The sequence below is a fragment of the Streptomyces sp. NPDC048258 genome, from assembly GCF_043201995.1.
In the GTDB taxonomy this organism is placed as follows: domain Bacteria; phylum Actinomycetota; class Actinomycetes; order Streptomycetales; family Streptomycetaceae; genus Streptomyces.
In genome coordinates, this window is record NZ_JBICZH010000011.1 from 18,622 (window position 1) to 132,918 (window position 114,297).

The 114,297-nt window shown below is 71.4% G+C and carries 87 protein-coding genes, 1 tRNA gene and 4 pseudogenes (1 of these 92 only partly in view); 44 read left to right on the forward strand and 48 right to left on the reverse strand.

What is annotated here, in order from left to right; translation table 11 throughout:
• The 4 genes and pseudogenes from ACGFYQ_RS24365 to ACGFYQ_RS24380 all read right to left on the reverse strand — a co-directional run.
• Positions 1 to 937 (reverse strand): annotated as a pseudogene (locus ACGFYQ_RS24365) (hypothetical protein); the annotation flags it as partial.
• Complete coding sequence (locus tag ACGFYQ_RS24370; RefSeq protein WP_393747197.1) at positions 934 to 2,085, reverse strand: ADP-ribosylglycohydrolase family protein; 1,152 nt, start codon at positions 2,083 to 2,085, stop codon at positions 934 to 936. The gene ACGFYQ_RS24370 and the pseudogene ACGFYQ_RS24365, both read right to left, overlap by 4 nt.
• Positions 2,086 to 2,092: 7 nt before the next feature.
• On the reverse strand, positions 2,093 to 3,202 hold the full coding sequence (locus ACGFYQ_RS24375; RefSeq protein WP_393747629.1) for an ADP-ribosylglycohydrolase family protein: 1,110 nt from the start codon (positions 3,200 to 3,202) through the stop codon (positions 2,093 to 2,095).
• Between the two features lie 1,049 nt (positions 3,203 to 4,251).
• Entirely contained in the window at positions 4,252 to 5,238 is a 987-nt protein-coding gene (locus ACGFYQ_RS24380; RefSeq protein ID WP_393747199.1) for an ADP-ribosylglycohydrolase family protein, read from the reverse strand.
• A gap of 245 nt (positions 5,239 to 5,483) precedes the next feature.
• Here ACGFYQ_RS24380 and ACGFYQ_RS24385 point away from each other — a divergent pair, with 245 nt between their 5' ends.
• The 3 genes from ACGFYQ_RS24385 to ACGFYQ_RS24395 all read left to right on the forward strand — a co-directional run bounded on the left by ACGFYQ_RS24385 (position 5,484) and on the right by ACGFYQ_RS24395 (position 12,595).
• Complete coding sequence (locus tag ACGFYQ_RS24385; RefSeq protein ID WP_393747201.1) at positions 5,484 to 6,215, forward strand: VIT1/CCC1 transporter family protein; 732 nt, start codon at positions 5,484 to 5,486, stop codon at positions 6,213 to 6,215.
• A 328-nt stretch (positions 6,216 to 6,543) separates the two neighbouring features.
• On the forward strand, positions 6,544 to 11,142 hold the full coding sequence (gene gltB / locus ACGFYQ_RS24390) for a glutamate synthase large subunit (RefSeq protein WP_393747203.1): 4,599 nt from the start codon (positions 6,544 to 6,546) through the stop codon (positions 11,140 to 11,142).
• Positions 11,135 to 12,595, forward strand: a complete 1,461-nt coding sequence (locus ACGFYQ_RS24395; RefSeq protein WP_393747206.1) for a glutamate synthase subunit beta — start codon at positions 11,135 to 11,137, stop codon at positions 12,593 to 12,595. Before gltB ends, ACGFYQ_RS24395 begins: the two co-directional genes overlap by 8 nt.
• A gap of 157 nt (positions 12,596 to 12,752) precedes the next feature.
• Here ACGFYQ_RS24395 and ACGFYQ_RS24400 read toward each other — a convergent pair.
• Positions 12,753 to 12,935 (reverse strand): annotated as a pseudogene (locus ACGFYQ_RS24400) (UTRA domain-containing protein); the annotation flags it as partial.
• 106 nt (positions 12,936 to 13,041) lie between these two features.
• Between ACGFYQ_RS24400 and ACGFYQ_RS24405 the strand changes: the two are divergent.
• Entirely contained in the window at positions 13,042 to 13,590 is a 549-nt protein-coding gene (locus tag ACGFYQ_RS24405) for a hypothetical protein (RefSeq protein ID WP_393747208.1), read from the forward strand.
• 40 nt (positions 13,591 to 13,630) lie between these two features.
• Entirely contained in the window at positions 13,631 to 14,071 is a 441-nt protein-coding gene (locus tag ACGFYQ_RS24410; protein WP_393747210.1) for a GNAT family N-acetyltransferase, read from the forward strand.
• On the opposite strand, the pseudogene ACGFYQ_RS24415 reads toward ACGFYQ_RS24410, so the two are convergent.
• Positions 14,026 to 14,634, reverse strand: a pseudogene (locus tag ACGFYQ_RS24415) (GlxA family transcriptional regulator); the annotation flags it as partial. The gene ACGFYQ_RS24410 and the pseudogene ACGFYQ_RS24415 sit on opposite strands and share 46 nt — an antisense overlap.
• 112 nt (positions 14,635 to 14,746) lie before the next feature.
• On the opposite strand from ACGFYQ_RS24415, the gene ACGFYQ_RS24420 reads away from it, so the two are divergent.
• From ACGFYQ_RS24420 to ACGFYQ_RS24430, 3 genes are all read left to right on the forward strand, one after another.
• A complete protein-coding gene (locus ACGFYQ_RS24420; protein WP_393747212.1) occupies positions 14,747 to 14,965 on the forward strand; it encodes a hypothetical protein in 219 nt (72 codons plus the stop codon).
• The gene (locus ACGFYQ_RS24425; RefSeq protein WP_393747214.1) at positions 14,962 to 16,053 is read left to right on the forward strand and encodes a hypothetical protein; all 1,092 of its coding nucleotides are present in this window, start codon (positions 14,962 to 14,964) and stop codon (positions 16,051 to 16,053) included. Before ACGFYQ_RS24420 ends, ACGFYQ_RS24425 begins: the two co-directional genes overlap by 4 nt.
• A 269-nt stretch (positions 16,054 to 16,322) precedes the next feature.
• The gene (locus ACGFYQ_RS24430; RefSeq protein WP_393747216.1) at positions 16,323 to 17,630 is read left to right on the forward strand and encodes a DUF1906 domain-containing protein; all 1,308 of its coding nucleotides are present in this window, start codon (positions 16,323 to 16,325) and stop codon (positions 17,628 to 17,630) included.
• Here ACGFYQ_RS24430 and ACGFYQ_RS24435 read toward each other — a convergent pair.
• Genes ACGFYQ_RS24435 through ACGFYQ_RS24445 form a run of 3 tightly spaced genes read right to left on the reverse strand, consistent with a single transcriptional unit; the run spans position 17,623 to position 19,598 of the window.
• On the reverse strand, positions 17,623 to 18,156 hold the full coding sequence (locus ACGFYQ_RS24435; RefSeq protein WP_393747218.1) for a pyridoxamine 5'-phosphate oxidase family protein: 534 nt from the start codon (positions 18,154 to 18,156) through the stop codon (positions 17,623 to 17,625). The two genes, ACGFYQ_RS24430 and ACGFYQ_RS24435, sit on opposite strands and share 8 nt — an antisense overlap.
• A gap of 36 nt (positions 18,157 to 18,192) precedes the next feature.
• Positions 18,193 to 18,921: a VWA domain-containing protein gene (locus ACGFYQ_RS24440; RefSeq protein ID WP_393747220.1), complete on the reverse strand. Its 729-nt coding sequence runs from the start codon at positions 18,919 to 18,921 to the stop codon at positions 18,193 to 18,195.
• A gap of 32 nt (positions 18,922 to 18,953) precedes the next feature.
• Positions 18,954 to 19,598, reverse strand: a complete 645-nt coding sequence (locus ACGFYQ_RS24445; protein ID WP_393747631.1) for a PadR family transcriptional regulator — start codon at positions 19,596 to 19,598, stop codon at positions 18,954 to 18,956.
• Positions 19,599 to 19,689: 91 nt separating this feature from the next.
• On the opposite strand from ACGFYQ_RS24445, the gene ACGFYQ_RS24450 reads away from it, so the two are divergent.
• The 3 genes from ACGFYQ_RS24450 to ACGFYQ_RS24460 all read left to right on the forward strand — a co-directional run bounded on the left by ACGFYQ_RS24450 (position 19,690) and on the right by ACGFYQ_RS24460 (position 21,461).
• The gene (locus ACGFYQ_RS24450; RefSeq protein WP_393747222.1) at positions 19,690 to 20,421 is read left to right on the forward strand and encodes an SDR family NAD(P)-dependent oxidoreductase; all 732 of its coding nucleotides are present in this window, start codon (positions 19,690 to 19,692) and stop codon (positions 20,419 to 20,421) included.
• A 98-nt stretch (positions 20,422 to 20,519) separates the two neighbouring features.
• Positions 20,520 to 21,071, forward strand: coding sequence for a hypothetical protein (locus ACGFYQ_RS24455; RefSeq protein WP_393747224.1), 552 nt, complete (start codon positions 20,520 to 20,522; stop codon positions 21,069 to 21,071).
• Positions 21,072 to 21,113: 42 nt separating this feature from the next.
• Positions 21,114 to 21,461 (forward strand): hypothetical protein, encoded by a 348-nt coding sequence (locus ACGFYQ_RS24460; RefSeq protein WP_393747226.1) that lies wholly within the window; start codon positions 21,114 to 21,116, stop codon positions 21,459 to 21,461.
• Here the strand turns inward: ACGFYQ_RS24460 and ACGFYQ_RS24465 are convergent.
• Positions 21,454 to 21,666 carry a hypothetical protein gene (locus ACGFYQ_RS24465; RefSeq protein ID WP_393747228.1) on the reverse strand — a complete coding sequence of 71 codons (213 nt, stop codon included), beginning with the start codon at positions 21,664 to 21,666 and terminating at the stop codon, positions 21,454 to 21,456. The two genes, ACGFYQ_RS24460 and ACGFYQ_RS24465, sit on opposite strands and share 8 nt — an antisense overlap.
• A 57-nt stretch (positions 21,667 to 21,723) precedes the next feature.
• On the opposite strand from ACGFYQ_RS24465, the gene ACGFYQ_RS24470 reads away from it, so the two are divergent.
• Positions 21,724 to 22,458 (forward strand): class I SAM-dependent methyltransferase, encoded by a 735-nt coding sequence (locus ACGFYQ_RS24470; protein WP_393747230.1) that lies wholly within the window; start codon positions 21,724 to 21,726, stop codon positions 22,456 to 22,458.
• A 46-nt stretch (positions 22,459 to 22,504) separates the two neighbouring features.
• Here ACGFYQ_RS24470 and ACGFYQ_RS24475 read toward each other — a convergent pair whose 3' ends face one another.
• Both ACGFYQ_RS24475 and ACGFYQ_RS24480 read right to left on the reverse strand, forming a co-directional pair.
• Positions 22,505 to 23,542: an acyl-CoA dehydrogenase family protein gene (locus ACGFYQ_RS24475; RefSeq protein WP_393747233.1), complete on the reverse strand. Its 1,038-nt coding sequence runs from the start codon at positions 23,540 to 23,542 to the stop codon at positions 22,505 to 22,507.
• Positions 23,542 to 24,687: an acyl-CoA dehydrogenase family protein gene (locus tag ACGFYQ_RS24480; protein ID WP_393747235.1), complete on the reverse strand. Its 1,146-nt coding sequence runs from the start codon at positions 24,685 to 24,687 to the stop codon at positions 23,542 to 23,544. Before ACGFYQ_RS24480 ends, ACGFYQ_RS24475 begins: the two co-directional genes overlap by 1 nt.
• Before the next feature lie 85 nt (positions 24,688 to 24,772).
• Between ACGFYQ_RS24480 and ACGFYQ_RS24485 the strand changes: the two genes are divergently transcribed.
• From ACGFYQ_RS24485 to ACGFYQ_RS24495, 3 genes are read left to right on the forward strand one after another with little or no spacing between them, the layout of a single operon-like run.
• Complete coding sequence (locus ACGFYQ_RS24485) at positions 24,773 to 25,555, forward strand: SDR family oxidoreductase (protein ID WP_393747237.1); 783 nt, start codon at positions 24,773 to 24,775, stop codon at positions 25,553 to 25,555.
• A 50-nt stretch (positions 25,556 to 25,605) separates the two neighbouring features.
• Complete coding sequence (locus tag ACGFYQ_RS24490; RefSeq protein WP_393747240.1) at positions 25,606 to 26,268, forward strand: TetR family transcriptional regulator; 663 nt, start codon at positions 25,606 to 25,608, stop codon at positions 26,266 to 26,268.
• Positions 26,269 to 26,288: 20 nt separating this feature from the next.
• Complete coding sequence (locus ACGFYQ_RS24495) at positions 26,289 to 27,446, forward strand: acetyl-CoA C-acetyltransferase (RefSeq protein WP_393747242.1); 1,158 nt, start codon at positions 26,289 to 26,291, stop codon at positions 27,444 to 27,446.
• Positions 27,447 to 27,564: 118 nt separating this feature from the next.
• On the opposite strand, the gene ACGFYQ_RS24500 is transcribed toward ACGFYQ_RS24495, so the two are convergent.
• Complete coding sequence (locus ACGFYQ_RS24500) at positions 27,565 to 28,212, reverse strand: SIMPL domain-containing protein (RefSeq protein WP_393747244.1); 648 nt, start codon at positions 28,210 to 28,212, stop codon at positions 27,565 to 27,567.
• 320 nt (positions 28,213 to 28,532) lie between these two features.
• Here ACGFYQ_RS24500 and ACGFYQ_RS24505 point away from each other — a divergent pair, with 320 nt between their 5' ends.
• Together ACGFYQ_RS24505 and ACGFYQ_RS24510 are read left to right on the forward strand one after the other, a co-directional pair.
• Positions 28,533 to 28,739 carry a cold-shock protein gene (locus ACGFYQ_RS24505; protein WP_030707191.1) on the forward strand — a complete coding sequence of 69 codons (207 nt, stop codon included), beginning with the start codon at positions 28,533 to 28,535 and terminating at the stop codon, positions 28,737 to 28,739.
• A gap of 100 nt (positions 28,740 to 28,839) precedes the next feature.
• Entirely contained in the window at positions 28,840 to 30,519 is a 1,680-nt protein-coding gene (locus ACGFYQ_RS24510; RefSeq protein WP_393747247.1) for a DEAD/DEAH box helicase, read from the forward strand.
• Positions 30,520 to 30,589: 70 nt separating this feature from the next.
• On the opposite strand, the gene ACGFYQ_RS24515 is transcribed toward ACGFYQ_RS24510, so the two are convergent.
• Genes ACGFYQ_RS24515 through ACGFYQ_RS24535 form a run of 5 tightly spaced genes read right to left on the reverse strand, consistent with a single transcriptional unit; the run spans position 30,590 to position 34,974 of the window.
• On the reverse strand, positions 30,590 to 31,537 hold the full coding sequence (locus ACGFYQ_RS24515) for a tyrosine-protein phosphatase (protein WP_393747249.1): 948 nt from the start codon (positions 31,535 to 31,537) through the stop codon (positions 30,590 to 30,592).
• Between the two features lie 30 nt (positions 31,538 to 31,567).
• Positions 31,568 to 32,641, reverse strand: coding sequence for an NAD(P)H-dependent flavin oxidoreductase (locus ACGFYQ_RS24520; protein WP_393747251.1), 1,074 nt, complete (start codon positions 32,639 to 32,641; stop codon positions 31,568 to 31,570).
• 4 nt (positions 32,642 to 32,645) lie between these two features.
• Positions 32,646 to 33,380: a CoA-transferase subunit beta gene (locus ACGFYQ_RS24525; RefSeq protein WP_393747253.1), complete on the reverse strand. Its 735-nt coding sequence runs from the start codon at positions 33,378 to 33,380 to the stop codon at positions 32,646 to 32,648.
• Entirely contained in the window at positions 33,377 to 34,228 is an 852-nt protein-coding gene (locus tag ACGFYQ_RS24530) for a CoA transferase subunit A (RefSeq protein ID WP_393747256.1), read from the reverse strand. Before ACGFYQ_RS24530 ends, ACGFYQ_RS24525 begins: the two co-directional genes overlap by 4 nt.
• Positions 34,225 to 34,974: an enoyl-CoA hydratase family protein gene (locus ACGFYQ_RS24535; protein WP_393747258.1), complete on the reverse strand. Its 750-nt coding sequence runs from the start codon at positions 34,972 to 34,974 to the stop codon at positions 34,225 to 34,227. Before ACGFYQ_RS24535 ends, ACGFYQ_RS24530 begins: the two co-directional genes overlap by 4 nt.
• Positions 34,975 to 35,030: 56 nt before the next feature.
• On the opposite strand from ACGFYQ_RS24535, the gene ACGFYQ_RS24540 reads away from it, so the two are divergent.
• Both ACGFYQ_RS24540 and ACGFYQ_RS24545 read left to right on the forward strand, forming a co-directional pair.
• Positions 35,031 to 35,795, forward strand: coding sequence for an SDR family oxidoreductase (locus tag ACGFYQ_RS24540; protein WP_393747260.1), 765 nt, complete (start codon positions 35,031 to 35,033; stop codon positions 35,793 to 35,795).
• Between the two features lies 1 nt (position 35,796).
• On the forward strand, positions 35,797 to 36,708 hold the full coding sequence (locus ACGFYQ_RS24545) for an SDR family oxidoreductase (RefSeq protein WP_393747262.1): 912 nt from the start codon (positions 35,797 to 35,799) through the stop codon (positions 36,706 to 36,708).
• Positions 36,709 to 37,047: 339 nt separating this feature from the next.
• Here ACGFYQ_RS24545 and ACGFYQ_RS24550 read toward each other — a convergent pair whose 3' ends face one another.
• The gene (locus ACGFYQ_RS24550; protein WP_393747264.1) at positions 37,048 to 37,521 is read right to left on the reverse strand and encodes a MarR family winged helix-turn-helix transcriptional regulator; all 474 of its coding nucleotides are present in this window, start codon (positions 37,519 to 37,521) and stop codon (positions 37,048 to 37,050) included.
• A gap of 108 nt (positions 37,522 to 37,629) precedes the next feature.
• Here ACGFYQ_RS24550 and ACGFYQ_RS24555 point away from each other — a divergent pair, with 108 nt between their 5' ends.
• Positions 37,630 to 39,051 carry an MFS transporter gene (locus ACGFYQ_RS24555; protein ID WP_393747266.1) on the forward strand — a complete coding sequence of 474 codons (1,422 nt, stop codon included), beginning with the start codon at positions 37,630 to 37,632 and terminating at the stop codon, positions 39,049 to 39,051.
• A 171-nt stretch (positions 39,052 to 39,222) separates the two neighbouring features.
• On the opposite strand, the gene ACGFYQ_RS24560 is transcribed toward ACGFYQ_RS24555, so the two are convergent.
• Positions 39,223 to 39,894 (reverse strand): HAD family acid phosphatase, encoded by a 672-nt coding sequence (locus ACGFYQ_RS24560; protein WP_393747268.1) that lies wholly within the window; start codon positions 39,892 to 39,894, stop codon positions 39,223 to 39,225.
• Between the two features lie 182 nt (positions 39,895 to 40,076).
• Positions 40,077 to 40,973 (reverse strand): hypothetical protein, encoded by an 897-nt coding sequence (locus ACGFYQ_RS24565; RefSeq protein ID WP_393747270.1) that lies wholly within the window; start codon positions 40,971 to 40,973, stop codon positions 40,077 to 40,079.
• Positions 40,974 to 41,125: 152 nt separating this feature from the next.
• On the opposite strand from ACGFYQ_RS24565, the gene ACGFYQ_RS24570 reads away from it, so the two are divergent.
• The 6 genes and pseudogenes from ACGFYQ_RS24570 to ACGFYQ_RS24595 all read left to right on the forward strand — a co-directional run bounded on the left by ACGFYQ_RS24570 (position 41,126) and on the right by ACGFYQ_RS24595 (position 49,201).
• Positions 41,126 to 41,878: a S1 family peptidase gene (locus ACGFYQ_RS24570; RefSeq protein ID WP_393747272.1), complete on the forward strand. Its 753-nt coding sequence runs from the start codon at positions 41,126 to 41,128 to the stop codon at positions 41,876 to 41,878.
• 91 nt (positions 41,879 to 41,969) lie between these two features.
• A pseudogene (locus tag ACGFYQ_RS24575) lies at positions 41,970 to 42,514 on the forward strand (response regulator); the annotation flags it as partial.
• A gap of 519 nt (positions 42,515 to 43,033) precedes the next feature.
• Positions 43,034 to 43,357 (forward strand): chorismate mutase, encoded by a 324-nt coding sequence (locus ACGFYQ_RS24580; protein ID WP_393747274.1) that lies wholly within the window; start codon positions 43,034 to 43,036, stop codon positions 43,355 to 43,357.
• A gap of 41 nt (positions 43,358 to 43,398) precedes the next feature.
• Positions 43,399 to 45,915 carry an aminopeptidase N gene (gene pepN, locus ACGFYQ_RS24585; protein ID WP_393747276.1) on the forward strand — a complete coding sequence of 839 codons (2,517 nt, stop codon included), beginning with the start codon at positions 43,399 to 43,401 and terminating at the stop codon, positions 45,913 to 45,915.
• Positions 45,916 to 46,397: 482 nt separating this feature from the next.
• Positions 46,398 to 47,795 carry a pyridoxal phosphate-dependent decarboxylase family protein gene (locus tag ACGFYQ_RS24590; protein WP_393747278.1) on the forward strand — a complete coding sequence of 466 codons (1,398 nt, stop codon included), beginning with the start codon at positions 46,398 to 46,400 and terminating at the stop codon, positions 47,793 to 47,795.
• Entirely contained in the window at positions 47,792 to 49,201 is a 1,410-nt protein-coding gene (locus ACGFYQ_RS24595; RefSeq protein WP_393747280.1) for a lysine N(6)-hydroxylase/L-ornithine N(5)-oxygenase family protein, read from the forward strand. The genes ACGFYQ_RS24590 and ACGFYQ_RS24595 overlap by 4 nt, the downstream gene beginning before the upstream one ends.
• A gap of 9 nt (positions 49,202 to 49,210) precedes the next feature.
• Here ACGFYQ_RS24595 and ACGFYQ_RS24600 read toward each other — a convergent pair whose 3' ends face one another.
• Complete coding sequence (locus tag ACGFYQ_RS24600; protein ID WP_393747633.1) at positions 49,211 to 50,995, reverse strand: bifunctional metallophosphatase/5'-nucleotidase; 1,785 nt, start codon at positions 50,993 to 50,995, stop codon at positions 49,211 to 49,213.
• 142 nt (positions 50,996 to 51,137) lie between these two features.
• Here ACGFYQ_RS24600 and ACGFYQ_RS24605 point away from each other — a divergent pair, with 142 nt between their 5' ends.
• A complete protein-coding gene (locus ACGFYQ_RS24605) occupies positions 51,138 to 51,839 on the forward strand; it encodes an SIMPL domain-containing protein (RefSeq protein ID WP_393747282.1) in 702 nt (233 codons plus the stop codon).
• A 156-nt stretch (positions 51,840 to 51,995) separates the two neighbouring features.
• Complete coding sequence (gene pyk, locus ACGFYQ_RS24610) at positions 51,996 to 53,423, forward strand: pyruvate kinase (protein ID WP_393747284.1); 1,428 nt, start codon at positions 51,996 to 51,998, stop codon at positions 53,421 to 53,423.
• A 79-nt stretch (positions 53,424 to 53,502) separates the two neighbouring features.
• On the opposite strand, the gene ACGFYQ_RS24615 is transcribed toward pyk, so the two are convergent.
• The 3 genes from ACGFYQ_RS24615 to ACGFYQ_RS24625 form a co-directional block, all read right to left on the reverse strand.
• Positions 53,503 to 53,754 carry an EF-hand domain-containing protein gene (locus ACGFYQ_RS24615; RefSeq protein ID WP_393747286.1) on the reverse strand — a complete coding sequence of 84 codons (252 nt, stop codon included), beginning with the start codon at positions 53,752 to 53,754 and terminating at the stop codon, positions 53,503 to 53,505.
• Positions 53,755 to 53,811: 57 nt separating this feature from the next.
• A complete protein-coding gene (locus tag ACGFYQ_RS24620; RefSeq protein WP_393747288.1) occupies positions 53,812 to 54,603 on the reverse strand; it encodes a helix-turn-helix domain-containing protein in 792 nt (263 codons plus the stop codon).
• 85 nt (positions 54,604 to 54,688) lie between these two features.
• Positions 54,689 to 54,771, reverse strand: a tRNA-Leu gene (locus ACGFYQ_RS24625).
• Between the two features lie 92 nt (positions 54,772 to 54,863).
• Between ACGFYQ_RS24625 and ACGFYQ_RS24630 the strand changes: the two genes are divergently transcribed.
• Complete coding sequence (locus ACGFYQ_RS24630) at positions 54,864 to 55,517, forward strand: ANTAR domain-containing response regulator (RefSeq protein ID WP_393747290.1); 654 nt, start codon at positions 54,864 to 54,866, stop codon at positions 55,515 to 55,517.
• 59 nt (positions 55,518 to 55,576) lie between these two features.
• Here the strand turns inward: ACGFYQ_RS24630 and ACGFYQ_RS24635 are convergent, their stop codons facing one another.
• The 8 genes from ACGFYQ_RS24635 to ACGFYQ_RS24670 form a co-directional block, all read right to left on the reverse strand.
• Positions 55,577 to 56,293, reverse strand: a complete 717-nt coding sequence (locus ACGFYQ_RS24635; RefSeq protein WP_393747292.1) for an ABC transporter ATP-binding protein — start codon at positions 56,291 to 56,293, stop codon at positions 55,577 to 55,579.
• Positions 56,290 to 57,258: an ABC transporter ATP-binding protein gene (locus ACGFYQ_RS24640; protein ID WP_393747294.1), complete on the reverse strand. Its 969-nt coding sequence runs from the start codon at positions 57,256 to 57,258 to the stop codon at positions 56,290 to 56,292. The genes ACGFYQ_RS24635 and ACGFYQ_RS24640 overlap by 4 nt, the downstream gene beginning before the upstream one ends.
• 5 nt (positions 57,259 to 57,263) lie before the next feature.
• On the reverse strand, positions 57,264 to 58,985 hold the full coding sequence (locus tag ACGFYQ_RS24645; protein ID WP_393747296.1) for a branched-chain amino acid ABC transporter permease: 1,722 nt from the start codon (positions 58,983 to 58,985) through the stop codon (positions 57,264 to 57,266).
• A 5-nt stretch (positions 58,986 to 58,990) separates the two neighbouring features.
• Positions 58,991 to 59,923, reverse strand: a complete 933-nt coding sequence (locus ACGFYQ_RS24650; protein WP_362583512.1) for a branched-chain amino acid ABC transporter permease — start codon at positions 59,921 to 59,923, stop codon at positions 58,991 to 58,993.
• 139 nt (positions 59,924 to 60,062) lie between these two features.
• Positions 60,063 to 61,298: a branched-chain amino acid ABC transporter substrate-binding protein gene (locus ACGFYQ_RS24655; protein ID WP_393747299.1), complete on the reverse strand. Its 1,236-nt coding sequence runs from the start codon at positions 61,296 to 61,298 to the stop codon at positions 60,063 to 60,065.
• A 551-nt stretch (positions 61,299 to 61,849) separates the two neighbouring features.
• Positions 61,850 to 62,263 (reverse strand): hypothetical protein, encoded by a 414-nt coding sequence (locus ACGFYQ_RS24660; RefSeq protein ID WP_393747301.1) that lies wholly within the window; start codon positions 62,261 to 62,263, stop codon positions 61,850 to 61,852.
• Between the two features lie 220 nt (positions 62,264 to 62,483).
• Positions 62,484 to 62,966 (reverse strand): PaaI family thioesterase, encoded by a 483-nt coding sequence (locus tag ACGFYQ_RS24665; RefSeq protein WP_393747303.1) that lies wholly within the window; start codon positions 62,964 to 62,966, stop codon positions 62,484 to 62,486.
• A 54-nt stretch (positions 62,967 to 63,020) separates the two neighbouring features.
• A complete protein-coding gene (locus ACGFYQ_RS24670) occupies positions 63,021 to 65,291 on the reverse strand; it encodes an FdhF/YdeP family oxidoreductase (protein WP_393747305.1) in 2,271 nt (756 codons plus the stop codon).
• A 131-nt stretch (positions 65,292 to 65,422) separates the two neighbouring features.
• On the opposite strand from ACGFYQ_RS24670, the gene polA reads away from it, so the two are divergent.
• Positions 65,423 to 68,146, forward strand: coding sequence for a DNA polymerase I (gene polA, locus ACGFYQ_RS24675; RefSeq protein WP_393747307.1), 2,724 nt, complete (start codon positions 65,423 to 65,425; stop codon positions 68,144 to 68,146).
• A gap of 44 nt (positions 68,147 to 68,190) precedes the next feature.
• On the opposite strand, the gene ACGFYQ_RS24680 is transcribed toward polA, so the two are convergent.
• Entirely contained in the window at positions 68,191 to 69,045 is an 855-nt protein-coding gene (locus ACGFYQ_RS24680; protein ID WP_393747309.1) for a DUF4184 family protein, read from the reverse strand.
• A gap of 110 nt (positions 69,046 to 69,155) precedes the next feature.
• Here ACGFYQ_RS24680 and ACGFYQ_RS24685 point away from each other — a divergent pair, with 110 nt between their 5' ends.
• Positions 69,156 to 70,532 carry a lytic transglycosylase domain-containing protein gene (locus ACGFYQ_RS24685; protein WP_393747311.1) on the forward strand — a complete coding sequence of 459 codons (1,377 nt, stop codon included), beginning with the start codon at positions 69,156 to 69,158 and terminating at the stop codon, positions 70,530 to 70,532.
• A gap of 298 nt (positions 70,533 to 70,830) precedes the next feature.
• Here the strand turns inward: ACGFYQ_RS24685 and ACGFYQ_RS24690 are convergent, their stop codons facing one another.
• Entirely contained in the window at positions 70,831 to 71,886 is a 1,056-nt protein-coding gene (locus tag ACGFYQ_RS24690) for a beta-propeller fold lactonase family protein (protein ID WP_393747313.1), read from the reverse strand.
• A gap of 261 nt (positions 71,887 to 72,147) precedes the next feature.
• Here ACGFYQ_RS24690 and ACGFYQ_RS24695 point away from each other — a divergent pair, with 261 nt between their 5' ends.
• Together ACGFYQ_RS24695 and ACGFYQ_RS24700 are read left to right on the forward strand one after the other, a co-directional pair.
• A complete protein-coding gene (locus ACGFYQ_RS24695; RefSeq protein WP_215149930.1) occupies positions 72,148 to 72,288 on the forward strand; it encodes an SPW_0924 family protein in 141 nt (46 codons plus the stop codon).
• Positions 72,289 to 72,302: 14 nt separating this feature from the next.
• Positions 72,303 to 73,277 carry a DUF3068 domain-containing protein gene (locus tag ACGFYQ_RS24700; RefSeq protein WP_393747316.1) on the forward strand — a complete coding sequence of 325 codons (975 nt, stop codon included), beginning with the start codon at positions 72,303 to 72,305 and terminating at the stop codon, positions 73,275 to 73,277.
• Here the strand turns inward: ACGFYQ_RS24700 and ACGFYQ_RS24705 are convergent.
• On the reverse strand, positions 73,267 to 76,044 hold the full coding sequence (locus ACGFYQ_RS24705; RefSeq protein ID WP_393747318.1) for an ATP-dependent RNA helicase: 2,778 nt from the start codon (positions 76,042 to 76,044) through the stop codon (positions 73,267 to 73,269). The two genes, ACGFYQ_RS24700 and ACGFYQ_RS24705, sit on opposite strands and share 11 nt — an antisense overlap.
• A 5-nt stretch (positions 76,045 to 76,049) precedes the next feature.
• Positions 76,050 to 76,898 carry a class I SAM-dependent methyltransferase gene (locus tag ACGFYQ_RS24710; RefSeq protein WP_393747320.1) on the reverse strand — a complete coding sequence of 283 codons (849 nt, stop codon included), beginning with the start codon at positions 76,896 to 76,898 and terminating at the stop codon, positions 76,050 to 76,052.
• Positions 76,899 to 77,251: 353 nt separating this feature from the next.
• On the opposite strand from ACGFYQ_RS24710, the gene rpsA reads away from it, so the two are divergent.
• The 4 genes from rpsA (at position 77,252) to ACGFYQ_RS24730 (ending at position 81,089) form a co-directional block, all read left to right on the forward strand.
• Complete coding sequence (gene rpsA / locus ACGFYQ_RS24715) at positions 77,252 to 78,760, forward strand: 30S ribosomal protein S1 (protein WP_393747322.1); 1,509 nt, start codon at positions 77,252 to 77,254, stop codon at positions 78,758 to 78,760.
• Between the two features lie 179 nt (positions 78,761 to 78,939).
• Positions 78,940 to 79,878, forward strand: coding sequence for a PAC2 family protein (locus ACGFYQ_RS24720; RefSeq protein WP_393747324.1), 939 nt, complete (start codon positions 78,940 to 78,942; stop codon positions 79,876 to 79,878).
• A gap of 79 nt (positions 79,879 to 79,957) precedes the next feature.
• Positions 79,958 to 80,566: a dephospho-CoA kinase gene (coaE, locus tag ACGFYQ_RS24725; RefSeq protein ID WP_393747326.1), complete on the forward strand. Its 609-nt coding sequence runs from the start codon at positions 79,958 to 79,960 to the stop codon at positions 80,564 to 80,566.
• 190 nt (positions 80,567 to 80,756) lie between these two features.
• Positions 80,757 to 81,089, forward strand: coding sequence for a tetratricopeptide repeat protein (locus ACGFYQ_RS24730; RefSeq protein ID WP_393747635.1), 333 nt, complete (start codon positions 80,757 to 80,759; stop codon positions 81,087 to 81,089).
• 2 nt (positions 81,090 to 81,091) lie between these two features.
• Here ACGFYQ_RS24730 and ACGFYQ_RS24735 read toward each other — a convergent pair whose 3' ends face one another.
• On the reverse strand, positions 81,092 to 81,352 hold the full coding sequence (locus ACGFYQ_RS24735) for a DUF6343 family protein (protein ID WP_393747637.1): 261 nt from the start codon (positions 81,350 to 81,352) through the stop codon (positions 81,092 to 81,094).
• A 52-nt stretch (positions 81,353 to 81,404) separates the two neighbouring features.
• Positions 81,405 to 82,022: a hypothetical protein gene (locus ACGFYQ_RS24740; protein ID WP_393747328.1), complete on the reverse strand. Its 618-nt coding sequence runs from the start codon at positions 82,020 to 82,022 to the stop codon at positions 81,405 to 81,407.
• Positions 82,023 to 82,221: 199 nt separating this feature from the next.
• Here ACGFYQ_RS24740 and ACGFYQ_RS24745 point away from each other — a divergent pair, with 199 nt between their 5' ends.
• The 3 genes from ACGFYQ_RS24745 (at position 82,222) to ACGFYQ_RS24755 (ending at position 87,659) form a co-directional block, all read left to right on the forward strand.
• On the forward strand, positions 82,222 to 83,511 hold the full coding sequence (locus ACGFYQ_RS24745) for a helix-turn-helix domain-containing protein (protein ID WP_393747330.1): 1,290 nt from the start codon (positions 82,222 to 82,224) through the stop codon (positions 83,509 to 83,511).
• An 87-nt stretch (positions 83,512 to 83,598) separates the two neighbouring features.
• Positions 83,599 to 86,445 (forward strand): DEAD/DEAH box helicase, encoded by a 2,847-nt coding sequence (locus ACGFYQ_RS24750; RefSeq protein WP_393747332.1) that lies wholly within the window; start codon positions 83,599 to 83,601, stop codon positions 86,443 to 86,445.
• Positions 86,442 to 87,659: an SWIM zinc finger family protein gene (locus ACGFYQ_RS24755; RefSeq protein WP_393747334.1), complete on the forward strand. Its 1,218-nt coding sequence runs from the start codon at positions 86,442 to 86,444 to the stop codon at positions 87,657 to 87,659. The genes ACGFYQ_RS24750 and ACGFYQ_RS24755 overlap by 4 nt, the downstream gene beginning before the upstream one ends.
• Here ACGFYQ_RS24755 and ACGFYQ_RS24760 read toward each other — a convergent pair.
• The gene (locus ACGFYQ_RS24760; protein WP_393747336.1) at positions 87,637 to 89,910 is read right to left on the reverse strand and encodes a UvrD-helicase domain-containing protein; all 2,274 of its coding nucleotides are present in this window, start codon (positions 89,908 to 89,910) and stop codon (positions 87,637 to 87,639) included. The two genes, ACGFYQ_RS24755 and ACGFYQ_RS24760, sit on opposite strands and share 23 nt — an antisense overlap.
• Complete coding sequence (locus ACGFYQ_RS24765) at positions 89,907 to 96,713, reverse strand: DEAD/DEAH box helicase (protein ID WP_393747337.1); 6,807 nt, start codon at positions 96,711 to 96,713, stop codon at positions 89,907 to 89,909. Before ACGFYQ_RS24765 ends, ACGFYQ_RS24760 begins: the two co-directional genes overlap by 4 nt.
• 481 nt (positions 96,714 to 97,194) lie before the next feature.
• Between ACGFYQ_RS24765 and ACGFYQ_RS24770 the strand changes: the two genes are divergently transcribed.
• Positions 97,195 to 99,987: an AAA domain-containing protein gene (locus ACGFYQ_RS24770; RefSeq protein WP_393747339.1), complete on the forward strand. Its 2,793-nt coding sequence runs from the start codon at positions 97,195 to 97,197 to the stop codon at positions 99,985 to 99,987.
• 6 nt (positions 99,988 to 99,993) lie between these two features.
• Here ACGFYQ_RS24770 and ACGFYQ_RS24775 read toward each other — a convergent pair whose 3' ends face one another.
• The 3 genes from ACGFYQ_RS24775 to ACGFYQ_RS24785 are packed head-to-tail and all read right to left on the reverse strand — an operon-like array spanning position 99,994 to position 103,435.
• Positions 99,994 to 100,920 carry a hypothetical protein gene (locus ACGFYQ_RS24775; protein ID WP_393747341.1) on the reverse strand — a complete coding sequence of 309 codons (927 nt, stop codon included), beginning with the start codon at positions 100,918 to 100,920 and terminating at the stop codon, positions 99,994 to 99,996.
• Between the two features lie 53 nt (positions 100,921 to 100,973).
• Complete coding sequence (locus ACGFYQ_RS24780) at positions 100,974 to 102,122, reverse strand: DUF3696 domain-containing protein (RefSeq protein ID WP_393747343.1); 1,149 nt, start codon at positions 102,120 to 102,122, stop codon at positions 100,974 to 100,976.
• The gene (locus ACGFYQ_RS24785; RefSeq protein WP_393747345.1) at positions 102,119 to 103,435 is read right to left on the reverse strand and encodes a DUF262 domain-containing protein; all 1,317 of its coding nucleotides are present in this window, start codon (positions 103,433 to 103,435) and stop codon (positions 102,119 to 102,121) included. Before ACGFYQ_RS24785 ends, ACGFYQ_RS24780 begins: the two co-directional genes overlap by 4 nt.
• A gap of 99 nt (positions 103,436 to 103,534) precedes the next feature.
• Between ACGFYQ_RS24785 and ACGFYQ_RS24790 the strand changes: the two genes are divergently transcribed.
• Positions 103,535 to 105,133 (forward strand): NnrS multi-domain protein, encoded by a 1,599-nt coding sequence (locus ACGFYQ_RS24790; protein ID WP_393747347.1) that lies wholly within the window; start codon positions 103,535 to 103,537, stop codon positions 105,131 to 105,133.
• 6 nt (positions 105,134 to 105,139) lie between these two features.
• On the opposite strand, the gene ACGFYQ_RS24795 is transcribed toward ACGFYQ_RS24790, so the two are convergent.
• Positions 105,140 to 106,618 carry a hypothetical protein gene (locus tag ACGFYQ_RS24795; protein WP_393747349.1) on the reverse strand — a complete coding sequence of 493 codons (1,479 nt, stop codon included), beginning with the start codon at positions 106,616 to 106,618 and terminating at the stop codon, positions 105,140 to 105,142.
• A gap of 17 nt (positions 106,619 to 106,635) precedes the next feature.
• Positions 106,636 to 107,034, reverse strand: coding sequence for an ATP-binding protein (locus ACGFYQ_RS24800; protein WP_393747351.1), 399 nt, complete (start codon positions 107,032 to 107,034; stop codon positions 106,636 to 106,638).
• Positions 107,035 to 107,247: 213 nt separating this feature from the next.
• Here ACGFYQ_RS24800 and ACGFYQ_RS24805 point away from each other — a divergent pair, with 213 nt between their 5' ends.
• Together ACGFYQ_RS24805 and ACGFYQ_RS24810 are read left to right on the forward strand one after the other, a co-directional pair.
• Positions 107,248 to 108,084, forward strand: a complete 837-nt coding sequence (locus tag ACGFYQ_RS24805; RefSeq protein ID WP_393747353.1) for a helix-turn-helix domain-containing protein — start codon at positions 107,248 to 107,250, stop codon at positions 108,082 to 108,084.
• A complete protein-coding gene (locus tag ACGFYQ_RS24810) occupies positions 108,081 to 108,284 on the forward strand; it encodes a DUF397 domain-containing protein (RefSeq protein WP_393747355.1) in 204 nt (67 codons plus the stop codon). The genes ACGFYQ_RS24805 and ACGFYQ_RS24810 overlap by 4 nt, the downstream gene beginning before the upstream one ends.
• Positions 108,285 to 108,339: 55 nt before the next feature.
• On the opposite strand, the gene ACGFYQ_RS24815 is transcribed toward ACGFYQ_RS24810, so the two are convergent.
• Both ACGFYQ_RS24815 and ACGFYQ_RS24820 read right to left on the reverse strand, forming a co-directional pair.
• Complete coding sequence (locus ACGFYQ_RS24815) at positions 108,340 to 113,403, reverse strand: class I SAM-dependent DNA methyltransferase (RefSeq protein ID WP_393747357.1); 5,064 nt, start codon at positions 113,401 to 113,403, stop codon at positions 108,340 to 108,342.
• Positions 113,404 to 113,413: 10 nt separating this feature from the next.
• A protein-coding gene (locus ACGFYQ_RS24820; protein ID WP_393747359.1) for a DEAD/DEAH box helicase crosses the window boundary here: on the reverse strand, positions 113,414 to 114,297 show its end. 2,005 nt of this gene lie beyond the right edge of the window; 884 of the gene's 2,889 nt are visible here — the last part of the coding sequence; its start codon lies off the right edge, out of view — the gene reads right to left on this strand; the stop codon is at positions 113,414 to 113,416.

Here is a 114,297-nt window from a genome sequence, read left to right on the forward strand (position 1 = left end):
CGGCGTGGCCGGATCCGGGCTCGGGCTCGGGATCCCGATTCCGGTCCGCGTCCCGGCTGCCTGGGCACGCCTCTGCGGTGCGGTCCGGGTCGGCGGGCCGTGGTTCCGCCCGGCGGGCCGTGCGGTCGGGCGGCCGCTCCTCGGCGTGGCCGGATCCGGGCTCGGGCTCGGGATCCCGATTCCGGTCCGCGTCCCGGCTGCCTGGGCACGCCTCTGCGGTGCGGTCCGGGTCGGCGGCCCGTGGTTCCGCCGGGCGGGCCGTGCGGTCGGGCGGCCGCTCCTCGGCGTGGCCGGATCCGGCGCGGGTGGGTCCCGGCTCCGGGTGGTCCGGGTCGGGCGTACGGCTTGCCGGGGGCGGGGAGGCGTCGGGCCCGGGCCGGGATTCCCCCGGGGCCGGGGGCCAGGTGGCGCGGATGGCGTTCCAGGACTGTGGCTCGGTGGCGGCCGTCGGGGAGGGGAGGGCGGCGAGCTCGTCCATGAGCCGGCGGGCCAGGGCGCGCAGCGCCGGTGGTGCGGGCGCGGGGGAGGCGCCGGCCCGGGCCGGCGCCGGGTGGCCGCCCGCCGCCAGCCAGACCCGCAGGGCGGGCCCGGGATCCCGGCCGTCCTCGGCCGCCTGGCGGAACTCGTGCCCGACGAGGTCCTCGGGCTGCGCCCAGGTGAGCCGTAGGGGCTCGGCTGCCGCCGGCCCGCCACCGTCCGGCGGGGTCGGCGCTGGGTGGGCCAGCCCCCTTGCTGCCGTCTGGCGGCGCTGGTGCCTGGTGGGGGTCGGGGTGTCGGTGGTTGCGGGGGTGGTGGCTGGTTCCGGGCCGCCGTTGTTCGGCGGGGTCGGCGCCGGGCGGGCCGGGTTCTCCTCGGCCGCCCGGCGGCGTTCGGGGTTGGTGGGGCCCGGGTCGGCGGGGGGCACCGGGTCGGCCGGGTGGTCGGGCCGTGGGGTCATCGCGGGGTCGAGATCTGGGTGAAGGCCGCCTCGTGGGTGCGCCGGCGGGAGCGGTCCTGGGCGAAGACCTCGCGGGCCACGGCGGCCAGGGACACGGCCGGGGCGTGGAGGTCGAGGCGGCTGGCCTCGGCGACCTGTTTGGCCCAGGCGGCCGGGATCGCGGCTTCGCCGCCCAGGGCGCCGGCGATCGCACCCGCCATCGTGGCGATGGAGTCGCAGTCCCGGCCGTAGTTGACCGCTCCGAGCACGGAGGTCTCGTACCCCCCGTCCGCGATCAGCAGCATGCCGAGGGCGATCGGGAGTTCCTCGATGGAGTGGAGTCGGGACGGGCGGCGGGCGCCCAGGGACGGCTTGCGGTAGTCCGGACCCACCGAGTCGTACGGGGCCACCGCCGTGCGGAGGGGGGACAGCGCCGACTCGAAGTCCCGGTGGCGGCGGGCCACTTCGCAGACCGCCGAGACGGCCTCGCGCGTGCCGTCCTTCGCGAGGGACAGCGCGGTGTCCACCACCGAGGCGGCCGTGGCCCCGGGGACGCACGCGGCCGCCACCGCCGCCGCGAACACGCCCGCCGCCTCCCGCCCGTACGAGGACTGGTGCGCGCCGGCGACGTCCAGCGCCTCCGCGTACGCGCCCGCCGGGTTGCCCGCGTTGACGATGCCCACCGGCGCCATGTACATCGCCGCACCGCAGTTGACGATGTTGCCGCTGCCGGCCTCGCGCGGGTCGACGTGCGCGTAGTGCAGCCGGGTCACGATCCACTTCTCGGCGAGGAAGATCCGCTGCAGCGGGAGGGCTTCGGCCTCCAGCTCCGGGATCCACCGCGGGTTGGTCATCAGGTCCGGCACGAGGTGGTCCGCGACCGCGTACGCGTCCAGGTGGTCCCGTACCGTCTCGTAGACCCGTACCAGGGCGTGCGTCATGAGGGTGTCATCGGTGACGTGGCCATCTCCCTTGTGGTACGGGGCGATCGGGCGGGCCGTGCGCCAGTCCTCGTGCCACGGGCCGACGATGCCGTGCACCCGGCCGCCGTGCCGTTCCAGGATCTGGTCCGGGGTCCAGCCCTCCACCGGGCCGCCGAGCGCGTCGCCGACGGCGGCTCCGACGAGAGCGCCGCAGGCCCGGTCCTCCAGCGTGAGCGTGAGCGTCATGTCCGAATCATCCCTTGGGTGAGGTGAGTTCCGTGCGAGCGAGGAGCGCGGCGAGTTCCACGAGATCGGTGCCGGCGAGACGGGGGAGGGCGCAGCCGGACAGGGTGCGGCAGGCCTCCCGCCAGGCGGCGGGGATCGAGTCGCCGCCGCCGAGCGCGCCGGTGAGCGCGCCGGCGAGGGCGGGGGCGGAGTCCGCGACGCGGGACAGGCAGGCGGCGGCCGGGACGGCTTCGGCCGTCCGGCCGCGGGCGGCGGTCGCGAGGGCGAGCGCCACGGGGACGGTCTCGGCGGCGGCGATCCCGTAGCTGTAGACGTGGTCCACGATCTCGTGTTCGAGGGTGGGGACGATGGCGAAGGCGCCGCCGCCGTCGGTGTGGGTGCGGGCGAGCTTGACGGCGTGCCGGGCGTTGCGGCCGATCTCGGTGGCCTCGGGGAGCTGCGCGAGGGCGGCGTCGACGGCGGTGTCGACGTCCGCGCCGGCGAGGGCGGTCGCGACGGCGGCGGCCATGGCGCGGGCGCCGTGGACGCCGTCGCCGTCCTGGGTGTAGCGGGCGTCGAACTCGGCGAGGTCGGCTGCCGCGTGCGGGTCCCCGGGGTGGACGACGGCGAGGACGCAGGCGCGGACGCAGGCGGCGTCGTCGAAGTAGTGCGGGTTGTCGTGGCCGGTGGCGGGCGGGCGCAGGCCGGTGGCGAGGTTGCCGAGGCCGGCGCGGACGGAGATCCGGGCACGGAGGGGGAGGACGGCGGACTCGACCTCGGGCGCGCGTTCCGCTGCCGCGGCGACCTCGGAGGCCAGGGCGTTCCACGCGAGGTCGATGGCGGCGCGCATGCGGCGGGACCGGGAGAGGTCGCTGAGCAGGACGCCGGCGGCGGTGAGCACGGACTCGGCGACGAAGGCCGCCCATTCGGCGTCGTCGGAGGGGCCGAGGCGCAGGGGTTCGGGGGGCTGGTTGAGGGCGATGGGGACGGGGAGGGTGGTGGTGGCGTTCTGCTCGGCGAAGGTGTCGAGCTCGCGGGTGAGGCGGCGGGTCCACTCGGGCATCCGGCTGGCGCGGTGCCGGGCGGCGGGCCACCCGGCCGCGTCGCCTGCGGCGAGCCCGAGGAGCAGCCCTTCGATCCGGCGGGGCCCGTCCCCTGCGGGGGGCTGGGCGGTGGCGGTGCGGGCCTCTGCGGGGGGCCTGGCGGTGGTGGTGCGGGTCTCTGGGTGGGGCTGGGTGGTGGTGCGGGCCTCTGGGTGGGGCTGGGTGGTGGTACGGGTCTCTGGGTGGGGCTGGGCGGTGGCGGTACGGGTCTCTGGGTGGGGCTGGGTGGTGGTACGGGTCTCTGGGTGGGGCTGGGCGGTGGTGGTGCGGGCCTCTGCGGGGGGCCTGGCGGTGGTGGTGCGGGCCTCTGGGTGGGGCTGGGCAGTGGCGGCGCGGGCCTCTGGGTGGGGCTGGGCGGTGGTGGTGCGGGTCTCTGGGTGGGGCTGGGTGGTGGTGCGGGCCTCCGGGCGGGCGGTGTCGGCTCCGCCGGTCCGGGCCCTGGCGGGGGGTTCGGTGATCCTGACCCAGGTCCGCGGCTCCTGCCCGGCGGTCCGGGTCCCCCCGGCTGGGGCGGAGACTTCCCCCACCCCGCCCCTTCCCGAAACCGGGGGCACGCCCCCGGCCCCCCGGTCTCGCGTCGCCGTCTCCGCCGTCCCGGCGGAGACGGCTGGGACGCCCGGAGCCGGCGGACCCGGCGGGACGCCCGGACCCGGCGGACCCGGCGGGGCACCCGGAGCCAGTGGACCCGGCGGGGCACCCGGAGCCAGTGGACCCGGCGGGGCACCCGGAGCCGGCGAGGCACCCGGAGCCGGTGGGACGCCCGGACACGGCGGCTCGGCCGGACCTGGCGGGGCATCCGCGGGCCCCGGTGGGGTGGCCGGGTCGGCCAGCGCCGCCGGGCGTGCCGAGGCGGCCGGGGCGGCCGAGGCGGCCGGGGCGGCCGGGGCGGCCGGGGCGGCCGGGGCGGCCGGGGCGGCCGGGTCGGCCGGGTGTGCCGGGGCCGCCGGGTGTGCCGGGGCCGCCGGGCGGGCCGGGGTGGCCTCCGGCCCGGTTTGTGGTGGGGAGGGCGGCGTGGGGGGCGAGCCGGGGGGTGTCGGTGGGGGCGGCGGGGTGGGGTTCGGGTTCGGGGTGAAGGGGGGTGGGGTCATCGGGGGCCCTCGGATTCCGGGGTGAGGAGGTCCGCGATGTCCAGGACGTGGTAGCCCCGCATTGAGGGGAGGCAGCTGCCGCGGACCGGGCCGATGGCCGAGGACCAGGGCAAGGGGATGGCCCCCGCACCCGACATCGCGCCCGCCAGGGCACCCGCCACCGCCGCCGTGGTGTCCGCGTCGCGGCCCATGTTGACCGCGGTCAGGACCGAGGAGGGGAAGTCGCCCCGGCACGCCGCGAACGCGCCGAAGGCCAGGCCGACCGCCTCCGGCGCCAGGTCCGTCCAGGGATAGCCGCCGATGACCACCGCCGAGCGCACCGCCCGTTCTCCGCGCGGGGCGGCGGTGACGGCCCGGCGCAGGGAGCGGGCCGTCCAGGAGTCCGAGGGGATGACCGACAGGGCGGCGGAGATCACCGACGCGGGGCTGCCGCCCGCCATGGCCGCGGCCACGCCCGCCGCCACCGCCTGGCCGCCGTAGATGCCTTCGCCGTCGTGGCTGACGCAGCCGTCGATGGCGACGAGCCGCGCCGCCTCCGCCGGGCGGCCGGCGGCGAAGACCCCGAAGGGGGCCGCCCGCATCGCCAGGCCGTCCGACCACGCGTGCCGGTGCTGCGCCGAGATGGGGGCCGCCAGGCCCCGGCGGAGGTTTTCGAGGGTGCCGCGCTCCGAGAAGCCCGCGCCGCGGAACGGGCCCTCGTCCAGGTCGGCGATCCAGTGGTGCCAGGCCCGCTCCACGTGGGAGACGGTCAGCGCCGAGCCGTGCCGGGCCAGCAGCAGGCCCGAGAAGATCGCGTACTCCGTGTCGTCCGTGCCCGCCGGGTCCTCCGACACGAATCCCTCGATGCGGCCCCACTTCGCCCGGATCTCCGACGGCTTCATGTTCTCCGCGGGGGCGCCCAGCGCGTCGCCCACCGCGAGGCCCAGAAGAGCGCCCCTGGCCCGTTCGAGGAGGACCTGCGGATTGCATGCAATCAGCTCCATGGCGCGCCTCTCCACTTGATGGGACTCATATTGAGCCCTTGGGGGATTTGTGCCATGACATGAGGTTTGTCGCTCGCCGCGAAACACCCCGCGAACGCCCCCGTCACCCGGTCGCCGACGCCCAAAACCCCAGGTAAGTACGGCCTTCCTTGCTGGCGGGCAGCAGAAATCGTGCGTAGTTTCGAGGCGTTCAGGGGAGCGGGGTGTCTCGCGGCACCCGTTGGCACAAATGGGGAGATATCCGTATGTCCATCATCGACATCGAAGCACCGCTGCACACCGCCCACCGCGACAACCACACCCACCGCGACGTCAACGGTGGATGGCTGCGGCCGGCCGTCTTCGGTGCCATGGACGGGCTCGTCTCCAACCTCGCGCTCATGACCGGTGTGGCCGGCGGCGCCGTCGCCCCGCACACCATCGTGATCACCGGCCTCGCGGGCCTCGCCGCCGGCGCCTTCTCGATGGCGGCCGGCGAGTACACCTCCGTCGCCTCGCAGCGCGAGCTGGTCCTCGCGGAACTGGATGTGGAACGCCAGCAGTTGCGCAAGCACCCGGTCGACGAGATGGAGGAGCTGGCCGAGCTCTACGTCTCCCGCGGCGTCGAGCCCGCGCTCGCCCGCGAGGTCGCCATGCAGCTGTCCCGCGACCCCGAGCAGGCGCTGGAGATACACGCCCGCGAGGAGCTCGGGATCGACCCCGACGACCTGCCTTCGCCGCTCGTCGCCGCCGTCTCGTCCTTCGGCTCGTTCGCGCTGGGCGCGCTGCTCCCCGTACTGCCGTACCTGCTCGGCGCCACGTCCCTGTGGCCGGCGGTGCTGCTGGCGCTGGCCGGGCTCTTCGCCTGCGGCGCGATCGTCTCCCGGGTCACGGCCCGGTCCTGGTGGTACAGCGGTCTGCGCCAGCTCGCGCTGGGTGGCGCGGCCGCCGGTGTGACGTACATCCTGGGAACCTGGATCGGCGGAGCCATAGGCTGACCGCGCAGGGAGTGAGACACTATGCGGAGCGCAACATAAGTAGTCCGTTACTCGGCGGTTTCGATCCCGTGTCCGCCGGGCATCAGACCAGGGCGCCGGGCAATGATGCCCACCTCGCGTCGGGGCCTTCGTTCCCGTGAAACGTTGCGAAACGTTGTGAAACGTCCCCGAAGGTCCCCTCTTTTCTGCCTCGTGCGGTGTCCGCATGTTGGAACGGCATATCCACTTCGCGGGATTGTCGTCATCATGTAATCTGCACGAAATTTCGCAGAGGGCCAACGTCGTCCCTCGGCTATGCACATATGCCACGACGACGACGGGAGAGCCGATGCGTTCCGCATCCACGCACTCCGCGACCGGCCCCAGCACCACTGCCTGGTCGCCCATGGACGGTCGCCCCGCCCAGCAGGGCATGTACGACCCGCGCAACGAGAAGGACGCCTGCGGCGTCGGTTTCGTGGCGAACCTCACCGGCGAGGCGACCCACACACTCGTTGAGCAGGCGCTGACCGTATTGCGGAACCTTGAGCACCGCGGCGCGACCGGCTCCGAGCCGGACTCGGGCGACGGCGCCGGAATCCTGTCCCAGGTGCCCGACGCGTTCCTGCGCGAGGTGGCCGGTTTCGACCTGCCCGAGGCCGGCGCGTACGCCGTCGGCATCGCCTTCCTCCCCGCCGACGGCACCGCACAGGCCGTCGCCGTGGAGCAGATCGAGGCCATCGCCGCCCAGGAGAACCTCACGGTCCTCGGCTGGCGCGAGGTCCCGGTCACCCCGGACCTGCTCGGCAACGGCGCCCGCGCCACCATGCCGGCCTTCTCCCAGCTCTTCGTGAGCAACGGCAGCGCCGGCATCGAGCTGGACCGCAAGGCCTTCGTGCTGCGCAAGCGCGTCGAGCGCGAGGCCGGGGTCTACTTCCCGTCGCTCTCCGCCCGCACCATCGTCTACAAGGGCATGCTGACCACCGGCCAGCTGGAGCCCTTCTTCCCGGACCTCTCCGACCGTCGCTTCGCGTCGACGCTCGCCCTGGTCCACTCGCGGTTCTCGACGAACACCTTCCCGTCCTGGCCGCTCGCCCACCCGTACCGCTTCGTCGCGCACAACGGCGAGATCAACACGGTCAAGGGCAACCGCAACTGGATGAAGGCCCGCGAGTCCCAGCTGGCCTCCGGCGTCTTCGGCGACGGCGCGCTGGACCGGATCTTCCCGATCTGCACCCCGGACGCCTCCGACTCGGCCTCCTTCGACGAGGTCCTGGAGCTCCTCCACCTCGGCGGCCGGTCGCTGCCGCACAGCGTGCTGATGATGATCCCGGAGGCGTGGGAGAACCACACCTCCATGGACCCGGCCCGCCGCGCGTTCTACCAGTACCACTCCACGATGATGGAGCCCTGGGACGGCCCGGCCTGCGTCACCTTCACCGACGGCACCCAGGTCGGCGCGGTCCTCGACCGCAACGGTCTGCGCCCCGGCCGCTACTGGGTCACCGACGACGGCCTCGTCGTCCTCGGCTCCGAGGTCGGCGTGCTCGACATCGACCCGGCCAAGGTCGTCCGCAAGGGCCGCCTCCAGCCCGGCAAGATGTTCCTCGTCGACACCGCCCAGAAGCGCATCATCGAGGACGACGAGATCAAGGCCGAGCTGGCCGGCGCCGCTCCGTACGCCGAATGGCTGGAGACCGGCGAGATCGAGCTGACGGACCTGCCCGAGCGTGAGCACATCGTGCACACCCACGCCTCGGTCACCCGCCGCCAGCAGACCTTCGGCTACACCGAGGAAGAGCTGCGCGTCATCCTCGCGCCGATGGCCCGTACCGGCGGCGAGCCGCTCGGCTCCATGGGTACGGACTCCCCGATCGCGGCCCTGTCCGAGCGCCCCCGGCTGCTCTTCGACTACTTCACCCAGCTGTTCGCGCAGGTCACCAACCCGCCGCTGGACGCCATCCGTGAGGAGCTCGTCACCTCGCTGCTGTCCTCGGTGGGCCCGCAGGGCAATCTGCTGGAGCCGACCGCCGCGTCCTGCCGCAGCGTCACCCTCCCCTTCCCGGTGATCGACAACGACGAGCTGGCCAAGCTCATCCACGTCAACGCCGACGGCGACATGCCGGGCATGAAGGCCGCCACCCTCTCGGGCCTCTACCGGGTCTCGGGCGGCGCCGAGGCGCTGGCCGCGCGGATCGCGGAGATCCGCACCGAGGCCGACGCGGCCATCGAGGCCGGCGCCCGCCTGATCGTCCTGTCGGACCGCCACTCGGACGCCGAGCACGCGCCGATCCCGTCGCTGCTGCTCACCTCCGCGGTGCACCACCACCTCATCGCCACCAAGCAGCGCACCCAGGTGGGCCTGCTCGTCGAGGCCGGTGACGTCCGCGAGGTCCACCACGTCGCGCTGCTCATCGGCTACGGCGCCGCCGCCGTGAACCCGTACCTCGCCATGGAGTCCGTCGAGGACCTGCTGCGCGCCGGAACGTTCCTGTCCGGCCTGGAGCCGGAGCAGGCCATCAAGAACCTGATCTACGCGCTCGGCAAGGGCGTCCTGAAGGTCATGTCCAAGATGGGCATCTCCACCGTCGCCTCCTACCGCGGCGCCCAGGTCTTCGAGGCCGTCGGCCTGAACGACGAGTTCGTCGAGACCTACTTCAACGGCACCGCCACCAAGATCGGCGGCGCCGGCCTGGACGTCATCGCCAAGGAGGTGGCCGCGCGCCACGCCAAGGCGTACCCGGCCTCCGGCATCGCGGCCACCCACCGCGCGCTGGAGATCGGCGGCGAGTACCAGTGGCGCCGCGAGGGCGAGCCGCACCTGTTCGACCCGGAGACGGTCTTCCGCCTCCAGCACGCCACCCGCAACCGCCGGTACGACATCTTCCGGCAGTACACGGACCGCGTGAACGAGCAGTCGGAGCGCCTGATGACGCTCCGCGGCCTGTTCGGCTTCAAGAGCGACCGCCCGTCGATCTCCATCGACGAGGTCGAGTCGGTCGCCGACATCGTCCAGCGCTTCTCCACCGGCGCCATGTCGTACGGCTCCATCTCCAAGGAGGCGCACGAGACCCTCGCCATCGCCATGAACCAGCTGGGCGGCAAGTCCAACACCGGTGAGGGCGGCGAGGACCCGGACCGCCTGTACGACCCGGCGCGCCGCTCCTCCATCAAGCAGGTCGCCTCCGGCCGCTTCGGTGTCACGAGCGAGTACCTGGTCAACGCGGACGACATCCAGATCAAGATGGCGCAGGGCGCCAAGCCCGGCGAGGGCGGCCAGCTGCCCGGCCACAAGGTCTACCCCTGGGTCGCCAAGACCCGGCACTCCACCCCGGGCGTCGGCCTGATCTCCCCGCCGCCGCACCACGACATCTACTCCATCGAGGACCTGGCTCAGCTGATCCACGACCTCAAGAACGCCAACCCGGCCGCGCGTATCCACGTGAAGCTGGTGTCGGAGGTCGGTGTCGGCACCGTCGCCGCGGGTGTCTCCAAGGCGCACGCGGACGTCGTCCTCATCTCCGGCCACGACGGCGGTACGGGCGCCTCCCCGCTCACCTCGCTGAAGCACGCGGGCGGTCCCTGGGAGCTCGGCCTCGCCGAGACCCAGCAGACCCTGCTGCTCAACGGGCTGCGCGACCGCATCGTGGTCCAGACCGACGGCCAGCTCAAGACCGGCCGCGACGTGGTCATCGCCGCGCTGCTCGGCGCCGAGGAGTTCGGTTTCGCGACCGCGCCGCTCGTCGTCTCCGGCTGCGTCATGATGCGCGTCTGCCACCTGGACACCTGCCCGGTCGGCATCGCCACGCAGAACCCGGTCCTGCGCGAGCGCTTCTCCGGCAAGCCCGAGTTCGTCGTCAACTTCTTCGAGTTCATCGCGGAGGAGGTGCGCGAGCTCCTCGCCGAGCTGGGCTTCCGCTCCATCGAGGAGGCCGTCGGCCACGCCGAGCTCCTCGACACCAGCAAGGCCGTCACGCACTGGAAGGCGCAGGGCCTCGACCTGGAGCCGCTCTTCTACGTGCCCGAGCTGCCCGAGGGCGCGGTCCGCCACGCCCTGATCGAGCAGGACCACGGGCTGGAGAAGGCCCTCGACAACGAGCTGATCGAGCTCGCGGCCGACGCGCTGAACGCCGACTCCGCCGAGAGCGCCCAGCCGGTCCGCGCACAGGTCGCGATCCGCAACATCAACCGGACCGTCGGCACCATGCTCGGCCACCAGGTCACCAAGAAGTTCGGTGGCGCGGGCCTGCCCGCCGACACCATCGACCTGACCTTCACCGGTTCGGCCGGCCAGTCCTTCGGCGCCTTCCTGCCGAGCGGCATCACGCTGCGCCTGGAGGGCGACGCCAACGACTACGTCGGCAAGGGCCTCTCCGGCGGCCGCGTGATCGTCCGTCCCGACCGGGGCGCCGACCACCTGGCCGAGTACTCGACCATCGCCGGCAACACCATCGGCTACGGCGCCACCGGCGGCGAGATGTTCCTGCGCGGCCGCACCGGCGAGCGCTTCTGCGTCCGCAACTCCGGCGCCCTGGTCGTCTCGGAGGGCGTGGGCGACCACGGCTGCGAGTACATGACCGGCGGTCACGCGGTCGTCCTGGGCGAGACGGGCCGCAACTTCGCGGCCGGCATGTCGGGCGGCGTCGCGTACGTCATCGACCTCGACCCGGACAACGTCAACGTCGGCAACGCCGGTGCCGTCGAGACCGTCCTGTCCGACACGGACAAGCAGTGGCTGCACGATGTGGTGCGCCGCCACGAGGAGGAGACCGGCTCGACCGTGGCCGCGAAGCTCCTGGCTGACTGGTCCGTCGCGGTGGACCGCTTCAGCAAGATCATCCCGACCACGTACAAGGCAGTGCTCGCCGCCAAGGACGCCGCTGAGCTGGCCGGACTCTCGGAGTCCGAGACCACCGAGAAGATGATGGAGGCGGCGACCAATGGCTGACCCGAAGGGCTTCCTCACCACCCCGCGCGAGACCGCCTGTTCCCGTCCCGTGGCCGACCGCCTGCAGGACTGGAACGAGGTCTACGTCAAGGGCTCGCTGCTCCCGATCATCAGCAAGCAGGCCGGCCGCTGCATGGACTGCGGCATCCCGTTCTGCCACAACGGGTGCCCGCTCGGGAACCTGATCCCGGAGTGGAACGACTTCGCGTACCGCGAGGACTGGACCGCGGCCTCGGAGCGCCTGCACGCGACGAACAACTTCCCGGAGTTCACCGGCCGCCTGTGCCCGGCTCCGTGCGAGTCGGCGTGCGTGCTGGGCATCAACCAGCCCGCCGTGACCATCAAGAACGTCGAAGTCTCGATCATCGACAAGGCCTGGGACAACGGCGACGTCACCCCGCAGCCGCCGGAGCGGCTGTCCGGCAAGACCGTCGCGGTCATCGGTTCGGGCCCGGCGGGCCTGGCCGCCGCCCAGCAGCTGACGCGGGCCGGCCACACGGTCGCCGTGTTCGAGCGCGCGGACCGCATCGGCGGTCTGCTGCGCTACGGCATCCCCGAGTTCAAGATGGAGAAGGTGCACATCAACCGCCGCATCGAGCAGATGCGGGCGGAGGGCACCAAGTTCCGTACGGGCGTGGAGATCGGCCGCGACCTGGACGCCGTACAGCTGCGCAAGCGGTACGACGCCGTCGTCATCGCGGCCGGCGCCACGGTGTCCCGCGACCTTCCGGTCCCGGGGCGCGAGCTGGGCGGCATCCACTTCGCGATGGAGTACCTGCCGCTCGCGAACAAGGTCCAGGAGGGCGACTTCATGGCGCCCCCCATCACGGCCGAGGGCAAGCACGTGGTCGTCATCGGCGGCGGCGACACCGGCGCGGACTGCGTCGGCACCGCCCACCGCCAGGGCGCGGCCTCGGTCACGCAGCTGGAGATCATGCCGAAGCCCGGCGAGGACCGTAACGCCAGCCAGCCGTGGCCCACGTTCCCCATGCTGTACAAGGTCACCTCGGCGCACGAGGAGGGCGGCGAGCGGGTCTACTCCGTCTCCACCACCCACTTCGAGGGCGACGAGGACGGCAACGTCCAGGCGCTGCACCTCGTCGAGGTGGAGTTCGTCGACGGCAAGCTCGTCCAGAAGCCCGGCACCGAGCGCGTCCTCCCGGCGCAGCTGGTCACCCTGGCGATGGGCTTCACGGGCACCGACCAGGCCAACGGTCTGGTGGACCAGTTCGGCCTGGAGCTGGACGGCCGCGGCAACATCGTCCGCGACTCCTCGTACGCGACCAACGTGGACGGCGTCTTCGTCGCCGGCGACGCGGGCCGCGGCCAGTCGCTCATCGTCTGGGCCATCGCGGAAGGCCGCTCGGCCGCCCGCGGCGTGGACCGCTTCCTGACGGGCACGAGCGCCCTCCCGTACCCGGTCAAGCCGACGGACCGCTCCCTGATGGTGTAACCCCGCGGTACCCCTCCCTCCGGGGAGGACCCACCGGCAGTACCCCTCCCCCCGGGAGGACCCCTCATACGGTCCGCACAATGACGTGCGGAACTCCGACACAGCGCCCGCCAAGTCTCCGACCAGGGATGGCGGGCGCTGTGGCGTGCGGGGGCGTCTACTCGGGGGTGAACTCGTACCGGAGCTCGTACAGGTGCCCGGCCTTCACCATGACGGTGACCTCGATGGGGCGTTCGTCTGCTCCGTACACGGTGCGCAGGGTCCGCAGGACCGGCAGGTCTCCGGGCAGCCGCAGTGCGGTGTACTGCTCTTGCGTCGCGACCCGGGCGGCGATCCGGTCGGCTCAGGTCGGCTTCAAGCTGGTGTACGGCTGAGCCGAGCGGTCGGCGTCACGGCGCCCGCCACGTCCCCGACCGGGGGTGGCGGGCGCAACTAGAGTCGGCTGCATGGAGTTTCAGGAGCGGTTCAGCGCGCGGGCCGTCGCGGCCGTGGGGAACGTGCCGGCGCCGGTGGCGGCGGAGGTGTACGCGCTGTCCTTCCTGGTCTGGAACGAGGGGGACGACCACCGGCGGCCCGTCGTGACCATCGGTTACAACACCGAGGCGCAGGTGAGGGAGAGCCTGGGGCGTGCCTCGGATGCGGGGGAGGCGCGGTGGAACTATGCCTTCTGGCTGCAGAACGAGCTCGATGTAGTGGCGGCGCCCAGGGAGTGGGTCGAGGAACTCGGGCTCTGGTACGAGGAGCCGGAGGACTGGCCGCAGGGCTGGGAGGAGGTCGCGCGGCCGGCCGGCGGGATCGAGTCCGCGCACGACGCGGTGTGCCGGCACGTCGCCCGGGAGATGCACGGGAGCGGCCTGATCGAGAAGGTCTTCGGCCGGCCGATTCCGGTGATCCTGCATGAGCTGGAGTACTTCGAGGCGGTCGCGCGACGGACGGAGCTCGCCAATCCGGCCGGGCTGGCCGACGAGTTCGCGCGGTGGGTGAGAGAAGGATGAGCTGAGCGGACACCGTCGAAGTGGCTGGGATGCTTCGGGCATGGACATGGAGGTCAGGGCCCCGCGGGACGGGGATGTCGAGGTGCTCGCCGAGTTGCGGGCCGATGTCATGCGGGCGGACCTGGAGCGGCTCGGTCGGTACGACGACCGGCGGGTGCGGCAGCGGCTGCGGGAATCGTTCTCCGTCGAGCATTCGTCCGTCCTCGTGGCCCGCGGGCAGGTGGTCGGGTGCTTCACCGTGCGGCCCGACGGGGACGGGTTGCTGCTGGAGCACTTCTACCTGGCGGCCGAGCACCAGGGGCGGGGGATCGGGTCCCGCGTGCTGCGCGGGGTGCTGGCGCGGGCCGACGCGCAGGGGATGACCGTACGGCTCAACGTGCTGCGGGGGAGCGCCGCGCGGGCGCTGTACGAGCGGTACGGGTTCGTGGTGGAGGCTCAGGACGCGGTGGACGTCTTCATGGCACGGGCGGCGGCGCGGTAGGCGCTCGGGGTGAGGCCCGTGCGGCGGTGGAGGTGGGTGCGCAGGGAGTCCGCCGTGCCGAGGCCGCTCTGGGCGGCCACCTGGTCCATGGGCAGGGTGCTGGTTTCGAGGATCTCGCGGGCGCGGTCCAGGCGTTGGTGCAGGAGCCACTGCAGGGGGCTGAGGCCCGTCTCGGACCGGAAGCGGCGGGTCAGGGTGCGGACGCTGGTGCCGGCATGGCGGGCCAGGTCGGCCAAGGTGGTCGGCTCGTGCAGCCGGGCCAGGGCCCAGGCCCGGGTCGCGGCGAGTGAGCTGCCGCGTTCGGGCGGGAGCGGGGTCTCGATGAACTGGGCCTGCCCGCCCGGCCGTACGAGGGCCGCCACCACCAGGCGGGCCGTGGCGTTCGCGACCGCCGCCCCGTAGTCGCGGCGCACCATGTGCAGGCACAGGTCGATGCCGGCCGACAGCCCGGCCGAGGTCAGCACCCCGTCGTCCTCGACGAACAGGACGTCGGGCCGTACGTCGACCCGCGGGAAGAGCCGGCGGAACTGCTCCGACACCGTCCAGAGCGTCGTCGCGCCCCGGAGAGATGCTGTAGATCACCGCCCCTGCTCGCAATTTCTCGCAAGTATTGACTCATAGTCAATACGGGGTCACCCTCGGGGCGAGCCGTCGTCTCTGTGGGAGGTCTCTGCCATGAGTACGGATGAATGGGCCGCACTGCAAGGGGAGTTGGGCGCACCGCCCCCGGACTCCTTCCGGGCGCTGGCCGCCGGAGAGCAGGCGCGGCTCACCGAAGCGCTCCGGGGCGAGCGGGCGCGCCGGGCCGACGGGCTGAACGAGGCCGCCGAGGAAGCGCTCAAGCTGGTGCCCGGCCTCGCGCGCGGGGCCGTACGCAAGGTGCTCTTCCGGTGAGCCGGGCCGAGGTCGAGAAGGCCGCCCGGCTGCTGGGGCGGCCGCCCGAGACGCTCGCGTTCCTGTACGGGCTGCCCGACGAGGACGTACGCGGCTTCCGCGAGCAGGCGAGCGCCGCGCTGTTCGACCGGGCGCCCGAGATGCTCGACCGGATCGCCGCCGCCACCAAGCTGGTGCCCGCCGGGGTCGCGGCCGCCATCTCGCAGAAGGCGCTCGGGCCCAGGCTCGCGGCCGCCGTCGCCGGGCGGCTGGAGGCGGGTAGGGCCGCCGGCATCATCGCCAAGCTGCCGGTGTCCTTCACCGCCGAGTCGTGCGCCCACCTCGACCCGCGCAGGATCGCCGCGATCGTGGACCGCCTCGACGAGGGGCTCGTCGTACGGATAGCCGTCGTCCTCGCCGAGAACCGCGACCACCTCACCATGGGGCGGTTCGTCGGGCACCTGAGGGACCGGGTGCTCTCGCGGATCCTGGAACAGGTCGGCGACACGGACGTGCTGCGCGCCGGGTTCTACGTCGACCTGCCCGAGCGGCTCCCACGGATCCTGGAGCTCATGGGCGACGAGCGGCTCGCCTCGGTGGTACGCGCCGCCGCTGCCGCCGGGCTCTGGGAGGAGGCCCTCGCCGTCGCCGCCGCGGTCGGCGGGGAGCAGCGGCTGCGCATCGCCCGGCTCACCGCCCGCCTCGACGGGGCCGAGCTGGCCTCCCTCGTACGGGTGACGCACGCGGAGGGGCTCTGGGAGACCCTGCTGCCCCTGGTCGCCCTGCTCGGCGAGGAGGACCGGCTCACCGTGGCCCGGCTGGAATCCCTGCGGGATCCGGACGTACTGGCAGGGGTGGTCCGGGCCGTCGTGGTCACCGGGCTGTGGGGCGAGTTCCTGCCGCTGGCCGGCGTACTGCCCGCGGAGGCGCGCAAGGTGGTGGCGGACGCCGCCGCCGGACTCGGCGACACCGAACTGGACGCGCTGGCCCGGGAGGTCGCCGAGCAGGACCTGTGGGAGCTGGTGCTGCCGCTCGTCGAGCTCATGCCGGAGGAGGGCAAGCAGCGGATCTTCGGCCTGCCCGCCTTCAAGGACCAGTCGGAGCCGTAGGGGGTGTCTTGCCGATCGGGCCGGATCAGGGAGCGGCGTCTGGTGCCGTGCATCGCAAGGCCGAGGATGGGGGTCCCCCCGGACGGAGTCTGGGGGAGAGTCGACGCGGAGCGTCGGCGACCGACGAGAACGCGGCGGGGCGCGGTGCCAGACGCCGCGAGCCCGGCCTGATCGGCAAGGCACCCCCTAGGCCGTACGGGCCATCTGCGCGGCCCCTCAGCGAAGTTGAGGGGCCCGGCCGTGCCCGCCGTCTGGTAACTATCCGGATCATGGCCCCCACCCGAACGCTGCTCAGCGGCCTCCTCGGCGCCGCCCTGCTGATCCCCGTCCTCCCGGCCGCCACCGCCGCCGCCGACGCGCGGACCGTCGACTACCACGGGCTGCGCCTCACCGTCCCCGCCGACTGGCGGGTCGTCGACCTCGACCACGAGCCCGGCGCGTGCCTGCGCCTCGACCTGCCCACCCTGTACCTCGGCCACGCCGGCACCCAGGCCGCATGTACCGGCCGGGCCGTCGCCGACCGCGCCGACACCCTGCACCTCGAACCCCTGGACTCGGCCCCGCCGCGCGCCGACATCCCCACCGTCGCCGTGGACTCCGGCAGCGCCCTGCCCGAGGACCCGACCCGGGCCGACAGCAACGAACTGCGGTACGCCCTGCTCCGGCCCGGGGTCATGGCCACCGTCTCCTACGGGGACGCGCCCGACACCGTACGCAGGGTCCTGGCGCGCGCCCGCGCGCTGCCCGCCGGCGCCCCGGGAGCCCCCGACGCCACCACCCCCACACCCCCCGCCGAGCCCGCGCTGGCCACCGGCGGCGCGGGGCCCCGCAACGCCCAGGAGCCCTTCACCGGCCAGGGCTTCGACGCCTGCACCGCCCCGACCCAGGCGTCCATGGACACCTGGCGGGCCGGTTCCCCCTTCGGCGCGGTCGGCATCTACATCGGCGGCCGCGCCCGGGCCTGCGCCCAGCCGCAGCTCACCGCCGCCTGGGTACGCCGGCAGGCCGAGGCGGGCTGGCACCTCATGCCGATCTGGGTGGGCCGCCAGCCCTGGAACAGCTCCAGCACCGGCCTGTCCACCGACCCCTCCGAGGCCGACGAACAGGGCCGGTCCGCCGCCGAGGGGGCGGCGGCCGCGGCCGGGTCGCTGGGCCTCGCCGCGGGCACCGTGCTCTACAACGACCTGGAGAACTACACCGACCGCGACACCTGGGACGCCCCCGTCGTCGCCTACCTGACCGGCTGGACGGTCCGGCTGCACGAGCTCGGCTACCGCTCGGCCGCCTACGTCTCGGCGAGCTCCGGGGCCCAGGCGCTGAGCGCCCACCACGACCAGGCCCCCGAGGCCATGCCGGACGTGCTGTGGGTCGCCCGCTGGAACGGCGAGGCCTCCGTCACCGACGCCGACATGGGCCTGCCCAAGGGCACGACCCAGTGGTTCGGCCCCCGCCGCGCCCACCAGTTCCGCGGCGACCACGACGCGACCTACGGCGGGGTCACCATCAACATCGACCGCAACTGGGTCGACATCGACCCCTCCGCGATCGGGACCGGCGGCATCTTCCCGCTCAGCTAGACCCGTCCCCCGCGACGCCCGGCGCCGGGTCCTCCCGCGGCGGCTCGTCGTCGTCGCCCCGGCGGATCGTGCGCAGGCCGCCCGCCGGGGTCCACGACCGAAGTACCAGGTCATCGCCCTCCACGCCGACGTGGACCACCTCCGTCAGGTCGGCGTGGAAGAGGTGGAAGGGGTGCGGGGTATCCGTCTCCTCCGCGTACCGGTGCAGCTCGGGCGGGTCCACCAGCTCCACCGCCCGCCCGGAGATCCGTACGTCCCCGTCCGGCATCTCCTCACCCGCGCCCGGATTGGTGTGCAGGGCGAAGCGCGGGTCGCGCTGGAGGTCGCGGGCCTTCTTCGAGCCGGGCATCATGCCGAGCCACAGCTCCCCGCCGCGGATGTCGACATTCAGCCCGGCCACCCGGGGGGAGCCGTCCTTGCGGAGCGTGGCCAGCACATGGTGCGGGTACTGCGCGAAGCGGGCCCGGACGGCCGCTGCGAACTCCGGCTCCGCCTTCTCGAACGCTGCCCAGTTGTTCGTCGTCATACGTCCATCAAAGCGTGCGGCCCCGGCAGCCGCCGCTCAGGCGCGCACGATGCCCGCTCCGCGCGCCGCCGCCAGCCAGGCCGGGAAATCGCCGACCAGGCGGTCGTACAGCTCCGGGTCGGGGACGGCGCGCGGGTCCGGCCCCGCGTGGAAGTACCCCGCGTTGTCCACCGCGCGCCGGGACGGGACGGGCAGTTCGTCCAGCCGGCGCAGGAAGTCGAACTGCGTGCTGCGCGTGTTCCCGAAGCCGACGAACTGCCAGAACAGCGGCAGGCGGGCCGCCTTGCACAGGTACTTCTCGGCGGCGAGCTTGTTGATCGGCCCGCCGTCGGTCTGGAAGACCACCAGGGCCGGCTGCGTGGACCCCGAGTCCAGGTAGTGGTCGATCACCGCGTCCATCGCCGCGTGGTAGGCCGTCTTGCCCATGTGGCCGAGCCTGGAGGCGATCTCGGTGACCTTCCCCGCGTGCCCGGCGAGGGTGATCTCCTCCACCGCGTCGACCTCCGTGGAGAAGAAGACCACCGGCACCCGGCCGTCGTCGTCCAGGTGCGCGGACAGGCCCAGCACCCGGTCGGCGAGGGCCTGCACGCTGCCGTCCTCGTAGTACGGGCGCATCGAACCGGAGTAGTCCAGCACCAGGTAGACGGCGGCGCGCCCGCCCTCCAGGCCGTACTTGCGCAAGGAGACCCCGGCGCTCTTGTAGAGGCTCACGAGCGCCGGAGCCGTTTCCTCGACCTTGCGGAGGTTGATCGCACTGCCCGTCATGCGGCGAGGTTACGGGAGGCTCGACGGCATGCCTACCGGCGCTTGGCGAGCTCCTCGATGTCGTCGAGCACGGCTGCGGCCAGGTCGCGCTCGGAGGCGTAGTACCGCTCGGCCCACTTGAGGGTGAGCGTGGGGTACGCGTCCCCGGCCCGGGGCTCGTCCTTCGCACGCTCGGCGTCGGCCACCGCGCGCCGGCGCATCTCCTCGGCGAACTCCTGCTGCCGTACGAGGACTTCGCGCATCTGCTCCGGCTCCAGCAGATGGCCCAGCCACAGCCGCAGCATCGGCCCGTGCTTGAGGACCGGCGGGTCGACCGGGGCCTCGCGGGCCCATTCCCGGACGGCCGTCATGCCGTCGTCGGTGATCCGGTACACCCGCTTGTCGCGGGTGCCGCTCTCCTGGGCGACCCTTCGCGAGGTGGCGTAGCCGGCCTTCTCCAGCCGCTTGAGCTCGCTGTAGATCTGGCTGAAGGACGGGCTCCAGTAGAAGAAGCGCAACGACCGGTCCGACCGCTTCTTCAGGTCGTAGCCGGAGAGTTCCTCCCCGAAGGAGAGCAGGCCGAGCACCGCCCAGCCGGTCGCGGGGAGCGTGGGCCCGCCCGTACCGCCCGCGGGGAGCGTGGGCCCGCCCGTCCCGCCCGCGGTCTCGTCTCCGGTCTCGTCTGCCACGCGGCGCAGTCTACGACCGGCCTTCGCAGGGCCCCTTCCTCCCGCTGGATATGACTGCTAGAAATATTCCTGTTCGAAGTGTCTGACGGAGGGCTGAGCCGTGGGTGTCTCCCTCGACGGGAAGGTCGTCGTCATCACCGGCGCCGGGCGCGGGCAGGGCGCGGCCGAGGCCCTGCTGTGTGCGGAGGCGGGGGCGCGGGTCGTGGTCACGGACGTGCGGGAGGACGAGGGCCGGGCGGTGGCCGCCTCGCTGGGCGGTCAGGGGCTCTACGTACGGCACGACGTGGCCGACGCGGCGAGCTGGGCGGGGGTCGTGCGCGAGGCCGTCTCGGCCTTCGGCACGATCTCGGCGCTGGTCAACAACGCGGCCCTGTGGCGCACGGCGCACGTCGAGCAGCAGCGGCTCGACGACTTCGAGGCGCTGCTGCGGGTCAACCTGCTGGGGCCGTTCCTCGGGATCCAGGCGGTGGCGCCCGTACTGCGGGCGGGCGGGGGCGGCTCCGTCGTCAACATCTCCTCGACGGCCGGCCTGGTCGGCATTCCGGGCCACGCGGCGTACGGGTCCACCAAGTTCGGGCTGCGCGGGCTGACCCGGTCGGCGGCGCTGGACCTGGCCGGGGACCGGATCCGGGTCAACTCCGTGCACCCGGGGGCCATCGACACGCCGATGGTGGCCGAGGCGGTCGCGGGCCGGGACTGGTCGCACGTACCGCTGGGGCGGATGGGACGGCCGGAGGAGGTCGGGGAACTGGTCCTCTTCCTCTGCTCGGACGCGTCCTCGTACGTGACGGGCACGGAGTTCACGGTGGACGGCGGCATGACGACCGCATGACGACGGGCTTCCCGGGGTCGGAGTAGGGGTCCGGGGCGGGGTACCCGGCGGCCCGCCCGGGCCTCGGATCGCGGCCGGGCCCCAGGCATGATGTGTCCATGGCTGAAGTGATGCGGAGGATGACGGGGGCGTTGCTCCGCAACTGCCTGCTCCTGGCGGCGGAGTGCGGCGCCATCTGGCTGCTCCGGGGCCCCGAGGGCGCCTGGGTCGCGGTCCTGCTGGCCGTCTTCGTCGTCGGCGCCGCCGTACCGCACGGCACGGACGCGGAGTTCGTGGCCCGCACCGCCGTCGCGCTCACCGCGGTCGGGGTCGCGGTGCTCGGCGGAATCACCTGGGACCGGCACACCCTCCACGACCGGGGCCGGGAGGAGGTGGCGGTGGTCGCCTCGCGCACGATGGTGGAGGACGGCTCGGGCCACTCCCCGTCGCTGCGCCTGCGTACGGCTGCGGGCCGCGAGCTGCCCGGCCCGGTCTCCATGGACCTCGCGGTCGGCGCCCGCCTGACGGTGACGGCGGACCCCGACGGCCCGGCCTGGTCCGTGGGCGGCCGTCCGGCCCCGCCGGTCTGGCAGGCGGCCGGCACCGGGGCCCTGCTCCTGCTCCAGACCGCCACCCTCGGATGGCTCTCCCTGCGCCGCCCCCGGACCTGAAAACCGCTGGTCGACGCCTTGCCGGGCCTCTAGGGTCGCGGCATGTCCACGACCACCCTCTGGCGCCCCACGGGCCCCGTCGAGCTCGACCTGGTCCGCGCCCTCGACTGGCGGGCCTGGCCGCCGCGCCTGCCCGAGCAGCCGATCTTCTACCCGGTCCTGAACGAGGACTACGCGATCCGCATCGCCCGCGACTGGAACGTCAAGCACGACGGGGCGGGCTTCGTGACCCGCTTCGAGGTCGACTCGGCCTTCCTCGCGCGGTACCCGGTCCAGCAGGCCGGCGGCGAGACCATCCTGGAGCTGTGGGTCCCGACGGAGGAACTCGACGAGTTCAACGCGCACATCGTCGGCCGCATCGAGGTCGTGCGCGAGTACCGCCCTACTTGATCGTGTAGGAGCAGCGCTTCGTGTTCTCGACGCCGTCGCTCGCCGCGACCTGTTTGCCGCCGACCTCCAGGGTCACCTCGTGCGTCGCGCCGCCCGCCTTGGCCGACGGCGCGGGCGGGGCGGGGCTCTGGGGCACCGCGGGCTTGCCGTTGTCCACGGCGGCCTTCGGGGTGTCTCTTCCGCAGCCGGCGGGCAGCCCCGCCACATCCCGTACGGGGCCTTCACCTTGGCGCCGGAGAGCGTGATCGAAAACAATGGCCGCATGACGAAACGCGCCCGGTCCTTCGATGCCGCAGCCGCGCTCTACCAGGCGCACCGCCCCGGGTACCCGGCTGCGCTCTTCGACGCCGTCGAGGAACTCGCAGGCCGGCCGCTCGCCGGGGCGCGGGTGGCCGACGTGGGGGCGGGGACCGGGATCGCCACCGCTCTGCTGCACGCCCGCGGGGCCGAGGTCGTCGCCGTGGAGCCCGGGGACGGCATGGCCGCCGAGTTCCGGCGGGCGAACCCCGGGATCCCGCTCGTGCGCGGGGACGGCGACCGGCTGCCGCTGGCCGACGGTGCGTTCGACCTGCTCACCTACGCCCAGGCCTGGCACTGGACCGACCCGGAACGCTCCGTCCCCGAGGCCCGCCGCGTCCTGCGCCCCGGCGGCGCGCTCGCGATCTGGTGGAACGACATGGACGCCGAAGTCCCGTGGATCGCCGGACAGAGCGAGCGGCTCCGCGCCTTCTTCCAGGCCGACGGGGCCGAGGCGGACAACTTCCGCACCCTGCCGCGCGGCCTCGACGGCCTCACCACCCGCTCCGTGCGGTGGTCCCGGCGCATCCCGCTGGACGACCACCTCGCCAACCTCGCCAGTCACTCCGCCTTCCTGCTCCTCGGCGAGGCCGGCACCCGGGAGTTCACGGACGCCGAGCGGGCCCGGCTGCTCGCGCTCTTCCCCGACGCTTCCGTCGAGGAGCGCTACGTCGTGAGCCTCAGCGTCGCCCGGATGTGACATCGCCGTCCGGTGCGCGGGATCGTGCTCGTGAGCACCGCTCTCGTCACGTACCACCGCTCCCGCGACCGAACGGCTCGCCGAAGGGCGGGCCGAAGGGCGGGCTGAAGAACCGGGCGACGTCCGCCCGGCACGCCGAGGGCGTGCCCCACGCGTCGCGCAGCGGGCGGGCCTTGCGCAGCCACAGGGAGAGGTCCAGCTCCTCCGTGTAGCCGACCGCGCCGTGCAGTTGGAGGGCCGTCCGCGCCGCGGCGTACGAGGCCTCGCCCGCGCTCAGTTTCGCCGCCGCCACGTCGCCCGGGGTCAGGGTCAGCGCCGCCTCCCAGAGCAGCGGCCGGGCGAACTCCAGACCCAGCAGGGTGTCCGCCAGGCGGTGCTTGACCGCCTGGAAGGACCCGATCGGCGTCCCGAACTGCGTGCGCTGCTTCGCGTACTCCACCGTCCGGGCCAGCAGCGCCTCGCCGACGCCCAGGCACTGGGCCGCCGTCAGCAGCCGGGCCCAGGACCCGGCCGTCCGCGCCGCCGCCGTGACGGCCGGGCCCGCCGCGAGCAGTTCCCCGCCCTGCGACGGGGCCGCGAGCCTGCGGGCCGGGTCGAGGGAGGCCAGCGGCTCGCCCGGCGCGGAGTCCGCCAGGCGGAGTTCGCCCGCCCGCGACACCGTGAAGCAGTACGTCGCCGCGTCCGCGTCCAGGGCGTACGGACTCCCGCCCGGCAGCGTCAGCGTGGCCGAGGCCTCGCCCGTGACCAGCCCCGGCAGGAAGCGTTTCGCCGGCCCCTCGTCCCCCAGCTCGGACAGGAGCACCGAGGCGGCCGCCGTCTCCACCACCGGCCCCGGCACCCCGGCCCGGCCCAGCTCCACGAAGCCGAGGGCCAGTTCGAGGGGGAGGGGTCCCGCGCCGTCGTACGGCTCCGGGACGGCCAGCGCGAACAGGCCCGTCCCGGCGAGCCGGGCCCAGATCGCGCGCCCCGGCCCGTGCCCGCCGCCCGCCCAGGCCCGTACCGCCGCCGGGACGTCCGCCGAGCCCAGCAGGGAGCGCAGCGTACGGGCGTAGTCCGACTGCTCGTCGGTCGGCAGGAAGCGCATCAGCGGCGGCCCTTCGGAAGGCCGAGCAGCCGCTCGGCGATGATGTCGCGCTGGATCTCGTTGGTCCCCGCGTAGATCGGCCCAGCGAGCGAGAAGACCCACGGCTCGGCCCACTCGCCTGCGGCGAGCTCCGCGTCCGGCCCCAGCAGGTCCAGCGCCGTCTCGTGCAGGGCGATGTCGTACTGGGACCAGAACACCTTGTTCAGGCTGGACTCGGCGCCGAGCGTCCCGCCCGCCGCGAAGCGCGAGGCGGCCGCCCAGGTGAACAGCTCGTAGGCGCGCGCCCCCACCACCGCGTCCGCCACCCGGTCCCGCAGCGCGGTGTCGGACGGATCGCCCTGCGCCCGCCACAGGGCGACGAGCCGGTCAGCCGCCGCCAGGAACCGGCCGGGGGAGCGCAGGGTCAGCCCCCGCTCGTTTCCGGTGGTGGACATCGCGATCCGCCAGCCCTGCCCCGGTTCCCCGATCACGTCCTCGTCCGGTACGAAGACCTGGTCCAGGAAGAGCTCCGCGAAGGCCGGCTTGCCGTCCAGGCGGCCGATGGGGCGCACCGTCACCCCGCGCGCCCGCAGGTCGAACATCAGGTACGTGAGCCCCTGGTGCGGTTTCGGGGCGTCCGGGTCCGTCCGGAAGATGCCGAAGGCGCGGTCCGCGAACGCCGCCCGCGAGGACCAGGTCTTCTGCCCGGACAGCAGCCAGCCGCCGTCGGTGCGTACCGCCCGTGATGTCAGCGAAGCCAGGTCGGAGCCGGACTCGGGCTCCGACCAGGCCTGGGCCCAGATCACCTCGCCGCTCGCCATGGAGGGCAGCACCCGCGCCCGCTGCTCGCGCGTCGCGTGGTCGAAGAGGGTCGGGGCGAGGAGGCTGATGCCGTTCTGCGAGACCCGGCCGGGCGCGCCCGCCGCCCAGTACTCCTCCTCGAACACCAGCCACGTCACGAGGTCCGCGCCCCGGCCCCCGTACTCCTCGGGCCAGGACACCACCGACCAGCGGTCCGCGTGCAGGAGCGCCTCCCACTCCCGGTGCGCGGCGAAGCCCTCCTCCGTCTCCAGGGAGGGCAGGGGCTCGGCGGGCACGTGGGCGGCCAGCCAGGCCCGGGCCCCGGCCCGGAAGGCCTCCACCTCCGCCGTCTGGGTCAGGTCCATCAGGTGTCCGCCTCCTCCATGAAAGCTTCCCTAACAAGTGTTTGGTAGGTTAACGTACGGTCATGAGCAGCGTCGAGGAGTTCGCATGAACGAGCCCCGGTACATCGCCGGTCACCACCTGCTGAAGGACCGCACGGCCGTCGTCACCGCCGCCGCCGGCGCCGGGATCGGCGGCGCCACCGCCCGCCGCTTCCTGGAGGAGGGCGCCCGCATCGTCATCGGCGACGCCCACGCCCGCCGCCTCAAGGAGACCGAGGACGCGCTCGCCGCCGAGTTCGGCGCGGACCGCGTCGCCTCCCTGCCCTGCGACGTCACCGACGAGGACCAGGTACGCGCCCTCTTCGCGCTCGCCGAACAGATCCACGGCGGCCTCGACATCGTCGTCAACAACGCCGGCCTAGGCGGCACCGCCGACCTCGTCGACATGACCGACGAACAGTGGTCCCGCGTCCTCGACGTCACCCTGAACGGCACCTTCCGCTGCACCCGCGCCGCGCTGCGCTCGCTCAAGGCATCCGGCACCGGCGGAGTCGTCGTCAACAACGCCTCCGTCGTGGGCTGGCGCGCCCAGACCGGCCAGGCCCACTACGCCGCCGCCAAGGCCGGGGTGATGGCACTGACCCGCTGCGCGGCGCTGGAGGCGGCCGAGTTCGGCGTACGGGTCAACGCGGTCGCGCCGAGCCTGGCCATGCACCCGCACCTGGTGAAGGTCACAAGTGAGGCGCTGCTCACCGAACTCACCGCCCGCGAGGCCTTCGGCCGGTACGCCGAGCCCTGGGAGGTCGCCAACGTCATCGTCTTCCTGGCCAGCGGCTACTCGTCGTACATGACCGGCGAGACCGTGTCGGTCAGCAGCCAGCACGCCTAGGTCTGATCCGGCCCGATCGACAAGACACCCCCTGGGACCACAATGGGCGCGTGCCAACGAACAAGCCGACCGACAAGACGACCGACGAGCCGACGAACCAGCCGTCGGCCAAGAAGAAGCCGCAGGTGACGGCCTCGCCCGAGCGGCGCCGTGAACTCCTCGGCACCGCCGCCGAGGTGTTCGCCGCGCAGGGCTACAACGCCACCACCGTCCGCAAGATCGCCGACGCCGCCGGGATGCTCGCCGGCAGCCTCTACTACCACTTCGATTCCAAGGAATCGATGCTCGACGAGATCCTCTCCGCCTTCCTGACCGAACTGTGGGACGGGTACGACACCGTCCTCGCGGCCGGTCTCGGCCCCAGGGAGACCATCGAGGCCCTCGTCACCGAGTCCTTCCGGGAGATCGACCGGCACCGCGCCGCCGTCGCGATCTACCAGAAGGAATCCCGCACCCTCTCCGCCCAGCCCCGCTTCCACTACCTCTCCGACTCGCAGCAGAAGTTCGAGAAGGCCTGGCTCGGGACGCTGGAGCGGGGGGTCGCCGCCAAGGTCTTCCGGGCCGACCTCGACATCCGCCTCACCTACCGCTTCGTGCGCGACACGGTGTGGGTGGCGGCGTCCTGGTACCGGCCGGGCGGCCAGCACAGCCCCGAGGAGATCGCCCGCCAGTACCTGTCGATGGTGCTGGACGGGATCGCCGTACGCACCTGACCCCGACCCGAGGAGCACCGATGCCCGAGGCATACATAGTCGAAGCGGTCCGCACGCCCGTCGGCCGGCGCAAGGGAGGGCTGGCCGCGGTCCACCCGGCGGACCTCGGCGCGCACGTCCTCACGGCGCTGGTCGAGCGGTCCGGGGTGGACCCGGCCGCCGTGGAGGACGTGGTGTTCGGCTGCCTTGACACGGTGGGGCCGCAGGCGGGGGACATCGCGCGGACGGCGTGGCTCGCGGCCGGTCTGCCCGAGGAGGTGCCCGGGGTCACCGTCGACCGCCAGTGCGGGTCCTCGCAGCAGGCGGTGCACTTCGCGGCACAGGGCGTGCTCTCCGGCACCCAGGACCTGGTCGTCGCCGGCGGCACCCAGAACATGTCGATGATCCCGATCGCCTTCGCCTCGCGGCAGGCGGCGGAGCCGCTCGGCCTCACCGAGGGCCCGTACGCGGGATCCGCCGGCTGGCGGGCCCGGTACGGGGACGCCCCCGTGAACCAGTTCCACGGCGCGCAGCTGATCGCCGAGAAGTGGGGCATCTCGCGGCGGGACATGGAGGAGTTCGCGCTCCGGTCCCACCAGCGGGCGCTGCGCGCGATCGACGAGGGGCGTTTCGCGCGGGAGACGGTGGCGTACGGGGACGTGACGGTCGATGAGGGGCCGCGCAGGGACACGTCGCTGGAGAAGATGGCCGGCCTCCAGCCGGTGGTGGAGGGCGGCACGATCACGGCGGCGGTCTCCTCCCAGGTCTCGGACGGCGCGGCGGCGATGCTGATCGCCTCCGATCGGGCGGTACGCGAACACGGCCTGCGGCCGCGGGCCCGCATCCACCACCTGTCGGTCCGGGGCGAGGACCCGATCCGCATGCTGTCGGCGCCGATCCCGGCCACGGCGTACGCGCTGAAGAAGACGGGCATGTCGCTGGCCGACATCGACCTGGTGGAGATCAACGAGGCGTTCGCCCCGGTGGTGCTGGCCTGGCTGAAGGAGACCGGCGCCGACCCCGGGAAGGTCAACGTCAACGGCGGCGCGATCGCCCTGGGCCATCCGCTGGGCGCGACGGGCGTGAAGCTGATGACGACGCTGCTGCACGAACTGGAGCGCACCGGTGGCCGCTTCGGCCTCCAGACGATGTGCGAGGGCGGCGGCCAGGCCAACGTGACCATCATCGAGCGCCTGTAGCCCCCGGGGCGTCAATGCCGGGGCTCCGGCGCGGACCCCGCGCCTCCAGCGCCGGCGGGGCCGGCTCCGGCCCCCGAGCCCGAGGGGCTCCGGGGCCGAGCCGTGCTCGCGGCGCGTTTCAGGAGGAGAGCGGGAGCAGGGCGAAGCCGAGGAGGACGGCGGCCTCCACGCGGACCGAGCCCGGGGAGAGGGCGCCGTCGGATTCGGGGTCCCCGCCCGTGCGGCGGCCGTGGCTGTGGCCGCCCATCGACTCCGGGTCCACGTCCTCGATGTGGATCACCGGCCCCAGCCGCACCCCGCACGCCTCCGCGTAGACCTCGGCCTTGCGACGGGCGGCCGCCACCGCCTGACGGCGGGCCTCGTCACGCATCGCGGGCTTGTCCTCGACCTCGAAGCGCACGGCGTCGACGCGGTTCGCGCCTGCCGTGACGGCGTCCTCGATCAGCAGCTCCAGCCGGTCGAGCGCCGCCGTCCGCACGGTGTACGTGGCCTCGCAGCCGTAGCCGAGGAAGGCCCGCTCCGCGCCGTATCCCTTGAACTGCGACGTCAGCTGCAGCCGTGAGCCCGACACGTCGGAGTCCGGTATGCCGTGCTCCCGCAGGACGACCCGCAGCCGGGCCACGGCCGCGCCCGCCTCGGCGAAGGCCTCCTTGGGCGTCGTGGCGAGAAGATCGACCGCCAGGTCCACGTGGGCGAGCCGGGGTTCGGCGGACACGCTGCCCGCGCCGAGCACACTGAGCCCCCAGGGCTCTCTGATCGCTGCCATCCGAAGATCCAATCAGGCGCGGACCGCGGCCGCCAGGGGGATACGCCCCGCACCAGCCCTGCCCGTGCGGCCGGGCCCGCAATCGGGCCCGCAGCCGGGCCCCGCCGAGGGGGTGGCAGATGGCGCGCGGGTACCACGGAGGACGCAGGTCACACTCCCGCGGCGACACTCCCGGGCAGACGTGTGCTAGCTTAGAGCTCGTTGCAGTTGTGGTACCCATGAACTTTATGTGCGCCTGACGGGAATGTTCCTCAGGCGCTTTTATTGTTTTGCCGGAATCTCCGGATGGGGCCCTTTGCCGCCTATTCAGGAGATTCAAAATGGCACTTGGCACCGTGAAGTGGTTCAACTCGGAAAAGGGCTTCGGCTTCATCGAGCAGGACGGTGGCGGCCCGGACGTCTTCGCCCACTACTCGAACATCGCCACCCAGGGCTTCCGTGAGCTCCAGGAGGGCCAGCGCGTGTCCTTCGACGTCACCCAGGGCCAGAAGGGCCCCCAGGCGGAGAACATCCTCCCCGCCAACTAAGTATTTCAGCTTGCCGGGGTCCGCACCGTGAGGTGCGGACCCCGGCTTGTCTGCTGTTTCGACCTTGTTGTACCTGCCGGTTTCAGGAGGGCATTTCCGCATGACCAGCTCCAGCTCCGCACGACCCAGCCGCCGCCCCACCCGGGGTCGAGGTGCGGCCCAGGGACGTCCGAAGGCTGGCGCGGGACGGCAGAAGTCCGCCCCCGTTGCCAGGCCCCAAGAATTCACCATGCCCGAACCGCTGACCCCGGCGCTCCCGCCGGTCGCCGCGTTCGAGGACATGGACATGCCCGAGGCGCTGCTGAAGACCCTCGCCGCCCAGGGCGTGACCGAGCCGTTCCCGATCCAGGCCGCGACGCTGCCGAACTCCCTCGTCGGCCGTGACCTGCTCGGCCGCGGCCGCACCGGCTCCGGCAAGACGCTGGCCTTCGGCCTGGCGCTGCTGTCCCGCACCGCCGGCCGCCGCGCGCAGCCGAAGCAGCCCCTCGCGCTGGTCCTCGTACCGACCCGTGAGCTCGCGCAGCAGGTCACCGACGCCCTGGCCCCCTACGCCACGGCCGTCAACCTGCGCATCGCCACCGTCGTCGGCGGCATGTCGATCAACCGGCAGTCGGGCGCCCTGCGCCGCGGCGCCGAGGTGCTCGTCGCCACCCCCGGCCGCCTCAAGGACCTCATCGACCGCGGTGACGCCGACCTCTCGCAGGTCGCGATCACCGTCCTCGACGAGGCCGACCAGATGACCGACATGGGCTTCATGCCGCAGGTCACGGCGCTGCTCAAGCAGGTCGAGGCCGACGGCCAGCGGATGCTGTTCTCGGCGACGCTGGACAAGAACATCGACAAGCTCGTCAAGATGTTCCTGCACGACCCGGTCGGCCACTCCGTCGACCCGTCGGCCGGTGCCGTCACGACGATGGAGCACCACGTCCTGTACGTCATGGACGAGACCGACAAGAAGGCCGTGGCGACGCGCATAGCCGCTCGCGACGGCCGGGTGATCATGTTCGTGGACACCAAGCGTGCCGTGGACCGCATGGTCAAGAAGCTCCTGGCCGACGGCGTCCGCGCCTCCGGCCTGCACGGCGGCCGTTCCCAGCCGCAGCGCAACCGGACCCTCGACTGGTTCAAGACGGGCGAGGTCACCGCGCTGGTGGCGACGAACGTCGCGGCCCGCGGCATCCACATCGACGACCTCGACCTCGTCGTCAACGTGGACCCGCCCACCGACCACAAGGACTACCTGCACCGCGGCGGCCGTACCGCCCGTGCCGGCGAGTCCGGCAGCGTGGTCACCCTGGTGCTGCCCGACCAGAAGCGGGACATGACCCGCCTCATGTCGGACGCCGGGATCTCCCCGCGCACCGCGCAGATCAAGTCCTCCGACGAGGAGCTGACCCGGCTGACCGGAGCCAAGGAGCCCTCGGGCATCCCGGTGGTGCTGGACGTGCCGCAGCCGACCGCGCCGAAGCCGCGCAGCGGCTCCGGCTCGGGCTCCGGTGCGCGCCGCCGGACCGGCGGGCCCCGTACCGGCTCCGCCACGGGTGGCGCTCCGGCGGCCGGCGGCCGTGGCCGCCGCTCCGGTGGCGGCGCGTCCGGGCAGGCCCCCGCGGCCTCCGGGTCGGGCCAGGCCCGTCGCGGCCAGGGCGGTGGCGCCGCCACCGGCTCGGCCGGCCAGGGACGGCGTACCGGCGGCGCCGGCGGCGCCTCCGGTGGCGCGGCCGCGGCTTCCTCGCGCAGCCGGGTCGGCACCGGCGGCCAGGGCCGCCGCCGGGCTGTCTGACACCCGCAGGGACGAGACGTACCACTACGCCGGGCAGTGCTTCTCGCACTGCCCGGCGTAGTGCTGTCCGCTAGCGGACCATCTTCTTCTGGAGCTTCGCCAGCGTCCGCAGGTCCAGGCCGAGCCCGTCCGTCAGGTAGCCGTAGAAGCTCCCGTAGTCGGCCTCCAGCTGCGCCGTCGCGGAGTCCAGGTAGTCCTGGCGGACCTCCTGGAGCGGGATCAGCAGGTCGGGGTTCTGCATCCGGCCCGACTGCTTGAGGCCGGCCCGCACCTGGGCGTCGTACGCGGCACGGAAGGTGTTCGACGCCAGGTAGTCGCGCCCGGCGGCGTCCTCGGGCACGGCCAGCGCCCGCAGCAGTACGTAGCTCATCCAGCCGGTGCGGTCCTTGCCGGACGTGCAGTGGTACAGCAGCGGGCCCTGACCGCCGTCCGCGATCTCCCGCACGGTCGCCGCGAACTGCGCCCGGTTCTCGGGGCTGGTCACGAAGGTGCGGTAGATGTCGCGCATGTAGGCCTCGGCGCGGCCGCCGCCGAGCATCTGCTCCTGCTTGACGGGGTCACCGCTGGAGATCGCGCCGACGAGGGTCCCGTACAGGCCGAGGTCGCTGACCGGGCGGGAGGTGGCGGCGAGCCCCGCGGGCAGCTTGTCGGCGCCGTCGTACTGGAGCTCCATGGGGATGCGGAAATCGACGACCTTCGTGAGGCCGAGACCGGAGACGGTGGTGACGTCCGCGTCGGTCAGCTTGCTCAGTGCGTCGGAGCGGTAGACCAGCCCCTGGCGGACCTGGCCGCCGGTGTAGGTGCGGTAGCCGCCGAGGTCGCGGACGTTGACCGCGCCCTTGAGGGGGATCTGGCGGATCGTTTCCGCCTGGAGGTGCCAGGGGTGCTGGAGGTGGTGGTGCCGGGCGCTGACCCCGGCTCCGGGCGCCGCCGCCGCGTACGCGGATGCGGGCAGGGTCCCGATGGCGAGGGCGGAGGCGAGCACCGCGGTCGCCAGGCGGATTCGGGCACGGCTCATGGAGGCGACTCCTGTGACGGAGAAGGGGGATCACCCTGGTGGTGGCAGGGTGCGGAGCGAGTGCAGTGACGCGAGTACCTGCTGTGCTTCGGCCATGACGCGGGACACGAGCTCCGCACAGGACGGGAGATCGTCGATCACCCCCGCGACCTGGCCCGATGCCATGACACCGAGGTCCGTACGGCCCTCGACCATGGACGCCTTGAGGAGCATGGGGGTGTTCGCGGCGAGCAGGACCTGGCTCCATGACAGGTCCTTGCCGTGTTTCATCGCCAGGCCGTCGCGCACCATCTGCGGCCAGCTCAGGCCGGAGAGCCCGCGGAAGCCCGCCGCGTGCCGGACCGCCCTGACCAGCGCCCTCGCACGGCCCGCCCGCTCCAGGGAGTCGACCAGCCCGGTGCGCAGCATCCGGTGCGGCAGACCGTCCACGGCCGTGGTCACGGTGACGTCCTTGACGGTGGCCTTCAGGTACTCGGCCTTCACGGCGTCCGGGACGGTGGAGTCCGAGGTCAGCAGGAAGCGGGTGCCCATGGCGATGCCCGCGGCCCCGTAGGACAGGGCGGCGACCAGGCCGCGGCCGTCGCTGAAACCGCCCGCCGCGACCACCGGGATGTCCACGGCGTCGACGACCTGGGGCAACAGCACCGTCGTGGCCACGTCCCCGGTGTGCCCGCCGCCCTCACCGCCCTGCACGATCACCGCGTCCGCGCCCCACGCGGCCACCTTCTCGGCGTGCCGGCGGGCGCCGATGCTCGGGATGACGACCACGCCCGCGTCCTTGAGCCGCGCGATCAGCTCCCGCGAGGGCGCGAGGGCGAAGGAGGCGACCCGTACCCCCTCGTCGATGATCAGCTGGGCGCGTTCGGCCGCGTCCCCGGCGTCCGCGCGCAGGTTGACCCCGAAGGGGGTGCCGTCCGGGACACGGGACTTGACCTCGCGGACCGCCGACCGCAGCTGGTCCACCGTCATCGTCGCCGACGCCAGGATCCCGAGGGCCCCCGCGTTGGCCGCGCCCGACACCAGGCGGGGTCCCGCGACCCAGCCCATGCCCGTCTGCACGATCGGGTGCTCGACCCCGACCAGCTCGGTCAATGCCGTCTCCATCGGATCAGACCCGCACTTCGCGGTCGCGCAGGCCCTGGGGATCGACGACCTCGCGGATCAGGCGCAGCTCCTCGGCGGTCGGCTCCCGGGTGTACGGGACCTCGTCCGCGATCGCGAGCTCGAAGCCGGTGGCCTCCCGGACCTGCTCGACGGTGACCCCGGGGTGGAGGGAGGCCAGGCGCATCGAGTGGCCGGGACCGGTGAAGTCGAAGACGCCGAGATCGCTGACCACCCGGGGGAGGCGGTGGTAGCGGGTCACCCCGGCCGCCTCCGCGCGGTCGTGACCGACACCGCTGACCATGTCGACGCGCTCGACGAACACCCGGGTGGAGTGCCGTGGGATCCAGTAACTCACCGGATTGTTCAGGGTGTTGACGGGTGCGCCGCGTACGCCCAGGAGCTGGCGGGCCGGCCGCGCCCAGTCGCCGATGCAGGAGATGTTCTGGTTGCCGAACCGGTCGATCTGGCTGGCGCCCATCATCACGTGCCGGCTGCCCCCGGTGACCATGGTCAGGTGGCGCCGGTACGGGAGCCAGCCCTCGACCGTGCCGTCGAGGCCGACGAGCATCGCTTCGCCGTCGGTCAGGAGCAGGTCGGGGGCGAAGGTCCGCTTCGCGAGCCGGGCCCCGAAGGAGGGGATCAGGCCCATCGGGCTGGCGAGCACCTCGCCGTTGCCGCGCCAGGCCTCGGCGCAGGCGATCACGCAGTATTCGGCGCGGGTGGCGGTCGCGGTGGTCACTGCTGCTCCTCGTGCCAGGTCCGGACGGCGGACTGGTAGTCGTGCTCGCTCCCGCCGGAGAGGAAGCGGGCGGCGAACTCGGGCCAGGGGGTGGTCGCGTAGAGCTTCTGGAAGGCCTCGTCGCGCTCGTAGTCGGGAACGCAGGAGGTGAAGTGCGCGCCGTTCGGGGTCTCGACCACCCCGGTGACCGAGTGGCGGCTGACGAGGAGGGACTGCGGGGGACCGGCCTTGGTGAGCTCGGCGGTCTCGACGAGCTGCTCGCAGGAGACGTACGCGGCGTCGGCGGCCTCGCAGAAGAGGTCGTCGAAGTACGGGTCAGGGCCCAGGTACTGGGCGTTGCCGAGGCGGTCGGCGCGGTTCATGTGGACCAGCGCGGCGTCCATGCGCAGGGCGGGGACGGCGACGAGCTCCTCGCCGTCGGCGTAGGGGGAGGTGACGGTCCGCAGCTCCGGGTTGACCCGCATCACGTCGGAGCCGAGGCCGGCCCGGACGGGGAGGAAGGGCAGCCGGTTGGCGGCGGCGTGCAGGCCCCACATGAACATGGCCTCGTCGAGCTCGGTGAGGGGGAAGGCGGCGCGCTCGCGGGCGGCCCGGAAATGGGGCTCCAGTGGGATCGAGTCGAGGGTGGCGAAGGGGGCGACCAGCCTGCTGATCCGGCCGGCGGCGGCCAGCAGGCCGACGTCGGGGCCCCCGTAGGAGATCACGGTGAGATCGGTGATCTCGGAACGGAGCAGCGCTCGCACCAGCGCCATGGGCTTGCGCCGCGAGCCCCAGCCGCCGATGCCCAGGGTCATCCCGCTGCGCAGCTGCCCGACGACCTCATCGGGGGTCATGCTCTTGTCGGTCATGAACTCGCTTCCTTCCCGAAGGTGTCGCGGACCCGGTCGGCGACCCCGCTGAGGTTGGCCTCGAAGGTGAAGCCCTGCTCGAAGCGGTAGCTGCGGCGCACGTCGACCGGGTCGATGCCGTTGATGGCGGCCTTGGCCAGCCGCAGCAGGTAGCCGTCCTTCCTCGCGATCTCGGCGGCCAACTCCAGGGCGGCGGCCCGCAGTTCCTCGCGCGGGACCACCTTCCAGACCGAGCCGTGCGCGTGCAGTTCGGCGGCGGTCGCGGTGCGCGAGGTGTAGTAGAGGGCGCGCATCAGGTGCTGGGGGACCAGGCGGGCCAGGTGGGTGGCGGCGCCGAGCGCGCCCCGGTCCAGCTCGGGCAGCCCGAAGGTCGCGTCGTCGCTCGCCACGATCGCGTCGGCGTTGCCGGCGAGGCCGATCCCGCCGCCCAGGCAGAACCCGTGCACGGCCGCGACGACCGGCACCTCGCACTCGTACACGGCGGCGAAGGCCTCGTAGCAGCCCCGGTTGGCGCCGATGAGGGAGGCGTGGCCGGTGTCGCGCTGCATCTCCTTGATGTCGACGCCGGCGTTGAAGCCGCGGCCCTCGGCGGCGAGGACGACGCACCGGACCTCGGGGTCGCGGCCCGCGGCCCGGAGGGCGTCGGCGAGGTCGTACCACCCCTGGACGGGGAGCGCGTTGACGGGCGGGAAATCGACGGTGACGAGTGCGATGCCCTTGCCGGGGCTTGAGGTGGAGACACCCATGAGAGGATCAGCTACCTTTCCACCAAACATTTGTTAGGTGAGGAAGGTAGCAGCCTATGGAGCTCGACGGGAGGGTCGTCGTCGTCACCGGCGGAACCCGGGGCGTCGGCGCCGGGATCGCCCGGTCGTTCCTCGCGGCGGGCGCGCGGGTCGTGGTCTGCGCGCGGCGGCCGCCCGAGGAACCGGTGGCGGCGGACGGCAGGAAGGCGTCGTTCACCGCCGTCGACGTGCGCGATCCGGCGGCCGTACGGGACTTCTTCGGCGCGGTCGCGGGCCGGTACGGGCGGCTCGACTGCCTGGTCAACAACGCGGGCGGGACCCCGTACCGGCTGCTGGGCGAGGGGGAGGCCGAGCGGCACGCGCGGGTCGTCGAGCTGAACCTGGTGGCACCGATGACGGTCTCGCTCGCCGCCTACCCGTGGCTGCGGCAGGCGCGCGGCTCGGTGGTGATGATCGGCAGCGTCAGCGGGACCCGGCCGTCACCGGGGACGGCGGCGTACGGGGCGGCGAAGGCGGGGCTGGAGAACCTGGCCCGCTCCATGGCCGTGGAATGGGCCCCCGAGGTACGGGTGAACTCGCTGGTCCTGGGCATGGTGCGGACCGAGCTGTCACACCTGCACTACGGGGACGAGTCCGGGATCGAGGCGGTGGGCGCGACCGTACCGCTGGGGCGGCTGGCGGAACCCTCGGACGTGGGGGAGGCGGCGGTGTTCCTGGCCTCCGCCCGGGCGGGGTACGTGAGCGGGGCGAGCCTGCTCGTGCACGGGGGCGGGGAGCGCCCGGCGTTTCTGGATGCGGCAACTGTCAACAAGGAGAGCTGAGATGGCGGGACTGTGTGAAGGCCGGGTCGTGATCGTGACGGGCGCGGGGCGGGGGCTGGGGCGGGCGCACGCCCTGGCCTTCGCGGCGGAGGGGGCGAGGGTCGTCGTCAACGACCTGGGGGTGGGGCTGGACGGGCTGCCGGGGCCTGATTCCCCGGCGGCGCGGGTGGTCGCGGAGATCGAGGCGCTCGGCGGGGAGGCGGTGGCCCACGGCGGGGACGTCGCGACGGGCGAGGGGGCCGCTTCGCTGGTGGACTGCGCGGTCTCCGCGTTCGGCCGCCTCGACACGCTGGTCAACAACGCGGGGTTCCTGCGGGACCGGATGCTGGTGAACCTGGACGAGGACGACTGGGACGCGGTCATGCGGGTGCACCTGAAGGGGCACTTCCTGCCGCTGCGGTCCGCGGCCGCGTGGTGGCGGGCGGAGGCGAAGGCCGGCCGGCCGGCGGCCGCCCGGGTGGTCAACACCTCTTCGGGGGCTGGGCTGCTGGGCTCGGTCGGCCAGGGCAACTACAGCGCGGCCAAGGCGGGGATCCTGGGGCTCACGCTGGTCGCGGCCGCGGAGATGGGGCGGTACGGGGTCCAGGTCAACGCGATCGCCCCGGCGGCGCGGACCCGGATGACGGAACAGGCCTTCGCGCAGACCATGGCCGCGCCGGCCGCCGGGGTGTTCGACGCGATGGCGCCGGAGAACGTGTCGCCGCTGGTGGTGTGGCTCGGGGCGGATGCCTCCGCCGGTGTGACGGGGCGGGTCTTCGAGGCGGAGGGCGGGCGGATCACGGTGATGGAGGGCTGGCGACCGGGTCCTACGGCGGACCGCGGCGCGCGGTGGACTCCGTCGGAGGCGGGGGAGGCCGCGGCGAAACTCCTCGCCGCCGCGGAGGTTCCCCACCCGGTGTACGGCTCCCGCTGATCGGCGCCTGGCTCCGCCGGGCCTGCCGGGCCTGCCGGTCCGGCCCGCCGGGTGCGGTGCCGCGCTCCGGCTCCGCCCGGGGCCGCCGGGTGCGGCGCCGCTGCTGGGGCTCCGCCCCGGACCCCGCGCCTCAAACGCCGGCGGGGCTGGGGTGTCCGGCGGGCTGATCGTGCCGGGGCAATTGGCGCGGAGCGCCATTGAGCCGACGGCGGGTGGACGGCGTCAGCCACATCCAGCCCCTCCGGCGTTTGAGGAGCGGGGCGCGGGGCGGAGCCCCGGTCTTTGAGCCCCGCCGGCGATTGAGGCGCGGGTCCGGGCGGAGCCCGGTGGTGGGGTCGGTCAGGAGTCCGAGAGGCGGGACGCCGCGCGGAGTTGGCGGGTATTCGAGCCCTGGAGGAAGCGGATCACCGTTTCCAGTTCCTCCGTCGTGAACTCGGCGCACAGCTCCGCGACCTCCCGCGCCCAGTCCTCGAACACCGGCCGAATCGCGTCCAGCCGCTCCGGCAGGGCCTCCACCAGGACGCGCCGCTTGTCCGTCGGGTGCTCGGCCCGGCGGACGAAGCCCTTGCGTTCCAGCCGGTCGACCAGGCCCGTCACCGACGCCGGGGCCAGCCCCGACAGCTGGGACAGCTCCTTCGCCGTCAGGGGCCCCCGCCGCTGCAGCAGGTCCAGCGTCTTCGTCTCCGTCGCGCTCAGACCCTGCTTCGCGGCCGCCGCCTCGTGGAACACCACCGTCGCCGCGCTGGTCTCCCGGCCGGTCCGGTTGAGCTCCTCCAGAACCTTCGCGCGTCGCGCGTCCACCTCTTCGCCCATGGGGCCAGCCTATCAAGTCTTTCGTTCGGCCAAACGAAAGACTTGCGATCACCTCCGTCCGCGTGCAACTCTTTCGTTCGTCCGAACGAAAGAGTTCTGGAGGCCGTCATGACCCCGACCCCCTCTCCACGCCGCTGGGCCGCCGCCGTCGTCATGATGGTCGCCGCGCTCATGGACCTGCTCGACGTCACCATCGTCAACGTCGCCATCCCCTCCATCGGCCGCGACCTGCACGCCCCGGAGAGCGCCCTGCAGTGGCTCGTCTCCGCTTACCTGCTCGGCTTCGCCGCCACCCTGATCGTCTCCGGTCACCTCGGCGACCGGTACGGCCGCAAGGCGCTCTTCCTCGCAGGGACGGCGGGCTTCGGCCTCGCCTCCCTCGCCTGCGGCGTCGCCCAGAGCCCCGGCCAGCTGATCGCGGCCCGCGCCGCCCAAGGCGTCATGGCCGCCCTGCTGATGCCCCAGGTGCTCGGCTCCTTCCGCATCCTCTTCCACGGCAAGGAGCGCGGCACCGTCTTCGGGGTGTACGGAGCCGTCGCCGGCTTCGCCTCCGCCGTCGGGCTGCTGCTCGGCGGCCTGCTCACCGACGCCGACCTCTTCGGCTGGGGCTGGCGCTCCGTGTTCCTCGTCAACGTGCCGGTCGCGCTGGCCACCCTCGCCGCCGGCGCGGTCCTGGTCCCCGCCACCCGCGAGCGCGGCGCCGGCCGGCCCGACCTGCTCGGCAGCCTCGTCCTCGCCGCCGGCCTGATCGCCATCGTGCTGCCGCTGGTCCAGGGCGAGGCCAACGGCTGGCCGCTGTGGGGCTGGCTGTGCCTGGCCGCCGGGCTGCTCGCGGTCACCGGCCTCGGCGTCCTCGAAGCCCGGCGGCGCGGGGCGACCGTACCGCTGCTGCCCGCCCGCGCGTTCCGGCTGCCCGCCTTCTCCGTCGGCCTCGCCGTCCAACTCCTCTTCGCCGTCGGCATGCAGGGCTTCTTCCTGGTCTTCGCGATCTGGCTCCAGGGCGCCGAGGGCTACACCCCCATGCAGGCGGGCCTGGTCACCGTCGCCTTCTCCGTCGGCGGCTTCCTCACCGCCCCGGCCGCCGACGCCCTCGCCGTGCGCTTCGGCCGCCTGGTCCTGGCCGCCGGCGCGCTCATGATGGCGGGCGGCTTCGCCGGGGTCTGGTACGCCGTGGCCCACGCCACCTCCACGCCCACCGGTGCCTGGCCGCTCGTCCCCGGCCTGCTCGTCGCCGGCGCCGGGCTCGGCTTCCTCGTGGTGCCGCTGGTGAACGTGGTGCTGTCCGCCGTCCCCGCCGACATCGCCGGCGGCGCCTCCGGGATCTTCTCCACCGCCCAGCAGTTCGGCGGCGCCCTCGGCGCGGCCGTCATCGGCTCGGTCTTCTTCGGCGCCCTCACCGACGGCGGCCCGACCCGCGCGCTGACCACCGCGATGCCCTGGGTGAGCGCCGGATTCCTGCTCAGCGCGGTACTGTGCCTGGCGCTGCCCCGTACCGCGGTGTCCCCCACCCCCGAGCCCGTGGCGGCGTAGCGGACGGAGAACGAAGCGGGCCCGGCCCCCTGGCGAGGGGTCGGGCCCGGCTCCGTCACTCGTGCGATGGGATATGACTACCCACTACACCCACTTGCTGAACCGCGTCGGACCCCTCATGTTGCGGCCGACGCGCCCGGCACGGCCGACGCGACCGATGGGGGCCGGGGGTCAGGACAGCTTGCCGTCGTAGTCCGGCAGCTTGACGGTGAGCTCGGCGTGGCCGCCGACCAGGTCGCTCTGGTTGTTGCCGATGTTGGCGATGATCGTGTAGCCGCGGGCCTCGATCTCGGCGCGCTTGCCCGTCTTGTACGCGCTCACCTCGCCGAACAGGTCGGGCAGATCGCGGACGTAGAGGCCCGAGACCGGGTAGCCGACGGCCTTGAGGTTGCGCTCGGTGAGGGAGTACACGATTCCGGGGCGGGCCGTGACGAAGAAGACCGCCACCCCGCGCTCGTTCGCGTACCGGGTCAGCTCGCGGACCTTGGCGATCGCGGGGGTCGGGAAGGTCCAGAACCAGTGGAAGTCCGTCTCCAGCGAGGTGTTGTCGATGTCGAGCACGATCGCGGGCTTCTCGCCGGCGGGCGAGGCCGCGATGCGCCGCTCGATGACGGGGCGGGCCGCGTCGACCACGGCGGCGACGTCCCGCTGCCAGGTGGCGTAGTCGATGCCCAGGATCGCCGCGTTCCCGCCGGGCGCGGAGGCGGTGGCGGTGGCCGTGGCGGTCGCGGTGACCGGGGCCGCCTCGGCCGCGGCGGCGGGCAGCAGGGTCAGGACGGCGGCCGCGACGGCCACGCCGGCGGCGGCGGTACGGGTCGTGCGGGTGCGGCGGGTGCTGCGCATGGGGGACGCTCCTCGGTCACGCATTGGCATGTACGCGACCAGGGTTGGCCAGATCCGACCCCATGTCTACTGGCCGGTAGGAAACTTTTCGTGGCCGGATGATGAATCCCCGTGGATCTTGGTGAACGGCGGCGGATTCGCGGTGGATCGCGGGGAGTTCGCCATGAATACGCCCTACACGCCTACGTATCGCAGTCCAGCACCGTGCGGCACAGCCCGCACCGGGCCCGGAGCACCCCGCGCACCGGCACCCGCAGCCGCTGCCCGCACACCGGACACGGGAAGCTCACCCGCAGCCCCGGCCCGGCGCCGTCCGGCTCGAAGCGGTACGCCGCCCCGTCCGCCGGGAGCGCCCCGGTGCGCCGCGCCTTCGCGTACCGCCGCCGCGCCCGCGGTCCGGCGGCCGAGAGCGGGGCCCGGCGCCGCTCCCGCTCGGCCAGGGCGCGGCCGCGCACGTAGGCCTCGTACGCCTGCGGGCTGGTGAACCACGTCGAGGGGTCCTCGCCGAACAGTCCGGCGCGCCGCGCGAGGACGTAGCCGAACTCCTCCGGGGTGAGGTAGCCGAGCTTCTGGCGGGTGAGCGCGTCCTCGCGGTAGGCGTCGAGCAGCAGCCAGCCGACGCCGAGGTAGGCGGCCGCGGTGTCGGTGAGGATCTCGTTCTCCGCCGTGGTGGGGAAGCCCAGGTCCAGCCGGTGCAGCAGGACGTGGGTGACCTCGTGGGCCAGGGCGGCGGCCAGGTCGCGCCGGTGCGTCCGGAAGCGGTCGCTGACCTCGACGAAGTACTCCGGGCCCGCGGCCAGTTCCACCGAGGCCGCGTCCCGCATCGGCCGGAAGGCGACCACCAGGCGCGCGTCGGGCAGCCGCAGCGCGCGCACCATGGCGGAGGCCACCCGGTGGGCGCCCAGGTGGAGGTCGTCGTCGGCGCCGAAGGCCGCGTCGGCGGGGGCGAAGCTCGTGTCGTAGGCCCGGATCCCGTCGGGGGACAACCGGCGGAACAGTGCCGTGATCGCCGCGCGGACCGTTTCCAGGTGCGGAAATCCGTGCTCGACCGGGCCGCTGTGCCTGCTGTTCTGCGTCATACCGCTCCCAGGGCCGGAAGTTGTCCGAAAACGCGTTCTTGATGCCCGTCATACATCCGATGTGTCATGGACTCGTCATGCACCCGATGACGCGCACGGCCCAACCCCCCACGAAAGGCAGTGTGTTGACTGTGAGCACCCTTGTGCGGTTCATGAAACGAACCCTCGCGATCGGCGCGGTCGCCCTCGCCGCCGTCAGCCTCCAGCCCTCCAGCGCCGGAGCCTCCACCGCACCCGTCGTCGGCGGCACCCGCGCCGCCCAGGGCGAGTTCCCCTTCATGGTGCGCCTCTCCATGGGCTGCGGCGGCGCCCTCTACACCCAGCAGATCGTCCTCACCGCCGCCCACTGTGTGAGCGGCTCCGGCAACAACACCTCCATCACCGCCACCGCCGGAGTCGTCGACCTCAACAGCTCCAGCGCCATCAAGGTCAAGTCCACCAAGGTCCTCCAGGCCCCCGGCTACAACGGCACCGGCAAGGACTGGGCCCTGATCAAACTCGCCAAGCCCATCAACCTGCCCACCCTCAAGATCGCCGAGACCAAGCAGTACGACAACGGCACCTTCACCGTCGCCGGCTGGGGCGCCACCCGCGAGGGCGGCGCCCAGCAGCGCTACCTGCGCAAGGCCACCGTCCCCTTCGTCTCCGACGCCAGCTGCCAGGCCTCCTACGGCAGCTCCCTCGTCCCGGGCGAGGAGATCTGCGCCGGCTTCGACGAGGGCGGCGTCGACACCTGCCAGGGCGACTCCGGCGGCCCCATGTTCCGCCGCGACAGCGCGAACGCCTGGATCCAGGTCGGCATAGTCAGCTGGGGCGAGGGCTGCGCCCGGCCCGACTACCCCGGCGTCTACACCGAGGTCTCCACCTTCGCCGCCGCAATCAAGAGCGCCGCGGCAACCCTGTAGCACCGGTGCCGGTGCCGGCACCGGCACCGGCATCAGCACTCGCCCCTCGTCCTTCCGGCCGGGCCCGAAGCGGCCGGAAGGGCGAGGCCGCATGCCCCGTACGCACATATCGCCGACCGGAGTACCGCCCGTGGTCATCACGGACGACCAGGACATGGTCAGGACCGGATTCCGGATGACCCTCGAAAGCCGGCCGGACATCGAGGGCCTCGCCGACGTCGTCGACGGCGAGGCCGCCCTCGCCGCCGCAGTCGCCGAGCACCAGCCGGACGTCCTGCTCCTCGACGTCCGGACGCCGAAGCCCGACGGCCCCGAAGCCACCCGGCGCCTCTCCGGCCAGGACAGACCACGCATCGTCATCGTCACCACCTTCGACCTCGACGAGTACGTCCACGCGGCGCTCCACGGCGGAGCATCCGGCTTCCTCCTGAAAGACGCCGGCCCGGCCGTGCTGGTTGAAGCGGTACGGGCCGCGGCCGTCGGCGACTCCCTCGCCTCGCCCGCCATCACGGTGCAATGGCCCCCCGGGCCCCGGCCGCCGTCGCCGCCCGCCGCCCCGCGGAGCCGCTCACGGAGCGGGAACGGGACGTCGTACGCTGCCTCGCGCGCGGCCTGACCAACGCCGGGATCGCCGCCCGGGCCCGGGAAAGCGGCCTGGCCGCCACCTCGGCGTGACCCGGCCGGTGCCACTCCCTGTGCCGGTGCCGGTGCCGGTGCCGGTGCCGGTGCCGGTGCCGGTGCGCGGGTGCGGCGCCGTTGCGGGGGCTCTGCCCCCGAACCCCCGCGCCTCAAACGCCGGCGGGGCTGATTTTCAGCCCCGCCGCTCGGTTGTACCCAGCGGTCACAGCCGCCAGACCTTGCACGGGCAAGGGCCGGCAAATCCAGCCCCGCCGGCGTTTGAGGCGCGGGGTCCGGGGCGGAGCCCCAGGGGCTTCGGCGCAGCCGTCGGCCCGCCGTACGCACGGCCCCGCACGGGCACCCGTACAGCGGGGGCCGCGGGAGCCACCCGGTGAGCCCCCTGGCGGGACGGGCCCGCCGCCACCCCCGCGCCGCGGCCCCGGCCGTGACCGGAACCCCTGCCCCCGCGGCCGGCACCCGTCTCACTGACCGACTGCCCGAGGAACCACCCGCGCCCGCCACGTATTCTCGGGAACCATGAACAACAGCGACATCGACAACGGGATCGACGAGAACGTCGCCGCCGAACTCGCCCGCCTGCGGGACAGCATCGACAACATCGACGCGGCCGTGGTCCACATGCTCGCCGAGCGCTTCAAGTGCACCCAGCAGGTCGGCCACCTCAAGGCCCGGCACCAGCTGCCCCCGGCCGACCCCGGCCGCGAGGCCAGCCAGATCGCCCGGCTCCGCCAGCTCGCCGAGAACGCCAAGCTCGACCCGGCCTTCGCCGAGAAACTCCTGAACTTCATCATCGCCGAGGTCATCCGCCACCACGAGACAATCGCGGCGGGCGAAGAGTAGAACCCTGGGGCCCGGCGCCGCCGTCAGGCAGCATGGGCCCCATGTCCGCACTGACGCGCAACGAAGCGCAGCTCCGAGCCCAGCTCCTCGACGTCCACCACTACGCCGTCACCCTCGACCTCACCGGCGGCGACGACACCTTCGACTCCACCACCGTCATCCGGTTCAGTGCCCGCACCGCCGGAGACACCTTCCTGGAGCTGAAACCGGACGAACTGCGCTCCGCGGCCCTCGACGGCCACCCCCTCGACCCGGCCGCCCTCGACGGCAACCGCCTCCCCCTCACCGGCCTCACCGAGGGCCCCCACGAGCTGCGCCTCGACACGGCCATGCGCTACTCCCGCACCGGCGAAGGCCTGCACCGCTTCACCGACCCCGCGGACGGACAGACGTACGTCTACAGCCAGATGTTCATGGACGACGTCCAGCGCGTCTTCCCGGCCTTCGACCAGCCCGACCTCAAAGCCGTCTTCGAGTTCACCGTCACCGCCCCCGCGCACTGGACCGTCCTCGCCAACGGCGTCACCACCCGCACCGGGGAACGGGAGGGCGACGGCGCCGGCATCTGGCGCTCCGCCCCCACCCCCGTCATCTCCACCTACCTCGCCGCCGTCGCCGCCGGCCCCTGGCACAGCGTGACCACCGAGCACGCCGGACTGCCCTTCGGCATCCACTGCCGCCAGTCCCTCGCCCCCCACATGGACGCCGACGCCGACGAGATCCTGTCCCTCACCAAGGACTGCTTCGACCGCTACCAGCAGAAGTTCACCGAGCCCTACCCCTTCGACTCCTACGACCAGGCCTTCGTACCCGAGTTCAACGCCGGAGCCATGGAGAACCCCGGCCTGGTCACCTTCCGCGACGAGTTCATCTACCGCTCCGCCGTCACCGACACCGAACGCCAGACCCGCGCCATGGTCATCGCCCACGAGATGGCCCACATGTGGTTCGGCGACCTCGTCACCCTCGCCTGGTTCGACGACATCTGGCTCAACGAGTCCTTCGCCGAATACATGGGCTACCAGACGCTCACCGAAGCCACCCGCTTCACCGGCACCTGGACCGAATTCGGCGTCACCCGCAAGGCATGGGGCTACGACGCCGACCAGCGCCCCTCCACCCACCCCGTCGCCCCCGCCCCCGAAGACGTCCCCGACACAGCCTCCGCCCTCCTCAACTTCGACGGCATCTCCTACGCCAAGGGCGCCTCCGCCCTGCGCCAGCTCGTCGCCTGGCTCGGCGAGAAGGACTTCCTCGCCGGCATCAACACCCACTTCGCCCGCCACAAGTTCGCCAACGCCTCCCTCGCCGACTTCGTCGACTCCCTCGCCGCCCACACCGACCGCGACGTCCACGCCTGGGCCGAGATCTGGCTGCGCACCACCGGCATCGACACCCTCACCCCGCGCATCGAGGAGAGCACCGACGGCGCGTCCGGCTGGACCCTCACCGTCGACCGCCACGGCAGCCGCCCCCACCACATCGCCGTCGGCGTCTACGACCACGACCCCGTCAACGGGCACATCCTGGAACTTCGCGAGCTCCTCGACCTCGACGTCCCCTCCGAGGAGGTGGTGTCCGTGAGCGGGCCGCGCCCCGCACTGCTCGTCCTCAACGACGCCGACCTCACCTACGCCAAGGTCCGGCTCGACGAGACCTCCGTCGAAACGGTCCTGCGCACCATCTCCGGCATCCCCGACCCGCTCACCCGCGCCGTCGTCTGGAACTCCCTGCGCGACATGGTCCGCGACGGCGAACTCGACCCCGGCGACTACCTGGCCACCGCCGCGGCGCACCTGCCCGAGGAACGCGACCTGGCCATCGCCCAGGGCGTCCTCACCTTCGCCCGTACCCAGATCGCCACCCGCTACGTCGCCCCCGAGCAGCGGACCGCGGCGCTGGCCGCCATCCACTCCATCGGCCGCGACCTGCTCCGGCGGACCGAGGACGGCTCGGACCCCGGGCTGCGGCTCACCGCCGTACGGGCCCTCATCGACAGCGCCACCCAGCCCGACACCGTGGCCACCTGGCTCGCCGACGACTCCGTACCCGGCGGCCCCGAACTCGACCCCGAGCTGCGCTGGCGCATCCTCGCCCGCCTCGCCGTCCTCGGCGCCGTGGGGGAGGCCGAGATCGACGCCGCGCTCGCCGCCGACCCCAGCGCCACCGGCGAGGAGGGCGCGGCCCGCTGCCGCGCCGCGCTCCCCACGGCGCGGGCCAAGGCCGCCGCGTGGGACCGCCTCTTCCACGACGACAGCCTGTCCAACTACCTGTTCAGCGCCACCGCCCAGGGGTTCTGGCAGCCCGAACAGGCCGATCTCGTACAGGAGTACGTGGAGCGGTTCTACCCGGAGGCCGTCGCGCTCGCCGCCCGCCGCGGGCCGGCCATCGCCGACGCGATCGGGCGCTGGGCCTTCCCCGCGTACGCCGTGGACGAGGCCAACCTCCAGGCCGGCCACGCCTGCCTCGCCACCCCGGACATCCTCCCCCTCCTGCGCCGCAAGCTGATCGACCAACTGGACGACCTGGCCCGAGCCCTGCGCGTCCGCACGGCATAGCCGGACCCCAGCCGGTTCCCGAGCCGGTTCCCGAGCCGGGCCCGAGCCGGGCCCCAGCCGGTTCCCGAGCCGGGCCCCAGCCGGGCCCCAGCCGGTTCCCGAGCCGGTTCCCGAGCCGGACCCCCGGCCGGGCCCCCGGCTCGGGGCCCGGCCGGGCGGGGTGCTGGGCGGGGCCCCCGGACCCTTCAGCCCGGCCAGGGGCGCCGTCAGGCCTCCGCCGCACCATCCAGCCCCGCCGGCGTTTGAGGCGCGGGGTCCGGGGCGGAGCCCCTGGGGGCACCTCCCAGCGGTAGCTGGGGGAGAAACGGAGAAAGGGCGAGGCGGGGAGAGGTTCCGCGCAGCGGCAACCGACAGGCCCCCGCCACGGAACGGCTGGAAATCGACCCCGGACAAACCCCGGCGGTTACCCCATTCGGGTCGGATCGTTGTACCGGCCGGGTGCCCACCACCCCGCCACGGACCAAACGCCCCGGAGGACCCGGATGACCGCGCCGCCCGGTACGCCGACCCCGCCGCCACCCCTCGCCGGCGGCCCCGGCGGCGCCGAAGCCCTGCGGCCCCTCCTCGACACGGTCCTCGACGCACTGCACAGCGGAGCCCGCGCCCGCGGCGGGCCGATTCCGGCCGGCGGGCCGGACGCCCTCGCGGCCCGCGTCCAGGCCGCACTGGGCGACGTACTCCCCCCACACGGCACCGGGGACCACGAGGCGCTCCGGACCCTCGTGCACACCCTCGCCGCCGGCTCCGCCGACCCCGCCGACCCCCTCTGCGCAGCCCACCTGCACTGCCCGCCCCTCGCCGTCGCGGCCGCCGCCGACCTCGCCGCCAGCGCCCTCAACCCCTCCCTCGACTCCTGGGACCAGGCCCCCGCCGCCTCCGTGATCGAGGCCCTCCTCACCCGCGCCCTCGCCGCCGAGTTCTACGACACCCCCCACGCCGACGCCCTCGTCACCACCGGCGGCACCGAAGCCAACCAACTGGCACTCCTCCTCGCCCGCGAACGCCACGGACCCGGGCTCACCGTCCTGCACGGCGCCAACGCCCACCACTCCGTCCCCCGCGCCGCCTGGCTCCTCGGCCTGCCCCCCGCCGTGGCCATCGCCACCCCCACCGGCACCCTCGACCCCGCCCGCCTCGCCGAAACCCTCGCCGCCACCCCCGGCCCCACCCTCGTCACCGCCACCGCCGGCACCACCGACGCCGGACTCATCGACCCCCTCGACCGCATCGCCGACCTCTGCGACCGCTACGGCGCCGACCTCCACATCGACGCCGCCTACGGGGGACCGCTCGCCCTCAGCCCCCGCCACCGCGACAAGCTCGCCGGACTCTCACGAGCCGCGTCCCTCACCATCGACCTGCACAAACTCGGCTGGCAGCCCGTCGCCGCCGGACTCCTCGCCGTCCCCGACACCGCCCTGCTCGCCCCCCTCGCCCACCAGGCCGACTACCTCAACGCCACCGACGACACCGAAGCCGGCCTGCCCGACCTCCTCGGCCGCTCCCTGCGCACCACCCGCCGCCCCGACGTCCTCAAGATCGCCACCACCCTGCGCTCACTCGGCCGCGACGGCCTCGCCCGCCTCATCGACCACACCTGCGAACTCGCCCACCACCTCGCCGCACTCCTCGACGCCCACGCCGGCTTCGAACTCCACGCGGCCCCCACCCTCACCACCGTGCTCTTCCGGCCCACCCACGCCGATGACACCCAGGTCGCCACCCTGCGCCGCACCCTCCTGCACGACGGCCGTGCCGTCCTCGGCCGCACCCGCGCCGACGGCCGCCTGTGGCTCAAAGCCACCCTGCTCAACCCCCACACCACCGCGGGGGACCTGGACACCCTCATCGCCCTCCTGGAAGGCAGCACCCACCGATGACCGCCCAGCTCGATGCCCCCCACGACCTCGTCGGAATCGGCATCGGCCCCTTCAACCTGTCCCTCGCGGCCCTCGCCCACGGCCTGCCGCACCAAGGGGCGGGCGAACTCGCCACCGCCTTCTACGACCAGCGCCGCGACTTCCGCTGGCACCCCGGACTCCTCATCGACGGAGCCACCCTCCAAGTCCCCTTCCTCGCCGACCTGGTCACCCTCGCCGACCCGGCCAGCCCCTGGAGCTTCCTCAACTACCTCAAACACAAGGAACGGCTCTTCCCCTTCTACTTCGCCGAGCAGTTCCACATCCAGCGCGCCGAATACGACGCCTACTGCCGCTGGGTCGCCGGCCGCGTCCCCGGACTCCACTTCGGCCACCAGGTCGACGCCGTCCGCTGGAACCCCGAACGCGACCTCTTCGAAGTCGACTACACCCAACTCGACGCGGACGGCGAAGCCGAAGCCCTCGGCCGCACCTATACCCGCAACCTCGCCCTCGGCGTCGGCACCGCCCCCTACATCCCCGAACCCCTGCGTCCCCTCGCCGAAGCCCCCACCGTCCCCGTCATCCACTCCGCCGACTACCTCGACAACCGGCAGCGCATCCTCGGCGCCGAACACGTCACCGTCATCGGATCAGGCCAGTCCGGAGCCGAAGTCTTCCTCGACCTCCTCCGCGCCCGCCCCGCCGGCCGCGAACGCCTCACCTGGCTCGCCCGCACCCCCTCCTTCGCCCCCATGGAGTACTCCAAGCTCGGACTGGAACACTTCACCCCCGACTACACCCGCTACTTCCACGCCCTGTCCGAACCCGTCCGGGACAAGCTCGTACCGGCCCAGTGGCAGCTCCACAAGGGCATCGACACCGACACCATCGCCGCCATCCACGAAGAGCTCTACCGGCGCACCCTCCACGGCGGCTGGCCCGACACCGTCCTCACCCCCGGAGTCACCGTCCGCACCGCCGGCCGCGTCGCCACCACCAAAGTGGAACTCCACCTCGAACACGTCGAACAGGGCACCCGCTCCCGCCTCACCACCGACGCCGTCGTCCTCGCCACCGGCTACCGCGAACGCCCCCTCGACAGCCTCCTCGCAGGCCTCGACCCCTACCTGCGCAAAGACTCCTCCGGCCGCCCCCGCATCGACGACCGCTACCGGATGGTCACCGACCCCGCCGTCACCGGCAGCATCTTCGTCCAGAACGGCGAACGCCACAGCCACGGCGTCGGAGCCCCCGACCTCGGCCTCGCCGCCTGGCGCAGCGCCGCCATCCTCAACACCCTCACCGGCAAGGACCCCTACCCCCAGCCCGTACGGACCGCCTTCACCACCTTCGGCCTCGAACAGCGGGAGCACACCCGCCCGCAGCCCGCCGGCGAACTGCTCCCACTGGTCGAACACCCCTGAAGTCCCCGCCTAGAAGACCGGCACCCCGGCCCGCGTCAGACGCCAGTCCACCGAAGCGAACTGCGCCGGATCCACCGTCCCCTTCGCCTTCACCCACTGGATGATCGTGTTACGGATCTCGTCCGAATTCGCCCACAACTGCCTGGCCTGCGGAACATGCGGGAAGTTCCCGCCACCCGAGGCCCGGTAGTTGTTCACCGCCAGCACGAACCGCCCCGCCGGATCCACCGGCTTCCCCTGGAACGACAGCCCCGTGATCCGCGATCCCACCGGCTGCGCGATGTCGATGTCGTACGCCAGCCCGTACACGGCGTCGTAGTTGTAGTCCGGCGTGCCCTCCGAGTTGGTCAGCTTCGCCGGATCCACCGCATCACCCGGCGCCGTCCGCACGTAGTACCGCGCCGAGTACTCCAGATAGTCCTTCAGCTGCGCACCGGTGAGCAGCCGCGCCTCCATGGTGTTCTCGAACGGATACAGGCCGGCCGCGTCCCTGATCGTCACCTGCCCGGCCGGGATCGACGCCGTCCGCGAGAAGCACGACGCCTGCGACAGCACCGGCAGCGCCGCCCACTCCGTACCGGCGAGCGCCCCCTTCACCGTCTCCGCCTGGACATGGTTGATCAGGTCGATGATCGCCACGTCCTTGAACGGGCCCTCCGCCGACGACATCGCCTGCGTCGAGGTGCCTATCACCTGGTTCACGTACGCCACGACCTTGCGGTGCTCGTCCGAGAGCAGCCCGGTGATCTTCGGATCCTCGGCCGCCGTGTTCGAGTTCAGCACCCGCGCCGCGACCTTCGCCACCGACCAGCGGCCCTTCGCCCACGTCAACTCGAAATCGAACAGCGTCAGACGCTGCCCCCACTTCAACGGCTCCGACAGCACCACGTCCTTGCCGGTCGCCTTGTTCTTCACCCGGTACTCGGGAATCTCCGTGTGCGCGTGCCCCACCAGGATCGCGTCGATCCCCGGCACCTGCTCCGCCACCAGAGCCGCCGCGTTCTCGACGTACGGCAACTGGTCCCCGTACGAGGACGTCCCGCTCGACCCCGAGTGAGCCGACACGATCACCACGTCCGCACCCAGCGAACGCAGCCGCGGCACGTACTTCGCCGCCTGCTCCTCCAGCCCCGGGAACGTCATCTTCCCCTGCACATTGGCCTTGTCCCAGAGCGCGATCCCCGGATTCGTCAGCCCCAGCACCGCCACCTTCACATCCGGCCCGTGCGGAGTCCGCAGCCGGTGCATGCTGTACGGCGGGAACGCCGGCCGCAGCGTCTTCGCGTCCAGCGCGTTCGCACCCAGCAGCGGGAAATCACACTGCTCCTCGAACTTGCGCAGCACCGGAATGCCGTAGTTGAACTCGTGGTTCCCCAGCGCCGCCGCGTCATAGCCGATCGCGTTCATCGCCTGAGCCATCGGGTGCACCGGACCCCGCCGCGCGGTGATCGGATCCACCTTCGCGTAGTAGTACGAAAGCTGCGTGCCCTGGATCGTGTCACCCGCGTCGATCAGCAGCGTGTTGCACCGCCCCTTCTCCGCCCGCACCTCGTTCACCAGAGTCGAGATCTTCGCCAGACCGACGTCGTTGTGCGCCTTGTCGTCGAACTCCTTGTCCGTGAAGTAGTCCCAGTTGAAGACGTTCCCGTGCAAGTCGGTCGTGCCCATCACCGTGAACGCGTACGTACGCGGACCCGCGTGCGCGGCCGCCGGGGTGCCCGTGGCCCCCGCCAACGCCACGGCCGCACCCGTCGCGGCCGTGGTTCCCAGAAAAGTCCTGCGGTCGAACGCCATGCCATCTCCCCTTGTGAGGCGTTGAACAACGCGCGTAGATAACGCGCGTAGATTCTGACCCACGAGTAACAAGCCGCAACACCCCCACCAGGTTTCGATCCGATGACCGCACCCGTACGAGCGACAGTGCGAGAGTGAAACCATGACTCAGGACGCATCGCACCAGCCCTACGGAACCCCCGAAGTACCCCGCGTCGCCGTCCGCGGCGAAGCCCGCATCGAAGTCGACCCCGAGATCGCCCGCATCGGCATCACCGTCAGCGCCCGCGGCACCGACCGCCGAACCGCCCTCGAAGACCTCACCCGCCGCAACAACGCCGTCCTCGACCTCATCAAGAGCTACGGCGACCCCGTCGAGAAACTGGAAACCGGCGCCTTCTCCATCAGCCCCGAACTCACCCGCCACGGCCGCGGCGAACGCATCCGCGCCTACCACGGACGCGTCCACCTCACCGCCGAACTCAACGACTTCACCACCCTCGGCGAACTCACCACCCGCCTCGCCGACCTCGAACTCACCCAGATCGACGGCCCCTGGTGGGCCCTGCGCCCCACCTCACCCGCCCACGGCCAAGCCCGCCGCCAAGCCGTACTCGAAGCCGTCCAGCGCGCACGCGAATACGCCGAAGCCCTCGGCGCCGGCCTCGCCGCCCTCGTCGAACTCGCCGACCTCGGCGCCGAGAACGCCACCCCCTTCCAAGGCGCCCCCGGCGCCACCATGCGCACCATGGCCTTCAGCGGCTCCGAAGACGCCGGCGCCCCGCCCCTCGACCTCGAACCGCAACGCCAGACCGTCTACGCCCAGGTGAACGCACGCTTCACGATGACCCCGCCCCAGCTCTGAAAAGCTCTGGAAAACCCACCATCAGATGCTCCGGGGGTGCTCATCAGAGCACCCCCATGCACATTCAACAGTTGTCAACAACCTTTTGCCCAAAGGTTGTTGAGTGGACACCCGGAACCAATTTCCTACTGCCTGGTAGGGGAATACGCTCGACCCATGCGCCGAGCGAAAATCGTATGTACCCTGGGCCCCGCCACCGACTCATACGACCAGATCAAAGCCCTGGTCGAAGCCGGAATGGACATCGCCCGCTTCAATCTCAGCCACGGCACCTACGCCGAACACGAAGAGCGCTACCAGCGCGTACGCAAGGCCTCAGACGAGACCGGCCGCAGCGTCGGCATCCTCGCCGACCTTCAAGGCCCGAAGATCCGCCTCGGCCGCTTCCACGAAGGCCCCGTACTCCTTGAACGCGGCGACGAGTTCACCATCACCGTCGAAGACCACGAAGGCGACCGCCACACCTGCGGCACCACCTACAAGGGACTCGCCACCGACGTCACCACCGGCGAACGCATCCTCGTCGACGACGGCCGCGTCACCCTCGAAGTCACCGCAGTCGACGGCCCCCGCGTCCACACCCTCGTCATCGAAGGCGGCATGGTCTCCGACCACAAGGGACTCAACCTCCCCGGCGTCGCCGTCTCCGTCCCCGCCCTCTCCGACAAGGACATCGAAGACCTCCGCTGGGCCCTGCGCACCGGCGCCGACGTCATCGCCCTCTCCTTCGTCCGCAGCGGCCGCGACATCGAAGACGTCCACCGCATCATGGACGAAGAAGGCCGCCGCCTCCCCGTCATCGCCAAGATCGAAAAGCCCCAGGCCGTCGACAACATCGACGACATCGTCGCCGCCTTCGACGGCATCATGGTCGCCCGCGGCGACCTCGGCGTCGAAATGCCCCTGGAACAAGTCCCCATCGTCCAGAAGCGCGCCGTCAAACTCGCCAAGCGCAACGCCAAGCCCGTCATCGTCGCCACCCAGATGCTCGACTCGATGATCGACAACTCCCGGCCCACCCGCGCCGAAGCCTCCGACGTCGCCAACGCCATCATCGACGGCACCGACGCCGTCATGCTTTCGGGCGAAACCAGCGTCGGCAAATACCCCGTCGAAACCGTCCGCACCATGTCACGCATCGTCGAAGCCGCCGAAGAAGACATCCTCGCCAAGGGCCTCCCGCCCCTCACCGACCGCAACAAGCCCCGCACCCAAGGCGGAGCCGTCGCCCGCGCCGCCGCCGAAATGGGCGACTTCCTCGACGCGAAATTCCTCGTCGCCTTCACCCAGAGCGGAGACACCGTCCGCCGGCTCTCCCGCTACCGCTCACCCATCCCCCTCCTCGCCTTCACCCCCGACCCCGCCACCCGCTCCCAGCTCAACCTCACCTGGGGCGTCGAAACCTTCCTCGGCCCCCACGTCGACTCGACGGACGCCATGGTCGCCCAAGTCGAAGAAGAACTCCTGCGCATCGGCCGCTGCGTCACCGGCGACGTCGTCGTCATCACCGCCGGCTCACCCCCCGGCGTCACCGGATCCACCAACCTGGTCCGCATCCACCACATCGGCGACGCCGTCCGCTAGCCGCCGCGCCACCGCTGGCCGCCGCGCCACCGCTGGCCGCCGCGCCACCGCGTCGGGCCACGCGCCCGACGCGGCCCCGCTACCAGCCGAACCGGCGATCCACCACAGCGGCGAACTCCTCGAAGCTCAAAACCGCGTCCCCGTTCGCGTCAGCGGCATCGAACAGAGCCGACGAAGCGTCCGCATCCCCCACCGCCCAGACCGGCAGAACCCCCTGAGCGGCCAGCGTCGGCCCCTTCGACCGCAGAGCCGTGATCACCTCGACACGCGTCAGCCGACCGTCCGCGTTCAGATCCAGCGCCTCGAACAGCTTGCGAGCCTTCTCGCTCATCACGCAGCCCCCTTCTCCTATGCCGTGCCCTCAACCTACGCCGACCCGAGCCGGGCCCTAGTACTTGGGCCCGATGTGGGCGTCCATCAGCGCAACGGAGTCCTTCCGGGCTATGGAGACGTTGAACGGGTCGCTGCCCCGGGCCAGGACCGTCCACTGGACGCCGACCTTGGTGAGGGTGTCGGTACAGAGCTTCCGGATGTCGTCCGACTTGTTGGTGAAGAAGTACCGGGGGTACTCGTAGCGCTTCTTCACACCCCCGACCATGCGGGTGGTCCAGTTGATCGTCCGGCACCCGTCGGAGTGGATGAGCCCCCGGACGAACTCCCAGGGATGCGCATCGACGATCTCCTGCTGCCAGCCTTCAAGGACGATGCTCCGGTCGTGCTTCTTGCCGGGCCCGTGCTGCGGGAACAGGCAAGCGAGGTGCTTGAAGTACACCTTGATGTTGTGTGCGCCTCCGCTTCGCACGCGGCAGGTCGCGTTGTGGGGAAACACGGTTCGGATGGCCGCTTCCGCTTCATCCTGGATGCCGGGCCACGAGTCGTCGAGAGTGATCATCAGACTTGGCACCTTGTGCTTGGCGTAGTGGCTGATGTGGCCGTCGCCTAGGTAGAGGCCCAACAAGTACGCGTAGGTCGCGACGTCGAGATCCCGCTGGTCACATCGGGGGCAGAGCAGTGAGGGGCGTATGGAAACGGTCTCACCGCGTTTCGCCCGGTCCACATGCTTCCAGTAGCCGATCGTGCCCAGTGGCACGTTCAGGCGTCGAGCCACCTCCGCGTTCCGTGTACCGCCGCGCAGTAAGGAGAGGGCCGTCTGTCGCACTTCGAGGCTGTGAAACTCCATGTCGCCACTGTGCGTGACGCGTGATGGCCTTGCGTAGCAAAAAGCGAACGTTCACGCGAAGGTGAACGTCCGCTTTTCGGACACGTACCGGGTGCGGGATTCGAACCCGCACGTCCTTTCGGACAGATGTGTTTGAGACATCAGCGTCTGCCATTCCGCCAACCCGGCAAGGTTGCTGGTCGGAGTGTACCGGGTGACCATCGCGCACTGCAGCTAGGTAGGCTCATCCAAGCAGTGCAGCCCCGCAAAGAGGAGCCTCCGTGACCGCCGAGCACGAGTCGACGCCCACGCCCGACGCCGACCAGTCGCACGTTCCGCCGCTGACGACGCGCGTCGTCATCGCCGAGGACGAGGCGCTCATCCGTCTCGATCTCAAGGAGATGCTGGAGGAGGAGGGGTACGCCGTCGTCGGTGAGGCCGGGGACGGCCAGACGGCCGTCGAGCTGGCCCGCGAGCACCGCCCGGACCTCGTCATCCTCGACGTGAAGATGCCCGTCCTGGACGGGATCTCCGCCGCCGAGAAGATCGCGGAGGAGTCCATCGCCCCCGTGCTGATGCTGACCGCGTTCTCGCAGCGCGACCTCGTCGAGCGCGCCCGCGACGCCGGGGCCATGGCGTACCTCGTGAAGCCGTTCAGCAAGAGCGACGTCGTGCCCGCCATCGAGATGGCGGTGTCCCGCTTCGCCGAGCTGAAGGCGCTGGAGAAGGAGGTCGCCGACCTCTCGCTCCGGCTGGAGACCCGCAAGCTCGTCGACCGGGCCAAGAGCATCCTGCAGACCCAGTACGGGCTCACGGAGCCCGCGGCCTTCCGCTGGATCCAGAAGACCTCCATGGACCGCCGTATGTCCATGCAGCAGGTCGCCGAGGCGGTCATCGAGGACGCCGAGGAGAAGAAGCAGAACGCCGCCCAGTAGGCGCGGACATGCGTGAGGCCCGCCTCCCCCGAGGGGAGGCGGGCCTCACACGTTCGTGATCAGTCCTCGCCGAGGTAGGCCTTGCGGACGTCCTCGTTGTGGAGGAGGTCCTGGCCGGTGCCGGAGAGCACGATCTTGCCGATCTCCATCACGTGCGCCGTGTCGGCGAGCGAGAGGGCGGCCTGGGCGTTCTGCTCGACGAGCAGGATGGTGGTGCCGCTGGCCTTGAGTTCGGCGATGGTCGCCATGATCTTCTGCATCATGAGCGGGGAGAGGCCCATGGAGGGCTCGTCCAGCATGAGCAGCTTGGGCTGGCACATGAGGGCGCGGCCCATGGCGAGCATCTGCTGTTCGCCGCCCGAGAGGGTGCCGGCGGCCTGCTTGCGGCGCTCTCCCAGGATGGGGAAGAGGTCGTAGGCGCGCTGGATGTCCTTCTCGATGCCTTCCTTGTCGGAGCGGAGGAAGGCTCCGAGCTGGAGGTTCTCGGCGATCGTCAGCCGGGGGAAGATGTGGCGTCCCTCGGGGGAGTGGGCCAGCTTCATGGAGACGATCTTGTGGGCGGGGACGCCGACGAGGGGTTTGCCGTCGAAGGTGACGCTGCCCGCGGTGGGCTTGAGGAGCCCGGAGAGGGTGCGCAGGGTGGTGGTCTTGCCGGCGCCGTTGGTGCCGACGAGGCAGACGATTTCCCCTTCGTTGACTTCGAAGGAGATGCCCTTGACGGCTTCGATCTTGCCGTAGGCGACCTTGAGGTCCTCGACCTTGAGCAGTGCGGTCACTTGGCCTCTCCTTCCGTGCTGGTGGTGCTGGTGGTGCTGTCTGCTTCCGCTTCCGCGTCTTCGTCCGTGGCCTCGGCCTCGGCCTCGGTGTCAGCCTCAGCCTCAGCCGCAGCCTCGGCGGCGGCTTCCGCCGCCTCGACCTCGGCGACCTCTTCGGCGCCGGGGTCGCCCTCGAAGGGGGTGCCGAGGTAGGCGGCGATGACGCGTTCGTCGCCCTGGACTTCCGCGGCGGTGCCCTCGATGAGCTTTTCGCCCTGGACGAGGCAGGCGACGCGGTCGCAGAGGTTGAAGATGAAGCGCATGTCGTGCTCGATGACGAGGACAGCGATGCCCATGTCGCGGATGGCGAAGATGAGTTCTTCGGCCGCGCGGGTTTCCTGCGGGTTCATGCCGGCGGTGGGCTCGTCCAGGAGGATGAGTCCGGGGTCGCTGGCGAGGGCGCGGGCGATTTCCAGCTTGCGCTGTTCGCCATAGGGGAGGTTCTTCGCGAGGTGGCCGGCCTTGTTCTGGAGGCCGATGAACTCGAGGAGTTCCATGGCGCGCGCTTCGCTGGCGGCTTCGGCCTTCTTGAAGCCGGGGCCGCGCAGGATGGCGGACCAGAGGCCTTCCTTGGTGCGGGTGTGGCGTCCGACGAGGACGTTCTCCAGCACGGTCATGTTGTGGAAGAGCCGGATGTTCTGGAAGGTGCGGGCGACGCCTGCTGCGGTGACCTTGTGGGGCGTGGGCGGCAGGACGGTGCCCTTGTAGCTGACGGTTCCCTCGGTGGGGACGTACAGCCCGGTGAGGCAGTTGAAGAAGGTGGTCTTGCCGGCGCCGTTGGGGCCGATGAGGCCGACGATCTCGCCCGCGTTGACCTTGAGGTCGACGCCCTTGACGGCGGTGAGGCCGCCGAAGCGCATGGTGACGCCGCTGGCTTCGAGGACGGTGGCCTTGGTGGTGGTGTCTGTGGTCGCGTTGTTCGTCATGGCTGTTATGCCCCCGCCTTGGCGGTGGCCAGGTCCGTGGGGGCCTGGTCAGCGGTGTCGTCGTGGTACTCGAGCTGCGCCCGCTTGTTGGCGATGAGGCCTTCGGGGCGGAAGCGCATGAGCAGGATGAGGGCGATGCCGAAGGCGAGGAGCTGGTAGTCCTGGAGGAAGGCCAGCTTCGCCGGGATCAGGAAGAGGAGTGCGGCGCCGAGGATGGGGCCGCGGATGGTTCCCATGCCGCCGAGGATGACGGCGGCGAGGAGGAACGCGGAGTTCGGCGGGACGGGCCCGGCGAAGACGTAGTTCTCGGGGACGACCGTGCTGTTGACGTGTGCCTGGACGGTGCCGGCGAGGCCGGCGAGGGTGGCGCCGAGGGCGAAGGCGATGAGCTTGACCTTGAAGCCGTTGATGCCCATGGCTTCGGCGGCGGTCTCGTCCTCGCGGATGGCGACCCAGGCGCGGCCGATGCGGCTGTTGCCGGCTCGGGCGAAGATCAGGACGACCAGGGCCATGACGAGCAGCATCAGGAAGTAGTAGTTGGCGTAGGCGCCGAGCACGATGCCGCCGACGGTGTGGGACTCCCCGAAGTTCCACCCGAACAGGTCGAGGTGGGGGATGTTGGGGATGCCGTTGGGGCCGTTGGTGATGTCCGGGCCGGAGTCGCCGTCGAGGTTGCCCATGGCGATGCGGAAGATTTCTCCGAAGCCGAGGGTGACGATGGCGAGGTAGTCGCCGCGCAGGCGGAGGGTCGGTGCGCCGATGACCACGCCGAAGATGAGCGAGGCGAGGGCGCCGACGATGACCGCTGCCCAGAAGGGGAGGTGGATGCCGAAGGCGGAGGCGGTGCTTCCGGAGACCAGGGCGGCGGCGTAGGCGCCGACGCCGAGGAAGGCGACGTAGCCGAGGTCGAGGAGGCCGGCGAGGCCGACGACGACGTTGAGGCCGAGGGCGACGGTCGCGAAGATCAGGATGTTGACCGCGATGAGCGTGTAGGTGTCGCCGCTCTGCTGGATGAAGGGGAAGGCGATCGCGGCGGCCGCGGTCCCGATGAGGGTGACCTGGCGGTTGTTCGCGGTGATGGTGCTGAATCGGTCGAGGAGACCGGACTTGAGCAGGGCGAAGGCCGCGAAGCCGATGATGATCAGGTAGGTGACGAAGAGCTGCGGTTCCTTGTCATCTGTGTCGATGCCGAAGGTGACCACGTAGAGGCCGAGGGCGAAGACGCCGGTGATGATGAGGATCTCGGCCCAGGAGGGCAGCTTCTTGGCGGGGGCCGCCTTGTGGCTGTCGTCGGGGAGCTTGTACGCGGCGAGGGCCGGGATGAGCGAGCCGGCGAGCGCGACGTAGGCGCCGGGCTCCAGGTGGACGAAGCCGCCCAGGACCGTGGCGATGGCGAGGACGGTGAACCAGGTGCCGGCGAGGGTGCCGAGCGCGAGGATCCACACGGGCTTGCGGGCGCCGGTGGGGGTGAGCCAGCGGAAGCCCTTGAGGCCGAGTGCGGAGAGCGCGTAGGCGGTGGTGAGGAGGGCGCCGACCAGGCTGAGGAACTGGATGGGGGCCGGGCTGCCGTAGTACGTCAGGTCGCCGGGGAACTCGTCGGTCCAGGTCCAGGCGAGGAACGCGCTGATGGCGGTGAGGAGGCTGCCGCCGATGACGGCGTACAGGAGGGCGGTGGGCTTGGGGCCCTGCTTCTCCGGCGCGGTCTGCGGGGTGGTGTTGGTGGTCATGGTTCTCACGCCCGATCCGCGACGCGCTCACCGAGCAGGCCTTGTGGCCGCACGAGGAGGACGACGATGAGGAGTACGAACGCCCAGACGTTGGACCAGGCTCCACCGCCGAGCTGCTGCATGCCGGGGATCTCTTCGATGTAGGCGATCGAGAGGGCCTCGGCGAGGCCGAGGACGACGCCGCCGACCATGGCGCCGTAGATGTTGCCGATGCCGCCGAGGACGGCCGCGGTGAAGGCCTTGAGGCCGAGGATGAAGCCCATCTCGAAGTTGATCTGGCCCTTGTCGAGGCCGTAGGCGACGGCGGCGACGGCGGCGAACGCGGCACCGATGGCGAAGGCCATGACGATGATGCGGTCGGTGTTGATGCCCATCAGCTTCGCGGTGTCGGGGTCCTGCGCGGTGGCCTGCATGGCGCGGCCGCTGCGGCTCTTGGAGACGAAGACGCCGAGGGCGAGCATGCAGAGCGGGGCGAGGATGAGGACGAAGAGGTCCGCGCGCTGGATGGCCAGGCTGTCGGTGATCTTGAAGGCGGCGCCCTTGAACTCAGGGAAGCTGACTGCCTTCTTGGCGTCCGGGTAGAACTGCCAGACGAGCTGCTGGAGCGCGATCGAGAGGCCGATTGCGGTGATGAGCGGGGCGAGCCGTGGGGCGCTGCGCAGGGGGCGGTAGGCGAAGCGTTCGGCTGCGGTGGCGACGAGGACCGAGGCGAGTGCGCCTCCGACGATCATGACGGGTATCGCGATCAGCAGGGAGGTGCCGGTCGGGAGGATGGCGTAGGCGGTGAGCGCGCCGAAGCCGCCGATCATGAAGATCTCGCCGTGGGCGAAGTTGATGAGCTGGACGATGCCGTAGACCATGGTGTACCCGATGGCGATGAGGCCATAAAGGGCACCGAGGGCAAGGCCGTTGGCCAGCTGTTGCGGCAGTTCGTGCACCGCAGGGCCTCCGATGAGCGTGTCGGATAAGACTCCGCGCGAGGGCGCTGTTTGCGCCCTCGCGCGGCTGGTTCTTTTTGAGGGGGTCAGGCCGTCGGGACGGACCGGCCCGGGAGTCCCGGCTGGCGGGACGTGGGGATTACTGGTTGAACGTGTCGCTCTTGACGTCGATCCACTTGCCGCCCTCGACCTTGTAGACCGTGAGCTGCTTGTTGGTGGTGTCGCCGTACTGGTCGAAGGCGACCTTGCCGGTCACGCCTTCGAAGGAGACCTTGGCGAGAGCCTCGACGACCTTGGCGCGGGCGTCGGTGGGCAGCTTGCCGTTGTTGGCGGCGACAGCGGCCTTGACGGCCTGGACGACGGCCCAGCCGGCGTCGTAGGAGTAGCCACCGTAGGCGGCGTACGGGTCCTTGTAACCGGCGGCCTGGTAGTCGGCGATGAAGGTCTTGGCGGTGGGGAGCTTCTCGACCGGGTAGCCGATGGAGGTGGCGAGGTCGCCCTCGTTGGCCTCACCGGAGGCGCTGATGAAGGCGGGGTCCTGGATGCCGTCGCCGCCCATGAGGGGGATGTTGGCGCCGGTCTTCTTGATCTGGTCGGCGAGCAGGCCGCCCTCGGGGTACTGGCCGCCGAAGTAGACGGAGTCGGCGCCGGAGGACTTGACCTTGTCGGCGGTGGAGGAGAAGTCGGTCTCCTTCACGGTGACGTGGTCGGTGCCGGCGACCTCGCCGCCGAGCTTCTTGAACTCGTCGGCGAAGATCGCGGCCAGGCCGGCGCCGTAGGTCTGCTTGTCGTCGACGATGAAGACCTTCTTCTTGCCGGCGTCCTTGAAGAGGTACTGGGCGGCGAACTTGCCCTGGACCACGTCGGTGGCGGCGGTGCGGAAGTAGGTCGGGAAGGGGCGCTTGAACTCGCCCTTGCCCCAGTTGTCGCCCTGGCTGAGCGAGGGGTTGGTGTTGGCCGGGGAGACCTGCGCCAGGTTCGCGGCGGCGAAGACGCCCTGCATCTGCTGGGCGACGCCGGAGTTCAGCGGGCCGACGACGCCGACGACGTCCTTGTTGCCGACGAGCTTGGTGGCGTTGGCCTGACCGGAGGCGGGGACCGCCTGGTCGTCGAGGGCCTCGACCTTGAACTCGATGCCGGGGACCTCGTTGTTCTTGTTGGCCGTCTTGGCCGCGAGGTCGACCGAGTTCTTGATGCCCTGGCCGAGGGCCGAGAGCGAGCCGGTGAGGGGGGCGTCCACGCCGATGACGACGACGGTCTTCTTGCCGTCGGTCTTGTCCCCGGACTTCGCCTCGTCGCGCGATCCGCAGGCGGTGAGGGTCAGTGCTCCCGTGGTGATCACGGTGGTGAGGACGAGCAAAGAACGGTGTCGCACGATTCTTCCTTTCCCTGGCGCGGCTCCCTCTGTGAGGTGCCGTTCGGTCGCCGGGCCGCACTGGGGTGTACAGCGGCCGTGCTGGTCGCGCCCAGCGGCGCGGTGACTGGCCGTGACTCTAGGCCCGAGGTGGCGAGCGCGGGGAGCAGAGAAAGGAGGATGTGACTCTCTTGTTATGCCAAGGCCAAGAATGCGTGGTGGGAGTGTGGACAAAACGGGCGTTTAGCGACGCCGGAGAATGTCCGCATCGTGAGAATTACCTGTTCGACTAAGGGGCTTGAGCCCTCCATGCACCTGTCTTAGATCAAATTGCGCCAAATGTGGCTGCGCGTGTCCGAAAGAATTCAGCAGGTGGTCATTCCCAGGGGAAAAGGGGGATTACATACGACGTGACCATTACGCAGGGTGATGGTGCCGGACGGGCAAAGGTGATCCACTTCGCTGGGGTGGATCTTGTCTCCGGGGTGAAAGGGCACGTCACCTGTGGTGCAGCCCTGCGGGGGCAGGTGACCGGAAGCCGGACAGGGCGTACGGGAATGCGGTGACCTGGGTCACGTCGGGGGCCGCCAGTTCTCGGAGCTCCAGGTCGCACCGTTCTGCTCGGCGCAGCGCTGGGCGACGAACCGGTCGATCAGCTCAAGTGCCTTGTCCCGACCGCCAGTTCGCTCCTCGGCGCGGCCCGCGGCCACGGCGTCCTCGTGGATCTTGTACTGGTCGTTCGACAGCCCCTTCTGCTCCCAGTCCAGACCGGACCATTTGGTGCCCAGGAGGGTCTCCTTCGCCCAGTAGGACACGAGGCTGGTGCAGATCTGCGCGGGGGAGGAAGGGCTGGTGGCGGGGCTCTCCTGGGCTGCCGTGGGAGGCGGGGCGGAAGGAGAGCATCCGGTCAGGGTGCCGGTCAGGGCGAGCGCCGCGAGCAGGGTGGAGGCGGCGTACCGGACCGTGGAGCGTGGCGGGGTCCCCATGAGGGGAAGGTAGGCGGTCACCATCGGTGACACAACAGACAGGGACGGAACAGGTGCGGACTGGCGGATTCCGGGCGGGTGCGGGAAGGGGTGCGGAAGGACCGCGGGAGGTGCGGGAAGGGGTGCGGAAGGAGTGCGCGGGGAACGGCCGCAGGCCCGGACGCGCCGCCCGTGGGGCGGGGTCCGGGCCTGCGGAAGGTCCGTTGGGCGCGCGGCCGGGTCAGGCTCCGGCGGGGGCCTCGGCGGCCGGGGCGGCGTCGCGCAGCAGGCAGGTCAGCCGGGCGGTGCAGACGCGCCGGTCCTGCTCGTCGCTGATGACGACCTCGTAGGTGGTGGTGGAGCGGCCGCGGTGCACGGGGGTGGCGACGCCGGTGACCGTGCCGGAGCGCACGCCCCGGTGGTGGGTGCAGTTCAGGTCCACGCCGACGGCGATCTTGTTGATGCCGCCGTGCATCATCGCGCCGATCGAGCCGAGGGTCTCGGCCAGTACGGCGGAGGCTCCGCCGTGCAGCAGTCCGTACGGCTGGGTGTTGCCCTTGACCGGCATGGTGGCCACGACCCGCTCGGCCGAGGCCTCCAGGATCTTGATGTCCATGCGCTCGCCGAGGTCGCCCGCCGAGAACAGCGCGGGCAGGTCGATGCCCAGGGCCGCGTACTCGTCGAGGACCTCCTGCGGGAACTTCACTGCGTGCTGCTCGCCCATGGGCCGGCTCCGTTCGTCAACGCTCGTTAACCTGCTTGTCCTGAGGTCGTTCTATCAGGCCGGTTCGAAGCGGATGACGACGGACTTGCTCGCCGGGGTATTGCTGGTGTCCGCGGTGGAGTCCAGCGGGACCAGCACGTTCGTCTCGGGGTAGTAGGCGGCCGCGCAGCCGCGGGCGGTCGGGTAGTGCACCACGCGGAAGCCGGGCGCGCGCCGCTCCACGCCGTCCTTCCACTCGCCGACCAGGTCCGTGTACGAGCCGTCGGCGAGCCCGAGCTCGGCGGCGTCCTCGGGGTTGACCATGACGACGCGGCGGCCGCCGGTGATCCCGCGGTAGCGGTCGTCGAGGCCGTAGATGGTGGTGTTGTACTGGTCGTGGCTGCGCAGGGTCTGCAGGAGCAGCCGGCCCGCCGGGACCCGCGGGTACTCCACCGGCGCGGCGGTGAAGTTGGCCTTGCCGGTCTTGGTGGGGAAGCGGCGCTCGTCACGCGGGGCGTGCGGGAGCTGGAATCCGCCCGGGCGGGCCACGCGGGCGTTGAAGTCCTCGAAGCCGGGGACGACGCGGGAGATCCGGTCGCGGATGGCGGAGTAGTCCCGTTCGAACTCCTCCCACGGGGTCTTGGAGGCCTCGCCGAGGACGGCGCGGGCCATGCGGGCCACGATCGCGGGCTCGGAGAGCAGGTGCGGCGAGGCCGGGGCGAGGTTGCCGCGGGAGGAGTGGACCATGCCCATGGAGTCCTCGACGGTCACGAACTGCTTGCCCGACGCCTGGACGTCCTTGTCGGTGCGGCCGAGGGTGGGCAGGATCAGGGCGCGCCTGCCGGTGACCGCGTGGGAGCGGTTGAGCTTGGTGGAGACGTGGACGGTCAGGGAGGCGCGGCGGATCGCGGCCTCGGTGACCTCGGTGTCGGGGGTGGCGCCGACGAAGTTGCCGCCCATGGCGAAGAAGACCTTGGCCTCGCCGTCGCGCAGGGCCTGGATGGAGCGGACCACGTCGAAGCCGTGGTGGCGCGGCGAGGTGATCCGGAATTCGCGGTCGAGGGCGTCGAGGAAGGCGGGCGCGGGGCGCTCGAAGATCCCCATGGTGCGGTCGCCCTGGACGTTGGAGTGGCCGCGGACCGGGCAGACGCCGGCCCCGGGGCGGCCGATGTCGCCGCGCAGCAGGAGCAGGTTGACGACCTCGCGGATGGTGGCGACGGCGTGCTTGTGCTGGGTGAGGCCCATGGCCCAGCAGACGATGGTGCGCTTCGAGGCCAGGATCATGGCCAGCGCCTGCTCGATCTCGGGCCGGGTCAGGCCGGTCGCGGTGAGGGTCTCGTCCCAGTCGGCTTCCTTGGCCGCGGCCGCGAACTCCTCGTAGCCGTGGGTGTGTTCGCGGATGAACTGCTCGTCGGTGGCCCCGCCCGCCTCGATGACCAGCTTGTTCAGGAGGCGGAAGAGTGCCTGGTCGCCGCCGATGCGGATCTGCAGGAAGAGGTCGTTGAGGGCGGTGCCCTTGAGCATGCCGAGGGGGGTCTGCGGGTTCTTGAACCGCTCCATCCCGGCCTCGGGCAGCGGATTCACCGAGATGATCTTCGCGCCGGCGGACTTGGCCTGTTCCAGGGCGGAGAGCATGCGCGGGTGGTTGGTGCCCGGGTTCTGCCCGGCGACGACGATCAGTTCGGCTTGGTGGAGGTCTTCGAGGGAGACGCTGCCCTTGCCGATGCCGATGGTCTCGTTCAGCGCGGAGCCCGAGGACTCGTGGCACATGTTCGAGCAGTCGGGCAGGTTGTTGGTGCCGAACTCGCGGGCGAAGAGCTGGAAGAGGAACGCGGCCTCGTTGCTGGTGCGGCCCGAGGTGTAGAAGAGGGCCTCGTCGGGGGAGGCGAGCGCGGTCAGTTCCTCCGCGATGATCTCGAAGGCCCGCTCCCAGCTGATCGCCTCGTACCGGTCGCCGCCCTCCGGCACGTACATGGGGTGGGTGATCCGGCCCTGCTGCCCCAGCCAGTAGCCCGAGCGCGTGGCCAGGTCGGCGAGGGGGTGCGCGGCGAAGAACTCCGGGGTGACCCGGCGCAGCGTGGCCTCCTCGGCGACGGCCTTGGCGCCGTTCTCGCAGAACTCGGCGGTGTGCCGCTTGTCGCCCTCGGGCCAGGCGCAGCCGGGACAGTCGAAGCCGTCCTTCTGGTTGACCTTGAGCAGGGTGCGGGCGGTACGGGCCAGGCCCATCTGCTGCTGCGCGATCTTCAGGGTGTGCCCGATCGCGGGCAGCCCGGCGGCGGCGTGCTTCGGGGGCGCGACCTGCGGCGCGTCCTGTACCGGATCACCTGCGGGCGGCTTGGTGGCCATGTCGCTCCCCTTCGAGCTGTCTGCGCGTACACCTTCGATCCTGTCACGCCGCGCCGACATCGCCGACGCCGGATTCGGCGGTCCCCGCAGCCCGTCCGGTTTTGTCGGTGGGGGCGCCTAGGATCGGGGGCGTGGCAGATTCAGCATCGAAGAAGACCGACCAGACGACCGCAGCGGACCGCCCCCGCCTGATGCTCATGGACGGGCACTCCCTGGCGTACCGGGCGTTCTTCGCGCTGCCCGCGGAGAACTTCACGACCGCGACCGGCCAGCCGACCAACGCCATCTACGGCTTCGCGTCGATGCTGGCGAACACGTTGCGCGACGAGGCGCCCACGCACTTCGCGGTGGCGTTCGACGTGTCCCGCAAGACGTGGCGCTCGACGGAGTTCCCCGAGTACAAGGCGAACCGCTCCAAGACCCCCGACGAGTTCAAGGGGCAGGTCGAGCTGATCGGCGAGCTGCTCGACGCAATGCATGTGCCGCGGTTCGCGGTCGACGGCTTCGAGGCCGACGACGTGATCGCGACGCTGGCGACGCAGGCGGAGGCCCTCGGTTTCGACGTGCTGATCGTCACCGGCGACCGCGACTCCTTCCAGCTCGTCTCCGAGCACACCACCGTGCTCTACCCGACCAAGGGCGTCTCCGAGCTGACCCGGTTCACGCCGGAGAAGGTGGAGGAGAAGTACGGGCTCACTCCCCAGCAGTATCCGGACTTCGCGGCGCTGCGCGGTGACCCGTCCGACAACCTGCCGGGCATCCCGGGCGTCGGTGAGAAGACCGCCGCCAAGTGGATCACCCAGTTCGGGTCGTTCGCGGAGCTCGTGGAGCGCGCCGAGGAGGTCAAGGGCAAGGTCGGGCAGAACCTGCGGGACCACCTGGAGTCCGTCAAGCTCAACCGCGTCCTGACCGAGATGGTCAAGGACGTGGAGCTGCCCAAGACGCCGGAGGACCTGACGCGCCTGCCGTACGACCGCTCCGCGATGCTCGGCGTGCTGGACGTGCTGGAGATCCGCAACGCCTCGCTGCGCGAGCGGCTGCTGGCCGTGGACCCGGGCGCGGCCGAGGTCGAAGCCCCGGCTCCGGTTGCGGCGGATGTGGAGCTGGACGGTTCCGTTCTGGGCGCCGGCGAGCTCGCTCCGTGGCTCGAAGCCCACGCGGGCGCCCCGCTGGGCGTGTCCACCGTCGACAGCTGGGCGCTGGGCCAGGGCAATGTCAGCGAGATCGCGCTGGCCTCGGCCGCGGGTCCGGCCGCCTGGTTCGAGCCGTCCGAGCTGGACGAGGCCGACGAGCGGGCCTTCGCGGCCTGGGCGGCCGACCCGGCGAGGCCGAAGGTCGTGCACAACGCCAAGGGCCTGATGCGGGTCTTCCCCGAGCACGGCTGGAGCCTCGCCGGCGTCACCATGGACACCGCGCTCGCCGCCTACCTGGTCAAGCCGGGCCGCCGGTCCTTCGCCCTGGACGTGCTGTCCAACGAGTACCTGCACCGGGAGCTCGCGCCGGCCGCCGCCGACGGGCAGCTGGCCTTCGGCGCCGACGAGACGGCCGAGGCGGAGGCACTGATGGCGCAGGCCCGCGCCGTCCTGGACCTGGGCGAGGCCTTCACCGGCAAGCTCGCCGAGGTCGGCGCCGTCGAGCTGCTCCACGACATGGAGCTGCCGACCTCCGAGCTGCTCGCCCGGATGGAGCGGTCCGGCATCGCCGCCGACCGCGACCACCTGGAGGCCATGGAGCAGCAGTTCGCGGGAGCGGTGCAGCAGGCGGTGAAGGAGGCGCACGCGGCGGTCGGCCACGAGTTCAACCTCGGCTCGCCCAAGCAGCTCCAGGAGGTCTTCTTCGGCGAGCTGGACCTGCCGAAGACGAAGAAGACCAAGACCGGCTACACCACGGACGCGGACGCACTGGCCTGGCTGGCCACGCAGACCGACCACGAACTGCCGGTGATCATGCTGCGGCACCGGGAGCAGGCCAAGCTGCGCGTCACCGTCGAGGGCCTGGTCAAGACCATCGCCGCCGACGGCCGGGTGCACACCAGCTTCAGCCAGACCGTCGCCGCGACCGGCCGCCTGTCCTCCACCGACCCCAACCTGCAGAACGTGCCGGTGCGCACCGACGAGGGCCGCGCCATCCGCCGCGGCTTCGTCGTCGGCGAGGGGTTCGAGTCCCTCATGACCGCCGACTACAGCCAGATCGAGCTGCGCGTGATGGCCCACCTCTCCGAGGACGAGGGCCTGATCGAGGCCTTCGCGACCGGCGAGGACCTGCACACCACCGTCGCCTCCCAGGTGTTCGGCGTGGAGCGGTCGCAGGTCGACGCCGAGATGCGCCGCAAGATCAAGGCCATGTCGTACGGGCTCGCGTACGGGCTCTCCGCGTTCGGTCTCGCCCAGCAGCTGAACATCGAGCCCGCCGAGGCGCGCGGCCTGATGGAGACCTTCTTCGAGCGGTTCGGCGGGGTCCGGGACTACCTGCAGCGCGTCGTGGACGAGGCCCGGGCCACCGGATACACGGCGACGGTCTTCGGCCGCCGCCGGTACCTGCCCGACCTCAACAGCGACAACCGCCAGCGCCGCGAGGCCGCCGAGCGGATGGCGCTCAACGCCCCGATCCAGGGCACCGCGGCCGACATCGTCAAGGTCGCGATGCTGCGCGTGGACAAGGCGATCGTGGCGGCCGGCCTCACGTCGCGGATGCTGCTCCAGGTCCACGACGAAATCGTGCTGGAGATCGCCCCCGGCGAGCGGAAGCAGGTGGAGGAGCTGGTGCGCCGCGAGATGGGCGCCGCCGTCGAACTCCGGGCCGCCCTGGACGTGTCGGTGGGTGTCGGCGCCGACTGGGAGTCCGCCGCGCACTGACCCGCGCAGGTACGTACGGCTCGCGCCGCGCCCGTTCGCGCCGCCTACCGGGCGGCGGGAACGGGCGTTCGCGCATCCTCGTCCGAGCGGCTCCGGTCGCACCGGTGGCGCAGGCGCACGAGGACCCCGTACAGCAGCAGGCCCACGGCGAGGCCGCCGCCCGCGCCGAAGCAGACGGTCGGGACGATGTCGAGCGGCGAGCGGATCCGGTCGAAGAACGTGAAGAAGCGGACCACGCGCATCGTGACCCCGACCGCCACGCACCCCACGACCAGCGCGAGCGCACCCCGCAGCTCGGCGCGGGTCAGCGCCGGTACGGACGGCGGAACCCGCGAGGCCGGCAGCCGCCGCAGGGCGGTCGCCGTGAACCAGAGCAGAGCGCAGGCCGCGATCGCCGAACTGCCGTACTGCAGGTACGTGTAGAGCGGCAGGCCGAAGGCGAGCGGCTCGCCGAGCGCCGGCAGGGCGTTCGTCCCCCAGCGGTCCAGGTGCGTGAAGCTGTCCCACACCACGTGCGTGAGCGAGCCGACGACCGCCGAGAGGTAGAACCACAGCGCGAGCGAGGGCAGTTGGCGCCCCCTCCAGTGCTCGCCGCGTACGAAGGCGTGGGCGCGGCCCCGCCACCCGCGCGGCAGGAGCGCGATCAGCGGCTCGCGCAACAGCAGCCAGCACCCCACCAGGGTTGCGGTGAGCACGGCGTCCGCGGTGAGCACGCCCGGCAGCGAATGCGTGAAGTCGCCGTAAGACATGACCCCTTCGACGACCGCGTCGGCGAAGTAGAACGTGTCCGGTGCGAACGATCCGAGGACCAGCGCCGAGGCGACCAGCGGCCCCCGCGCGCGCCCGGTCCGGCGGACGGCCGGAAGTACGGCGGCCGCGTGGCTGAGGGTGAACGGCATGGCACCTCGCGTAGACGTGGGGATGTGGTGAATTCCCGTCCACAGTACGTGCCCTGTGCAGGGGGCTGACGTAGGGTCGCGCCCGACGTCGAGGGGGAGGGGTCCGGCTCATGTCGGCTCGAATATTCGGACGCAGGCTGCGCAGGGGCGGGGCGGCCGCCCTGGTCTGCGCGCTGGTGGTCGCCGCGGTGACCGCCTCCCAAGGACCGGCCGGCGGCCACGCGGACCGGATCTCCGCGGCCGGAGAGGGCGGTACGCCGGCCCTCCCGGAGGCGGCCGGAACCGGAGGGGACTCCTCGTACTTCACCGAACTGCCGCCCCTGGCGAGCCCCGAGCCGCCGGCCGTGCTGCTGCCGGAAGGCGGCGCGCCGACCGAGCCGGTGGAGCAGGCGGTGGACGGGTCCGGATCCGGGCCCGTGGTCGCGGGCGTGGGTGAGGGCGCGCAGGGGATACCGGCGAGCGTGCTCGCGGCGTACCTGCGGGCGGAGAAGGCGGTGGGGGAGAGCGACGCCCGCTGCGGACTGCGCTGGCAGCTCCTCGCGGCGATCGGCAAGGTCGAGTCCGGGCAGGCGCGCGGCGGCCGGGTGGACGCGGCCGGGACCACGCTGCGGCCGATCCTGGGGCCGGTGCTGAACGGCAACGGCTTCGCCGACATCCCGGACACGGACGGCGGGGCGTACGACGGAGACGCCAGGTACGACCGGGCGGTCGGGCCCATGCAGTTCATCCCCTCCACGTGGGCGGCGTGGGGCCAGGACGCGGACGGCGACGGCCGGCGCAACCCGAACAACGTGTACGACGCGGCCCTCGCGGCAGGGCGGTACCTGTGCGCGGGGACCCGGGACCTGCGGGTGGACGCGGACCTGGACCGGGCGGTGCTCTCGTACAACCGGTCCACCGAGTACCTGAAGACGGTGCGGTCCTGGTTCACGTACTACCTCAAGGGGACGCACGAGGTCCCGGACAGCGGAGGCACGGGCGTGCCCGCGGCAACACCGCCGAAGCCGGACCCCAAGCCGGAGCCGAAGCCGACGCCGAGCCCCACGCCCACACCGGCGCCCAGCCCGACCCCGACGCCGTCCCCGGATCCGAAACCGACCCCCACGCCGACGCCGACCCCCACGCCCACGCCCACCCCCACGCCCACGCCCACCCCCACGCCCACGCCCACCCCCACGCCGACGCCGGATCCGACGCCGACCCCCACGCCCACGCCCACCCCCACGCCCACGCCCACCCCCACGCCGACGCCGGATCCGAAGCCGACCCCGACGCCGTCACCCACCCCTACCCCCGCTCCCACTCCCACGCCGAGCCCCAAGCCCACTCCCAGCCCGACCCCGACCCCGACGCCGACGCCGACACCGTCTCCGACCCCGTCCCCGACGGCCACCGCGACGGCGAAGCCCACGCCCAAGCCGTCCGCGTCGATGCCCCCGTCCCCTTCCCCCACGCCGCAGCCGACCGGCCCGGGGGAAAGCCCGTAGTCGAACGGTTCTCATCTCGTCACGGACGCAGGACCACCGAGGACCGCGTGGTCACGGCGCCCTTGTCAGTGCCTGCGGCTAGATTTCCGCGCGTTGGGCCGGCCAGTGCCGCATCTGCGGATCACGCGGCCAAGGGGGGTGGCTCAGAAGAGTTCGCCGAGCGTGTTATCCGCGATCTCGTGCAGCTCCCACCCCACCCCCCTTCCAACCGTGGGTTCAAATCCCGCACCCACCGCAGATGAACGGCCCCTGACCAGGTAAATCGGTCGGGGCCGTTCAATAGGGATTTGCTGCGGTGTCAGAAAGTGGCGACTCCGAACGGCGAGTTGCCGACGGTGATGGTGGTGACTGCGTTGTTGGTGGTGTCGATCATCGACACGGTGTTGACTTGGAAGTTGGTCACGTAGGCGCGGTCGCGGAGCGAATCCACCGCCACCCCCATCGGGCCGCTGCCGACGCCGATGCGGGGCAGGATCTCCGTGTTGTTGCTGGTGTCGATCACCGACACGGTGTCGTCGCCGTTGTTGGCCACGTAGGCGCGGTCGGTGGACGGGTCCACCGCCACCCCGACCGGGGCGGTGCCGACGGGAACGGTGGCGACGACCGTGTTGACATCGTTGTTGGTGTCGATCACCGACACGTCGTTGTCGACGGAGTTGGTCACGTAGGCGCGGGCACTGGACGGGTCCACCGCCACCCCGACCGGGCCGTCGCCGATGCCCTCGGTTGCGGTGATGGTGTCGATCACCTGGTTGGTGCTGGCGTTGATCACCGACACGGTGTCGTTGTTCGGGTGGGTCACGTAGACGCGCGCACGGGACGGGTCCACCGCCACCTGCTCGGGGTTGGTGCCGACCGTAATGGTGGCGATCACGCGGTTGTTCCTGGTGTTGATCACCGACACGGTGCCGACGTTGAAGTTGGTCACGTAGGCGCGGGCACGGGTCGAGTCCACCGCCACCGCGTTCGGGCCGCCGCCCACGGCGATGGGGCGCCCGACCACCCGGTTGTTCCTGGTGTTGATCACCGACACGGTGCCGTCGAAGGCGTTGGCCACGTAGGCGCGGGCACGGGGCGGGTCCACCGCCACCCCGAACGGGCTGTCGCCGACGGGAATGGTGGCCGTGACCGTGTTGGTGGTGGAGTCGATCACCGACACGGTGTCGTCGCCGGCATTGGTCACATAGGCGGTGTGGGACTGCCGGTCTGGGCGCTCGTCTGCCGAGACGTGCGGGGTGACGCCGGGCAGCAGTGCGGTGCACAGTGCGGCCAGCGCCCCGACCAGCCATACGCGGCGCCTGTGACGGGTCCGATTCGCTCTCGTGTTCGTGTGTCTTTCCGGGGTGGTGTGCATCGGCATCTCCTGGCTGCTGCGTCTCGTCATTCCAGAGGCCTGAGATCGGATACGGCCGCTGAGCTGTGCTCGGCTGCGATTGATCAGCTGGTAGCAGCGTCCTTGAGCCGGCTTCGATGACCTAGTAGGCAGGCCCGGCCGAACGGGTTGCCCCCGCTGCGGACGGCCCCACCTGATCCACGGCTCTGACGGTTCTCATCTCGCGTCCGCATTGCTACGGTGCCTCCGCCCTGACGCCCTATCAGATTCCGGAGGCCCGGCATGCGCGCATTCATCGCCGCCGCCAGCGGGCTCGTCCTCGCGGTGCTCCTCGTCCTCGCCATCACGGCGCTCGGGGCGCCCGAAGGCAAGACCTCGCCCAAGCCCCTGCTCACCACCGCGCCCCCCGCGCCCGGAAAGTAGAGGAGGGCCCGGCCATGCGACGCAGAGCGAGCCTTGTCCTGCTGGCCCTCGCCGTGTTCTGCGCGGCCCTCGCACCGCTGCTGCGCTGGTACGCGTACCCGCGGCTCGCCAAGATCCCGCCGAACCAGTACCAGGAGATGGTCCTGGAGGCGAAGGACGCGACCCTCCTCGACTACTTCAACGGCATGCAGCCCAAGAAGGTCGACAAGGTCACCATCGTCCAGACCCTCAAGGGCAACGTGGAGGCGTCGAAGGAGATCGAGGCCAGCGCGGGCAAGGACGTCGTCGTCTGGGACACGCTGACGCACATCATCGACCCGGACGGGAAGACGGTCTCCCAGATCCCCGAGCGCTACATCTTCGACGCGCACACCCAGGACCCGGTGCACGCCACCGGCGAGATGGTCGACGGGGACGCCGTCACACGCGAGGGCATCGAGTTCAAGTGGCCGTTCTTCACCGAGCCGCGCGACTACCTGTACTTCGACGCGCAGACCCGGACCTCCTCGCCGATCCACTACGTCGGCCCGCGCACGTACCGCGGCATGGACGTCTACTACTTCGAGCAGACCGTCCCGTGGACCAAGGTCGCCATGCCGAAGAAGATGCCGATCGAGGGCATCGACCCGGCGACGATCGAGGCGACCACCGGCACCACCCTCTGGTACACGACGAAGGCGATGTTCTGGGTCGACCCGGTGACCGGGGCACCCGTCAACGCGGAGCAGGAGATCCAGCAGGAGATGCGCGGCGGGATCGCGGCGGGCGGCCCCGACGGCAAGCTCACCGCCTTCGCGGGGCACGTGAAGATGCGCGAGGACTACGCCCGGTACACCCTCGACCTGGTCGCCTCGAACCGTACGAAGGTCCTCGCGCTGCACACCTACGCGCCGATCGGCCTGGCGGCCGGCGGGCTGGCGTTCCTCGGGCTGGCGCTGTGGCTGGAGGCGAGGAACCGACGCGGTCCGCAGGAGGGGCTCAGCGTCTGAGGCGGGCGTTGGTGTGGCGGGTGGGCTCGGCGGTGGCGGGGTCCTCCGGCCAGGGGTGCTTGGGATAGCGGCCGCGGAGCTCGGCGCGGACGGCGCGGTAGCCGCCCCGCCAGAACGAGGCCAGGTCGGCGGTGACGGCGGCGGGCCGTCCGGCGGGCGACAGCAGGTGGACGAGTACGGGCACCCCCGCGACCTCGGGGGTCTCGGCCAGCCCGAACAGCTCCTGGAGTTTGACGGCGAGCACCGGCTGCTCGGCGGAGTAGTCCACCCGGATCCGGGATCCGCTGGGCACCTCCAGCCGTTCCGGAGCCAGCTCGTCCAGCCGGGCGGCCTCGCCGGTGGCCCAGGGCAGGAGCCGGTTCAGGGCCTGCCCGGCGTCGATCCGCCCGAGGTCCGCGCGGCGCCGGGCGCGGGACAGCTCCGGCTCCAGCCAGTCGTCGGCGCGGTCCAGCAGCGCGCCGTCGTCCGCCACATCGGGCCACGCGCCGCCGAGCGTCCGGTGCAGGAAGCCCAGCCGGGCCCGGAGCTCCCGCGCGTCGGCGGACCAGCGCAGCAGGCCGAGCCCCTCGGTGCGGAGCCCGTCGAGCAGGGCGGCCCGTACGAGGGCCGGGTCGGGGTTCCGCAGCGGGCGTACGGCGAGCTCGATCGCCCCCAGCCGCTGCGCTGCGCGGGCGACGAGGTCCCCGTCCTCCCAGTGCACCTCTTCACCGTTGCTGCGCAGATGGGAGGCTGCGGCCAGGGCGGTGTCCTCGTCGATGACGGCGGCCAGCCGGACGCGGGCGGAGGCGGAGTGCGGGGCCCGGTCGGCGACGGCGACGGCCAGCCAGGGGGCGCGGCGCAGCGGTGACCCGTCGCCGAGCTCGGCGCCGGTCCCGGAGGCCATGAGGAACGCCCCCTCCCCCTTGGCCCTGGCCACCCGCTCGGGGAACGCGAGCGCGGCGACGAGCCCGGCGGCAAGGTCATCGGGTGCGGCGCCGCTGCCGGGGCTCCGCCCCGGACCCCGCGCCTCGAACGCCGGCGGGGCTGGATTTCGGCTGCTGCCGTCCACCTGGCGCGGCTGAATTGCCCGCAGGGCGATTTCAGCCCCGCCTGGGGGCCCCTCCCAGCGGTAGCTGGGGGAGTTCGAGGCGTGGGGGTCCGGGGGCGGAGCCCCCGTGGGGTCCGGGGCGGAGCCCCGGGAGCGGCGGCCGGGGTCGCCAGCCCCGGTTTCGGGAAGGGGCGGGGTGGGGGAATCGCCCCGCGCAGCGGATTCCAGGCGGCGGACCTCCGCGCGCCAGCGCGCCGCGTAGGCGTCGCCGCCCCGGCGGGCCGAACGCCAGGCTGCGGCCAGGTCGTCCCCGTACTCCCGCGGCGGCTCCTCGCTCAGCAGCGCCACCACCTCGGCGGCCCGGCGGGAGCCGAGGGCCGCGGAGCCGTCCAGCAGGGCCCGGGCCAGCCGGGGATGCAGGCCCAGCCGGGCCATCCGCAGCCCCCGCGGGGTCGGCCGCCCGGCCGCGTCCACCGCGCCGACCGCCACCAGCACCTCCCGGGCCGCGGCCATCGCCCCGGCCGGCGGCGGGTCCGGCAGCGCCAGCCCCGCCGCGTCCGGGTCGCCCCAGCACGCGGCCTGCAAGGCGAACTGCGCCAGGTCGGCGATGCGGATCTCCGGCGCCGGGAACGCGGGCAGGCGGGAATCCTCCGCCTCCGTCCAGCAGCGGTACACCGCGCCCGGCGCCTCGCGCCCCGCCCGGCCCGCCCGCTGGCGCCCGGCCGCACGGGAGGCCCGTACCGTCGCCAGCGCGCCCAGCCCCCGCGCGTGGTCCGTCCGGGGCTCGCGGGCCAGCCCGGAGTCCACCACCACGCGCACGCCCGGCACGGTCAGGCTGGACTCCGCCACGGCGGTGGAAAGGATCACCCGGCGGTGGTCGGAAGCCGTCAGCGCCGCGTCCTGCGCGGCCGCCGGGGCCCGCCCGTGGATCTGGAGCACCTCGGCGTCGACCGCGCCCAGCTGCCCGGCCACCCGGGCGATCTCGCCGACGCCGGGCAGGAAGCACAGGACGTCGCCCTCGCGCTCGGCGAGGGCCCGCCGCACCACCGAGGCCACGTGCGTCAGCTGCGCCGGATCCACCCGCATCCCGTGCGGCGGCCGCACCGGCCGGGGCGGCGGGGCCCAGACCGTCTCCACCGGGTACGAGATCCCGGCCGCCTCCACCACCGGCGCGTCGCCGGGACCGCCATGACCGAGTACGCGCGACCAGCCGGCCGCGTCGGTCGTCGCCGAAGCCGCCACCAGGCGCAGCTCCGGACGCAGGGTCTCCCGTACGTCCAGGAGGAAGGCGGCCACCGTGTCGGCGTCCAGGTGCCGCTCGTGGCATTCGTCCAGGATCACCAGGTCCACGCCGGCCAGCTCCTGGTCCCGCTGGAGCCGCTGGAGCAGGACGCCCGTGGTGACCACCTCGACCACTGTGCCGGGGCCCACGACCCGCTCCCCGCGCACGGTGAAGCCGACCGAGCCCCCCACCTGCTCGCCCAGCAGCCAGGCCATTCGCCGCGCGGCCGCCCGGGCAGCGATCCGCCGCGGCTCGGCGACCACGACCCGGCGCCGGGGCCCGCCGCCCACCAGCCCCGCCAGGACCAGCGGCACCAGCGTGGTCTTGCCGGTGCCGGGCGGGGCGCAGAGCACGGCGGTGCCGTGGCCGTCCAGCGCCGAGACGAGCGCGGGCACGGCCTCCCGTACGGGAAGGGCGTCGAGAGCGGCCTGGCGGAACCGGGTACTCGGGCGTGTCAACGGGGTCAGTCCCTCTCGCACACGAAGATCGCGGTGCCCGGGATCAGGTTGCCGCGCAGGGGGGACCAGCCGCCCCACTCCTGGCTGTTCCACTCGGGCCACTCGGGCTCGACCAGGTCGACCAGGCGGAACCCGCCCGCCACCACGTCGCGGACCCGGTCGCCTATCGTGCGGTGGTGCTCGACGTACACGGCGCGGCCCTGCTCGTCCTGTTCCACGTACGGGGTCCGGTCGAAGTAGGACGCGGCGACGGAGAGCCCCTCGGGACCGGGCTCGTCGGGGAAGGCCCAGCGGATGGGGTGGGTGACGGAGAAGACCCAGCGGCCGCCGGGGCGCAGTACGCGGCGTACCTCGCGCATCACGTTCACCGGGTCGGCGACGAAGGGGACGGCCCCGTAGGCGGAGCAGGCGAGGTCGAAGGAGCCGTCGCGGAAGGGCAGCCGGCCGGCGTCGGCCTCGACGAGCGGGACGTCATCGCCGATGCGCAGCGCGTGCTGGAGCTGGCGGTGGGAGAGGTCGAGGGCGACGGGGCGGGCGCCCTGGGCGGCCAGCCAGCGCGAGCACTGGGCGGCGCCGGCGCCGATCTCCAGGACGTCCTTGTTCTTGAGTGAGGCGGCGGGGCCGAGGAGGGCCGCCTCCGCCTCGTCCAGGCCTTCCGGCCCCCACACGAAGCGGTCGTCGCCGAGGAAGGCGCCGTGCTCGCTCTGGTACTCGTCGGCGTTGCGGTCCCACCAGCCGCGGCTCGCCCGGCTGCTCTCCGCTTCGCCGGCGTCACGCCGGGTGGCCTCGGCGTCGTCCCCGGAGGCGGAATCTGCCTCGTGCGCGTCTTCGGGGGCGTAGTCCTCTTGGTTCATGGGGCCCGTCGTCGTAGTCTGCGAATATCTGCGGAGCGGAGCAGGGGAGTGCCATGACGGTCTCCCCGCTCACGAATTGTGCCGGTTATGCGGCCATCCGCCGGGGGTGTCCGCCTTCGCGCATTGACCCTGTCCGGCCGCCCCCGTATGCTACAAGTTGCGCTGCGAGCCTGTGCTCCTCAGACCTAGCAGGCTGCGCTTGCATCTGTTGATGTCCCCTCGGTTTTCGAGGCCCTTCCCGTTTTCGGCGGATCAGGGGCTTCCTTGGCTGTCCGGCTTCGGCAGATGCCGATAAGGGCTCCCGGCGTAGCAGTACCTACGACTTTCTGTCCGTAACCGGAGCCCTTTCCCACATGACGAGCAGCACCGAGACCACCGCCACCACTCCGCAGGTTGCGGTCAACGACATCGGCGACGCGGACGCGTTCCTCGCGGCGATCGACGAGACGATCAAGTACTTCAACGACGGCGACATCGTCGACGGCGTCATCGTCAAGGTGGACCGGGACGAGGTTCTCCTCGACATCGGTTACAAGACCGAAGGCGTGATCCCGAGCCGTGAGCTCTCGATCAAGCACGACGTCGACCCGAACGAGGTCGTCAAGGTCGGCGACGAGATCGAGGCCCTGGTTCTCCAGAAGGAGGACAAGGAAGGCCGTCTGATCCTGTCCAAGAAGCGCGCTCAGTACGAGCGTGCCTGGGGCACGATCGAGAAGATCAAGGAAGAAGACGGCATCGTCACCGGTACCGTCATCGAGGTCGTCAAGGGTGGTCTCATCCTCGACATCGGCCTCCGCGGCTTCCTGCCGGCCTCCCTCGTCGAGATGCGTCGCGTCCGCGACCTCCAGCCCTACGTGGGCAAGGAGCTCGAGGCGAAGATCATCGAGCTGGACAAGAACCGCAACAACGTGGTCCTGTCCCGCCGCGCCTGGCTCGAGCAGACCCAGTCCGAGGTTCGCCAGACGTTCCTCACCACCCTGCAGAAGGGTCAGGTCCGCTCCGGCGTCGTTTCCTCGATCGTCAACTTCGGTGCCTTCGTGGACCTGGGTGGCGTCGACGGTCTCGTCCACGTCTCCGAGCTGTCCTGGAAGCACATCGACCACCCGTCCGAGGTTGTCGAGGTCGGCCAGGAGGTCACCGTCGAGGTTCTCGACGTGGACATGGACCGCGAGCGTGTCTCCCTGTCGCTGAAGGCGACGCAGGAGGACCCGTGGCAGCAGTTCGCCCGGACCCACCAGATCGGTCAGGTCGTCCCGGGTAAGGTCACCAAGCTGGTTCCGTTCGGTGCGTTCGTCCGCGTGGACGAGGGCATCGAGGGTCTGGTCCACATCTCCGAGCTGGCCGAGCGCCACGTGGAGATCCCGGAGCAGGTCGTCCAGGTCAACGACGAGATCTTCGTCAAGGTCATCGACATCGACCTTGAGCGTCGCCGGATCTCGCTGTCGCTGAAGCAGGCCAACGAGTCCTTCGGTGCCGACCCGGCGTCGGTCGAGTTCGACCCGACCCTGTACGGCATGGCCGCGTCGTACGACGACCAGGGCAACTACATCTACCCCGAGGGCTTCGACCCCGAGACCAACGACTGGCTCGAGGGCTTCGACAAGCAGCGCGAGACCTGGGAGACCCAGTACGCCGAGGCGCAGCAGCGCTTCGAGCAGCACCAGGCTCAGGTCATCAAGAGCCGCGAGGCCGACGAGGCCGCTGCCGCCGAGGGCGCTGCCGCCCCGGCCGCCGGTGCCGGCGCCGGTGCGGGCATCTCGGGTGGTTCGTACTCCTCGGAGTCGGACGAGACCTCCGGCGCCCTGGCGTCGGACGAGGCCCTGGCCGCGCTCCGCGAGAAGCTGGCCGGCGGCCAGAGCTGATCGCAGCGCGCATCACACCCCGGTGTGAGCCGAGCTGGTTGAGTTGAACGGTGAGGCCCGTCCCCTTCGGGGGGCGGGCCTCACCGCGTTTTCCCCGTGATCCGCTTGGTCAACTGGGGAATGCCGGCGCCTCCTTGGACGTTCTTCGCAGAGAACGCGACGAGGGAGGAGTGGTGACGGTGCTTGATCCACAGGGTCTGTACGAATGGGACGCCAAGGGCCTGGCGGTGGCCGACCTGGCGCTCGCCCAGGACTCGGCCGGGCTGGTCATGCTGTACCACTTCGAGGGGTACATCGACGCGGGTGAGACCGGGGAGCAGATCGTCGAGCGGCTTCTGGACACCCTGCCCCACCAGGTGGTGGCGCGTTTCGACGCGGACCGGCTGGTGGACTACCGGGCCCGCCGCCCGCTGCTGACCTTCCAGCGCGACCACTGGACGGAGTTCGAGGAGCCCCGGCTGGAGGTCCGGCTCGTCCAGGACGCCACCGGAGCGCCCTTCCTGCTGCTCTCCGGCCCCGAGCCGGACGTGGAGTGGGAGCGCTTCAGCGTCGCCGTCCGGCAGATCGTCGAGCGCCTCGGCGTCCGGCTCTCGGTCAACTTCCACGGCATTCCCATGGGCGTTCCGCACACGCGGCCCGTCGGCATCACCCCGCACGGCAACCGGACCGACCTCATGCCGGGCCACCGCAGCCCCTTCGACGAGGCGCAGGTGCCGGGCAGCGCGGAATCGCTGGTCGAGTTCCGTCTGGCGCAGGCCGGGCACGACGTGCTGGGTGTCGCCGCGCACGTACCGCACTACGTCGCGCGCTCCCCGTACCCGGACGCCGCGCTGACGGTGCTGGAGGCGATCACGGCGGCGACCGGGCTGGTCCTGCCGGCCGTGGCGCACGCCCTGCGTACGGAGGCCCACCGCACCCAGACGGAGATCGACCGGCAGATCCGGGAGGGCGACGAGGAGCTGGTCAGCTTGGTGCAGGGGTTGGAGCACCAGTACGACGCGGCCGCCGGCGCCGAGACCCGGGGGAACATGATGGCCGAGCCCGCGGACATCCCGTCGGCCGATGAGATCGGCCGCGAGTTCGAGCGGTTCCTCGCGGAGCGCGAGGGCGAAGGCTGAGGGCCGGGCAGGGCAGGGCCCGGGCTGGGCAGGGCCGGGGGCCTGTGGCTCGGGTGAGGGCGGGGGCTAGGCTGCGGGCATGCTGAAAGTGGGCCTGACGGGCGGGATCGGTGCCGGCAAGAGCGAGGTCTCGCGGCTGCTGGCGGGGTACGGGGCGGTCATCGTGGACGCCGACCGGATCGCGCGGGAGGTCGTCGAGCCCGGCACGCCGGGGCTCGCGGCCGTCGTGGCGGCCTTCGGGGAGTCGGTGCTGACCGCGGAGGGGGTGCTGGACCGGCCGAAGCTCGGGTCGATCGTGTTCTCCGACCCGGCGAAGCTCCAGACCCTCAACGCGATCGTGCACCCGCTGGTCGGGGCCCGGTCGGCCGAGCTGGAGGCCGCCGCGGGGACGGACGCGATCGTGGTGCACGACGTACCGCTGCTCGCGGAGAACGGTCTGGCGCCGCTCTATGACCTGGTGGTCGTGGTGGACGCGGCGCCGCGGACGCAGCTGGCACGGCTGACCGCGCTGCGCGGGATGGCCGAGGAGGAGGCGCGGGCCCGGATGGCCGCGCAGGCCACGCGGGAGCAGCGGCTCGCCGTGGCGACCTTCGTGATCGACAACGACGGGCCGCTGGAGGCTCTGGAGCCTCAGGTGCGCAAGGTGTGGGCGGAGCTCACGGCGCGGGCCGGGCAGGAGCGGGCGTAGAAGCGCGGGCCGCGGCGGAGCGGGCGGCGGAATAGCCGGTGCGGGGGCGGGCGTTGAACGCGCCCGTAGAGGGAAGGAACTCCACGTGTCCGACACCACGCCGCACTCCTCGCCGTCCTCCTCGTCCTCGTCCTCCTCGTCCTCCTCGTCCTCCTCGTCGTCCGGTCCGGCGAGCCCGGAGACGCACGTCATCGACTACCGGGCCGCCGAGCACCTGCTCGCCGCACGCGACCCGCGCGGTGCGGTCAAGCTGCTCGACTCGGTCATAGCGGCCCACCCCGAGAACACGGCGGCCCGGCTGCTGCGCGCCCGGGCCTTCTTCGCCGCCGCCCAACTGCGCCCGGCAGAGCTGGAGTTCGAGCTGGTGCTGGAGCGGGAGCCGGACAACGCCTTCGCCCACTTCGCACTGGCCCGCACGCACCAGCGCTCCGGCCGGCCCGAGCAGGCCCGCAAACACTTCCGGCTGGCCGCCGCCCTGGACCCGCAGCCGGAGTACCTGGCGGCCGCCCGCTTCGAGGACTGAGCTCACCGGTCCCGGGGCGGTTCGTACGGCGGGATGTCGGGGCCGGGCTGGTAGTGCGGGCCCTGGTGGATGTGGTGGACGACCACGGCCAGGTCCACGGCCGCCAGCAGCACGACCGCACCGCAGGCCGCCGCCCACCCGGGACGGCCGGCCAGCGAGAAGAGGGCCGTCCCGGCGGCGGCCCAGATCAGCCCCCACAGACTCAGCCAGAACCGCAGCCGCAGCGGACTGCGGGCGGTCACCGGCTCGTTCCCGGAACGCATGGCCATCGCCTCATGTCCATGGTCCCACTCCGGCCTCTCGCGGGCGGCGGCGTCACGGGTTGAGCTTGTTCACGGCCGTGGTGGTCGTCTTCCTGAAGCCGGCGACCGGGGCATCGGCCAGGTAGCCCATCTGGCCCCACTTCACGACCGTGACCGTGGAGCCGTCACGTCCGATTCCGTAGAGGTGCACGCCGGGCTCGGACTCGGGGATCGAGGTGTGCACCCCGTAGACGTGCGCGCCCTCCTCGACGGTGAGCTTCCCGTAGTCCTGCCAGGAGGCCGTGCCGCCCGGCGTCGTGCGCAGCCAGTCGGCGGCGCAGGCCGCGACCTTGCGCTCCAGCGTGCCGGCGAGCTTGGCGGCCGCGGAGGGCGAGGCCGCCCGTACGGAGATCTGTACGGCGCCGGTGTCGAACTCCGTGCCGAAGCCGCGGTGCCAGCTGCCCGCCGACGGGAGCGCGCCCTCCAGGCAGAACGGCGTGAACTCGGGCAGCCCCTTGGTGACCTCGCCCGCGTACCAGGGCGAGGTGGGGTGCGGCGGCAGGTCGGTGCCGTCGATGAACCCCGGTGCGGTGGCCGCCGTGGCAGAGGCCGGGGCGGTCAGGACGAGGGCGGTGGCCGCCGCGACGAGGGCGGTGGCGAGGGTGGCGGCGGTGCCGGAGCGTCGGAACATGATGGGTACTCCCCGTGGTCTTCGCGATCTTCGCGGTCTTCGTGGTCGTGGTGGTCGTGGTGTCCAGCGGTGCGACTGCGTCCGTGGACAGCCTTTCCCCGGGCCGGGGTGTCGGGCGACGGATCGCTGCGGATTCGGGACACTGGAATGGCCGTACGTGCTGTCACCTGGGGGAACACCCCCCGCATGGAACGCAGTCGTGGGACGGGGGAACGCCGTGGACGAGGCGGAGCGGTTCGCGCGGCTGATGCGGGAGCTGAAGGAGCGCGCCGGGCTGAGTTACGGGGTACTGGCGCGCAGACTGCACACGAGTACGTCGACCCTGCACCGCTACTGCAACGGGGAGGCCGTGCCGACGGAGTTCGCCGTGGTGGACCGTTTCGCGCGGGCCTGCGGGGCCTCGCCGGGGGAGGCGGTGGACCTGCACCGGGCGTGGCTGCTGGCGGACGCGCGCAGGCGCGCGGCGGCGCGGGCCGAACCGGAACCCGCCCCGGAACCCGCCCCCGAACCTGCCTCGGAAGCCGCCCCGGAACCTGCCTCGGAAGCCGCTGTCGTGCCCACTGCGGATCCGGGTGCGGTGCCCCTCGGCCGGCTCCCCTGGTACCGGCGGCGGGCAGCCGCCGTCGTCGCCGCCGGGCTGACCGCGGGCGCGGTGGCCGTGGCGGTCCTGGCGGCGTCCCTGCCGGACCGGGGGACGCCGCAGGGCGTGGCGGGGGCCACGGGGGCAGCCACCCCGGCCGTCTCCTCCGAGCCGTCGGAAGCGGCCGGGACGCCCGCGCCGGGGCCGTCGTCCTCGCCGTCGCCCTCGCCGACACCGGGCGGGCCGGCATCCGCCCCGCCTCCGGCGCCGCCGTCACCGCCGTCGCCGAAGCCGGCGCCGGTACCGCTCACGGCGGCGGTACGGTCGCACGTGTGGGCCTTCGGCTGCGATCACGCCTACCTGGCCGAGCGGGGACCGGGCTCCGTGCCCCCGCCGCCCGTCGAGGCGGACGCGCCCGCCTGGGCCGCGGCGCAGCGTGCCGTACACGCCGGGGCCCAGATCGTGGAGGTCACCCTGCACGGCACGGGCGCGGGCAGCGTGGTCCTGGAGGACCTGGAGGTACGGGTGGCCGCGCGGCGCACCCCGCCGGCCTGGAACGTCTACCAGATGTCCCAGGGCTGCGGCGGCGCCCTCACCCCGGCGGCTTTCGCCGTCAATCTGGACGCGCCGCGCCCTCTGGCCCGGCCCGTCGCCGGGAACGACGCCGGCAGCTCCCTCCCGGCCCCCGCCTTCCCGCTGCGCGTCTCGGCGTCCGAGCCGGTCGTCCTGCGCGTGGAGGCCGCCACGACGGGCTGCGACTGCGACTGGTACCTCGACCTGCGCTGGACCGGCCCGTCCGGCTCCGGCACCCTCCGGATCGACGACGGCGGACGGCCGCTGCGGACCAGCGCGGCCACCGGCCGACCCGTGTACGGATACGCCGCGGAACAGGGCCGCTGGGGGCGCTGATCCGCAGGTCAGACGCGTTGTCAGTGGCCGCGCCTAGACTCGTCGGCAGAGGGGTCCGTCTGGACATCGACCGGGGAGGGGGACGCCGTGACACCGCAGCGGGAGCCGCAGCCGCAGCCGCAGACATCCGCGCTGCTGCGCCACGCGGCCGTGTTCCTGCCCGCCGCCGTTCCCCGGCAGGGGCGCGTCGCCTTCTGGGCGCCCGACGGGGACGCCCTGCCCGAGGGGGGTTCGCCGACGCGGCTCACCGTCGTCCGCCAGCACGGCGACGGGGTCCGCAGCCGGACCGTGCCCGCCGTGGCCTTCTCCGTCACCGCCGCCCTCCCCCTGCTCGCCCGGGCACCCCGCAGCCCGGCCTCGCACGCCGCCACCCGTGCCTGGGGCACCGCCGCCACACAGGCGCTCACGCTGGTCGCCCGGGGCCGCCTGCTCCCCGGGCTCACCCCCGAGGGCATCGACGCCTGGCGTGCCGGGCCGCTCGACGCCTCCGATGTCGACCACCTCCGCGCGATCGCCGCCGCGCTGCCCCACGAGGGGTACGCGACCCCGCTGGCCGGCCGCCGCCCGCTCCAGCTGCCCGAACCGGAGGCGCTGGTCCGCGCCTTCCTCGACGCCGTCGCCGACAGCCTGCCCCGCACCCCGGCCGCGCCGGTCGCGGCCGGGCGGCCGTTCGCCGCCCGGGACGCGCAGCGGGTGCCGGGCATACAGGACTGGGCCGCGCAGGTCGCGGCCGGTGCGGACACCGGCGTGGGGATCTCGCTCCGGCTCGACCTGTCGTCCTTCCGCCTCTTCGACGAGGCGGAGGACGAGGACGTCCACCGCGCCGGGGCCGCCGTGGTCCAGGTGCACAGCCTCGCCGACCCGACCCTCGTGACCGACGCCGCACAGCTGTGGGCGGGCGCCGCCGCGGCCGGCTTCGGACCGCGCGCCCGGATCGACGCCGTGCTCGCGCTGCGCCGGGCCGCGCGGGTCTGGCCGCCCCTGCTGCGCCTGCTCGACCAGCCGGTCCCCGACGCCCTCGCCCTGTCGGACCCGGAGCTCGAAGACCTGCTGGGGGTGGCCGCGACCCGGCTGGCGGCCGCGGGAGTCCTGGTCCACTGGCCGCGCGAGTTGGCCCGTACCCTCTCCGCGACCGCCGTCGTACGGTCCACCGCCCCCGGGTCCGCCACCGACGGCACCGCGTTCTTCGACGCCGCCCACCTCTTCGCCTTCTCCTGGGAGCTGGCGCTGGGCGGCGACCGGCTCACCCCGGGGGAGATGGACGCGCTCGCGCAGGCCCACCGGCCCGTGGTGCGGCTGCGGGACCAGTGGGTGCGGGTCGATCCCGAGCTGGTCCGCAAGGCGCGCAAGCGGGAGCTGGGCCTGCTGGACCCGGTCGACGCGCTGGCGACCGTACTGTCGGGGACGGCCGAGGTGGACGGGCAGTCCGTCGAGGCGGTTCCGGTCGGGGCGCTGGCCGCCCTGCGGGAGCGGCTGACGGGGGAACTGGCCCCGCTGCCGCAGCCGGCCGCGCTCAAGGCCACCCTGCGCGACTACCAGGCCCGCGGCCTGGCCTGGCTGGACCTGATGACCTCCCTCGGCCTCGGCGGCTGCCTCGCCGACGACATGGGGCTCGGCAAGACCGTCACCCTGATCGCGCTGCACCTGCACCGCGACCGCCCCGAGCCGACGCTCGTGGTGTGTCCCGCGTCGCTGCTGGGCAACTGGCAGCGGGAGATCGAGAGGTTCGCCCCCGGCACGCCCGTGCGCCGCTTCCACGGCGGCAGCCGCAGCCTCGACGACCTGGAGTCCGCCGCCGGCGGGTTCGTGCTCACCACGTACGGGACGATGCGCGCCAGCGCCCCGCTCCTCGCCGAGCAGCGCTGGGGCATGGTCGTCGCGGATGAGGCGCAGCACGTCAAGAACCCGCATTCGGCGACCGCCAAGGCGCTGCGCACCGTCCCGGCGCCCGCCCGGGTGGCGCTGACCGGCACCCCGGTGGAAAACAACCTCTCCGAGCTGTGGGCGCTGCTCGACTGGACGACGCCCGGGCTGCTGGGGCCGCTCACCGCCTTCCGGGCCCGCCATGCCCGCCCGGTGGAGCACCAGCAGGAGGAGGACGGCGGCAACGAGGCGGCGGTGGCCCGGCTGTCCGCGCTGGTCCGGCCGTTCCTGCTGCGGCGCAAGAAGTCCGATCCCGGTATCGCGCCCGAGCTGCCGCCGAAGACGGAGACCGACCACCCCGTCTCCCTGACCCGCGAGCAGGCCTCGCTCTACCAGGCCGCGGTGGACGAGGCGATGGCGGTGATCGAGTCGAGCGAGGGCATCGAGCGACGCGGCATGATCATGAAGTTGCTGGCCTCGCTCAAGCAGATCTGCAACCACCCGGCGCAGTACCTGAAGGAGGAGCAGCCGCGGATCCCGCACCGCTCGGGCAAGCTCGCCCTGCTGGACGAGCTGCTGGACACGATCCTCGCCGAGGGCGGTTCGGTGCTGGTCTTCACCCAGTACGTGACGATGGCCCGGCTCATCGAGCGGCACCTGACGGCCCGGGGGATCTCCCACCAGCTGCTGCACGGCGGGACTCCGGTCCCGCGCCGGGAGGAGCTCGTCGACCGCTTCCAGGCAGGCGACGTCCCGGTCTTCCTCCTCTCCTTGAAGGCCGCGGGCACCGGGCTGAACCTGACGCGGGCCGGTCACGTCATCCACTTCGACCGCTGGTGGAACCCGGCCGTCGAGGAGCAGGCCACCGACCGCGCCTACCGGATCGGCCAGACCCAGCCCGTGCAGGTGCACCGGATCATCGCCGAGGGGACCGTGGAGGACCGGATCGCCGAGATGCTGGAGGCGAAGCGGGCCCTGGCCGATGCCGTCCTCGGCTCCGGCGAGTCGGCGCTGACCGAGCTGACCGACCGTGAACTGGCCGACCTCGTCTCCCTGCGGAGGCCGGCGTGATCACCGCGCGGGACGACCGCCGCCGCACCTTCGAGACCGTGCCCGCCGGGGCGGAGGCGGTGAGCTGGTGGGGCCGGGCCTGGGTGTCGGCCCTCGAATCGGTGTCCCGGGACCCGGCCCGGCTGGCCCGTGGCCGTACGTACGCCGCCGAAGGCCACGTCGACGCCGTCACCATCACCCCCGGCCGGATCGTGGCGTACGTCCGGGGCAGCCGGCCCCGCCCGTACCGCACCGAGCTGGCGCTGCCCGCCTTCGCGGACGCGGAGTGGGAGGAGCTGCTGGAGGCGGTCGCGGCCGATCCCGCGGCGCTCGCCGCGCTGCTGGAGCGGGAGGTTCCGCAGTCGCTCGCCGAGGCGGTCCTGCCCGGCGCGGGCGAGCTCGTGGCACGCTGCTCCTGCCCGGACGTCGCGCGTCCGCCGTGCAAGCACGCCGCGGCCCTCTGCTACCGGGCGGCCCGGCTCCTCGACGAGGACCCCTTCGTGCTGCTGCTCCTGCGCGGCCGCGGCGAGCGGGAACTCCTCGACGAGCTGGCCCGTCGCAATGCCGCGCACGCCGCACGCGAACAGCCCGACACCACACCGGACTTCCCCGGAGTCCCGGCCCGGGCGGCGCTCGCCCGTACCAGCCTGCCGCTGCTGCCCGCGCCGCTCCCCGCGCCCGCCGCCACGGGACTCCCGCCCGCCTACCCGGCCGACCCGGCGGCGCCGGACCCGCTCGCCCTGGACCAGCTCGCCTCCGACGCCGCCGCCCGCGCGCTGGCGCTCCTCACCACCGGCGAGGACCCGATCGCCGGGACAAGCCTGTGGCAGGACGCCGTCCGGCTGGCCTCCGCGCACCCCACGGCCGGGCTCACCGGCGCCGCCCGCGCCCTGTACCGCGACCTGGCCCGAGCCACCGGCCGCACCACCACCGACCTGGCCCGGGCCGCGGCGGCCTGGCGGCAGGGCGGCCGCCCCGCGCTCGCCGCCCTCGAAGAGCCCTGGGACCCGCCGGCCGGGCCCTTCGACCGGGCCCGCCCGGCCCTCCTCGCCGCCGCCCAGGGCTCCTTCCGCCCCGACCGCAACCGCCTCACGGCCCACACCCGCCAGCTCCGCCTCGGCCGCGACGCCCTCTGGTACGCCTACGAGTCCCGCCCGGACGACGACGACTGGTGGCCCACGGGCCGCCCCTCCCCGGACCCGGTCGCGGCCCTCACCCGGCGCGCAGGCGCATGAGCGGTTCGAGGAACGGGCTCGGGCGGCCGTGCCAGAAGATGGCGAGACTGTCCCGGGATCGGGTGGCCGCGACGAAGAGGAGAGAGCGAGCCCGCTGGAGCTCGCGCCGGTAGCGGACGGCGTCCGAGCTGCGCAGCTGGCTCACCGCATCCCGAGGTACGAGTCCGTCCCGGACTCCCGCGATGACCATCCGCTGGTACTCGAGCCCCTTGAAGCGGAACATCGTGCCGATGTGGACGCCTTCGTCTCCACGGGGGCCCTCAGGGCCGATCTCGACGGCCTTGATTCCCTTGTGGGCGAGCAGGGTGTAAGCCAGCTCGCTCGCCATGGCGTTGGTCGGAACGCAGATGGCGATCTGCCCGGGCGGTGTCGGCAGGGCGATCCAGTCGGCAAGGAGCGCTGCGATGGACTCCTGCTCGGATTCCCAGTCGTCGCAACCGTGCAACTTCGGAAGGCTTCCGGTCAGGACAGACCTGTACCCGGCAAGGTCCTCGGTGCTGCCGTCCAGGTCATCGAAGCTTTCGCCGCTGAGCACACCGAGTGCGGAGCCGAGGATCTGCCGGGTCGTTCGGTAGCTCAGTGTCAGCTTGGCCGAGCGTCCGCGGATGTGGACCCCGAGGCTCCCGAGCGTGACCTGATTGCCGTAGATGCGCTGGTGTGTGTCGCCCACGAGGAAGATGTCGTTGGCGGCACGCGGCACCATCGCGCGCAGCAACTTCCAGTGCGCGGCCCGCAGGTCCTGTGCCTCGTCGACGACGATGTGCTGGAAGCGGTGGCGCAGCCAGCCCGCGGAGCCGGCCTGGAGATGGATGTTGTCCAGTCCGCCTGCCTCCTCGCGCTGACGCTCGATGTTCTGGATCCGCTGCTCGCGGTCCATTTCGAGCCGGGCCGCGCGCTCGGCGACCTGCTCCCAGGTCTGCCGTCCGAGACGGTCGAGTCGCTGTGTGAACCGCTCCGCGAGCTGCCAGATCTCGGCCCGCTCGGCTCGCCCGATGTTCTTGCCCCGGCCGGCGCGGCGTGCACGGAAGTACTCGGTCCGGGAGACGACGGCCTGTCCCAGGATGACCTGCGTCCACTCGTCGTGCAGAAACTGGGCGTCCCACCCGGTTTCGCCCAGCTCGTCGAGCATGGCGCGCCACTCACGGAGAGCCTGGCTCTCATCGAGAGTCTGCTTGGCGCTGCCGGGTTCGGCCTCCCGGACGACGCGCAGCGCGAGCTGGTCGACGTGGCTGATCTCCACACGCGCCAACAGCTCCTCGCCACCCAGTTGGAGAAGGCGGGACTTCAGGTCGGCGGCAAGGTTCTTGTTGTACGTGGTGAGGAGAACGGGCTTGTTACGGCCCGGAGGCAGTCGGTCCACCAAGTGCTTGACCCGGTGGAGGGCCACAATGGTCTTTCCGGTGCCAGGCCCGCCCCCCACGCGGGCGGGACCCGAGTACTCGCGTTCGACGAGCCGGGACTGGGTCGGGTGGAGGAAGACCTTCCAGCGGCCGAAGTCCCCGCCTTCCAGAGCTTCGCGCAGCGCCTCGTCCGTCGTCGTGACCATGGTGGCCGGCCGCTCGGCAGCAGCCCGGAAGTCGTCCGTGTCGACCGCGTCCGGGGCGGAGACGGGGTTGGTGATCTGCTCCAGAACCGCGTCGTACGACGCACCGTCGTGGAGCGCAAGAAGGACTTCCGCGGTGAGCTGAGGGGCGTATTCGGCCAGACCGAGGAGCTGGTCCTCAGTGGTCAGGGTCCGGACGACCGGTACGAGCGGTCCTGCGACGCCGAGGTCGGTGAGCTGCTCGTCGGAAAACGCGGCGAACAGAGGAACGGGGACAGGCTCGGGGGTGGGTGCAGGAGCCGGGGCGGGCTCGGCCGGGACGATGGCAGGCTCCGGAGTCGCCGCTCGGCGAAGGACGCTCTCTTCGACGACCTGGAGGTCGACGTACTCGATGCCGCCGGTGATCCGGTTGATGCCGTACGAGAGCCGATCGAGTTTCTCGTACGCCTCCTTGCGGTGCTTGACGGAGACGATGAGCCAGTCGGTGTCCGCCAGGCGCAGCAGCAGGACCCTGTACTCGTCATTGATGCGTGCCGACCAGAGTCGGTCGTGGCCCTCCAGCTGCTTCAGCCGCAGGCCCCGGAGCTGCGGATTCTCCTTGAACTTGTGCTGGAAGTCGTAGATCGCCCCCTTGACCGCACGGGGCAGCCTCAGGATCGCCTTGTCCGCCTTGTCGAGCAGACGCAAAGTCACGCCTGTGGTCGTCATCGCTGCTGCTCTCCGTCGTTCGTGTCCGTGTCTTCGTCCTCCACCGAGGTGAGGAGGTCCGCGATGTCCTGCGGGGCGCAGGTGGCGGCTGTACGGATCCACCAGCCTGCCGAGGCGAACGCCTTGTCCCGGTCCTCGGCGTCGTGGTCCCGTTCTCCGTCGACCGGGCGGTGGGCCGTCACCACCGCGATCCGGGCGGTGGGCCAGGCGAGTTCAGCCATCCATCCGTGCTCGTCGAGTTCGTAGCCTGCCTCCGGAGGTGCCACCCCGAGTGCGGCGAGCCCCTGGGTGAGGGGGAGCAGCCCCGGTTCCTCGGGGTCGAGGAACTCCAGTACCTGTTCCCAATCGGCTTCATGGGCCGAGGCGGAGGAACGGGCCGGCGCAGGTGCGGGGGCGGTCAGCTCGGCGGCTGCTTCAGCCGGGTGTTGGGCAGGCCTTTCGACAGCCTGCGACGCAAGCCAGCCCGGCCCCCCGGTGACCGCGAGGCCCACGGTGGTGAAGCCGTTCAAGAGACTGGTCGTCAACTGGACGCTGTCACCGCCGCCGTGGTCCAGGAACTGCAGCACGTTGCTCCAGTAGAGCCAGGCGTGCCAGCGCTTCTTGTGCCCGGCCTCGTCCGACAGGACGTGGTCGCTGTCATCGAGCACGGTCAGAGCGGTCCACACCGGCGGCCGGTGCCGGCCATCAGCCAGGGCCGTCACGGCACAGCCGGAGGTGTCGACGGCCGAGAGCAGCTGCACCGGCCCCTTGGGCCCCTGCGGGGCTGCGCCCTTCAGCGCTGCGACGATCTGCGAGCCGACTGCATCGGGTTGCAGCGCGGCGATCCGGGCTCCGGCTCCCAGTAGTCCCGCGACGGCGGCCTCGGCGCGTTGTTGCCACAGGGAAGCGTCCGGCGCGCGCAGATGAGCGAGCAGAAGGTCTGCCGGATTTACCCACAGGGTCGCGGACAGCTCGCCCGGCAGGCCCCCGTGCACGCCCGCGTAGTAGTCACGCGCACGCTTCTGGGCTTGCTCCCCATACGGCTTCCAGACCGGGTGCTCAGGTCCCGTGCTCGCATAGCCCGTGTCGCGGACCCGAGTCCGCCAGTCCTTTACGTCGTAGTACGTGAGCTGGAAGACCCGCACTCCGTCGACGCGCAGCCGGGTGCGCTTGACGGCGTCGTCGGCCAGCCTGTCCTTGTGCTTCGGTCCGGCATGGAACTCGTATCCGTCGAGGTAGAGCGCGATGCGCGGCCCCGGGGCATCCGTGCGTTCGAAGAGGACGTCGGGACGGGTGCCGTCGAGCACGCGCTGCTGGGAGACCCGCCAGCTGACGGTGGCCCCGTCGGCGCCGGTGAGCCGCAGGTCCATTGAGTACGTCCCGGCCGTGGTCGTATAGGCGTCCGCGCTGGCCTTGGCCGGGGGCTGCTGAGCCCATTCGGCCAGGGTCTCAAGGAACATGACCTCCAGATCGCTTTCGGCCTGCTGCTCCAGCGGGATCTGGTGGGTCGCCTGCACCGGTGACGTGGCCCAGTTGCCGCCGTCCGCTCCCAGCAGTTCGTCGAGCATCTGCCGGACCTCGTTGCGACTGACCTTGTCGTAGTCGCCGGCCGGCACGCGGCGCAGAAGACAGCGGTGGCATCCGTCGAGGCCCTTCCCGATGCAGGGGCAGCTGTCGATCACCTCGCGGGCCTTGAGCAGTACTTCACGGAAGCCGTCGGAGGTGGCGAGCCGGTGCAGGTAGCCGGTACCGCCCGGCAGCCGGTCGTAGGCGACGAGGAAACGGCGAGGCCATTCCGGGTCGTTGCCGTCCGGCATGGACGCTGCGGTGATGTCGATGTGGTCCGGGTCGCCGCCGTAGCGGGCGGCGATGCCCACGAACAGGGCGGCGGTGAAGGATGCGAGGCGTTCCTTGACCCGGGCGACCGAGGCGGGAAGCAGGATCCTGACAGCCTCGGTGGTCAGTTCGTGGGCCAGAAGCAAGGGGACATCCTCACCCTGCCCCTGGCCTTCCGGCGCGCTTGTACGGACCTTGCGGCGAGGGCACCAGAGCAGGTGGTGAGCGCTGGCCTTGGTTGCGGCGGCGACGGATTCGGTGAGCGCGTCCTGGTGGTGGTCCACGACCGGGCGGCCCTCGGAGGTGGCGCCACCGCAGCTCGTGCATACGTAGAACGGATTCATCCGCACATCTGCCCCGGCGACGGGAACAGTGCTGCTGCCGTCCTGCCGGTCGAGACCCAGGTTCAGAGTGCGCACCACTGCCTGGCGGGTGAAGTCGACACCGAAGACGGCCGTGTCGTGGCGCCAGGAGCCCGGCGCCAGGTGCACGAGGTCGATGTCCACGGTCGTGAGGACGGCGTACCTCTTGTTGTCGCGCTCGTCCTTGTCGTCGCGGACCCGGGCATCGTCCCGCTTGTCGCGCGACATGACCCGCTTCGGTTCGAGTACGCGCTGGACACAGCCCGCATCGGCGATCTCCCGGCCGCCGCAGCGCGGGCAGGGGGAGGCGTCGGCCTGGGCGTTCTCGGTACGGGCGTAGCCGCATGCCGGACACAGCCGCCACACCGACCAGGCGCGACGCTCGGGGCTGCCGATGTCCAGGGCCCGCACAACGTGCTTGTAGCCGTTGACGTAGAAGCTGTTTCCGGGCGCCAGTTCGGAAAGCGCGGACCGGCGTGAGCGCTCGTAGTCCCGTACCTCGCTACGGTAGGTCTTCTTGGCCCCCTCGGTCTCCGGTTCCTCCGTCCAATAGAGCGTCGCCTCCAGCTGGGTGGTGGTGTCCGAGAGGGTGTAATTGGGCAGGAGCCCTAGTTCGACGAGAGCTCCGTGGGCGCTGGTCTGGTTGAGGTCACGGAGCAGGTTGCCCGTCGCGTAGCGCTCAGCCCGCAACTCGCGCCATTCGCGTTCCTGCTCGGGATCGCTGCGGACGAGCTGGTCCATCGCCGTGTCGATGGCACGGATCCGCCGCCGGAGCTCCTCACCGCGGCCGGTCCATTCCTCCTCGGCCTCCTGGAGTGCCCGCACGATGCCGCCGCATGCATACTTCCGCAGCTCCGCGGCGGCCTGGTCGGAGACCCCGGTGTCCGCCCGGCCCTGCAGCGCGGGGAAGAGATCCAGGAAGGTCTCGACGAGCACCGCGCCATGGGCGAGGGCCGCGTCCGCGAGCTCCTGGCACCAGGCGGTGCTGCCGAACAGCGCGGACACCAGGCGGGGCGCGGGCTGCAGCTGCTCACCGTCGCTCGTGGAGAGTTGCCCTCGGGCGGCGAGGTCCAGAAGGTGGGCCGTGTACTGGCGGCGCAGGATCTCCACGGCGGACAGGTAGCAGCCCGGGGGCACGATGTCCCCGGCGATCATCTCCCGCGGCTCGTCGAGGTAGTACAGGTCGCGGGCCCGGCGGCCGCCGAAGGCCACCACCAGCGCGTTACCCGTCTTGCGGCCCGCGCGGCCCGCTCGCTGCACGTAGTTGGCGGGACCCTTCGGAAGTGATCCCAGCAGAACGGCGGACAGGTCCCCGATGTCGATGCCGAGTTCCAGCGTGGGTGTGCACGACAGCACATTCGGGTCGGTGTAGTGAGTGCCGTCGCGGAAGCTCCGCTCCACCCGCTCACGCTGGGCCCGGGTCAGCATGCCGGTGTGCTCGGCCGTGACCACCCGGAAGGTGCCGCCTGTGCGGTACAGGTGCCGGTAGTAGTCGTCGCGGTAGTCGCGCGGGCGCGGGCCGCCGAAACTCGTGGAACCGGACGAGGACACAGCGGCCAGGCCCGGCTGGGGGGCGGTGATCTGACCGCGGCAGCGGTACCGGGGACAAGGGTGCCCGTACCAGCGGGTCCGCCGGGAGGGATGCACCACCTGCTGCCAGCCGCACGCCTCACAGGTGACGAAGGCCTTGTTGACGATGTCGTCCTCGAGTAGCCGCACCTCGACATGCCCAGGCTGCAGGCCGTAGACCTTGGTGGCCCGATCCTGCGCGGTACGCACCGCGAGGAGTCCTTCGTCTACGAGTACGGGCAGCAGCCTGCGGAGGTATTCGGCTGCCCCGGGGGCGTCGAGCCCCAGGCAGCGGCGCGCCCAGTCCTGGTACCAGCCGGCGCGGGCCGTCACCGAGTCGAAGTCGGATCTGCCCTTCTCTCCGTCGATCAGGAAGCGTGGTGCAGCCACGCTGTCGGGGAATGCCGGCATGCCATCGGGCCGGCCGCCCCAGATCTTGAACCGGGTCACTCCGGCGTCTTTCATCCAGGGCTCCAGCCACCGGTGCCGGACCCCGCCGCGCAGCCGGACCCGCTCCAGCAGTCCGCGTACGAAAGCCAGATAGCGCTCCGCCGTCGGCAGACCGGTGCCGAGCATCTGACCGGGCAGGGTCAGGTGCACGTCGCGCGCCAGCATTGTGATCCGGTGCTGGTCCTCGATGACGACCTCGGCGGCCGCGGTCCGGGTCAGCTCAAGGGTGCGGCCCTGCCGGGAACGGAGGCCGAACTCCATCACGGTGGCGAAGGCGAGGCGCTCTCCGATGAGCTTCCAGGTCCGCAGGTCACCCGTGCCTCGCCCGGAGAGCAGCCGGTCGACGCCCGGCTCGTCGTACAGGTCGGGCGGGACGACAGCGGCAAGTGCCTGAGGGTCCTCGACGGAGTCGAGGACATTGCCGATCAGGTCGTTGAGCGCCAACGGCCGTCCGGACTCGTCCAGGTTGCGTGCGAGGAGTGACCGGAGCGAGAAGGTGAACGACCGGTTCGCCACGTACCCCGCGCGATGGGCGGCGTCCTGGGTCGAGTCGTTGAACAGGAGGGTTTTGCGCTCTTCCGCTTCGAGGGCGACCTCCTGGCCGGTGAACAGCTGGGTCACTGTCGCGGCGGCCAGGGCGGCGAGCCGAGTGCCGAGGAAGCGCATCGCGTTGTCGGTGTCGCAGGCGGGGCAGCGCTGGTCGACAGCGGCTTTGTCGGCGGTCTTCTTCTCGGTGATCGCCAGGACGAAGCAGGCGTCCTGCAGGTTTCCGTCATCCTGGGCCACCGGCAGGCGGTACGTGCCCTGCGCGCCGTCCAGGATCAGCGCCGGCAGCTGCCCGCCCCCCGACGCAGGACGGGACTGGCTGACCGCTGCAAGCGCGTCCTGCTGCTCCGCGGCGGTGGCGGCGATGAAATAGCGGACCCGCCGCTTCTCCCGCCCCACACTCGCGCGCCAGATCTTGTCGTGAGCCATCACCAGCTGCTGGGGATCGGCTTCCGGGGAAATGGCTGCCCAACCCGAGCGGCCGCAGTTCCGGCAGTACACGGCGGGCAGCCGTACGCTCGCCTGCCGGACGGTGGTGTCCGCACCGATCGCCGACTGCGCCCGGTGCGAGCGGGCCACGTGCCCTATCTGCCCCGCTTCGGGTTCCTCGTCGCCCTCAGGAGGCACCGTGGGCAGGGCGGAGCGCCGGGTGCGATCGTCCTCGTACCAGTGGAACTCAGGCTTTCCGGGACCGACTCCGCGCAGAATCCGGCCGACCGGCCGCACCCACAGATGGGTCTCCACGTGCAGCAGGGGCCGCGGGCGGCGCTCGTCCGACTCCGGATCGCGGGCGGCGGACAGCAGGGCCACGAACCGTGCGAGTGCGGTGAGGGCGAGGCGGGGATTCTCCCGAGCGGTACGACCCCAGGTGTACCCGAACCGGCCGAGGCGGTCGCGGAGCTCCCATTCGCTCAGCGGGTCCCCGTCCAGGAGGGACAGCATCCCCTGGGTGAAGTCGTGTTGCTTGAGCAGCCGTCCGATCTCGAAGGCCGACAGGCCCTGCTGCCCCAGCATCCGTGCCGCCAGGGCGTTGAGATCCAGCTTGTCCGGACGCGACACCACATCGGGGCCGCCCGAGCAGGCGATGACCTCCTCGGGCGAGGGCGGCTCGGGCAGGCCGTAGTTCACCGGGCCGGTGAACTGCTCGGGCGTCATTCGCTCTTCGCCCACCAGAGCGTCCGCGGGGAACTGCATCCCGAACACCTGCGCCGCCACGTCCAGGATGCCGCCGGGTCCCGCTCCCGGACCGGCTTCACCGAGGGTCGCCGATGTCGCCACCGGGCAGATCGAACCGAGCGGACGCCCCGGCTCGCTCTGGCCTGTGGTCATCGCGAGGCGACGCAGCAGCATGGCGACATCCGTGCCCTGCGCCCCGTCGTACGTGTGGAACTCGTCCAGCACCACGTACTGGATCCGGGAGTCCTGCCACAGCGCGCGGTCCTCACCTCGCTGGAGGAGCAGGTCGAGCATCTTGTAGTTGGTGATGAGGAGGTCGGGTGGAGACTGCCGCATCTCCTCGCGCCGGGTCATCACCCGGCGGAAGTCGGTGTCCGGCCGGTCGCCGATGTAGAGCCCGGCCGTCACCTGGGCGAGTTCGGGCTGTGCCAGGTAGTCGCCGATGCGTCCGGCCTGGTCGGAGGCGAGCGCATTCATCGGATACAGCAGCACGGCCTTGACCCCGCGCCGGCCGAGGGCCTTCTCGCGGCGGCAATGGTCGAGTGCCGGAATGAGGAACGACTCGGTCTTCCCGGAACCCGTCCCCGTCGTGACCAGGGTCGGCCGGGCGGGTCCGTGCAGCGTGCTCAGCCGTTCGTACGCTTTCGCTTGATGCCGGTACGGGGTGAATCCCGGGTTCCACTCCAGGTGCTTCTCCCAGCCGGCGTCCGCCTTGTGGAAGGGCGTCCTGATCCGCATGTACGGACCGCGGAACATCCCGGTCTCCGGATGCTCCAGGAATCGCTCCAGTGCCCGCCGGGTGTCCTCGTCGGTGAGCGCATAGGTCGTCGTGAGGTACTGGGTGAGACTGCCCCGCAACTGCGCGGCGGCCAGCGTGGGCCTCACGACGTTCTCCTCTGCTTCGTACCAGGTCGGTGAGCTGCGTCAACGGTATACGGAGCTGCCGACACCGCTCCTGGTAATGACTGTCCTCGAACGATTCCGGCCAGTGACTGGCCAGTGGCCATCCGGTGCCCCGCCCGGCGGCAGCAGACTCACGTACAGTCTTCGGATCTGTGGGGGAGATCTTGGGGGAGCGGTGCACATGACCGGTGCTGGGCGGCCTTATCCCGTTGAGGAGTTTCTGGCGGCGGTGCGCGCCGAGATCCTCGCGGAGTACCGGAATGACGCCGAGAGTGCGTTGAAGGTCGTCCTCTCCAAGGGGCGGCTTCTTTCGCACTCCGGCGGCACCCGCGAGTATGTCTTCGAGTGCCGCACCTGGCACGACAGCCTGGACGGTGTTCCTGTTCTCGCCCGGCCATCCCGTTCCCGGAAGGCTTGGGGCCCGGCAGAGGCCTCCCGAGCTCCGGACGGGTCCGTACGGCTCGTGACGAAAGCCGACCTCGGGGACGCGCCCGCCAACGTCCAGATCCGCAAGGACGACTCGGCCAACTGGGCTGCGCTGGCAGAGCGCCTGGAGACCGCCGGCAACCAGGACAGCCCCGTCGACGCCGGACACGCAGGCTGGCTGGTCGGCCAGGGTACCCCCCGTACAGGCCGTGCCGAGAACCCGGGGCAATGGGTGGCGAACTGGGCGGGGCTCCAGCTGAACCCGCGTCAGCGTGACGCCGTCGCGCACGCACTCGCCAGTGAGGTGCTGTTCCTGTGGGGGCCGCCCGGCACCGGGAAGACCGATGTGGTCGGCCATATCGTCGAGGGCAGTTTCCGCCAAGGCCTCAGGGTCCTCTTCCTGGCCCCCACGAACGTCGCGGTGGACCAGGCACTGGAGCGGATGTGCTCCCTGCTGGAGCACGAGGAGGGCTTCGCCGAAGGGATCGTCCAGCGGGCGGGGAACATCGTCCTGCCGTCGCTGCGCAGCCGCTACGGAGACCAGGTCGACCCGGGCCGGATCGCTGCCCTGCTCGTGGAGAGCATCGACCGGCAGATCGGCATGGCGGCCGACCAGCTCAAGGGCGCAAGGGCGGCGCTGGCCCTGCACGACCGTGTCCGGGACCTGGAGTCGGACCTGGCCACCGCCACGGGGGACATGGCCGAGGCCGGGCGCGACCAGGCCGCAGCGGCTCGGACGGTGCTGACCGCGGATGCCGTGGCCGCCCAGCTGCGGCTGAAAATCGACAAAGTGGGGATGCCGACCGGATTCCTTGCGGAGCGCAAGGAGGCGAAACTGCGCGACCTCCGCTCTGCCCTGGCGGACGAAGAGGGCCGAGCGGCGCGGGCCAGGGAGGCCGGCACGAGCGCGTCCCGCCGCCGCACGGCGGGCGAGGAACAAGCGGCCGAAGCCCGGCGCGCCCTCCCGGCGGCTTACGCCGCCGTCGTAGGGATCCCGCCCAGGCAGACCGTCGCCGAGTCAGCTGCCTCTCTCCAGGAGCGACTCGACGAGCTCGGGCAGAAGCGCAAGCGCATCCAGGACGAGGTCCGGGCACGTTGCCGGGTGCTCGGAGCAACTGTGGCCAAGGCCGTCCAGTCGAGGAAGCTCCTCGACGAGATCGATGTCGTGGTGATCGACGAGGCCGGGATGGTCAACCTTCCCTCGGCCTGGTTCGCCGCCGGCCTCGCCCGCAAGCGGGTGATCGTGGCGGGCGACTTCCGCCAGTTGCCCGCCGTGACCAAGGGCGACGGTGACCGGGAGGCGAGCGAGGAGGAGCGGGCCCACTCCCGCGAGTGGACAGCGCGGGACGCCTTCCACGCCGCCGGTCTGGTCGACCCCTCCGGGCGGGTACGCCAGGACCCTCGCCTGGTGGCGCTCGACACCCAGTACCGGATGCGGGAACCCATCTGCGCGGTCGTCAACGAGGTAGCGTATCCGGATGCTCCGCTCAGGACCGGGCGCGACAACACCAGCCGCCTGCCGTTCGCCCCGCTCATCGACTCCCCGGTGATCCTGATCGACACCTCCGGCCGCCGGATTCCCGGCGGCGGCCGCAAGCCCCACATGTCGAACGCCGTCCACGCCGCCGTCATCCACGAGCTCGTCCGCGGACTCCAGTACGAGGGCATCCTGCCCGGCCGTAAGTGGCAGGAGGTCCCCGAGGGGGAACGGGCAACCGACCGGCTCGCGGTCATCTCCCCGTACCGGGAGCAGGTCAAGGCGCTCAAGAGCAGCCTGGCCCACCGATTCGGGGAGGACTACGACGGCCTGGTCGACACCGTCCACCGGTTCCAGGGGAGTCAGCGCCCCGTCGTGCTCCTCGACACGGTGGCGGGCGCCGGCAAGGACCCCGGCTTCTTCTACAGCGGAACGGGACTGTCCTCGCAGACCTGCCGCCTCCTCAACGTCGCTCTCAGCCGGGCCCAGGACCACTTGGTCGTCGTGGCGGACGTCGCCTTCCTGCGCAAGCACCTGGCCCCGCACAGCGAGGCACTGGCGATGGTCGACCATCTGGAGGCGCACGCGCAGACCATCTCCGCCGACCAGCTGATCCCGATCCGGGACGCGGACCAGCTGGCCACTCTGTCGGAGGAGGAGCTGGCGCGGCCCGCCTTCTTCGAACACAGTGAAGTCCTGGACGCGGTGGCGTGGGACGTGGAGCGGGCCCGGCGCAGCATCGAGCTGTACTCGGCGTTCATGGACCGGGATCCGGTCCGCCGGTGGGCCGGGATGCTCGGCCCGAGGACGGCCGCCGGGATCCAGGTCACGGTCTTCACCCGACCACCGGAAGAGCAGCAGGAACCCTCCCGCGTGGCGCGGCACCGGGAGCTCGTCCAGCAGCTGGAGGCCGCGGGCTGCCGGGTCGAGTTCCGCGACCGCATGCACGAGAAGGTCCTCATCCTCGACGGTTCGGTCCTGTGGCACGGTTCGAAGAACCTGCTCGCGAACATTGGGCCGACGGACCTGATGATGCGCTACACCGACCCGGCCTCCTGCGACCGCGTACGGCGGCTGATGGAGCGCACTCGCATGGAACGCCCGGCGCGTGCACCGTGGCGCCCGGCCGAGCAAACCGCTCCGGTGCCCGAGGTGCCGGCCCAGCGAACCGAGGCGACCGGCGAGGTGTACCCGGGGCTGGTTCGGGACGGCCGCCTGTACCTTGGCGTCCCCTACGCGCAGAAGGACGAGGCGAAGAGCCTGCTCAGGGCCCGGTGGGACAAGGAGGCCGGGCACTGGTGGGTCGACGCGACCCGGGTCACCCGGGAACAGGCGGCGCGCTGGCTGCCGTAGGCGCCGCTACCGGGCCTTCCGCGGCACCCCTGCCACCAGACGTTTGCGGCCGACGTACCCCACGCGGATCCTGCCCGCCTCCGTGATCAGCCGGAAGTGGATACGGCCCTGGTGCGGCTGATACCGGACATGGAGACTGAACAGCCGTTTCACGCCGTCGAGATCGGTGAAGTTGCACAGCCCCAGATTGATCCTGGTGTCGCTCTCGGGGACGACCTTGACCGCCCAGGTGGGTTCCGACTGTCCCGGCTTCCAGTTTTCCGCCGCCGCGTTGAGCCGGAGCAGCTCGGCCCGTACGTTCGCCACTGCCACCCCCGGTAGCTCCCGCAGGTTCTGCTCCACCCCCGGCACGAACTGGAGGTGAGGGAACAGGGTGTCGCGTTCCTCCCACACCTGCGCCCCGCTGCTGGGAGCGGCGGCGGCCGTGGTGCGTATCCAGCCCTCGTGCTCCTGGACATGTTCGTTCTCGGAGGCGTGGCGGACGTCCGCGATGCCTGCGGTGAGGCCGTCCTCGTCGAGGATCTCGTAGTCGACCTTGAGCCATGGGGCCGTCCAGCGGGGACCGGTGGGCAGGCTGACGGCCAGCATGTTCATCAGGTGGGCGGCGGCCAGGCCGAGGACGGGGTCGCCTTCGTGCCGGTACTCACTCTCCTGGTCCTCCGGCGGTTTGGGGAGCACGCCTGAGATGGGTGCCTTCCGCTGCAGCGTCTTCCGCATGAACTGCCAGGCATCGTGGTTCCCGGGCTCGTTGCGCCACTGCTGCAGGTAGTAGCCCGGAGCGATCTCCACGTCATCCAGCCGGACCTCACTCACCAGCGTCGTCCCGCGATGGATCCGCCACACCGCCTGGCAGACCGTGATGAAGTCGAGCATGGCCTGCCGGGCCTCGTCCTGGGTCGCGTTTGAGACGCAGGACCTCTCGTTGAAGAACATGAGTACCACTGAGCGCTCTCCCCCTGGTGAGCTCCGCGAACCGGTACGGGCGGTCAGCCCAGCAGCTGGTCCAGAGTGTGGTCCGACTCGTCGAAAAAGCCCTCCGGCCATTCGGAGAGTGACCCGTCCTCGGCGACCGTCGGCGTGATGATCTGGACGCCGGCACCGTTGCCACGGAAGAAGTGCACGGCCGTGTCCCCGGCCGCGAGCCGCCCCTGCCTGACGGCGAGCCGGGTCCCGTCGAGCACGTGGTCGCTGTGGGTCTCGACGATGAGCTGGGCACCTGCAGATGCCGCGGCCGCGATGAGGGACGCCATACGGGACTGGCCCCGCGGATGGAGATGGGCCTCGGGGTTCTCGAGCAGGATGAGACTGCCCGGCCCGGCGGTGAGACACGCCACGACGATGGGGAGGGCGTAGGTGAGCCCGAAGCCGACGTTCGTCGGCCGTCGGCGGCGGGTGGAGTCGAGCCCGGCGGTGCCACCGAACCCGAAGCTGAGCCGTACCGAGTCGATCCCGGGAATCTCCGATGCTTCGAGGTTGACCCCGGGGCACAACTCCTGCATCCACGCGACGACCTGGTCGAGCAGGGTGTGCCCGCCGGCCTGCGGATGGCGCAGCGGGTTCTCTTCCACTACGACGTCCTGAGCGTGATGCCGCAGGAAGTTGACGGCATGTTCGCCGCGCGATCCGAGGAAGCCGCGGCCGATCGCCTGGTGGTGCGAGCGGGGATAGGTCGTGGCGGGCACGATCCGGTCGGCCTTGAGGTACTGGAAGTGCCGGGAGAAGAGGGGTACGTCACCCCAGTCCACGGGCCGGGTGGAGAGGCTGAGCGGCAGTACGTCCTGTTCGGGTGCATACAGCGCGGACCAGATGTACCGCTGCTTGTCGGACGTATCGAACTCGACGGAGATCTGCGGTTCCGCGCCCGCCTGCTCAGTCGTGAAGTCCTCGTGCAGCAGGTCCTGGCCGGTTCCCAGTTCTACGAGGTCACCATCGAGGAGGAAGCCCCCGTGACGGTCGGCGTCGCCGTCCGTGGACATGAGGGTGCCCGAGTCGTACGACTGGCGCAGCAGCGCGAGTGACTGCAGGACCGTGCTCTTGCCTGAGGAGTTGAGGCCCGTGAGGAGAGTGACCGGGGCGAGCCGGATCTCAGCGGATCGGAAGGCCTTGAAGTTGGTCAGTGACAACTGCTCGATCACTGGGTGCTGCCCCCGTTGTTCTCCAGGACGCTACGGAAGAGTCCGCGGACCTTCGCGAAGCGGTCGACCACCTTGACCCGGTCGCCGGTGCCCACGGACACGGCCCGCTCGAAGTTCCGGTCGGCCATGAGCTGCTGGAAGCCCTCGGCCACCTGTTGGCGGGACGCTACCAGCGCTGATCGTTCGCGGCCCGAGAGGGCGGCCAGATTCACGGAAACTGTCTCAAAGATGGCTTTGTTGACCGGCAAGCGCCGGGTCTGTCCCGGGAACTGCTTACGGAAGGTGTGGGCTCCGAAGATCTCCTCGGCCGTGACCATGGCTCGCTTGAAGTCGTGGGCGTGCGCCGCTCGCTCGTCGTCCGTCAGTCGGTTGACCTGGCGCATGGTTTGGGCAAGGAACTGGTCGAAGTCCTGGTTCCTGAACAGGTCGGGATCGGTCAGCCGGAAAGCGAGGTAGCGCAGCACCATCTCACGGTCGGCCATCCGCTCACCGGAGACGCGGTAGCCCGTGGCCGATGCGAACTCGTGAGAGGAGGCGAGAGAGGAAAGCAGCTCTCGGGCTGGGCCGGGAATCAGCGCGTGCCGGATCTCCTGCCGTGTAAGGGGCAGACCGCCGGTGTTGATACGCGCGAAGATGTTGAACTTGACCTCTTCCGGCGTACCCGGGCGGATGAGGTGAACGATGACCTGCGTTTCGTTGAGTCGGATCTGCATGCGCCCCGACAGATCTGCGTACCCCTTGCCCTCGAAGTCCTCCCGGAGGTACTCCAGCCCGCGCAACCTGAGCGGTCCGGCATGGATCCCTGCCACGTCGGCCAGCGCGTCGGGGGCGATGAACCGGGCGATCGCGGTCAACCGCTGGATGCCGTCGACGATGGCCCATGAGCTGTCCTGGGCCCATGAGCTGTCGTTGTTCTCGGCGGCGTAGAAGGAGGGGAGCGGGATACGGAGGAGAAGGGACTCGATCAGCCGGCTCTGTTGTTCGTCCGACCAGATGCCCGCCATGCGCTGGAAGTCAGGGGCGAGATCGATCATCCCGTGGCTCAGCCGGGAGATCAGCAGGTTGATGGTCGGATTGAGGGTCTGGATCTCCATCTTGGACGGGTCGTAGGGCGCCGTGACGCGGTCATCGGCTTTGTCGGACTCCTCGTCGGGCTGCTCCAGCTCGACATCGGTGCTCCGCCCGCCCGCCCCGATCTCCACCAGGAGGCCCCCGCTGTCCTCGGTGGACGCATCGTCCAGATAGCGGCTGTAGAGGGACAGCTGATCCTTCGAGTGGGGTGCGCGGTTGCTTCCGCTGTCCTCCGGCGACATGTCTCTTCGGGTCCGTTCCCTCGTAGGTGTGGCTTCCTTCCAACGTGACCGTCACATCGTAGGCCGCTGTACCTTCGGACCCCGGTGAGAGGGGGACTGATGCCGGGGAAGAGGCGGCACGACCAGCGGGTGCTTGTACTGGTCGAGGTACGGGGCGGTCAGTGCGACTGGGAACAGGCGGAGCGAGAGTTCGAAGGGCAGGGCTGGCAGGTCGTCACATCGTTTGGGCGTGGCGAGGGCGCGTCGCAGCGGGTGCTGAACGCGGACGCCTCTGCCCGGCTGTACTCCGTCGAAGTGCGGTTCCTCGGAGCCCGCAACCGGCGCACCGAGCGGGCGGCCGGCTGGCGTATCCAGTGGCTGGCGCGGGCGACCGGGCTGGAGATGTACGCCCGGCGCTGCGAGCTGATGGACCGGGACCGGGAGCAGCTGACCGTATGGCGTGCGCATACGGTCGCCCATCGGCCACCACGACGCCCTGACTCCAGACCGTTGACGTCGACCGCGAGACTGCGCCGCGGCGCTGCGGTGGCACGGGCGCGCTTCACGGAGAGGCGCGGGTACCACGACACCGGCATGGTGGTCACAGGTACGGCGTCGGAAGCCCGTCGGCTCTCCCGCATGGACGCACCTGGCGGTCCCGCCGCCGGGCCGGCCATCGACGTACGGCCGCTCTACGGCCGGGAGCGCAGCCACATCGTGCCGCGCCGCGAGGAGGACAGTTACCGCAGGGCGTACCGCCTCATGGCCTGGCTGCTCGGAATGACCTTCTGCGCGGTGGTCGCCCGACAGCAGAACGGTGTGCGGACGTGGGTGTGGGCCGGCGCGGCCCTGTTGTGCTTCCTCATGGGCGCCAGGGTGGCGCGTGGCATGTTCGCGGCCGGTGGGCGCGCGGGGAGCCTCCTTCTGTGCGGTGCGGTGGCCGCCTTCTTCCTTTCCACGTCCCTCGGCGTGCTCTCGGAGGACGGCAGAGGTTGGACGCCGGGGGAGATGCTGTCGATCTTCGCCGTCATGGCGACGGCCGGAGGCATCTGGCTCCTGGTCCGCCAATGGACGTGGGGCGAGTGGCTCGCGTGGGCGGCGCCTGTGGTCTTCACAGCTCTTGTGTCGTTCGTGGTGGCATCCGGATCGGTGCTCCACGCGCTGTACGCGGACAGCCTCGACCTGACTCCGGAGGACCTCGACGTTCCCGGAGTCTGGCAGGCGACGTCGGCGGCGAAACTCCTGAGCATGCTGAGCTTCGCTCTGTTCGTGCCTGCCCTGTGGGGCATCGCGAAGCATGTGCACGCGCCGTTCGTCAGCCCCGTCGAGCGCCTTGGCGTCCCCTTGTACGTACTGGCGCAAGTCGTGGTGGTGGGGATGTGCGCGGCGCTGGCGCTGGACTCGGCGGGCGAGGCGGTGAAGGACTTCCGTTCCGCCGCGGTCCGGAAGTCGGAACCCCCTTCGTACTTCGGGGTGGAGCCGGAGTGGATGTGCGTCGAGCCGACCGTCCCCGCGGCAAAACTCAGTACGCGGGGCGGTGTCCTCCGTCCGGAGCGCCCGTACATCTCGTTCGGGGAGGCCGGAGGAACGGTCTCGCTGTGGGATGAGCCCGCCGGCAAGGCGCTGCAGATGCCGGCCGAGCAGGTACGCCTCGTTCCGGTGCCCGACGGCCGGGTCCGGTGCACCTTCTCGTACGAGAGTCTGCCGAAGGCCGACTGATCCGTCTCAGTCCAGGAAGCCGTCGTCGGGTTCGAAGAACGCCATCTGATCCCCGACCAGGGGCTGCTCCGGCTTCTCGGCGACCGGGGGAGGGGGTGGGGTGCGCTTCTTTGCCTGGCGTTTGCCGGCCTTGCGAGAGTGCGCGCGCCGTTGGCGTTCCCGCACCGCCCGTCCGGGGTCGAGGCTGTCCGAGAGCTCTGCCGCGATGGTGACGGAGTATCCCTCCAGGGCCCGCTCCGCACCGAGGGCGAGCAACTCCTCCCGGGAAGTGCCCACGGTTCCGGCGAGGCCGTGTTTGACGAGCTCGATGAACTGGCTGTTGATCAGGTGCCGGTCGGCGTAGGCGTAGCCGAGGCGTCTGCCGCCGCCTGGCCCCCGAGTGCATTCGTCCTGGAGGAGCAGACGTACGTAGGACAGGGGCAGGTACATGCCCGCCGCGGGGCCGGTGGGGTCGGCTCGGCCGTCCTCGGGCCAGTAGGCGAGCTTGAGAAAACAGGGATCGCTGCCCAGCCGCCAGTCGTGGGGGGAGTACGGCGGATGGCTGGCGCGCGCCACGGCCTCCAGCCGGTCGAGCTGGCCGCGCAGGCGGTCGTCCACGTAGATCCAGCGCTCGGCGGGCGGGAGGCGCTTGTACTGGACCATCACGAAACTGTGGGTGGCCTCGTGGTAGTAGATCAGGTCGCTGCCCAGCCGCCCCTCGACCGGCGTGGCGTTGACGTTGGCGACCTCGATGCGTCGTCCCTCGTGCTCGAACACGTGGATGTCGCACCGGAAGTCGGGCCCGTCCCAGGGCTGGAGGAGTCGCGGTCCCGGCATGGAGTGGGCGGCGTCGTGCTCGATGAGGCTCTGCTCGGTGGGCTCGGGGATCAGTCCGGCGAGGTAGGTGTCGTGGGGGCTCGGGGGTCGCCGCCAGGCGCTGAGCGGGGCTAGCGGGAACTCACCGATGCTCAGGGCCAGGCGTGTCGAGTCGTACTGCTCCTGCCAGGAGCGGTCCTCGATGCGGGAGCTGTCGAAAGGGGCCTGATCTGCGACGCTGCTCAGGCGGTCGAGGAGCTCGGCGAACCGGGGGCCGAGCTCGCGCAGCGCGGAGACGAGGCGCTGACCCAGCTCGTCGGGGAGTACGGCGACTTCGCTGGAGAGCATGGTGGTGAGGTCCTCGGCGTCCGCCCGGGACAGTGACGCCATCACCGTGGCCAGCTCTACCGGGGCGGGACTGCGCCACAACGGCTCCACCCTGATCAGGGCGTCACGGGTGGCAACTCGTTTGCCCTTGGGGTGCTTCACCACACCGAGCCAGCGCAGCTGGTAGCTGGGGCCGGCAGTGCCTGTGGCGGGATGCGCCCGTGCGAACACGAGCGTGACCTGGGGAGACAGGTCCCGCGGCCGCATGGACGAACCCATCGTCTTGCCCATGAACTGGTCCAGCTGTAACTGCCAGTCGATGTCGTCGAGTTCTGCTGCCGAGAGGGAGATCGCGTAGACCACGGTGGAAGCGTATTGGATCACCGGTCTGGGCAGGGGCCGATCTCTGCCCAGACCGTCTTGCCGGGGGCGGAGGGGCGAGGCGTGGTGCCCCAGTGGGTGGCCAGGGCCGCTACGAGGACCAGCCCGCGGCCGGCTTCGGCGTCCGGGGCGGGGGTGGTGAGGGTGGGCATCCGCTCGGTGCGGGTGTCGCTGACCTCGATACGGATGGTCGTGGCAACGGTGTCGATGACGAGGCGGAGGCGGAAGTCCCGCCCGGGGACGCGGCCGTGGCGTACCGCGTTCGCGGCGAGCTCGGCGGCGATGAGAGCGGCGGTGTCATTGGCAGGGCTGTTGTAGGGGTGGCCCCACTCGTGGAGGTAGTGCGAGACGAGACGGCGGGCGAGCCGTGCGCCGCGTGGGGTGGCAGTGAAACGCATGTCGAACTCTTGGGCAGGGCTGTGGAGTTCAGATGCGGCTTGGGTGGGGGGAATCGTGGGCTTCATGCGCCCAACGGTGGCGTTGCGTGAGTAACGTTGACCAGGAGTGACGCACTGACGGGCGCGGGCTGTACGCGTCGGTGCTGAGGGTGTCGGCGGTACGGGGCGTGACCGGCGGGACGGCCGGGGCGTTGGGCGCGGGAGGCGCGGATCATGGACGATCAGCAGTCGGAGGCCGGATATGAGGCCGAGTCCGGGACGGGCATCCTGTACGTCTTCGGGCGCCAGCTGAAGCGGTTCCGGCAGTGGGCGGAGCTCGAACGGCCGGAGTTCGGGTCGAGGACGGGGTACTCGGCGTCGACCATCGCCGCGTTTGAACAGGGGAGGCGGATCCCGCCGCCGAAGTTCATCGACCAAGCGGATGAGCTGCTGGGTGCGCACGGCATTTTGAAGGAGATGAAGGAGGAGATCGAGCGGGCCCAGTACCCGGCGTTCTTCCGGGGCGCGGCGAAGCTGGAGAAGGAGGCCGTGGAACTCCACGTGTACGCGGTGCAGGCGGTTCCCGGGCTGTTGCAGACGGAAGGGTACGCGCGGGCGGTATTCGCGATGCGGCGGCCCTTGTTGGATGAGGTGACCGTCGAGGAACGGGTCGCGGCCCGATTGGCCCGGCACGAGATCTTCTCCCGGATGCCGATGCCCACCATCAGCTTCGTTATCGAGGAGTCCGTGCTGCGTCGCCCCCTGGGTGGGCGGGACGTGATGCGGGGCCAGCTGGAGCACATCCTGTTGCTCGGGCATCGTCGCAATGTCGAGATCCAGGTGATGCCGACCGAGCGCGAGGAGCACGCAGGGTTGGCTGGTCCGTTCACCTTGATCGAGACGAGGGAAGGGCGGAGGATCGCCTACGTGGAGGTGCTCAAGGACAGCCGCCTCCACACGGAGCGGAAGTCGGTGCGGGAGATCGAGGAGCAGTATGGACTCCTCAGGGCTCAGGCCCTCACTCCGCGCGAAACGCTGACCGTCGTCGAGAAGTTGCTGGGAGAGGCATGAACGTCGAAGAGCCTGTGAGTGTCGTGCCGGAAGCGGCCTGGTTCAAGAGCAGCTACAGCAGCGGCGAGGGCGGCGAGTGCGTGGAGGTGGCGAACACCGTCGGTGCGGTCCACGTCCGCGACTCGAAGAACAAGGCCGGTGCCACGCTGAGCTTTGAAGCGGACCAGTGGGCGACGTTCGTTGCCTTCACGTCCCGCTGACCTGCACGACAACGCGGGCCGCGCCAACCTCGGTTGGCGCGGCCCGTTCGTCTTTCTACGCGTCAGCCTTCACGGGCGGCGTCCACCGACCGGCGGCGATCTCCGCGTCGAGCCGCGCGGAGAAGTGCGCGTGCGCGGCCCGCATCTCGGTCTCACGGTCGGCCTTGTAGAAGGGCGCGGTGTAACCCTCGGGCGGCGGGGTGCTGGCCGGGTTGTCCAGGTGATCGAGGAGAGTCGGGTAGGTCTCCCTGGCCTGGCCGTAGCCATAGGCGTAGGGGTCACGCGCGATACGTCGGCCGCTTCTGTCGAAGTACATCTCGGCTTCACGGTCGGCGAGTACGGCATAGCGGGACTTGTAGATCGCGACGAGCTGATCGGCGGTGATCCCGAGCCAGACGGATACGAGTGCGTCCAGTTCGACCAGTGCGGCCCGGCGTTCGTACTCGGTGCGGAGCGGCGTGCCGTACTCCCAAGTGGACGTGAGGCACCCCGCGAGCGGTTCGAGTCCTGGCCAGTAGTGGGTCCAGTCCTCGTAAGCCGGCCAGGTGGGATGAAATAGCTCCTTCCAAAGAGGCGCATAGGCGTCAGTCAGGCAATTGAGGCGCAGAGCCCGGAGAAGGAGGGGAGTCGAGAGAGGATGATCGTTAGTGGGAGCTGGCAGCTTGACGGCCTCGCCAGCCATAAGGTTGGCACGTCCAGTAATGCGGAGGAGATAGTCCAATGGAAGAGCGGCCCAGAAACCGGCATTAAGTGCGGTGAGACGGTTGTCTGTCATGGCCATGGACTGCACACCGTGGGTATGGGCTGGACCCGGCGGGATCAGCGAAGCGAAGAGGCTTCTCTCGGTGTTTTTCGGGTCGATCATGGCTCGCCAGGCGAGTCGGTATCGTGAAGTGTATAGATCGCTTCCCCAGCGGTCCTGTGCTGCTTCGTACTTGGTTCGCTCGCAGGCCTGGGCATATGTTGTGCGAGGGACGCCGTCTCGCGGTAGCGCCGTGAGGTCCCAGGAAACCCAATCCTTGCCATTGCGCATCGGGATGTTAGGTTGCTTTGCGAATGGGGATGCAATCGCAAAATGAGACCCTTGAAGGATTACCTCGCCCCATGATGTCGGTGCTCCGACATCGTAACGAATCAATCCATCCTTTTTGGCGGTTGTCTCATTATATCCGGAACTGATTGAGGGATTGCCCTGGCTTAGGCGATTCTGTGCCCGTGAAAGGGCGGTGATGGCGCCCTGCTCTGCCGTGGTGATGGGGTGGAGCAAGGGGGTTTCCCTAACGGATGCGATCGTGTCGCCACCCACCTTTTGCCACTCGGCCAGGAGGGCATCCGTGACACGTACCACCCGGGCTCGGTGCGGGCGCACATCCCACATTCCTGCGTGCTTTTGAGTCGGAATTGCCCCCTGGCCGTCATGTGTCAGCGAATCAGGGAGCACTTGCGCGCAATGCAATTGGCTAACCGACTCGAAGTCGACCTGCGTCTGCTTCGAACCGTAAATGTGTAGGCCGAAGGAGACGGTTCTCCCGATCTCGAACGCCCAATTCCCTGAATTGACGAATGTGGCATGCAGGCGGAGGTGTTGATATGCGGCCGAGCGTAGAGGGCCGTCCCTGAGTCCCTCCAGGTGGCTATCTGGATGAACCATTCCGGAGACGCCAGATTTTCCGGAATGTGCCCAAATTTGACACATGAAGGCGCGATAGAGATTCGGTCGTGTTCCTGCGGTTAGAGGGTATGTCGCGCTGGAGCTCAGCATGCCGACTGTCCCTACATTCCAATCCAGCTCGCCGAGGAAATAGCGTTGTCCCTCTTCGGTCAAGGCTTCAGCCTTGCGTAGGTGCCATTCGCTCACACTCGGCTTTTCTGACAAGGTAAACCAAGGGTCGCTCTCAGCAAGGATGAGATCTTCTTGCCAATTCGGTCGGACCCACGGAGGGTTTCCGACCTGTACGTCATAGCCACCATGCTTAAAGACCTGGGCGTACTCCAGTTCCCAGTGGAAGAACCCCTGCTGGGTCGCGATGTTGTTCGCGGTTGCCGCCCACGGGAAGCGCGACTCCAGCCAGTAGGAGCGGTCCATGCCCATGAGGTCTGGGAGTGCGTCCTCGTAGGGGGTCAGCTCTGTCAGGGACTCGAACGCGGCGACCAGGGACTCGGACGGGACGTCCTGGGTGCCCAGCAGGGACTCCGCGAAGTCGAGCCAGTCGTCCAGGTTTGCCAGGGGGATGACCGCGCGGCGCTGCTCGGTGATGGCCTCCTTGCGGCGGCCCATCCGGCGCTTGGCCACATTCTCCTGGGTGAGGGAGAGTTGCCTGGTCTCGATGCCGAAACCGGGGAGGGCGTCTTCCTCCCAGGACATCAGGACGCCGGTGTCATCGTCCTCCGGGTCCGAAACGGCCACCTCGTACGCCGCTGACTGCTCGGCCAGCTCCGCCGCGTGGCGGTAGCGGGGGTTCGTGCCATCGAGAAGCGAAGCCTCCTGGACCGGCCAGAACCACAGCGCGCACCACGCATCCATCAGGGTCTTCAGGCGCCAGTACGGGGTGTCCACCGCCTCAAGGTCGGCCAGGACCTCTTCCCGCTGGACCGCTTCGACGGGCTGGCGGAGCCACTCGGGCTCGGCCCCCCAGACGTCGATCTTGCGGCTGATGTCGCGCTCGGAGATTTCCAGGCGGCGGACCACCAACTGCCACAGGTACTCCGCGCGACGCGCCAGGCCCTGGAGGCGGGCCGTCTGCTTGGCGCTCGGGGACTTCGTGATCGCCTTGCGCCAGGCGGCCAGGGCCTTCGCTTCCTCTGGCGCGAGGGCCTTCGCCTCCTTCTCGGCGGCGACCGCGCCCCACTCCTTCGCCGGGAGGAGGAAGTGGTGGACCGAACCCGGCGGGAGGCCGGACGCAGCTTCCGTCAGGGGGAAGCGTTCCGGGGTGGTGCCCAGCCAACCGCCCTTCTTCAGGTGCTCCGCGGAGTAGATTTCGCGGCGGCCGCCGATCAGGGAGTTGCCCCGGCGCAGGTGGAGGCCGAACCACGGGGCCTCCATGCCCGGGTGCATCGTGTTCAGCCAGAGCGAGACCTCGGCCAGCTCGACCGCCGTCGAGTTGAGGTCCACGCCGTACGCGTTGTGCAGCGCGATGTAGGCCTTGGCCTTCTGGAACTCCACCGGGTACTGCTCGGTGTCGATCGCCTGGCCGGTCTCCTCCTGGCGGCGGCGCAGGTACTCGGCCGCGACCTGGTTGATGGCCTCGTTCAAGAACGCGCCCGAGCCCAGGGCCGGCTCGCAGATCTTCCAGTCCAGGAGTTCGCGGGCTTCGGTGACCGTGTCGTCCTGGTCCAGGCGGTGCTGGAGCGCCAGCTGGACCGTGACCTTCGTAAGGGATTCCGGGGTGTAGTACGAGGCAGACGTCTGGCGGTCGCGGCCCGAGAGGCGGTAGACGAACGAACCCGGGCGGTAGCGGACCCGGACGTCGGCGCCCGTCTCCTCGTCGCGGCGGCGGACGAAGACGGAATCCGCGTACTCGTCGGCCTTCGAGGCGGGGACCAGCCAGGAGCCGTCCTTCGGATCGCCGTTCTTCGCGACCTCGTACAACTCCTCGCCGGCGATGAAGCCTGCGTACGACATCAAGCCTTCGTACACCGCGCCCAGCTGGTTGATGCCGAGTTGTGCGTACGAGATGAAGCCTCCGCGCTCGCCCTTCTTGCCCCGGGTCAGCATCAGCTTCCGCAGGACCTTGTACAGGGTCGCGTTGCGGAGCCGCGTGTCCAGGTAGCGAGGGCCCTCGTCCGCGTCGTCGTCGTGGCGGGGATCCTTGACCGACTCCGCGCCGATCAGGCGGATCGACTCCGGCTCGAAGAGCTTCGAGTGGAGCGGCTCGAAGCGGAGGCCGATGTCTTCGGACTCCTTCTCCGCCACCCCGTGCGTGCGGCGCGGGCGGTAGCCCTCCTGGACCTTGCTGAAGAGCAGGTCCAGGGACTCGTACAGGTACACGCCCTCCCGGGCCTTCTCACCGACCAGATCGCGTTCCGCGACCAGCTCGCCGAGGCGGCCGAGCCCGTACCCCTGGTGGTACTCCGGATAGTCCGACGGCAGGATGCCCAGCTCCGGGCGGGCCTCCGCGTACAGGAGGAACAGGATGCGGTACAGATACCGCAGCGATTCACGGGTCAGCTGCTGGGAGAGCTCCGGGAGCTCCTTCACGTCCTCCAGGCGGACGCCCTCATGGCTGGTGATCCGGGCCAGGACCTCGTTCGCGATGAGTTCCACCGATTCGCGGAGGCCGTCCCGGAGTTCGGACGAGACGCCCACCGCGTGCTTCGTCGACTTGTCGACGAGGCCGGCGAGGGGGTTCTCGCCGCCCTCCTCCGGCGTGCGCAGCGAATCCGCTCCGAACAGCGCCGCGAGGGTGTCGAGTTCCTGTCCGTCCTTGGTGTTGTTGCGGTCCAGGGCCGTGTCCAGAGAGGCAGCCAGGTAGCGGCCCTCGCCCCACGCCGCCCGGTCCGCCAGCACGATCACGCCGCCGGCCAGCAGCAGCACGTACCGCGGTGCGTCCTCGCTCGCGAAGAGGAACGAGGCAATCTTCGAGCCCGTGCGGAGGGACGAGGCCGCGTCCAAGTGAACCGGGGTGAGGAGCCGGCCGGGGCCCTCCGGGTCCAGGGCCGCGTCCGGTTCGGCCGCCCAGCCGCAGTCCACGGCCACCAGGCCCGGTTCGGCGTGCGCCACCGGGATCTCGTACGTGTGGTCCGCCCGGGTCACCGTCAGGGTCTGCGGCTTGGCGTCGTAGCCCAGGGAACGGAGGACAGAGGTGTTGAGGGCAGCCGCGCGCTCACGCCACTCGGGGGCGTCGTACGTCGTCGCGTCGTCGGCCGCGCCCGCCGCCTCCGCGAAGAAGGCGCGAGTACGGAAGTACGGGCGGCGCAGGGCGCGCAGACCCAGGCGGGGAGTGACCGGGAGGGCCTCCGGGTCCGTTTCCGCTTCCTGCTCGGAGGCCGAGGACTTCGCCTCCTCCTCGCGGGTCTTCCAAGCGGCCAGCAGACCGGACTTGAGGTCCTTCGGGAAGACCTCGGCCAGGTAGTGCGCGGAGAAGTACTCGCCGCGGTTGACCAGGGAGTCGTACGTCATGGGGATTCTCCTAGGCCTGTGCGGCGGAGCCGTGGGCGGAATCGAGGACGGCCAGCACACGCAGCATCGGGCGGCCCGTCGTCAGCAGGGAGTCGGCGAGACGGGAAAGCTCGTCCTTCGTCTCCTCGCCCGCGAGGGTGGGCTGCTCCCACTTGCCCAGCCGCTGCCGGTACTCCTCGATCGGGGCGAGGAGGGCCTTGTCCCATTCGGAGCTGTGGCGGGAGAGGAAGGTCTCGGCCGCCTCCAATGCATCCGGGATGCCGGCCCGCAGGCCGTCCACGTCGTGTCGCTCCAGCGGGTTGGCCATCGTCGGGCCGACGCCGGCCTGGCGCAGTATCCCCACCATGTCGTCGGTGACCTCCTCGCCCGTGACGGCCATCCACTTCACTACCGTCGGGCGGCCCTGCGCGTTGGAGTAGATCCCCTGTACGAGGTACACGGGCGCCTCGACGTCGGCCGTGATGACGGGGGCCTCCTGGCGGCCCAGCTTCACCAGCACCTTGTCGGTCAGCCACTCCACCACCGGGTGGAGGTCGGTGAGCAGGGAGATCTCCGGCCAGCTGGAGGTGCCGGACTCGCGGGCCCGTACGAGGGCGCGGTCGGCCAGCTTCCGGTTGAGGGTGACCAGCAGGCGCTCGCTCAGGCGCTGCTCACGGCGGTAGTCGGGCGGCAGCGCCTTCAGCCGGTGCACCAGGTCCACCGGGGGCTTGAACGAGATCAGGCCGTTCTCGGGGTCGCGGTCCATGCCGAGGGACTGCTGGGCGTCGGGGAAGACCTCCCGTACCGCCTCGTCGACGAACTCGCGGGTGGTCGTGAAGAGGCGGGGTACGTCCGCCTTGGGCGGGGCAGAGGACTCGTCAGAGGCAGAGGAAGCTGCAGACGCATCCGAGCCGG

Bases quoted from the DNA above. Each gene is read 5' to 3' on its own strand.
- ACGFYQ_RS24370 (WP_393747197.1), bottom strand. From the start codon at position 2,085: ATGACGCTCACGCTCACGCTGGAGGACCGGGCCTGCGGCGCTCTCGTC.
- ACGFYQ_RS24380 (WP_393747199.1), bottom strand. From the start codon at position 5,238: ATGGAGCTGATTGCATGCAATCCGCAGGTCCTCCTCGAACGGGCCAGG.
- ACGFYQ_RS24385 (WP_393747201.1), top strand. From the start codon at position 5,484: ATGTCCATCATCGACATCGAAGCACCGCTGCACACCGCCCACCGCGAC.
- gltB (WP_393747203.1), top strand. From the start codon at position 6,544: ATGCGTTCCGCATCCACGCACTCCGCGACCGGCCCCAGCACCACTGCC.
- ACGFYQ_RS24395 (WP_393747206.1), top strand. From the start codon at position 11,135: ATGGCTGACCCGAAGGGCTTCCTCACCACCCCGCGCGAGACCGCCTGT.
- ACGFYQ_RS24405 (WP_393747208.1), top strand. From the start codon at position 13,042: ATGGAGTTTCAGGAGCGGTTCAGCGCGCGGGCCGTCGCGGCCGTGGGG.
- ACGFYQ_RS24410 (WP_393747210.1), top strand. From the start codon at position 13,631: ATGGACATGGAGGTCAGGGCCCCGCGGGACGGGGATGTCGAGGTGCTC.
- ACGFYQ_RS24420 (WP_393747212.1), top strand. From the start codon at position 14,747: ATGAGTACGGATGAATGGGCCGCACTGCAAGGGGAGTTGGGCGCACCG.
- ACGFYQ_RS24430 (WP_393747216.1), top strand. From the start codon at position 16,323: ATGGCCCCCACCCGAACGCTGCTCAGCGGCCTCCTCGGCGCCGCCCTG.
- ACGFYQ_RS24435 (WP_393747218.1), bottom strand. From the start codon at position 18,156: ATGACGACGAACAACTGGGCAGCGTTCGAGAAGGCGGAGCCGGAGTTC.
- ACGFYQ_RS24440 (WP_393747220.1), bottom strand. From the start codon at position 18,921: ATGACGGGCAGTGCGATCAACCTCCGCAAGGTCGAGGAAACGGCTCCG.
- ACGFYQ_RS24455 (WP_393747224.1), top strand. From the start codon at position 20,520: ATGGCTGAAGTGATGCGGAGGATGACGGGGGCGTTGCTCCGCAACTGC.
- ACGFYQ_RS24460 (WP_393747226.1), top strand. From the start codon at position 21,114: ATGTCCACGACCACCCTCTGGCGCCCCACGGGCCCCGTCGAGCTCGAC.
- ACGFYQ_RS24470 (WP_393747230.1), top strand. From the start codon at position 21,724: ATGACGAAACGCGCCCGGTCCTTCGATGCCGCAGCCGCGCTCTACCAG.
- ACGFYQ_RS24475 (WP_393747233.1), bottom strand. From the start codon at position 23,542: ATGCGCTTCCTGCCGACCGACGAGCAGTCGGACTACGCCCGTACGCTG.
- ACGFYQ_RS24480 (WP_393747235.1), bottom strand. From the start codon at position 24,687: ATGGACCTGACCCAGACGGCGGAGGTGGAGGCCTTCCGGGCCGGGGCC.
- ACGFYQ_RS24485 (WP_393747237.1), top strand. From the start codon at position 24,773: ATGAACGAGCCCCGGTACATCGCCGGTCACCACCTGCTGAAGGACCGC.
- ACGFYQ_RS24495 (WP_393747242.1), top strand. From the start codon at position 26,289: ATGCCCGAGGCATACATAGTCGAAGCGGTCCGCACGCCCGTCGGCCGG.
- ACGFYQ_RS24500 (WP_393747244.1), bottom strand. From the start codon at position 28,212: ATGGCAGCGATCAGAGAGCCCTGGGGGCTCAGTGTGCTCGGCGCGGGC.
- ACGFYQ_RS24505 (WP_030707191.1), top strand. From the start codon at position 28,533: ATGGCACTTGGCACCGTGAAGTGGTTCAACTCGGAAAAGGGCTTCGGC.
- ACGFYQ_RS24510 (WP_393747247.1), top strand. From the start codon at position 28,840: ATGACCAGCTCCAGCTCCGCACGACCCAGCCGCCGCCCCACCCGGGGT.
- ACGFYQ_RS24515 (WP_393747249.1), bottom strand. From the start codon at position 31,537: ATGAGCCGTGCCCGAATCCGCCTGGCGACCGCGGTGCTCGCCTCCGCC.
- ACGFYQ_RS24520 (WP_393747251.1), bottom strand. From the start codon at position 32,641: ATGGAGACGGCATTGACCGAGCTGGTCGGGGTCGAGCACCCGATCGTG.
- ACGFYQ_RS24530 (WP_393747256.1), bottom strand. From the start codon at position 34,228: ATGACCGACAAGAGCATGACCCCCGATGAGGTCGTCGGGCAGCTGCGC.
- ACGFYQ_RS24535 (WP_393747258.1), bottom strand. From the start codon at position 34,974: ATGGGTGTCTCCACCTCAAGCCCCGGCAAGGGCATCGCACTCGTCACC.
- ACGFYQ_RS24540 (WP_393747260.1), top strand. From the start codon at position 35,031: ATGGAGCTCGACGGGAGGGTCGTCGTCGTCACCGGCGGAACCCGGGGC.
- ACGFYQ_RS24545 (WP_393747262.1), top strand. From the start codon at position 35,797: ATGGCGGGACTGTGTGAAGGCCGGGTCGTGATCGTGACGGGCGCGGGG.
- ACGFYQ_RS24550 (WP_393747264.1), bottom strand. From the start codon at position 37,521: ATGGGCGAAGAGGTGGACGCGCGACGCGCGAAGGTTCTGGAGGAGCTC.
- ACGFYQ_RS24555 (WP_393747266.1), top strand. From the start codon at position 37,630: ATGACCCCGACCCCCTCTCCACGCCGCTGGGCCGCCGCCGTCGTCATG.
- ACGFYQ_RS24560 (WP_393747268.1), bottom strand. From the start codon at position 39,894: ATGCGCAGCACCCGCCGCACCCGCACGACCCGTACCGCCGCCGCCGGC.
- ACGFYQ_RS24565 (WP_393747270.1), bottom strand. From the start codon at position 40,973: ATGACGCAGAACAGCAGGCACAGCGGCCCGGTCGAGCACGGATTTCCG.
- ACGFYQ_RS24570 (WP_393747272.1), top strand. From the start codon at position 41,126: ATGAAACGAACCCTCGCGATCGGCGCGGTCGCCCTCGCCGCCGTCAGC.
- ACGFYQ_RS24580 (WP_393747274.1), top strand. From the start codon at position 43,034: ATGAACAACAGCGACATCGACAACGGGATCGACGAGAACGTCGCCGCC.
- pepN (WP_393747276.1), top strand. From the start codon at position 43,399: ATGTCCGCACTGACGCGCAACGAAGCGCAGCTCCGAGCCCAGCTCCTC.
- ACGFYQ_RS24590 (WP_393747278.1), top strand. From the start codon at position 46,398: ATGACCGCGCCGCCCGGTACGCCGACCCCGCCGCCACCCCTCGCCGGC.
- ACGFYQ_RS24595 (WP_393747280.1), top strand. From the start codon at position 47,792: ATGACCGCCCAGCTCGATGCCCCCCACGACCTCGTCGGAATCGGCATC.
- ACGFYQ_RS24600 (WP_393747633.1), bottom strand. From the start codon at position 50,995: ATGGCGTTCGACCGCAGGACTTTTCTGGGAACCACGGCCGCGACGGGT.
- ACGFYQ_RS24605 (WP_393747282.1), top strand. From the start codon at position 51,138: ATGACTCAGGACGCATCGCACCAGCCCTACGGAACCCCCGAAGTACCC.
- pyk (WP_393747284.1), top strand. From the start codon at position 51,996: ATGCGCCGAGCGAAAATCGTATGTACCCTGGGCCCCGCCACCGACTCA.
- ACGFYQ_RS24615 (WP_393747286.1), bottom strand. From the start codon at position 53,754: ATGAGCGAGAAGGCTCGCAAGCTGTTCGAGGCGCTGGATCTGAACGCG.
- ACGFYQ_RS24620 (WP_393747288.1), bottom strand. From the start codon at position 54,603: ATGGAGTTTCACAGCCTCGAAGTGCGACAGACGGCCCTCTCCTTACTG.
- ACGFYQ_RS24640 (WP_393747294.1), bottom strand. From the start codon at position 57,258: ATGACGAACAACGCGACCACAGACACCACCACCAAGGCCACCGTCCTC.
- ACGFYQ_RS24645 (WP_393747296.1), bottom strand. From the start codon at position 58,985: ATGACCACCAACACCACCCCGCAGACCGCGCCGGAGAAGCAGGGCCCC.
- ACGFYQ_RS24660 (WP_393747301.1), bottom strand. From the start codon at position 62,263: ATGGGGACCCCGCCACGCTCCACGGTCCGGTACGCCGCCTCCACCCTG.
- ACGFYQ_RS24665 (WP_393747303.1), bottom strand. From the start codon at position 62,966: ATGGGCGAGCAGCACGCAGTGAAGTTCCCGCAGGAGGTCCTCGACGAG.
- ACGFYQ_RS24670 (WP_393747305.1), bottom strand. From the start codon at position 65,291: ATGGCCACCAAGCCGCCCGCAGGTGATCCGGTACAGGACGCGCCGCAG.
- ACGFYQ_RS24680 (WP_393747309.1), bottom strand. From the start codon at position 69,045: ATGCCGTTCACCCTCAGCCACGCGGCCGCCGTACTTCCGGCCGTCCGC.
- ACGFYQ_RS24685 (WP_393747311.1), top strand. From the start codon at position 69,156: ATGTCGGCTCGAATATTCGGACGCAGGCTGCGCAGGGGCGGGGCGGCC.
- ACGFYQ_RS24690 (WP_393747313.1), bottom strand. From the start codon at position 71,886: ATGCACACCACCCCGGAAAGACACACGAACACGAGAGCGAATCGGACC.
- ACGFYQ_RS24695 (WP_215149930.1), top strand. From the start codon at position 72,148: ATGCGCGCATTCATCGCCGCCGCCAGCGGGCTCGTCCTCGCGGTGCTC.
- ACGFYQ_RS24700 (WP_393747316.1), top strand. From the start codon at position 72,303: ATGCGACGCAGAGCGAGCCTTGTCCTGCTGGCCCTCGCCGTGTTCTGC.
- ACGFYQ_RS24710 (WP_393747320.1), bottom strand. From the start codon at position 76,898: ATGAACCAAGAGGACTACGCCCCCGAAGACGCGCACGAGGCAGATTCC.
- rpsA (WP_393747322.1), top strand. From the start codon at position 77,252: ATGACGAGCAGCACCGAGACCACCGCCACCACTCCGCAGGTTGCGGTC.
- coaE (WP_393747326.1), top strand. From the start codon at position 79,958: ATGCTGAAAGTGGGCCTGACGGGCGGGATCGGTGCCGGCAAGAGCGAG.
- ACGFYQ_RS24735 (WP_393747637.1), bottom strand. From the start codon at position 81,352: ATGCGTTCCGGGAACGAGCCGGTGACCGCCCGCAGTCCGCTGCGGCTG.
- ACGFYQ_RS24740 (WP_393747328.1), bottom strand. From the start codon at position 82,022: ATGTTCCGACGCTCCGGCACCGCCGCCACCCTCGCCACCGCCCTCGTC.
- ACGFYQ_RS24760 (WP_393747336.1), bottom strand. From the start codon at position 89,910: ATGACGACCACAGGCGTGACTTTGCGTCTGCTCGACAAGGCGGACAAG.
- ACGFYQ_RS24775 (WP_393747341.1), bottom strand. From the start codon at position 100,920: ATGTTCTTCAACGAGAGGTCCTGCGTCTCAAACGCGACCCAGGACGAG.
- ACGFYQ_RS24785 (WP_393747345.1), bottom strand. From the start codon at position 103,435: ATGTCGCCGGAGGACAGCGGAAGCAACCGCGCACCCCACTCGAAGGAT.
- ACGFYQ_RS24790 (WP_393747347.1), top strand. From the start codon at position 103,535: ATGCCGGGGAAGAGGCGGCACGACCAGCGGGTGCTTGTACTGGTCGAG.
- ACGFYQ_RS24800 (WP_393747351.1), bottom strand. From the start codon at position 107,034: ATGCGTTTCACTGCCACCCCACGCGGCGCACGGCTCGCCCGCCGTCTC.
- ACGFYQ_RS24805 (WP_393747353.1), top strand. From the start codon at position 107,248: ATGGACGATCAGCAGTCGGAGGCCGGATATGAGGCCGAGTCCGGGACG.
- ACGFYQ_RS24810 (WP_393747355.1), top strand. From the start codon at position 108,081: ATGAACGTCGAAGAGCCTGTGAGTGTCGTGCCGGAAGCGGCCTGGTTC.
- ACGFYQ_RS24815 (WP_393747357.1), bottom strand. From the start codon at position 113,403: ATGACGTACGACTCCCTGGTCAACCGCGGCGAGTACTTCTCCGCGCAC.